The following is a 115343-nucleotide window of genomic DNA, read 5'->3' as shown; positions in this document are numbered from 1 at the left end:
CAGTTTTCCCTGATCTATATGAAAGCGGTTACAATGGATTGGAAAATTGGCAATCCGTTAATGCGATGGAGCCGTAATATTTTTTCTTCCTCTCCACTGCTTTATACAGGGATGAGGGAACTTTGTTCATCTTATTTAAGTGGTATCCTGTTATTTTGGAAATATGACATCCCAGTTACACATAAGGCAAGGCTAGATTGATTACCATAAGATCTTACAATAATAAAAGATCGCAAGGACTAAGTAAAGCCGACTATAGGGGAGGAAACCATGAAATATCGTTGGATAATAATAAGTTTTATTACGGTTGTTTTTTTTATACAGTTTGTCGACAGGGTTATCATTTCGCTTGCCACGGAAGCGATTATGAATGAATTTGGTTTCAGTCCAGGTCAATTTGGTATTATACTGAGTGCGTTCTTTTGGGGGCTAGTCCCTGCGGGTGTTTTTGCCGGTCTTGCTGCCGACCGTTGGGGATCTAAGAAAGTATTTACTTGGGGAGCAACCTGGTGGTCCCTTTTTACTGTAGGAACAGCCGGGGCATTTAGCTTTGGATCATTTGTCATTGCAAGGGTGCTTTTCGGGGTTGGTGAAGGTCCGGCATTATCAAATGCCATTCGTATAGTAACAAACTGGTTTAGTCCCAAAGAATATTCTACTGCATTGGGTCTGGCCAATTCGGGTGTCTATATTGCACCTGCTCTTGCAACGCCGATTATTGTTTGGATGATTGGAACTTACGGTTGGAGATCCCCTTTTTATGTCATGGGGGTGCTTGGATTAATCTGGGTCCTATGCTGGCTTAAGTGGTTTACGGACAAGCCGGAAGCAAATAAGTATATGAAAGAAAAAGAGAAAAAATGGTTGAAGTTAGAACAAGCACATTTGACTGAAAATTCTGGAACACCGGAGAGAAAGAGCTTTAAGGAAATGCTAACTGTTCCTAAAGAATTCAGACGTACGATTTATGCAAATCTTTATGTTCTATTCTGCTTTGGCTTTGTATTTTACTTCTTGCTTACTTGGCTCCCAGGCTATCTCATGTTGGAGAGAGGTCTGGATTTGAAATCGATGGGCGTTGTTGCATCCATTCCATGGATAGGTGCTGCTGTGGGATCTCTTGTTGGAGGAAGAGTAAGTGATCTCCTTTATCGTAAGACGAATAGTAGGCGAATTGCCAGATCGTTTTTAGCTTCAGGGTGGTTTGTCATTCTTGCGATATGCCTCATTTTGGTTAATCAGATGACTTCCATTGTAGGGGTGGCTTCCATTCTTACGCTTGCATGTTTTGTGCTTTCATGTGCACATGCACCGATTACCACAGTGATAGTTGAGACTGTACCTGAAAGAGCGGGATCAATAGGTGGCTTGACTCAATTGGCTCAAACCCTTCCAGGGGTATTTGCACCAATTATTACTGGGTTCTTGGTGGAAATAACCGGAAGCTTTGATTCCACATTTGCCTTTGCGGCTGGCATGATACTCTCAGGTATTGTGGTTATCGTGTTATTTCTGCATCCGCCGGAAATTAACCAAAGTGTCAAGCAGTCTATCACGGCACCGGAAGTTTCAGAAGTTTGAACATCAAGCTGTAAGGAACATAAAGCAATTTATGTTCCTTACAATTATTATATTTCACCAAAGGAGTGGATTACATGATAGAAAAAGGAAGTGCTTCATGCTGTGTACTAAAAAGATCAAAAAGCCATGGCTCAATTAGCGTATTAGAAAACGCCACTCCAACAGGTTTGCCTTCTGGAAAAAAGCAGAATCAAGAAGGGATGATACGTATTCCGGGAGGCGAATTCTTAATGGGAACGGAGGATAATGAGGGGTTTCCTCAAGATGGAGAAGGACCGGTACGAATCGTTAAGGTCAAATCATTTTACATAGATCCTTGTACTGTGACCAACGCAGAATTCACAGAATTTGTATATGATACCAATTACATTACTGATGCTGAGCGTTATGGATGGTCTTATGTCTTTCATTCACATGTGACTAAGGAAGTTGCAAGTTATGTCAGTCAAGTCCCTAAGCAGGCCCCATGGTGGTTTGTAGTACAAGGTGCTTCATGGAAACAGCCGGAAGGGCCGGGTTCTATAATTGAAGACCGAATGGATCATCCTGTTGTACATGTTTCATGGAATGATGCTATCAACTATTGCAATTGGGCGGGAAAGCGTCTTCCGACCGAAGCGGAATGGGAGTATGCCGCACGCGGTGGACTCGTGCAAAAAAAATATCCCTGGGGAAACAAATTAAAGCATAAAGGAAAATACCAGTGCAATATTTGGCAAGGGAAATTTCCTTTGGAGAATACCGCGAAGGATGGCTATATAGGCACAGCCCCTGTGAAGTCCTATCAGCCCAACGGTTATGGGTTGTATAATGTCGTAGGAAATGTTTGGGAGTGGTGTTCAGACTTTTTCGGTGCGGATCATGCTAGTAGCTTACTTGAAAACCCGACCGGTCCATCTACAGGTGCAGGTAAGGTCATAAAAGGTGGATCCTATCTTTGTCATAAGTCTTATTGCAACCGCTACCGGGTGGCTGCCAGAAGTTCCAGCACACCCGACAGCTCAAGTGGACATTTAGGCTTCAGATGTGTTTCAGACGAATGGTCATAATAATTTCAATGGAAAAAATGTTAATTGGTTAACCGTACGGATTGCACTTAGATTGTATCTTTATAGTAAGCACTCCAAGGGAAGGGGGACCAGTGGTACTCCTAGCTTCTTTTGTAGAACGTTGTAATAAAAACAATTTACATGAAGAGGTGAAGTTAATGACATTTGATGAAAGTAAACCAATTATAAACCTTCCTGATTTATTATTTGTCAAGTATTGTACCGAGACATTTGGTTTAAACAGAGGTGTATACAATACCATTGATGAATGGTTCTATTTGGAGAATGTTCAGGATATCAAAGTACGGCGGGAAAATATCTTAGATTTCCTTTTGTACACAAGCGAGTCTATGGATAAAGGTGACAAAAAAGGAAAATTGAAATTTGGTAAAGGGAACCTTGTCAATCAGCTTGAAGAGTATTCCGAGCATCAAGTAATGCTAGTGTGATGCTTAGTCTACAACGAAAACTATCTAACACATAATAAAAATATGTACTTGAGTAGTCGTGCTTGTCTGAGCCGACGATTGAGGAAGGGGGTAGCTTTGTGAAACGTTCTGATGTAGTGATTGTAGGTAGCGGTATCAATTCATTGACTGCAGCAGCGGTTTTATCAAAAAGAGGGCATAAGGTTACAGTATTGGAGAAAAATGACTGGATTGGTGGCTGTATTAAGACAGAAGAACTTTTGGCGCCGGGCTTTAAGACTGATGTTTTCTCTGGATGGCATCCTTTATTTGTTACAAGTCCTGCGTATGCGGAGCTGAAAGACGACCTTGAGAAATTCGGACTTACCTATTTGAACACGGATATACCGACGGGTGTCATCTTGCCAAACAATGAAAGTGCAGTTCTCTATTCAGATCGAAAGAAGAATGTAGAGAACTTTAACCGAATCGCAATCGGGGAAGGTGATCGTTATGATGAATTGATGAGGAACTTTGAGGGTAACTCTGAATTCGTCTTTCATATGTTATCAAACGAGCCTGTATCCTGGAACTCAATGCGTACACTTTCCAAATTTGTGAGAAAAAAAGGGTTAAAAGAATTTAAGTCCGAAGTTGGAAGCATGATGAAGTCTGCGGATTCACTGCTTGATCAATATTTTGAAAGTGACTTGGTTAAGGCTCTGTTTGCTCCGTGGATTCTCCATACAGGCCTTGGACCAAATGACGCAGCCGGCAATATTATGATGCAAGTATTAGTGTTTTCTCTTGAAGCTGCCGGAATGCCGATTCCAAAAGGTGGTGGAGGAGAACTTGTTAAGGCACTCATGAAAATAGTCGAGGCTAATGGTGGGGAATTTTTTACAAATGAACAAGTCGACCAGATTTTAGTGGAGAAAGATAAAGTGGTGGGGGTTCGAACCCGAAACGGAGAGTATCTTGCCAATTATGTTCTTGCTAATGTAACGCCGCATCAATTGTATGAGAATTTACTGACGGAAGTTACCATTCCTGAATCTTTACAAAGAGATGTTAGAAATTATAAATATGGCAATGCAGCCATGCAAATTCATTATGCTTTGGATGGACCATTAGAGTGGGAAAATCCAGAACTAAACCGAGCAGCTATGATCAATATTACCTCTGGAGTTGAGGGCGTAAGTCAATCGGTTAATGAGGTGTATAACGGATTACTGCCAAAAGAAGGTACGATAGCGGTGGGGCAACATACGGCATTCGATCCAAGTCGTGCTCCCGAAGGAAAGCATACATTGTGGATTCAATTATTGGAAATGCCTAGAAAATTGAAAGGCGATGCGTTAGGACAGATTGATACATCGAACGGTTATACGAAAGAAGTCATTGAGGCTTACGTTGAACGAATTGAAGAACGTATCAGTAAACATGCCCCCAATTTCAAAAAGATGATTATCAAACGTGAAATCATATCACCAGTTGCATTGGAAGCAAATAATATGAACTTGGTAGGTGGAGATCCATATTCGGGTGTAGCTTCTATTGATCAACTATTGTTATGGAGGCCTACCTCTAAATATAAAAGACACGAGACCCCTGTTAAAAATTTGTTCCATATTGGGGCTTCAACTCACCCAGGGCCTGGACTTTCGGGCACCTCAGGCTATCTGGCAGCTCAAGAAGTTAAATAAATTATACAATAAAAAGGAGAGATTGATTATGCAGAAACAAGAGAGCCAAAATCTTTTTAAAAAAATATTGGGGAACTATCCTACTGGTGTAACGATTGTCACTACCACTACTGAAAGTGGGAAGCCTGTTGGTTTAACAGTTAGTTCTTTTGCATCTGTATCGCTAGATCCTCTTAAGGTGCTATGGTCAATAGATCACGGCGTGTCTACTCTTAAAGAGTTTACGGAAGGCGGGAAATTTGCTATTCATGTATTAGCTGAGGATCAAGCAGAGCTGTGTAGAACCTTTGCTAGTAAAAACGTTGATCGCTTTAGTTCTTGTGATTGGAAAATGTCTAGTAATGGTTTGCCTATCATTGATGGTGCATTTGGTGTGTTGGAGTGCACAACATTTAAAGCTATCGAAGCGGGTGACCATACAGTTCTAATAGGGGATGTCAAAAACCTGACCGTCAATGAAGAGAAGGATCCAATGCTTTATCATCGCCGTGTGTTCGGTCCAATCCCTGAGGAATTTTATAATCAAAAGCAACCTGTATCTTAAATATAGACTTTCGTACAATGCAAAAGTAATTATGAATTAAGTGACAAGTACATGGACTTGCTAAGTGCAAGTCCATGTACTTGTGGCTAAGCTTCTACTGCAGTTTTATAAAAACCTTAGCAGTTTGAGTTACCCAGAATAGGCAGCTGTATAAAGTGGTATAGTTATTTTATTAATTTTTCGTTTAGATCGTTTGGATTCAGAATGAATATTTTTCTGTTTTTAATGGAAATAATACCTTCTGATACCCACTCTTTTAAAATTTTATAGACCGTTATACGTGTTAAACCTACATAGTGAGATAACTCCTGCTGCGTTAAGTTGATTTCCGTGTTTTGATAAGATTCCATTAAGTATATTAATGAACGGGCAATTTGATATTCCGCACTGGCACTGCGATCATTTATGATATTTAAAAGGATCTTCTTTTTGTTAATAAGTGATTTGGCAAATAAAAGGGTAATTTCAGGGTAGTGTTGGGATAAGTTCTCATAATCTTCTTTGGTAAAGTAATATAAGACACTGTCTTCATGAGAAATTGCTGTTGAATAATAGGGGAGTTGATCAATTGTATGTTCGCCAATTAAAATACCAGGCCCGGTGATATCTAATATTCTTTCATTAGTATCTGTATTTAAAGAACATACTTTAATAATTCCTTTTTCGATATAGTAAAAACCTTGTCCCATTTCTCCTTGACGAAAGATGATTGTCTTTGCTTTAATGAATATTCTTTTTCCGTATGGCAGAATATCTTCCCATGAATCTAATGTATTCTTTGTCAATGTGAACAAAGTCAACCCTCCAGTGTTTAAAATCAGTTTATTTTAATTACCCAAAAAACGAAAGACAAAAATGTTGACGGTAAGGAAATAGTTTAAGTTTGTTCATAAAGCGCTTTCATTCCAAGAGGATCAGTTACCACAATCTTTCTGTTTTTCTGAAGTACTAAATTTCTCTCCGTCCACTTCTGTATTATTTTATAAACCGTTGTACGAGATGTTCCAATATATTGAGCAAGGTCGATTTGGGTAATTGGAACCGTTTGACTGTCATGCTTTTTACATAGTAGCATTATGAAGTGGGCCATCTGCTGTTCATAAGGTTTGTTTAAAATAGCATAAGTTTCCTTGAGCAATCTCATCTTACTAATAATTGAGCTTATAAAAATTTCTTTTGCATTCGCATGGTCTCTTAAAATTGTTATAAAGGATTCATTGGAGAAATAATAAACTGACACATCAGTATCGGCCATCGCAGTAATATAATAATTGTCACTGGAGACTCCTTGTTCCCCAAATAAAAAGCCTTCTAACATGTAATCTATAATCCTTTCCTTGCCATCTTCGGAAAGTAGCCGAAAACTGATTTTTCCCTCTGTCAAATAATAAAATCCTTTACCTTTCTCTCCCTGTGAATATAAGATTTCTCCTTTATTTCTTCTCCTTTTTTGCCCGTATTGAACAAATGGTTCCCACATATATCTCATACATCTCCACATCCCCTTCAAGGTGGTAATTTCTGATCAGGTCTAAGCTCTTTATATTTTAATGATTCGCTCTTATCTGAAAATTATTGATGGAATTTTACTTTTACAAACAATCAAAACATATTGTAGAACAAGAAAGATAGAATATCAAACTAGTTTTACAAAAAAAAATAAAAAATTGAAAAGTATTGTTAAGTTAAAGGGGTTAACGTAAAAACAGATAGTATCCCTTACTAGATTGAGCTTTGTATAATAGCCCTTGTCCATATTATTCGATAAAAAAGCTCATAAAAGTGTAAATAATTTAACATATATTTTAAATATTCATATAGTTTAACGATATTAAATATCAAGATTGTTTTAATTCTTAAAATCAAACATTATATGGTTATAAAGTAATTGGAAATGGAGGGAAAGCTAAATTAGTATAAGAATATGTTAACGAGTTAACATACTTTGTTACGAATATTCTGATATGATATAGTTAATTTAGGAGGTTTAATTACCAGATTTATGTGATAATTGGACGAGCAATTCATAACATGATCGTTGTGAACAACCTCATTTTTTCGCAAAGGGAACTCGTTATGGGTCTGCAATCCTATAAGAATTTATTATGATGATGGAGGGGAAATGGGAATGGAAACTTTAACTCAAATCAGTCCAAACGAAGTGAAACTCAATGAAAAGTATGGTCCATTTATTAATGGGGAATCAGTTGAAGCAGCTAACGGATACATCGATGCGGTAAATGCTGCTACAGGAGAAGTTCTTGCACAAATCGGCCGTGGGGGAAAAGAAGATGTTGACAAAGCAGTAAAAGCAGCAAGAGCAGCTTTCCCAGGCTGGGCAAACACAACGATTGAGGAACGTTCAGCACTGATCAATAAAATTGCCGATGTACTAGAAGAAAATCAGGAACGCTTAAAGTTGATCGAGTGCATGGATACAGGTAGAGCTCTCCATGAATTCGATCTGGATTATAAACTTGCTATCTATCAGTTCCGTTATTTTGCATCGGCAATTCTGACTCATTATGAAGGCGCTTCCAGACCCGTGGAAAATGGCTATTTAATAACTAAGAAGGAGCCGCTTGGCGTCTGCGCTCAAATCATTCCTTGGAATGTGCCAATGATAATGGCTTCTTTCAAGTTGGCGCCGGCTTTGGCGGCAGGAAACACTGTTGTCCTGAAGCCTGCAGAAGACGCTTGCCTTTCTGTCATGGAACTTGCCAAGCTTATAGGAGACATTCTTCCTAAAGGTGTAGTCAATGTGGTTCCAGGATACGGTACTGAGGCTGGTCAGGCTTTGATTGATCATCCTGATATAGATAAGTTGGCATTTACAGGGAGTGTAGGGGTCGGTAAACTTGTCGGTAAAACAGCAGGTGAAAGAATTCTTCCTGTCACTCTTGAGCTCGGGGGCAAAGCGCCTCATATTGTATTCCCTGATGTGGACATCGATCGGGCGGTTGAGAATGCGACGCTGGGCTATACATTCTTTAATGGCGAAAGCTGTATTCTAGGAACGCGACTTTTAGTTCATGATGACATCTACGATGAGTTCGTAGAAAAATTGATTGAAAGAGCTAAAAAGGTGAAAATCGGTCCACCAACCGATCGTTCTACACGATTGGCATCTATTATTAATAAAAAACAAGGCGAACGTGTACTGAATTATTTTGAGATTGCCAAACAAGAAGGTGCAAAGATTCTCTATGGTGGTAATCGTGTGACTGTTCCAGGTCATGAACATGGTTATTTCATTGAGCCGACAATTATTGAGGCTGAGCCAAATATGAGAATTGCTCAGGAAGAGATTTTTGGCCCTGCTGCAACCATCAGTCGATGGAAGGATATCGAAGAAGTCATTGAAATCGCCAACAACGTTGAATACGGACTAGCCGCCGGAATTATGACGACAGACTTGGAAAAAGCTTTGGAAACAGCTAATAAAATAGAGGCTGGAAGTGTCTGGATCAACTCTTATTTCAACTTCCAATCCGGAGCACCATTTGGCGGTTACAAAAACAGTGGTGTCGGCAGAGAATATAGCAAAGAAGCTTTGGATGCGTACAGCCAGTCCAAGACGATTGTCGCAGCATACCAGCTTCCGCCGGCAGGGCTATTTATATAAAACAAGCTAGTTGATAAAAGTGCAGAGTTATGAATATCCACATGACTCTGCATCTTTATTTAAGGTGTTTTCTGTTAATTCTAAAAATATGATTAAGATGTTAATTAATTAACATCTTAATCATAAAAGCTATTTTATTATGAATTTACATCTAGATGACAAGAACATTTGATTAGGAGGAGTTACATTGTATACAACAGGTACAGCCTTTTTGGAGGCCTTACAAGAAGCGGGTGTTTCCTATATTTTTGCCAACTTAGGAAGTGATCATCCTTCGATCATTGAGAGCTTGGCCATTGCCAAGCAAGAGAACCGGGAATTGCCTACAGTAATTACATGTCCACACGAATTTGTTGCGCTCAGTGCGGCCCACGGATATGCGCAGGCAACAGGTAAGCCACAAGCGGTCATTGTTCATGTGGAATGTGGTACGCAGAATATGGGTGGAGCCATTCATAATGCCTTTAAGAGCCGTGTTCCCGTATTGGTTTTTGCAGGTTCATCTCCTTACACACAGGAGGGCGAGTTGACTGGGAGTCGGAATGAGTTTATTCACTGGATTCAGGATGTTTTTGATCAGCGCGGCATTATGCGCGGCTATTCAAAATATGATAATGAAATCCGAACAGGCGCCAATGTAAAACAGTTGGTCCATCGCGCTTTGCAAGTGGCTAAGAGTGATCCACCGGGACCTGTTTATCTAATGGGTGCACGAGAAGCAATGGAACAAGAAACTAAACCTGTTACGATTCAAAAAGAGTTGTGGGAGCCAATAGCTCCGGCGGCAGTTCCTCCAAATTTAATTGAAGAATTGGCCAAAGACTTGCTGGCCGCTAAAAAGCCTTTAATCGTTACATCTTATCTGGGTAGAAAGAAAGAAGCAGTCAATGAGCTTGTCCGTTTGAGCGACAACTTGGCGATTCCTGTTATTGAGTCTGTTCCGCATCATATGAATTTTCCAGCTGACCACCCAATGCACTGCGGTTCATATTGGAATGATGCAAAACAAAATGAGCTACTTGCTGAAGCTGATTTGGTACTGGTTTTGGATAGTGACGTACCTTGGATTCCGACGAAAAATAAACCGTCCGAAAATGCAACCGTTTACTATATTGATATAGATCCGTTGAAAGAGGAAATGCCGCTATGGTACATACCTTCCAAACGTTTCTTTAAAGCCGATGCACATACGGCTCTTCAACAAATCAACGTATTGCTTGAAGAGACCAAGGAAATCGACCAAAAGGCGGTTGCTGTGCGACGGGCAGAATATACTGCGCTTCATGGGCATTTAAAAGAAGAAAGACGCCAAGCTGAGCAAGCTGGTGAGGATGTCATCACTCCTGAGTACCTGACCGGTTGCGTAAGAGAATTGATGGATGAAAATACGATTATTTTAAATGAGGGAATCACCAACTATGGAGTCATCTCCAACCATATCGAAGCAAGTGTTCCAGGGTCTTACTATGGAAGCGGAGCAGGATCATTGGGATGGAACGGCGGCGCGGCCATCGGTATGAAACTCTCTCAGCCCGACAAAACGATCATCAGCTTAACAGGAGACGGCTCGTATTTATTCAGTGTCCCTTCGACTGTTCATTGGATGACGAAGAGATACAATACGCCATTTTTAACGGTGATTTACAATAATCGAGGATGGCGTGCACCTAAACATTCGACCTTGGGCGTACACCCAGACGGTGTAGCAAACGCCCATCAAGATTTTTATGTACACTTCGATCCGCCGGCAGATTTAGCAGGGGTGGCTGCAGCTGCAGGAGATGCTCATGCCATTACGGTGAAAGAGCGCTCGAAATTGAAAGAGGCCTTAGCAGAAGGCTTGAAACAAGTAAAGGAAGGTCGTTCAGCTGTAATTGATGTTTATATTCCACACGTATATTCGGATGAAGTAGTGACTATTGAACCAGTAAAAGAGACTGTACGATAATTGTAAAAACATACGGGGGGGAATTGGGATGAATGTTCAATCGCAAGTACTAAGTAAAAAACCGGGAAATCAAGCTTTAAATCAAGTGCTCGAAGGTCTAGCCAACGATTCAATTGAAGTCGTGGATCTTACACAAGTATTAAATGAGGATACACCGGTGATTCAATTGCCAGAACCTTTTGTCAATACAAGTTCATTTAAATCCACGCAGATTTCAAAATACGATGCAACCGGCCCTGTCTGTTACTGGAATGACCTCACGTTAGGTGAACATTGCGGTACACATTTCGATGCACCGAATCATTGGATTTCCGGTAAGGAAAACGATAGCGTCGATAAAATCCCTGCAAAAAGACTAATCGGTGAAGTGCGTGTCATTAATATAAAAGCAAAAAGTGAAGAAAATCCCGACTACTGTTTGACTGTCGAAGATATAAGAGAATACGAGGCAGAGTACGGAGAAATCCCTAAAGATTCTTGGGTACTCCTCTATACTGGTTGGTCCGAATATGTAAATGGCGACAAATTTTTTAATATTGATGAAAATGGTTTGTCACATACACCGGGGTTTACACCGGAAGCCTCGAAACTCCTTGTAGAACGGGATATTTTAGGTGTAGGTGTTGAAACGGTCGGAACGGATGCAGGGATAGCACATACATTCAATCCTCCATTTCCAAGCCATCATTTTATGCATGAGGCAAATAAATATGGATTGGCACAGTTGACCAATCTTGATAAGCTACCACCAAAAGGGGCAATCCTGATTGCTGCTCCATTAAAAATCGAGCATGGCAGTGGAAGCCCGATGAGAGCAATCGCTTTAGTGTAATTGAATAGATTATCTTTATAAAACCAACGGAAGATGCAAGCCTTTCTATATTGGGATTTATAGAAAAAGAATAGGTCAATCATTAAGTGCAGGAGGTGCATTATATGCAAAGCAAGCATAGAGAAATTATTAATCCTAGTACGATTCATGATCCCATTGGTTTTACTCATGTGGTGATTCCTAAAGGGAAAAAGCTTGCTTTTCTTTCTGGTCAACTAGCCTGGGATAAGGAATTCCAAGTGGTTGGTGAGAACGACCTCGCAAAGCAAACCAACATGTGTTATCAGAATATCCAACATGCTCTAAATGAGATCGGCGCTACTTGGGACCATGTGGTGAAAACTACAATATTTACTACAAGGCCGCATGATTATGAAATTTTTGGAGCTGCTACAAAAGAGTTTTTTGGCGAAGTACCTCCGCCCGCACAAACGCTCATCGGTGTCACAGGATTAGCTTTACCTGAATTCTTAATTGAGATTGAAGCGACTGTTGTCATGGATGAATAATATCTTCCTCTTTACGGGACCCAATTGATCGCTCGTAGATAATTGGGTTTCGTATTTTTTATAAAAAAGCATGGAAAACGGATAAAGTTTAACCATTTTAAACTATGTTCTTGTGAAGAACTTATTTGGCAACTATATTAATACATATTATTCTATCTTTTTTGACAACTGGGTGGTGTTACAGCAATGTCTATCGGCGGGGGAAAAGGGGGAGAAGAGAGACTATTAACTATTTCATGATGATGTAATCATTTTCAAAAGTGAGCTGTAAATATGATGCTATGTTAATTGCAGATTGGAGTATAAAAAGCCTTGGATGAATTTTTGTACCTACAAATAACGAAACAAAAGGAGCTGTTCATGTGAAACAACAATTACAAAAGTCCTCATCTTATTCGAATACCGCAACAAGTCCTCCGCTGGATGCGGTTGACTTTGAATCCAATTCTATTCCGAAGGTGACTTACCTCGTTGTGTTTATGTGTTTTTTTTGCATGTTTGCTGAAGGTTACGACTTAGCGATATACGGAGCCGTACTCCCAGCGTTACTGGAATATCCGGCATGGGCATTATCCCCGGCAATGGGAGGTTCCATAGGAAGCTATGCCCTGATCGGTATGCTTATAGGAGCCGTATGTGTTGGGACGGCTACGGATATTTTTGGGAGAAAAAAGATATTGGTATTTTGTATAACTTTATTTTCGATAATGATGGCTCTTTCGTCTATAGCCCCTTCTCCGGAAATGTTCGGTTTATTCCGTTTTATCGCTGGTCTTGGATGCGGCGGTATTATTCCTACAGCGTCTGCACTGACTATAGAATATTCACCAATTAAACGCAGATCACTCATGTATGCCATTATGTATACAGGATACGCCTTCGGAGGTGTATTTTCCGCTTTGATTTCCATGTTTTTTTTGGAGGAGCATGGCTGGCGTATCATGTTTATGATTGGAGCAGTGCCCATTCTAGCAGTTCCATTCATTCTCAAATTTATGCCTGAATCAATCGATTTTCTAATAGCCAAAGGCAGAAGAGCAGAGGCTGAGCGTATTGGTAATCGCTATAATATTTCTTTGGAATCGATTATTCAGAAACAGCCGGATAAAGAACAGGATGGGAAAAGTAAATCGAACAACATTACCACACTATTTTCTAAACAAAACATTCGGGCAACAATGTTTTTCTGGATTACCTTTTTCTTTGGGTTGTTTATGATCTATGGATTGACTACATGGTTGCCGAAACTGATGAGAGAAGCTGGATACCCACTGGGTTCGAGCTTAGGGCTTCTTTTGATGCTTAATCTTTCAGCGGTATTTGGGTCTCTTTTAGCAGGAATAGCTGCAGATCGATGGGGCTCAAAAAAGGTTATCTTCATTTCTTACTTACTGGCTGGAGTTTCCATTTCTTTATTAAGTATTAAAACATCGATGTTCATTCTTTATGGACTTGTAGGTGTTGCAGGCTTTGGAACTATTGGCACTACGCTGATATTAAACGCATATATCTCAAAGTATTTTGATGCCGAAAATCGCGCAACAGCTTTAGGATGGGCACTTGGCTTTGGTAGAATAGGGGCAATTTTGGCGCCTATACTCGTTGGCTTGTTCATGTCTTGGAAATTTGACCTTTCGATGAATTTCTATTTGTTCGCTATTGCAGGTGTCATAGCTGCGTTATCTATTTTATGCATACCAAAACATGAAAATGGGAACATTTAAAAGACTAAAGGAGGGAATTTCGCCTCTGTCTTTGTGGTATATGATAAGATGAACTGTTTACGCATAAAAAGTTGGAAAACTATCTTTCAAGTCGGAGATTATTCGATTTGGAAGATAGCTTTTTTTATATGAAAGAGAAAATAATGAAAATCGTTATTTACGTTGACTGAAAATGTGTAGTCCATAAGTGGAAAAAGAAAAGGCTCTCTCAGAATGAATCTAAGAAAGCTTCTAATCGCTCAACGTCCGTTACATAATAAAGCCCTTTGATTTTTAGGAGAATCCCTTCTTTATCCAAATGCCCCATCACCTTAGAGACAGTTACCCTCGATGCTCCAATTAAGTCAGCCATTTGTTGGTGGGTGAATTTAAGTGTGATTTTTTTCCCCATCGGTGTATCTTCTCCAAATATGTTCGCTAGTTTGAGGATGTAATTGATAATCTGTTCTTGTGCTGACATGAAGCTGGAATCATTAATGATATTTGCTAAAGTCTTGACGATGTTACTTAATGTATATGTCACTTGCATAGATAATATAGGGTCGTGGGTAACTTTATTTAAAAATTCATCGCGATGCATATACTTTAGCTCGCAATTTTCGTTGGCCCTGGCGTTCAGTAGGGAAGAGCCTCCTTCAATTGCTGTGCTTGTGCCAAAAATGCTTCCTTCAGTAAAAATCATACAAGTCCTCTCATTACCGTCATTGGCAATGAGCGAGACAGCAACTCGACCTTTCATTAATAGATAAATATATGGTTGTACTTGCCCCTGATAGTAAATGAAATCTCCTTTTTTCACAGTCTTTTCCTGACAAACTTTAAATAGAGAACTCCAATATTCCAATTTATTGGACTGCCATGGTGAACTATTAAGTTCTTCCCTAAATGTACTTTCAGATATATTCATCGTATTACCCCCTTCTTAGAAAATAACTAAATAGGTTGAAATGAAAAAAGTTTGACTGAATCCTTTTCTGCGTTACAGGATACCTTCCATCTCCTTATAAGGTACTTTCGCTATTTCTTATGTCAATTCGTTGTTTTCCTCTATATTTCAAATGTTTTTTAAAATCTAGTCAAATCATAACATAAATTAAGCTTATTTGTAGCTTAGTTTACAGAATATTTCGTTTTATAGAGGTACAATTTCATTAATCCATCGATATGGATTAGAAAGTAATTGGAGGTGGATTCGATGAAACAGTCATTATCAGATCGTGCTTGTTTAGTTGGAGTGGGGGAAACAGATTATGTCAGAGGAACTGATAAAACACTGGCGCAACTGATGATTGAAGCGGCAATCCACGCTTGCCGTAATGCGGGAATTGAACCTGCGGAAATTGATGGAGTAATCTCCCCTTGGTTAACGAATGTTCGCTGTGAAGACTTTGTCGCTCATCTAGGAATCAAGGAGTTGAAATTTAGCGGACGGCACGAAATGGGAGGAGCCAGTTCAATTGCAGCCATTCAGACGGCAGCTTTGGCAGTCGATCAGGGAATTGCAGAATACGTCTTGGTAGCTACCGGACAAAAGGGCTATTCAGGCGTACGACTAGGTGCAGGTGATCCTTCGTTTTTGGAACTGAATAACCAAATTATGCCTAACCCTGACTATCGGGATAATTTGGAATATCCTTATGGATTAATGGTACCGATGCAATATTATACCCTTCATGCAAATCGCTGGTTTTATGAATATAATCCGGATCCTAAAGGAATGCAAACGGTTGCATTAACTTGCCGTAAGCATGCTCAATTAAATAATAAAGCATATATGCAGGGCAGACCGATGACGGAAGAAGACTATCAGAACTCTCCAGTTTTAGTCGCTCCCTTCCGGTTACTTGATTGCTCTTTGGAAACAGATGGTGCGGGGGCGGTCATCGTGACCTCTGCAAGGAATGCACACCGGTTTAAAAAGCCGATTTATATCGGGGGGATTGCCGAAGGGCATCCACAAGGACCAGATGATCTGATTAGCCGACAAGATATCTTGAATATGGGAATTACACAGGCAGCTCCACATGCGTTTGATATGGCGGGTATCAAGCATGATGATATTGATTTTGCTGAAATCTATGATTGCTTCACTTTTATTGTTTTACGTCAATTAGAAGAAATAGGATTCTGCGAGCGAGGACAAGCTTCTGAATTTGTAAAAGATGGGCGGATCACGTATGGCGGAGCTTTGCCAATCAATACGCATGGCGGCCTATTATCACAAGCTCACATCGTAGGCATCAATCATGTGATTGAAGCAATTCACCAATTGCGGCATGAAGCGGGAGCAGCTCAAGTGCAAGGCGCACAAATCGGTTTAGTGACGGGCTATGGCGACCTTGGTGATGGATCACTAGCCATTCTGCATAACTGAACAATAGGAGAGGTGAAGAATATGAATGCAGTGAATGTAACCGAAGAAACATTGTTTAGACCATTACCAAAGCTGGACTCTGTCCTATTTAAACCCTTTTTGGAAGGAGCCGCCAGAGGGGAATTGCTTGTACAAGAATGTCAGCAGACAAGGAAGAAAATTTGGCCACCCCGCTTGATTTCTCCGTATGCCCCGGATGCGGAATTGAGATGGGTACCTATCGAAGGGAAAGGGAAGGTTTACACGTTTAATGTTGTTCACCGAGCTTTCTTTCCCTATTACAAAGAAAAAGTACCGTATGCCATTGTAATTGTGGAGTTGGAGGATGGCATTCGCATGTTGGGGAATACGATGGGCATCAATCCTAATTCTATTTCAATAGGCATGCCAATGGAGGTGGCCTTTGAAAAAGTAGACGAAGAGATTGTTTTGGTACACTGGCAACCGCAGAAAGATGATTAAGGAAGGGTGAAAGTAGATGAAAGTGCAAGATGAAGTTTTAAACGGGGTACGCGTGCTTGATTTTACTTGGAGTGTATCAGGAGCAACTACGGCCCGTACGTTGGCCGCTTTCGGTGCAGAAGTGATTAAAGTGGAATGGCCTAAAGCTCCAGACTATATGCGCTTTTCCATGTATGCCGAAGGAGATGAACCTGGTCTTGATAACGGAGCATTTTTCAATAACTTAAGTGCAGGAAAAAAAGGAATCAGCCTGAATTCGAAATCGGAGCGCGGCATGGAACTTGTGCACGAACTGCTAGCGAAGTCGGATATAGTCTTGGAGAATTTCAGTGCAGAGGTATTTGAAAAGTGGGGTCTCACTTATGAAGAACTGGAGAAGATTTCCCCAGGAATTATTTATATGAGTATTTCCGGTTTAGGTCATACAGGGCGCAATAAGATGTACGGCACTTGGGGGCCGACAGCACAAGCTTTGTCGGGGATGACCTTTACTTCTGGCTTACCGGAAACACATCCTGCAGGTTGGGGCTATTCTTATCTGGATAATATAGCTGGTTACACGGGTGCATTGACCGTCTTAGCGGCTCTCAGGCATAAGAGGAAAACAGGGAAAGGACAATATATTGATATCTCTCAAGTTGAATCAGGTATTCATTTAGCAGGCGCGAACTTACTTGACTTTACAGTGAATGGCCGCTCTTCACGCCGGCCCGGCTTTCCTCCGGGCAACCGCTCTATCAGTTCCACAAAGCATTCCGAAAATACTTATCGTGGTCGGGAGGCATGTCCGCATAACAGTTACCGTTGTAAAGGAGGAGGAGAAAACGACTGGTGTACAATCGCTATTTTTACGGATGAGGAGTGGGAATCCCTCGTACGAGTGATGGGATCACCCAACTGGGCAATTCAAGAAAAGTTCAAGACGAAAGAAGGGCGCATTGCTAATCAGGATGAAATAGATGCCCGACTTGAACGTTTTGCTCAAAAGTACAAGAAGTTTGAGCTGATGGAACTGTTACAAAGCAATGGGATTACGGCCGGAGCCGTACAGACAAATGAAGAAATCATGGATTATGACCCCCAAGTCAAAGAACGTGGATTAATCGAAACATTGGAGCACCCCTTACTGGGAGCAAGACGTTTCGAGGGTCTCCCTATCGACATGTCCAAAACCCCTCCTTACCTGCATAAAGCTGGTCCGTTAATGGGGGAAGACAACGACTATGTATTTGGAGAAATTTTAGGTTATAGTCCGGAAGAAATAGAGCAGCTAACTAACGATGGTGTTCTTTGGCCAGACGACATGCCAAAGGAATCGATTACAGGCATTCGCCCATTATGGTAGAAGGGAGCTAACGTTAATGATGAAACAAGGTGCATTAGAAGGAGTTACAATCGTAGAAATTGGTGATGAGTTAACGCAGTATGCCGGCAAGTTGCTAGTCGATATGGGAGCAGAAGTGATTAAGGTCGAACCGATCGAAGGCGTTCCCGCAAGACACGTCGGACCTTTTTATGAAGATAAGTTTGATCTGAATGGCAGTTTGTATTTTTGGCATTATAATACCTCTAAGAAATCGGTTACGGTCGATATGGAAACGGAAGAAGGACAACAATCTATCAGGGAGCTCCTTGGCCGCGCTGATGTTCTTCTGGAAGGCAATAAGCCTGGCGAAATGAAGGGATACGGCTTGGATTACGAAGTGTTAAGCAAAGAATATCCCGAGCTCATTTATTGTTCAATCACTCCATTTGGGCAGACGGGACCTTGGAGTCATTATCAGGCATCCGATCTGACTCAGCTTGCTTTAGGCGGCATTATGCAGGTGACAGGGTATGATGACGTACCAAATGCTCCGCCAATCGCTCCGACAGGTGGTCAACGGGCTCATATAGCAGGGTATTTCTCTGCTATCGCAATTATTGGAGCTTTATTGCATCGCGATGTCAAAGGAGAAGGGCAGTACATCGATATTTCAGCTCATGATTGTATTGTTGTTTGCACGGAGATGTCCATCCCTTATTGGGAATACCAACAGGCACATGTTTATCGTCAAACAGGGCGCCATGCACTTCCTCATGCGAGTAGTCAGTGGAATTTTAAATGTAAGGACGGGAAGCATATCATTTGCTTAATGACTTATTTAAATGGGACAAGGTGGGATAGTCTCGTTGCTTGGCTAGATTCTTACGGAATGGCAGAAGATTTAATGGATGAGCGGTATAAAAATGATAATTTCCGGGCAACACAAATGACCCATGTGAATGAGGTATTAGAAAAGTTCTGTGTCACCCATGATTCGGCGTATATCGCACATACTGCACAGAGTTTGAATTTACCATGGGCACCGATACGTGCACCTGAGGATATGTTGGAAGATTTACATTTAGTTGAAGATCGCAAAGCTTTTGTCCAAGTGGAGCATCCGGAATTGGGAAAAAGCTTCATCTATCCAGGCGCACCTTATCTTTCCAATGAAACTCCATGGCAATTGCTAAGTAGAGCACCACAATTAGGCGAGCATAATCAAGAACAGAAGCAGTTGAAGGAGCAAATATCTATGTTGTAAAGAATATTAAAAGATTGGGAAAAGAATCCATAGCAACTAGAAGCCGTTTCATCTATCAACTTATACAATTGATCTCGGGGGTGTTAATTTGAACCAGGAAAGCGAAGTTGTGGAGAATGACGTATCTACTAAAAAAATGGGAAGAAGAGCACTTGTAGGGTCTACCGTCGGAACAATCATCGAATGGTATGATTTCTTTCTCTATGCAACGGCTTCTGCATTAATTTTTCCCAAACTATTCTTTTCAGACTCGGATCCTTATGTGGCGACATTATTATCCTTCGCCACTTTTGCAGTCGGATTTCTTGCGCGTCCGGTTGGAGCGATAATTTTTGGTCATTTTGGGGATCGCGTAGGACGGAAAAATGCATTGGTCATTACACTTTGGATAATGGGATTAAGCAGTTTTCTTATGGGAGTATTGCCTACTTACGCAACAATTGGATTTTTGGCTCCACTAATGTTAGTTATTCTCCGATTATTACAAGGTATTGGAGTAGGCGGAGAATGGGCTGGCTCGGTTCTCTTAGCAATGGAATGGGGAAATAAAAAGAAACAAGGTTTTACGGCAAGCGTGCCAAATGCCGGGGTTGGTGCTGGAATGTTATTATCTTCCGCTGTAGTGGGGCTTTGTATTGCCTTTACAGGAGACAATTTCTATGTTTGGGGTTGGAGAATCCCGTTTATTGCTAGTTTACTTCTCCTGCTTGTTGGAATGGTCATTCGACTAAGAATTTTGGAAACGCCTTCATTCCGTAAGGTTGAGGAAGGAAATCAAGTATCTAAAATGCCGGTGTTGGAAGTGCTTCGTTTTTATCCAAAGCAAGTAATATACAGTGCGATGGCCAAAATGTCTGAGCACGCACCATTTGCCATATTTACAACATTCATGATCAACTATAGTATTAATAACTTTAAGGTAGAATCTGAGTATATGGTGAATGCCAATACGTTTGCAAGCATTTTAATGTGTATCAATATCCCCTTATTCGGTTATCTTTCTGATAAAATTGGAATTAAAAAAATGTATATGATCGGGGTAATTGTAACGATCCTTTGGGCATTCCCTTATATAGGATTGATGAGTACAGGTGTACCAGTTGTGATTTTACTGGCAACGATACTATCCATGTTTCCACATAATATACAAGCTGGAGCACAACCAGCTTTAATCTCGCAAGCGTTTCCAGCAAGACTCCGTTATAGCGGTGCCTCATTAGGAACACAAATACCCGCAGTGTTTGCTGGCGGTATTGCTCCGCTAGTCTGTACTTACCTCATCCAGACGACAGGTACCTTGTATTCTATCGGTTTTTATATCGTTTTTGTCGGTTTAATCAGTTTAATAGGAACCATTTTACTGAAAAATATCTCTCAGGTTAGTGAGGAAGTTTCCATAACTACAAATTACGATGGACATCTATCGTTAACGAATACGGAAGACGTAAAAGCGTAGTAATGTTCCTTTTGAAAGTGTCATTACTACAGTGAGGTAAAATCGGTACGATGATTGTTTATATAATGAATCGTATCCAGCAAGCTTTAAATGGACATTATAAAACATCTTCAATGTAGTACACTTGTAAAAGTTACTAACGTCGAAGGTGTTTTTACATGGGTAAAAACGTGAATTAAGGTTATCCTGCTATTTTTTATAGTTAAATCGAAAAAATTTCACATTATGAAAGATTAGATTTGTCATCAATAAACGCCTCAACTATACTAGAGTGAGTATTCAGTAATTTCAGGATGTTAAATTAAACGAAGGGGGAATGCACGAGTAGGGGTGATGGGAACGACAAAAAAACATTTAACTTGATTCAGCAGAAGTCCCCCACTTCCATAAGTGGCGGGATGTATGCCAGAAAGCACATCAATCAGAGGGAGTTCAAAGTCCCTGCTGATTAGAGGAACTCAGGCTAAGGTCGCCACGTCCTGCGGCAACGCCTGAGTGACCAACATCCTGTTGGCCCAAGCCTCCGGCGGATGTCACAGATTTTGAAAGGAGTTAATTGCGAATCGAACGGCGAAGAGTTCGATTTGCCTTAATTTCTGCGTTTTTTGCAGAAATTAAGGCACCAGCCATTAGAAAGCGCAATTCAAAATCTGGACGCAATCACGCCGAGGCGCGATTGATATTCTTTAAGTCTCATTTAATGAATGCGGTTACAAAAAAGGGGAAAAGGGGTGGATTTGTTGTGATTGCTTCTGTTCGAAAAGCATGTCAAATTATTAGTTGTTTTTCTAGTGATGATCCGGTGTTGGGGAATGTAGAAATTGCTGAAAGGCTAGAAATGAGTCCAAGTACAACACATCATTTACTAAATACGCTTTGCAAAGAAGGGGTTTTAATGAAAGATCCCAATAGAAAATATCGTCTTGGTTGGAAAGTGCTCGAATGGAATAACAATGTGATGTTTCAGCAAGATATATACGATAAGGCCATTCCGCTTGTTAGAGAATTGACGCAGCGCTTTGAAGGAACAGCACATATCGCCATGTTTGATAAAGGGGAAGTAGTCTTTGTACTCAAGATGTCTTCCCAAGCATCCTCGCCGGTTCATACGTATATTGGATCTAGGAAGCCTGCCTATGCAACGAGTGTAGGTAAAATATTACTTGCATATAACACTTCTTATCTAAAAGAAACGATTAGCAGGGGATTGGCAAAACAAGCACCTAATACGATTACTGATATTGCCAAATTGAAAGAGGAATTGGCACAGGTTCGAAAGATTGGTTACTCAATCAGCAATAATGAAAATTCAACGAGCACATACGCAATTGCGGCCCCCATTCTTTCTTATTCCGGGAAAACGATTGCTGCAGTCAATCTAGTTGGACCCATTTCATATATGCAGAGTTGCAACCGTACGACAATGATTCAAAGTGTTTTAAAAACCGCTCAGTCAATCTCTCAAGAATTAGGATACATTGAAGTTTAAGTCCTATTAGATTTCTACTTTGCAGTAAAAAGTATTGAAATTTGAAAATAATTGACTGAAATTTCACAGTGTTAAATTTTCGGAGTGTAAAATAAGTCATACTTCATTATGATGGTTGAAATTGGGAAAAAGGGGGTCTGAAGACACTTTAACTAAATGAGTAACTATACTCATTCGATTGGTTGGTAACGCTTACATCGCTTTTGAACGTCAAAAAAGCAAAGAAAAGAGAGAGTGGGGGATTGGATGATGAAACAGAAAAATATGTTCGTTGCGGTTATCTTGGTTCTGATGCTTATGTTGGCTGCTTGTAGTGGTGGGGAAGACCAAACTGCAGAAGGAAGTACGGGAGATGGAACGTATAATTTTAAACTTGCACATATTGCGCCGCCTGATCATATTTGGAACGAAACGGCAAAGAAATTTGCGGAAGAGTTGGACGAGCGATCCGAAGGCCGCATGAAAGTGGAGCTTTACCCTGGAGGACAATTAGGGGGTGAGCCGGATATGGTGCAACAGCTTGAAACAGGTTCCATCGACTTCGGCTTCATTACAACTGCTTATTTAACCTCAAGATCCGATGCATTTAGTGCTTGGTTTGCTCCATTTCTATTCGATTCCTATGAGGAGGCATTCGAAGCGAAAGATTCAGAAATTGCAAAAGAACTCTTAACTACATTGGATGACCAGGGGCTTCGCGCGATGGATTATTTCTTTTCCGGACATCGGACAATGATGTTCCGTGAGAAAATTAACACGCCTGAAGAAATTAAAGGATTAACGTTACGTGTAACACCAAGTCCGGCTTTACAAGATTGGTACCGTTCTTTAGGGGCAAACCCTGAATCGATTTCTTTACCGGACGTTTACCAAGCTGCTCAAACAGGGGTCATAGACGGGATGGAGATGGATTTAGATGCCGCAGTTACTTCAAACTTTAATGAAGTGACAGGTTACGGTGCGATGACGAACCATATGGTTTGGCCTTCTGTCATGATTGCGAGCGGTAAGAAATTCGACGCTATGCCTGAAGACGATCAAGCTATTATTCGAGAGGCGATGGCCGCGGCGTCCGAATACGGGACGATGAAACGTGCTGAACTAGAAGAGGAATATATCAAGACGTTAAGGGATCGAGGTATGGAGCTATATGATATGGATGAAGCATTATTCACATCGTATATGGAAGAGTTCGATGAAACTTACAAAGCAAAAGATCCATTAATCAAGGAGTTTATAGAAACATTCCGTAAGTAGGGGGAATCCAATTTATGTATATCTTGAGTATTTGGATTGAGAAATTCGAAAAAGTCATTGCAGCTATCTTAGTTGCTGCAATGACTATTATTATCGCTTTGGCAGTTGTGTTCAGATACTTTTTTAATGCCCCTATTTATTGGGCGAGCGAAGCAAGTATTTTCTTGATGGCCTGGTTGACGTTCATCGGAGGGAGCTTGGGACTCAAATATAAGTCGCAAGCTTCCGTTACTTTTTTAGTAGACCGATTTTCAGATCAGGGAAAGAGGATACTAGAGATTATTTCCTACACTGTTATTCTAGTATTCATGGCACTTTTAATAAGCTTAAGTTACCAATGGGTCTTTTCCGCTCAACATCAAATCTCCACGTCGATGCGAATTCCAATGTGGATCCCATACCTTTCCGTCCCGGTCGGTCTAACATTTGCTTTCATCCATCTCTTAAGTCACTTAATTGAGTTGTTTAAGAAACCGGCGCAAGGCGGTGAAAAATTATGATGTTACTTATCGTTATTGCATTGTTTATTGTATTTTTACTGCTAGGTATTCCTATTTCCCTAGTACTAGCTATGACATCACTTACCTATTTATTTCTTGGCGACTTAACGTCGTTAATGAGTTCAGCGCCGCAGAAAATGTTTTCCGGGTTAGATAACTTCGGATTATTGGCTGTTCCGTTGTTTATGCTAGCTGGGGAATTAATGAATGGTGGCGGGATCACAAAGCGGCTTGTCGCATTTGCAAAAGTGTTAATCGGACATTACCGCGGTGGATTGGCGTATGTTACAGTTATTGCGAATATGTTTCTAGCATCGATTTTAGGATCGGCTAACGCACAGGCAGCCATGATGAGTAAAGTAATGGTACCGGAAATGGAAAAGGAAGGATATCCACGTGATTTTTCAGCGGCCATTACGCTGGCATCCTCCATCGTTGCGCCTATTATTCCGCCAAGTATGTTGTTCATTATTTATGGAACTCTTACAGGCGCTTCCATTGCGGATCTGTTTATGGCGGGTATTATACCTGGGATTTTAATGGGTATCGGATTCGTCATTGTAATTGGGTATATGAATTATAAACACCAGTTTCCTAAAAGCGAAAGAGCAAGTCTGAGAGATGCCTTCAGAACGTTTCTGCAAGTGATTCCCGCAATGCTTATCCCATTTACAATTATTTACGGTATTTTAGGTGGTATTTTTACACCTACTGAATCTGCAGCTATTGCGTGTGTCATTGCCTTTATCATTGGCTTTGTTTACCGTGAGTTAAAGCTGTCCAGCATTCCGGAAATCCTTGTCAATACCGTCATCAACACAGCTATTATTTCCTATTTAATTGTCACGGCAAATCTTTTTGGATTTGTCATTGCATATGAACAAATTCCACAACTTGTCGCAGAATCCATGCTTAGTTTATCCGAAAATCCATTAGTCTTTTTGCTGCTGGTAAACTTGTTTCTATTATTAGTGGGAACAGTATTGGATGGAATTGCAGCGTTGATTATTTTAGTACCGGTCATGATGCCGCTACTCGCGACGTATCAGATTGATCCTGTCCATTTCGGTGTTATCATTTGCATTAACTTAACGATTGGATTATTGACACCACCAGTAGGAACCGGATTGTTTATTGTATCTTCAATAGCAAAAGTAAAATTTGAACGATTGGTGGTTGCAATTATGCCGTTTTTAGCGATGGCAATCGTCATTTTACTCATTCTCACTTATTGGGAAGACGCTGTGATGTGGATTCCAAATCTCATGAAAAATTAATGTGTAGGGCCCAGTTTCTATCAAAATGAAACTGGGTTTTTTATTTACGAAAATAGAATAGAAAATATTTAGAAAATTCGACATCGTGAAAGATACTCGTTGAGCGGTTTATGCAGATAATTTATATTTAGGTTACTTCAGAAGAAGTCCTTTATAGGAGATGGAGGTCACGCTGAAATAGTATTTCAAAAAGGAGGAAAGAGGAAAATGGATAGTAAAGAATTAAGGAATTGTTTTGGTCAATTCGCTACCGGTGTTACGGTAGTCACATGGAAAGATGACGAGGGAAAGAACTGTGGCGTAACGGTGAATTCGTTTACATCCGTGTCACTGGAGCCTGCGCTTGTCCTTGTATCCATTATTAAAAATACGAACTCTTGCAAAGCGTTACAAAATCGTTCATTTGTCATTAATATTTTATCCTCTGCGCAGGAAGCGGTTGCATGGCAGTTTGCAGGGCGTCCGAATCCAGATCTTGTCATTGAGTGGGATCAGGATTCGCCAAGTGGTCCAAGGTTGAAAAATGTACTCGCAACAATTGAATGTGCACCTTGGGCTGAATATGACGGTGGGGACCATTTGTTATTCGTTGGAGAGGTTAAAGACTTCGCTTACGATAGTGAAGCAGATAGTTTGATGTTCTTTAGAGGAAAGTTTTTGAAAAACGAAAAAAACAGCGTAGTAGCTAATTAATAATCATAAGGGGGATTTTTCAATGGGTATTCGTACAGGAGCAGATTATATTAACGCAGTTAAGTCACGGCAGCCAGATGTTTGGATCGGGGGAAGAAAGATTACGAATTTATACGAAGAGCCAATTTTTCGCCAACCGATTAATGAAATGGCAAGATTATTTGATTTACAACATGATCCGGAGTTTCAAGATCAAATTACGCATATTAGTGCAGAAACAGGGGAGCGTGTCAACAATGCGTATTTAAATCCTCAAAATGGAGAAGATTTGCAAGCGCGCAGACGTCTTTTTGAAGTATGGGCAGAAGCAACGTTCGGCTTAATGGGCAGAACGCCTGACTTCCTTGGAACAGTTGTGACGGCAATGGCTTCAAACGACTGGTTCTTCAGAGAATATGGCGAGGATCGCTTTGGAGATAACATCATTAATTACTATAAATATATACGCGACAACGATCTATTTTTGACACATGCGATCGTCAATCCGCAAAACGACCGAAGCAGATCATCTGCTCAGCAAGCGCATGAGGATATGCACTTAGGAGTTGTTAAGGAAACAGAAGAAGGATTGATCGTTCGCGGTTCTAAAATGCTTGCAACGCTTGCGCCGGTTACGGACGAAGTGCTTGTTTATTCTTATCCGGGCTTTAAGCCGGGCGATGAAAAGTATGCAATTTCATTTGCGCTTCCGATTGAAACGCCTGGCATCAAAATCCTATGTCGTGAAGAAACACAAAACGGAGAGCGTTCTACTTGGGATCACCCGCTTGCTTCGAGATTTGAAGAAATGGATGCTTTGCTTGTGTTTGAAGATGTATTGGTGCCTTGGGATCGTGTCTTTATCAATCAAAACGTAGAGGCAGGAAATTTACTATATCCGAAAACAGGCATCAACTTGCAGCCGTCTCATCAATCTGCCGTACGCGGTCTGACAAAGATTGGTTTTGTTACGGAAGTGACGTGCGCAGTTGCAGATGCAATTGGTGTGGACGGGTTCTTAAATGTTCAAACTCAACTATCAGAACTCATTCAAGGTGTTGAAACGATCCGTGCGCTCGTTCGTACGGCAGAAGCTGAATTTGAACTTACGCCGCTAGGGGAAGCGCGGCCAAATATTGTACCATTAGAGGTTGTTCGAGGTATTCTGCCAACGCTCTATCCGAAGGCAGTAGAGATTCTTCAAACAATCGGGGCTGGAGGACTGCTCATGATGCCAACAGGGGCAGACTTCGAGCATCCTGAACTTAAGGATATCATGGATAGGCATTACGGCGGTCGGGAAGGCATCACTTCTGAATACCGTGTACGTCTTTTCAAACTTGCATGGGATCTTTGCGGTGAGGCATTCGGACAACGTCTTGTTCAGTACGAACGATACTACTCAGGAGACCCAGTACGTAAACTTGGTATGTTCTACAATGTTCATAAACGGAATAACCCAGTTTACCCACTGGTAGAAAAAGCATTAAAAGATTCACTTGAGCTGTCGAAAGACAAAGTTTTAAACTAATATATTTCTTAAACCAAACGCATGTGAAGAACTCTCACTTGCGTTTGGTTTTTGTGCAACCTCTTTTATAGAGGGTTTTTCACATTATGAAATTTTCATATTGTGAAAATTCATTTTTTGTTTTATGGTGAATGAATAAGAAAGCAGAAGTTGTTAAGGAGGGACTGTGATGATTGCTTCTATAAAGAAAGCTTGCCAAATTATTAGTTGTTTTTCAAGTGATGATCCGGCCCTCGGTGTAGGAGAAATTGCCGACCGCCTCGATATGCATGTCAGCACAACCCATCATATCGTCAGTACGCTTTGCAATGAAGGCGTATTGATGAAAGATAGTCGGAAAAAATACCGTCTAGGTTGGAGACTATTGGAGTGGAATAATCATGTCATGTTCCAGCAAGACGTTTACGACAAAGCAATGCCATTTGTAAAGGATCTGATCTCTCGATTTAATGGAACAGCCCATATTGCCATGTTTGATAAAGGGACGGTTGTTTTTGTGTTGCGGGTATCTTCACGCGATGCAACCCCTATCCAAACATATTTAGGGTCTAGAAAGCCTGCCTATGCAACAAGCTCTGGAAAAGTTTTATTGGCGAATAACACCATTTATTTAAAAGAAACAATTAACAGAGGACTATCGAATGATGGCCCCAATACAATTACCAATATTGAACGTTTGAAAAAAGAATTGGCTGAGATTCGCAAAAAAGGCTATTCGATTAGCGATAGTGAAAACTCAGACGGAATGTACGGGATTGCAGCACCAATCCTTTCGTACTCAGGAGAAATTATCGCTGCCGTCAATTTGGTAGGACCGTCATCTTATATGCAAGGAAATCATCGTGATACGATGATTCAAAGCGTTATGAATACAGCACAGTCGATTTCTAAAGAGCTAGGGTATATAGAAGTCTAATAAAATTTTTTATCACAGCGGGGGAATGAAACGTGACTGAAAAAATAAAGGACATTGAGAAATTCGAGTTAGAACTTTTAAACTTGATTAACAGTTTCTTGAAAAGTGTTGGCGGAAAAGGTCCGAAGCAAACAGAAGTACGGATGATGGGAGATACGATTGTTTATATTCTTAGAGGCATTTTAACAAAGCGTGAAAAAACATTAATGTTGAATGCAGAGGGAAGGAAATTAGTCTTAGATTCCAGAAGATCATTTATGGAAATGGTGAAAGATCGTCGCGATCGGGAATTTGAACAATTTCTTGGTTGTAAAATTGTTGAGAGTTATGAATCATGGAGTTTGGAAGACAATACCGCTATTGCTGTCTTATTATTGGACAGGGCTATTTTTAAAAAATTATAAAAAAGCGTTTACAATATATTGATGATTCCGTATAATTAGTTTACTAGCACGCAGTTCCCCTGTGTGTTTCATAACATTCATAGCAATGGGTGGTCTTAAAAGAAGGCAAACCATAGCTGTTATCGACGGCTCCTTATGAGCGGTCTATACGGCTATGGTTTTTTGTTTTCAATTTTTTGAAGTGGAAAGGATGAAGTGAATTGTTTACGGTCGAAAAAAATGTCGTCTATGGTGAAACGGAAAAGGAATACTTAACAGCAGATTTGTACATGCCATCACAGGCCAAAGAATCTTTGCCAATATTGGTCCTGATACATGGTGGTGCGTTCCAGGCAGGTTCAAAAGAGATGTATGAAGATTGGGGTGAAAAATTTGCGCAAGAAGGTTATTTTGTAATGGCTGTCAACTATCGACTTGCCAAGCCTGATTATGCATCTTTTCCAGGCGTAATTGAAGATCTAAAGCAAGCGATGAATTGGCTTGTTTTCAATGCCAATACAAGAGATTTGGATATCAATAAAATCGGCTTGATCGGTGATTCGGCTGGCGCTTATTTATCGTCATTATTTGCCTTAAGCAATCATTCGTTTAGTTATCGGATTTGTTCAGTTATTGGCGTCTATGGACTTTATGATTTAGCTTATGAATGTAAAAATCCAATTATTATTCGGGATGTGAATATGAACGAACGCCTTTTAGGACTTCCTTTCTATGGCAATGAAAGAGCTTTTTACGAAGCTTCTCCGATTGCTTATGTTCAAGATGCGATGGGGGTGGCAACTTTTGATACAAGCTTTTATTTAATTTGGGGTGAAAAAGATACGATTGTCAATCCAGCCCAATCCGAATTATTTTATGAAGCTTTGAAAAAGGCGAACATTGAAGTTGAAGTGACGAAGATAGAAGACAAAGGTCATTTTTGGTTTAATCAGTTACCAGAAATTGCGGGAGGGAAGGTAAGCGATTACCCGAATAATGTGCTGACGCCTAAAATTATGGATTTTTTGCACAGAACTGTAAGACAAGCTTTAAATGGTCATTATTCAAAAAGGCAAATTCAAATACTAAGTAAAATTGGAGGCGATGTATAAGATGACGGCGAATGTAGATAAGACTTTTGAAATACTTGAAAAGAAAAATTCTGAAGCAAATACAGTTGGGATTAAATCGATCAGTAAAGTAACGCTTTTAGTAATGATTATTTGCTGGTTTACGATTTTTGTTGAAGGTTATGACTTAGTTGTATACGGCGTTGTTTTACCAGTTTTGATGGATCCAAGTGGCTGGGGGCTAACGGCAACTCAAGCTGGTGCAATGGGAAGTTATGCACTGCTTGGCATGTTTTTAGGTTCTTCGATTGGTGGAATTTTATGCGATAAAATAGGGAGAAAAGTGATTGTCATCGCTTCGATAGCACTCATGTCCATCATGATGGTATTGACTGCATTAGCTCCTACGCCTGAATTGTTCGGGATGTATCGTTTCTTGGCGGGATTAGGCATCGGCGGTATTGTTCCATCTGCTTCTGCTTTAACGACAGAATACTCTCCGGCAAAATATCGCTCGTTTTTCTTTGTCATTATGTATTCTGGTTTTGCGGTCGGTGGAGTGGCTGCTGCCCTTTCTGGTGTATTTTTTATTGAGAGTTTTAGTTGGAGATCGCTCTTTTGGTTAGGGGCAACGCCAATTTTATTCATCCCTCTTTTTATCAAGTATTTGCCAGAATCCATTAAATTTTTGCAAGCGACCAATCAGCAAGAGAAAGCCAAACGCCTGATTGAAAAATATCAGTTACCGGACGAGTTTGTAAAGGAAGAACAATCCGAAGGAACAGCCGGCGGGTCAACGTCTATTTTTTCAAAAAAATATTTAGTTTCTACGATTTTGTTTAGCATCATCTATATTGGAGCATTTTTGCTCATTTACGGTATGAATACATGGCTGCCACAAATTCTGAAAGAAGCCGGTTATCCAATGAATTCAAGTTTACTATTTTTACTGGTTTTTAACTTGTCTGCGGTTGTGGGCGGAATTATCGCCGGGGGAGTAGCGGATCGACTTCAACCGAAAAAAGTCATTAGCTTCACTTATTTCTTGGCTGCTATCAGCATTCTTCTACTTAGTATCAAATTCAATATGGTAGTTCTGTATATACTAATCGCAATTGCCGGATTCGGGACGACTGGAACGACGTTTGTGCTCGCAAGTTATGTGATGAGACAATATAATGACCAAAATAGAGCTAGCGCTTTAGGCATCGCCACGGCAATTGGTCGATTCGGTGCAATTGCTGGTCCGTTATTAGTTGGGATTCTTATGGGGATGAACGCAGGATATGCAATTAATTTCTACTTGTTTGGAATCATTGCAATCATCGCATCGATAGTAATTTTGTTCATGCCGTCATTTAATAAAGTTAATGCTGCTAAATAATTCACTTCATAAAACCTATGTTGAAAGGGGCAGTTTTTAATGAAAGAAAAATATAACTTAATTCCTAACGAAACAGCTCTTCTGGTCATTGATATGCAAAACAGCTGGTGCCATCCACAAGGAAGTATTGGGCGAAACGGCTATGATGCTTCAATGATGAGGGGCATCATTCCCGAAGTAAAAGAACTTGTAAATGCCTGTAGAGAGTCAGGGATACTGGATATATGGACGATTCAAAACCATTATCCAGATGATATCACTCGACAAACACATCGGATTCGCCCACATACTCACCGCTGGAAAGCTGGTCCTCCGGGTCTTAAAGACACTTGGGAAGCCGAGGTTGTAGATGAGCTTAAGGAATTGGCACAGAAACCGGCGGAGATTATCGTTAAACATCGCTTTAGCGCCTTCTTTGATACGAGATTAGATACACTTTTAAGAATGAAAGGGATCAACACGCTCCTCATATGTGGAGTAGCAACAACACATTGTGTGGAAACATCGGTTAGGGATGCTTATCAGAGGGATTACGACGTGCTTATCGCAGAAGAGGCTGTTGCCGCATTAACAAAAGAGGATCACGATGCCAGTCTTAGGTTAATGAATAAAGTGTTCGGGGTAGTATTGAAAAATGAGCAGTTACTTAGTCTTATTCAAGGTGAATCAATTCCTTTAGGTTTTGAAACTGAAAAAATAAACAATTAGGAGGCCCCACACTAAAGTCTGGAGTATATTAGTCAAATTGGACAGCGTAAATTCATAAAAAAGTTTGGATTAAATTCACACAACAGTGTAGGCATTGGTAATAGTGATAGCATCAATGGTGATTTTACTGATGCCGTCGATAGAATTGATAAACGCTGGGAAATAGGCTTGGTAAGAAGTGACTGTCTTCGGTTCATTTAGAAGGCAGTTATTTTTTGTTCAAAATGACAAAATGTTATTGACATGACGTCATGTAGTTGTTATAGTTCTAATATACTGAAAATTCTATGTTGACAGGATGAAAGAGGTGAAAGCTAGAAATAGAGTAGACGGAGGTCTTGATTTTGAAATCAAATGAAAGCGTTTTCAATTCCTGTGGAAAGGACGAAAGATGTCCAGAAGAAATAATTTGACAGTGGGGAGGAAAAGGGAATGACAACAGATCGACAGCTTCAAGAAATCATTGATCGTGAAAAGGGCCTAAGGCGTGGTTTGACGACACGACAGTTAACAATGATTGCGATTGGCGGCGCAATTGGAACCGGTTTATTTTTAGGAAGCGGTTTTGCTATTAGTACGGCTGGTCCAAGTGTGATTATAAGCTATGCAATTGGGGCGCTTATCGCGTTATTACTTATGGGGTGTCTTGCTGAAATGACAGTTGCACATCCGACTTCCGGATCGTTTGGCGCTTATGCGGAACGTTATGTGAGTCGATGGGCCGGTTTCTCTGTTCGATATTCTTATTGGTTTTGTTTAGTTTGTGCGGTTGGAACAGAAGTGACAGCGATCGCTATTTATATGAAATATTGGTTTCCAACAGTACCGGCTTTTGTTTGGGTGCTATTGTTCTCTGGTCTCTTAATATTTGTCAACGCAACGAGTGTTAATTTATTTGGCGCAGTAGAATATTGGCTTTCGTTTATCAAAATCGCTGCAATTACTGGTTTTATTTTATTGGCAGTCTTCGTAATTGTCGGTGCAGATCCAGCGGCAAATATCGGTCTACAAAACTATACAAATGACGGTGGTTTCTTCCCGAATGGGCTTACAGGCATGTGGTTTGCAATTTTTATATCGTTGTTCAGTTACTTAAGTATTGAAATGATTGCCGTAAGTGCCGGAGAAGCCGAAAACCCTGAAAAAGCAGTGCCGATTGCACTTAAATCCGCTGTTCTTCGACTCGTTATTTTTTATTTGTTAACGCTGTCGTTAATGTTGATGATTGTTCCTTGGGGTGGGGCAGGGATTGAAAAAAGCCCATTTGTAAAGGTTATGGAGATTGTCGGTATACCAGGTGCGGCGGGCGTGATGAACTTTGTCGTTCTTGTAGCGGCACTTTCCGCTATGAATAGCATGCTCTATGTATCTACAAGAATGATGTTTTCATTATCGCGTGCAGGATTTGCACCAAAAGCATTTGGCAAGCTAAATAAGCGATCTGTTCCTGCGGTTGCATTAGCGACATCTGCGATTGGAATTGCCATCGCAACACTTTATACAATTATTTCACCAGCAACAGCTTTTGCTACCATGATTTCGATTTCTAGCTTTGGCGCGATGTTTACTTGGTTTATGATCTTTATCACACATTTGAAGTTCCGGAAAACATGGGATGCGATAGGGGGACGAAAATTGCCAGTCCGCATGATTGGTTACCCTTATTTAACAATGGCAGGCGCGGCTTTACTATTATTAGTCGTTTTATCCACTTGGTATTCACCTGATTTTCACGAAACATTGAAGTATGGAATTCCTTGGCTTATCATTCTGACAATCTCTTATTTTATCTGGAAGAAAGTGAACGTTAAACAGCCTTTGAAAGAATTAAAAGCTGAAGAAAGCACAAATCTTATGAAATAATTGGAAAACTGAAAGGTGCTAGCACATCACTTATGACTGTTTAGAAAGTCTGTTGAAAGGGACTTTCTAAACAGTCTTTTTGCATTATTTAGAGAGACATAGATTTATTATTCTAACTTTTTCAGGTCGTGAAAAAATAGGAGAGTTTAGCATAATCGTTTTTGATAAATTAAGATAACAAATACTAATCAAGGAGCGATTGACGATGAGCAAACCAACTGATCTGGAACGTCTGGCTGTAATGGAATATCCGAATGAAGAACTCTTGAAAGACACGCAAGATGATTCAAAAGGTTGCGGGAATGAATGCAAAAATTGTAAAGTTTGTTTTTACCGCGAGGAACAATGGGAAGAAGCAGACCTTGTATAAAAATTGTCATAAGAAGTGCGGGATTAAAAGTTTAAAAAACTTTTAATTCCGCACTTCTTTATTTTGTTTTCTAATCAAAAAAAAGATATTGACGTTATGTCATAAACATTATACAATTGCTATATATTCAGAATAAAAACAAAATTAAATGAGGTGGGAAGTTTGAAAAGAACAATTGAATTAAGTAGAGAACATGCACAACAGGAAGATAGAAAGGATAAATTAAATAAGTATCGAGATGAATTTTATCTGCAACCAGGAATCACTTATCTTGATGGGAACTCTCTTGGACTAATGTCAAAACGCGCAGAAAAAAACGTCGAAGAATTAATGGATTCGTGGAAGCAGTATGGAATCAGAGGGTGGACACAAGGTAAATACCCTTGGTTTTTCTTACCCGAAAAATTAGGGGAAATGTGTGCACCACTTGTCGGTGCGTCAAAAGAAGAGGTTATTGTAAGCGGTTCCACAACGTCGAATATTCATCAAGTCGTATCCACTTTTTATAAACCGGTGGGGAAGCGTACGAAGATTTTAGCTGATGAACTGACATTTCCGTCAGATATTTACGCATTGCAAAGTCAAATTCTATTGCAAGGCCTTGATCCGGCGGAACATCTGATCCGCGTAAAAAGCCAAGATGGTAGAGTTATTGAAGAGGATGACATTATTGCAGCGATGACTGACGAAGTCGCCTTGATTTTTTTACCGACAGTTTTGTATCGAAGTGGTCAATTATTAGACATACAGCGTTTAACTGCAGAAGCGCATGCGAGAGGGATTTTGATTGGATTCGATGCATGCCATTCAATCGGAGCGGTCCCTCATTCTTTTAGTGAGTGGGATGTGGACTTTGCCGTATGGTGCAATTATAAGTATTTGAACGGTGGACCAGGATCGGTGGCGGGTCTATATGTTCATAAAAAACATTTTGGTACACGTCCAGGTTTGGCTGGGTGGTACAGCTCGAAAAAAGACAAGCAATTCGATATGTCTCACACATTGGATGTCGAATGTTCCGCAGGCGCATTACAAATAGGGACGTCACATGTACTTAGCTTAGCGCCGATCATCGGTTCCTTAGAAATGTTTGCCGAAGCTGGTATTGAAAATATCCGTGAAAAGTCATTGCATATTACACGATATATGATGGATTTGATCAACCAGGAATTAGCTGGCTTAGGATTTACGATTGGGAATCCGAAAGAGGATGAACGTCGCAGTGGTCATATTTGTTTGGAACATAAAGAAGCGATTAGAATTTGTAAAGCACTCATTGATAATGGGATCATACCGGATAACCGTCCGCCGAATATTATTCGCTTGGCACCGGTCGCATTTTACACGTCCTATGTTGAGGTTTGGGATACTATTCAAACACTAAAGAAGATTATTGAAGAGAAGCAATATGAGCAATATAGCAAAGAACGGAATGTTGTGTCTTAAAGGGAGGATTTTGTGAGTGTCCTGATAGATTGATCCAGCGAATGTAAAGGACAGTCTAGTAGTCGATTTATAGCTAGATTGTCCTTATTAATTAAGATTTAGTAGTTGATCCCAAATATAGTCCATCAATATACATGGTAGTAATCGTTTCAGCAATTTCTTCAAGCGGAGCGATATTTTCATTTCGTACGATTTCCCATTGATAGTTTTCATTGGCAAAGAACCATGAACGAGCAACAAGCGCGGCTTTTACATCGGTTCGAGCTAGTCCCTCATTTTGCACATACGTTATATCTTTTGTGATGTAGTGAATAAATGCATGCCGAATTTCATTCCATTTTGCATTCACAGAGGAAGAATGGCCATTTGCTTCTAAGAAGACTTTGAACATTTCCCGATTTGATTCTGCTAGTTTGAGAAAAGATGTCACTTGGGCTAGAACAAGCTCTTTTGCCTCTTTTTTTGATGTAGGTTTGAAGGGTGTTTTAGCCAACTCTAAAAACTCTTGCATGACGTTTTCCATTAGCATTATTAAAATATCATCTTTACTTTTAAAATGAACATAAGCAGTTCCATAACCGGTTTTCGCTTTTTTTATAATTTGGGAGATCGTCGTTTTTTCAAATCCACGCTCATAGAAGATTTCATAAGCCGCATCAAGTAACTTTTGTCGAGTTGCGATTGACCGTAATTTTCTGCCATCGATATTTTTATCACTAGTCTCCATATCTATCCCTCCATGCACAGGAAAAATTCCCTTAACTTAATTTTATCTCAATTTTAAGTATTCAACAATGGGGTACTAAAGCGACAAAAGTATAAGCAGGATAAAATCAATGTTCCGTTGAAAATCTTTTTTATGGAAAGAAAATAAATAATGTGAGGTGCCCTATGCCAATTATCCAAGTTCAAGTGATTAAAGGAAGAAGTGTAGAACAAATTAGAGATTTTATTGCCCATGTAACAGAAGTCGCAGCAAAAGATTTAGAGGTGAATCCTGAGCAAGTGCGAGTAATCGTAACCGAAATTGAAGATACCCATTGGGGAGCTGGAGGTCTTCCGATTAAGGAGTATAGGAGGCAAAAAGCGTTAGAGGAAAGCAACAAGATAAATTGAATCCCATAATATTTTCAACCTGGATAGATTTTGATGAAAAATGTATTAAAAAGATTCTAGAAATTTCACACTGTGAAAAAAGCGGATTTTATCCAATATTCAAATCCTTTATATTGTATATACACCAAAGGTCATCACATGGCGTAGGCATTCTAAAAGAAAGGCTTTTCGCTAGAGTTGCTTGACTGGGAAAATTAATTCTATAAAAAACAATTGGAGGTTGGAAAATTATGGCTGAATCTACAATGACGAAATTAAATGCTTTTAACTTAGTGAAATGGATCGAGGATAATAAGAACGAACTAAAGCCGCCGGTCAATAATAAAGTTCTATGGGAAGACTCAGAATTCATTTGTATGATTTTGGGAGGTCCAAACAAAAGACGTGACTTCCACGTTGACCCTTCTGATGAGTTTTTCTATCAAATCAAGGGAGATTGCTATGTTGAAGTGATTAACAATGGTAAACGTGAAGTGGTTACGGTAAAAGAAGGTGAAGTTTTCATGCTTCCGGCAAACGTACCTCACTCTCCGCACCGGGTCGCAGACACATATGGACTTGTCATCGAGCGGAAACGTGCGGAAGGTGAACTTGAAGATTTCGTTTGGTTCTGTGATGAATGTGACCAAGAAATGCACCGTAAAACAGTTCAATTGACGAATATCGAAACACAAGTAAAAGGCGCGATTGAAGAATTTAACGGGAGCGAGGAGCTTCGTACTTGTAAAAACTGCGGACATGTGATGTCTGAAGAAGTGGGGCTTTGGAAATGCGAGTAGATTTTCACACACATATTATTCCTGAAAACATTCCTGATTTTGTTGAAAAGTTCGGTGGTGAACGGTGGCCGACACTTGAGAAGACTTGTTCTTGCGGAGCAAACATTATGGTCGCTGGACAAGTGTTCCGTGAAGTGACGGATCAAGTATGGAGTCCAGAAAAACGAATCCAAGATATGGATGCTGAAGGCGTCGATATTCAAGTCCTATCACCGATTCCTGTCACTTTTTCTTATTGGGCAGAGCCGCATGCAGCGGAAGAGATGGCAAAAATTCAAAACGATTTTATTGCAGATACAGTCAAACAGTATCCGGACCGCTTCGTCGGTTTGGGCACTGTTCCCTTACAAGATGTCGAAGTTTCGATTCGAGAAATGGATCGCTGTATCCATGAACTAGGTCTCAAGGGCATCGAAATCGGGACAAATGTAAATGGGGAAAACTTGGATGATCCTGCTTTTACTAAGTTCTTTGAAATGGCGGAAAAATGGGAAGTTCCATTATTCATTCACCCATGGGAAACGTTAGGAAGAGAGCGGATGCCAAGACATAATTTTATGTATACAGTCGGCATGCCGAGTGAAACCGCACTTGCAGCAGCAAGTTTGATAAACGGTGGCGTAATGGAGAAATTTCCAAAATTGAAAGTTTGCTTCGCACATGGTGGAGGTTCTTTTCCATACATTTTACCGCGTCTAGATCAGGGCTGGAAAGTTTGGCCGCATTTGCGTCAAACGAGTCATCCACCTAGTCATTATGCGAAAAACTTTTATTTTGATTCCTTAAATTATGATCCTTTGAACTTAAAATATTTAATTGACCGTTTTGGCTATGAAAAAATTGTTATGGGTTCGGATTATCCATTCCTGCTCCGGGAGATTCCTCCAGGTAAAGTTATCGATGACACAGTTGAATTGACGGAAGAACAGAGACAGGCAATTTTGGGCAAGAACGCGCTTGAGTTTTTGAATATTAAGGTAAAGGAAGAGGTAAAACGATGAGTGAAGTAAAAGTGTTGACACCTGAAGAAAGGCTTAAAGAACTGGGACTTGAACTACCGCCTCTTCGCCCAGCCCATGGAGATTACGTCGGCTGTGTACGAACAGGTAATTTATTGTTCACAGCTGGCCAGGGCGTGGATCAGTATCACGGTAAACTAGGTAGAGAGTTAACGGTTGAAGAAGGGTATTTAGCTGCACAACAATCGATGTTGAACTTACTAAGCGTTGTTAAAAACGAAATTGGCGAATTAAGCAAAGTGAAACAATTCGTGAAAGTGCTCGGCATGGTGAACTGTACGGAGGAATTTACGGACACGCCTAAAGTGATGAATGGTGCATCCGATCTAATCGGCAAACTGTTTGGCGAAAAAGGGAAGCATGGACGTTCGGCGGTAGGTATGCAGCAATTGCCGAATAATACAGCGATTGAAATCGAGATGATTATTGAAATAGAGGAAGAGTAAGGAGGAGCGACAGTGACAAAAGCATTAGTAGCTGAACAAAAGAAGATTCAAGATGCAAAACTTTTTATAAACGGCGAATATGTAAATGCACTTTCAGGAGAAACGTTCGATTCCCTGAATCCAGCTACAAATAAAAAATTAGCGACTGTCGCAAATGGCGGACAAGCAGATACTAAGCTTGCCATTGACGTAGCGCAAAAAACATTTGTGAGCGGTGTCTGGAGCAATATGCCGGTAGAGGAAAGATCGAAAATTTTATGCAAGATGGCTGACTTGATTATGGAAAAAGTGGACCAACTCGCTTACGTTGAAACGTTAGACGTCGGAAAGCCGATTAAGGAAAGCCGCGATTTTGATATTCCACGCGCTGCCTCTAACTTCCGCTTTTTCGCAGAGATGGCAAAGTATATGGTTCATGAGCATTATGACATGAGTAAACATATGTCCTATGTCCAATACGCACCAGCGGGTGTAACGAGCCTGATCATTCCTTGGAATTTGCCTTTCATGCAATTGACATGGAAAGCATCTGCTGCATTAGCTGCTGGTAATACGGTTGTGGTGAAACCCGCTTCCTATACACCGTTAAGTGCTGTGATGTTAGGGGAAATCGCGAACGAAGCAGGATTGCCGCCGGGTGTGCTGAACATTATCACGGGCCCTGGAGGAACAGTAGGAACAGAAATGGCAACGCATCCATCTGTCCGCCGTATTTCTTTTGTAGGTGAATCGAATACAGGGAAAACAGTCATGCGTAATGCGGCTGAAAACTTAATTCCTGTTTCGCTTGAACTAGGCGGGAAATCTGCAAATATTGTATTTGAAGACGCAGATCTTGATGAAGCAGTTGCGGGTTCAATTGAGGCAATTTTCCGCAACCAAGGGGAAATTTGTTTAGCAGGTTCAAGAATTCTTGTTCAAGAAAGTATTTACGATCAATTCTTAGATAAATTTGTTGCAGCCGTTAAGAACATCAAAGTCGGCGATCCGCTTGATGAAACAACAGATATGGGAGCTCTTGTTTCAAGTGGTCACTTAAAATCGGTTGATGACTATGTACAAATTGGCCTTGCAGAAGGCGCGAAGCTGGCTTATGGCGGTAAAGTAGTTGCTGATCTGCCTGAAGGAAACTTCTACGAGCCGACGGTTTTATATGATGTGGACAATAGTATGCGCGTAGCACAGGAAGAAATTTTCGGACCTGTTCCTGTCGTCATTCCATTTAAAACGGAAGAAGACGCCATCCGTATTGCGAACGATTCCATTTACGGATTAGCGGGTGTTGTCTGGACAAATGATCTTCGCCGTGGTCAGCGAGTCACTTCACAAGTCCATTCAGGTCTCTTATGGGTCAACTGCTGGTACGTCCGCGATCTGCGTACTCCTTTCGGTGGGGCGAAAGCGAGCGGGATCGGGCGCGAAGGCGGTCGACATAGTTTCGATTTCTATACAGAAGCGAAAACAATAACGATTAAAAAGTAAGGAATATAAATGAAGACGAAAGATAGGAGCATGAACTGCCTACCTTTCGTTTTCCATTTGAAGGAGTGCTGTTCAGATGACTGTAAAAACGATTGATTTTGCGAATGAACTATTGGAAGCCGAAGAAACACGTAAACCAGTTGACCCTTTGACAAGTCGCGATCCGGGCTTGACAGTGGAGGATGCTTACGGCATTCAACTGGAAATCGCGAAAAGAAAAGTCGAACAAGGCAAAACAATAATCGGGAAAAAAGTAGGGTTAACCAGTGTAGCGATGCAAAAAATGCTGAATGTTGACGAGCCTGATTATGGTCACTTATTTGACGATATGCGTATTGAAAATAATGCATCTATTAACATCGACTCTTTGATATCTCCAAAGGTAGAGGCTGAAATCGGCTTTGTCTTATCAGAAGATCTCGTTGGACCAAACATTACGTATATAGATGTTCTGATGGCAACGAAGTATGTCGTCCCGACAATTGAAATTATTGATAGCCGGGTGGCAGATTGGAAGATTAAGCTGATCGATACAGTGGCAGATAACGGTTCTTCGGCAAAAGTTGTGGTCGGTGACAAACAGACAACAATTAACAATGTTGACTTACGCACAAACAGCATGGTGTTGTTTAGCAATGATGAGCTCATCGCAACGGGTGCTGGAGCTGCCGCCCTTGGTCATCCTGCTCATGCGATTGCATGGCTTGCGAATAAACTCCATGATTTTGGTATTACATTGAAAAAAGACGAACTTATTTTACCGGGTGCGTTATCTGGTGCTGTGGCTGTTTCTGCAGGGGATACCATTAAAGCGGATTTCGGTGCACTTGGTTCGGTTTCCGTCCATTTCGAATAAGAGGCTAGAAGATGGGGTATTGTTGATTGGCGAAAAAGAATGAAGTGAGGGTGGAATGAATGACTCAGGTGAAAAATAACCATAAAGAAATTATTGATTACTTATATTGTGCTGAACGTGATGTACGAGAAGTAACGAAAGTAACGGATGACTACCCTGCGTTAACTGTCCAGGAAGCTTATGAAATCCAGGACGGTTTGTTGGAGCGCAGGTTACAGGAAAAGGGTGCAAAAACGATCGGTGTGAAACTCGGTTTAACGAGTAAAGCAAAACAAAAAATGATGGGTGTGGATGAAGCCATTTACGGCTATTTACATAGCGATATGCTTGAGCTGGAGTGGGAGCCTGTTGATTCTTCAGAACTCATTCATCCGAAAGCGGAACCCGAAATCGCATTTATGTTAGGGGAAGATTTGCAAGGGGTCAATGTCACGGCTGAAGACGTATTGCGTGCGACCAAGTGTGTAGCACCTGCGCTAGAAGTGATTGACAGTCGTTATAAAGATTTTCGATTTACATTAGTAGATGTCATAGCGGATAACTGTTCTTCCATTAAATTTGTTGTTGGAAGTAAATGGGTTTCTCCTGAAACGATCGATGTCGGGAATATCGGGATGGTCATGTCTAAAAACGGAAAAGTTGAGCAGACGGGTTCAAGTGCTGCAGTATTAGGTCACCCGGCAACTGCCATCGCATGGGCAGTCAATGAACTAGGGGCGCGCGGGAAAGGTTTGAAAAAAGGAGATATTGTACTGAGTGGTGCGATGTCGGAAGCAATTGCTTTCGAAGCAGGCGACACGATTGTTGCTGATTTTGATGGTTTAGGCACGGTTTCAATGTCCATAAAATGAATGAACCAAAAGGAGAGTGCGACTAACTAAATAGCCACTCTCTTTTTTACATAATGGAAAAACGATAAAAAGAGAGGATGTTAAATGAATTCCATATCCTTACTGAGAAAATCCCCATTGGCAACCGCTTGACGAATGTTACTCTGTTTGTTAGCGGCTCAGTTGATCGTCTCATTTGTCGGTAGAAGTTTAGCGCCATTAACTGTCCTGATCAGTAAAGATCTTTCATTAACCCATGCTCAAATCGGTATGCTACCTGCTGCATTGTTTTTCGGTCAATCGCTTGCCGCAATCCCGTCGGGTATCTTGGTAGATCGAATCGGCTCCAAAAAGCAATTATTAATCGTCACCATTATTTTAGCATTGGGTTTTGTAATGATAGCCAAGTCAAATGCATTTCTACTATTATTAGTCTTTGTTGTAATTGCTGGTGGTGCTTACGGTGCGATGCATCCAACGACGAATCGGGGAATCCTTTATTGGTTTCCACAGCAGAAACGTGGAATCGCCATGGGTATTAAGCAAATGGGGATTACGGGAGGTTCTGCATTAGCGGCAATTGTATTATTACCATTAGCTAATTCGATCGGTTGGCGAATGGCACTGATTTTAAGTTGCGGATTATTACTACTGATTGGCATCATTTCATCGTTATATTACCAGGATCCTGATGGAAAGGAAGAGAAAACCGCTAGCCCAGAAAAAATCTCGCTCGCTAAGCAATTTCGCAAAATGTTAAAAAATAAACCGTTACTCCTCATTAGCATAAGTGCTATGGGTTTACAAGGTGCTCAGCTTTGCTTAACGACATATATCGTCCTGTTCGCCTTTGAACACTTATCCTTCTCACTCGTGATAGCTGGTGCTTTACTCGTCATTGCCGAAATTGGTGGATCTGTCGGAAGGGTCGGATGGGGAACGATTAGTGATCTCATAATGAAGGGGAAGCGCATGCCTATCATGTACTTGGTCACGTTAATCACAGCAGGCTGTGCATTATTATTAACACTTTTACAACCGGGAACTTCTCTATTGTATATTATGCCGATCATTTTCATTTTTGGTTTCTGCATATCCGGTTATAATGGCGTGTGGATGAATATTGTCACGGAGCTTGTTCCAAAGGAAGAATCGGGTCTTGCCACGGGTATTACTATTACAATTAGCTCTTTGGGCGTTATGTTTATACCGCCATTTTTTGGATTTTTAATTGATAAAAGTGGAGCTTTTTCGGCAGGGTGGGGATTTCTTGTCCTGTTGATGGGTGGAATCGTTCTTTTATTGCGAAGCACTAGCGTTGCATTGAAAAATAGCTAAAGTAGATCCAGTTCAGTTTTGCAAAATACAGGTGTCTATAAATTATTCAAAAACAGGTGGAGAAACATTTCCTTCACCTGTTTTTTAGATATAATGAATCCACTTAAGCGGACGCTTCGGAATGTGCTCCTTTTTTATTATCCCAATAATTCAATAGCCTAAAGAACGGGGGGAGTATGACACAGACGGAAATGACACGTAGCACTTGGACTGCGACGACAAATGTTGAGTCTGCATCGAGGACAATGGCAGTGGTGGTCATTTCGGCGATCCCGCCAGGTGCAAAAGCCAAAGCGGACGTTACGAATGATAAGTCGGTGATACGTGTTGTTAGATAAGCGCAAAAGAACATGGAAACAATGAGGAAAGTGGTACTTAAAAATGAAATGGCTAGCGTTTTCTTAAGTCCGATAAACATATCTTTATGAATTCGGGAGCCGATGCTAGCACCGATGATCACTTGTGAAAAAATGATAAGCACAGAAGGCCACCAAGAGACAAGTTGATAGCTGATGACGATTGAACTGAAAGACTTTACAATCGCAACCGCGACCATGCTACCAATTAGCCATGGAGCCGGAAATTTTAGAAATACACCTAGATAGTAGCCTAGACATGCAATCCCGACGAGTAAAGCGGTCGCCAGAAGATGCTCCATTTGAAAAGGAATGGAAGCTGCATCGATATGCACAGCTGTTTGCACGGGGGGGACGACCCAAAGCGATAAGACGAGGGGGACAGAAAGAACGACCAAAAAGATTCGCATCGTTTGAATGATACTGACAACCCCTGTATTGGCCCCAACTTCTTCTGCAATGCCTGGGATGGTAGACAATCCTCCGGGTGCAGTGGAGAAAAAGCTCGTCAACATATCCAGATTACTGAATTTCCATAAGACCAGTCCCGATAGCAAAGCAAAAATGATAGACAGTAACAGCATGGTCGTGATCGTCAACCAGTTTTCCAGAAAAATAAAGTACACAGCATCATTCATTTTTTGCCCTAGCTCAATACCTAAAATACATTGTCCGATGGCCATCCAATATTTTGGAATCCCTTTTTGATCAGCTGATATTTTTAAAAACTTTGGTTTAAAAATAAATAACAGTGTGGCGGTTAAAAGCGTCCCAATCATCCAACCGACAGGAATTCCTGTGAAAGATAGAAGAAAGCCTCCCATTCCACTAAAGAGCACAAATAGGGATGTTTTCAAAAGCTCCTTTTTCTTGGACAATCCAACCTCCCCCTTCATGATGAGTAATTAGATAGTATATTGATCTAAATAATTTGCTTGCTGTATTCAGTATAGTACACTAATAGAAATTGAAAAAATATCGTTTTTTTATGTTTGGGCATAAATAAAATTGATAGCTGAAAGTGGGGACCTATGATGGATGAACGTGATTGGCTTATGTTAACGACGCTTTATCATGAAAAGAATATTACAAAGGCTGCCCAGCAATTATTTATTTCACAACCAGCCTTGACCCATCGTCTTCAACAATTAGAAAAAAAGTTTAACGTGAAAATTGTAGTGAGGGGGAGGCGTGGTGTTCAATTTACACCGCAAGGGGAATACTTGGCAAAATGTGCAAAAGAAATGTTAGCAACCTTTCAACAAATAAAAGAAAATGTGTTAAATATGGATCATAAAGTGGAAGGCGTTTTGAAGTTGGGCGTTTCAAATTTTTTCACGGATTATAAGCTTCCGAATCTGTTAAAACGATTTAAAGAACAATACCCGTCTATTGAATTCAAGGTGACGACAGACTTTAGCAGTGAAATTGCTCATTTAATTTACAATCAGGATGTCCATGTGGCCTTTGTGAAGGGGGAGTACGGTTGGAAAGAACAAAAACGGTTGTTATTCGATGAAACATTATGTATTGCTTCGAAAGAGAAGATTACAATCGAAGATCTGCCTTCCTTGCCGAGGATCGATTACCGAACGGATCCTTTGCTGCAAACAGCCGTCGATCATTGGTGGTATGAAAATTTTAGCAAGCCATCGTTAGTAAGCATTGAAGTGGATAAAGCGGACACATGCAAAAAAATGGTCGTTAATGGATTGGGCTATGCCATCATGCCAACCATGATTTTGAGTGATGTGGAAGACGTGCATAAAATTATCATTAAGACAAAAGATGGTATGCCGATTATTCGAAAAACTTGGATGTTTTTTCATGAAGAATCATTGCAATTAAACATCGTCAAAGCATTTGTCGATTTTGTGGAAAAGTTGAGCTTGGAGGAGGGGATTTGAGTAGATCCAGCTAAAGCTTTTGTATAGAAAGCATGGCACAATGGATAGATAGATGTCGTTTGATGGTTTTGTTATACTATCTATGTCATAGTCGAAATGAAGTAAACCAAATCAGTACAGTGATTTAAGAAAATGTTAGATTAGAGGTGTCTGGATGAGTCGTATTATAAAACCTGAATCGCTTCATTTACAAGCGTACAATATAATAAAAAAGTCGATTATGGAAGGTGAGTACAAACCTTCTGAACGTGTGGTAGAAGCTCGAGTAGCTAGCAAACTTGGAATAAGTAGAGGGCCTGTTAGAGAGGCGATTCGTATGCTTATCCAAGACGGGTTGCTAATTTATAACGATGGTTTTGTTCGCGTCTATAAGCCGACAGTGCAAGACGTGATAGACATTTTTGAATGTCGGGAAAGCTTAGAAGTCTTAGCGATCCGGCTAGCGATCAAAAACATATCCAAAGAGGAAAAAGAACAACTAGCTACTAATATCAAAGAAACAAAAGAAGCAATGAACCGTGGCGTAGTCGTTGAATTGGGTCAGTTAGATCAACAGTTTCATGCAATGATCATTCAAGCATCGAAAAACAAGCAATTAATGGAATTATTGGAGGTCATTAAAACCAAAATTCATTATATGCGTAATAGCATGATTAAAGGCGAATTTTATCCGACATTTGTTGAAGAACATGAATGCATTGTGAAGATTTTACATGAAGGTAATGAAGAAGAAGCGGTAAAAGTAATGAGCTTACATATTAAAAAGGGGCTAGAAGGAGTTCTGTTGCATCTTGATAACAACTAGCTATTATTAATCCTAATCCATTTCGTCTGGTTAGGATTTTTTTATTTGCGGAATATTCGGTTGACAGTTAACAGTTAACCGAATATACTCGGATTATATTAAATTGTTCAATAATTCAAGAGGGGCTAGAAGTGAACATCGGCTCTCGTGTGCAACTGTATTCAGTTAATGTAAGCGGATACAAAAAACTGAGTTACATTTGCTATTTTTTGAAATTAAAGAGTCTAAGAGAGGAAGAGAATAATGGTAAAGCGGCTAAAGATAGGCGATTCACTTACAACATCGATAAAAGTGACGAAGGAAATGTTTGCTCAATTTGAAGGGGAAGTCGTTCATCCAACTTATTCTACCGTATCGATGGTTTACCACATGGAGTGGGTATCTAGAAATCTAATTTTACCCTATTTGGAAGATGGTGAAGAAGGGATGGGTGCTGCTGTAACGGTCAAACATATCGCGCCTTCAGGATTGGATTCTACAGTCGAAGTGATAGCTGTTGTTTGTGAAGTAAGTGAACGCGAGGTCGTTACGGAAGTAACTTTAAAAAATGAATACGGGGTAATTGGGGTTGGAGAAGTAAAGCAAGTGATTCTTCCGAAAGAAGTCATTCAGAAAAAATTAAAAAAGCAAGATGCGTCACACGCTTAATGAGTTGGGATATAACAAAAGATTAACATGGGGGAATGAACAATGAAACCAATAGAAAAATCAGGAATGCTAGCGCAGGACATGTTTTATAAAATGGCTGATCATGAGCAAGTCGTATTTTGTAATGACCCGACAACAGGTTTACAAGCAATTATTGCTATCCATGACACGACGCTTGGTCCTGCTCTTGGTGGAACTCGGATGTATCCTTACAAAAGCGTGGATGAAGCATTGGAAGATGTCCTTCGTTTATCGGAAGGGATGACTTATAAATGCGCTGCTGCCGATCTCGACTTTGGTGGTGGGAAAGCAGTAATCATTGGCGATCCGGAAAAAGATAAATCTCCTGCTCTGTTCCGGGCATTTGGTCAATATGTAGATTCATTGAATGGTCGTTTCTATACCGGTACTGATATGGGAACGACTATGGAAGACTTTGTCCACGCGTTAAAAGAAACCAATTTTATTAATGGAATCCCTGAAGCTTATGGGGGTAGTGGAGATTCGTCCGTCCCGACCGCACAAGGTGTCGTTTATGCATTACAAGCGACAAATCAGTATCTCTCAGGAACGGATTGTTTGGAAGGCAAAACGTATGCAATTCAAGGATTAGGCAAAGTAGGCTATAAAGTTGCGGAGTACTTATTACAAGCTGGTGCTGATCTATATGTGACGGATATTCATAAAGAGGTTCTTGCCTCCATTCAAAACAAAGCCGAAGAATTAGGTGGAACTGTAAAGGTAGTCGATAGCGATGAGATATATGGCGTGAATGCAGATATTTTTGTGCCATGCGCAATGGGTTCTATTCTTAATGATCAGACAATCTCTCAATTAAAAGTCAAAGCGATTGTAGGATCAGCGAATAACCAGCTGCATAAAGAGGAGCATGCAAAAGTACTTGATGAAAAAGGTATTCTTTATGCGCCGGATTATATCGTCAATGCGGGTGGTCTAATCCAGGTAGCTGATGAATTATATGAACCGAATCACGAGCGTGTTTTATTGAAAACAAAGGCTATTTATACGTCTTTGCTTGATATTTATCGCCAGGCAAACCTAGATAGTATTACAACGGTAGAGGCAGCAAATCGAAAATGTCAAAAAACAGTAGAGGATCATCGAAATCGAAATAATTTCTTTTCTCGTACGCGTAGGCCAAAGTGGAATATTCGTGAATAATAGGCCACAAAAAATATAAAGTTGGAGGTAAGATGATGAAAGAAAAATATCCACTTCTAGAAATTATAGATAAAACAGGGAAGTTGGTTCCGAATGCGTATGAAATAGAAATAACGGAAGAAGAAGTGAAGCGATTTTATTATCATATGATTCGTCTTCGGATCTACGATAGAAAAGGAAGAGCTTTACAACGTCAAGGAAGAATTGGGACGTATGTGCCATTTGAGGGCCAGGAAGCCTCCCAAGTCGGAAGTGCGTTGGCTCTTCAGTCGGATGATTGGATGTTTCCGACTTACAGGGACCATGGTGCAACGCTAACATTCGGTGCTGATTTGGATCGGCTGTTGCTACACTGGAATGGGCGAGTTGAGGGATGCGTGCCGTCAAAAGAGAAAAATATATTTCCAGCGGCCATTCCGATTGCGACACAGTTACCTCATGCAACGGGTGCTGCAATGGCGGAAACGTATAAGGGAACGAAAAATGTGTCCATCGCTTATTTTGGCGATGGGGCAACATCAGAAGGCGATTTTCACGAGGGACTCAATATTGCGAGTGTCTTTAAAGCACCAGTTGTGTTTTTTAATCAAAACAATGGATTTGCGATTTCAGTTCCGATTGAAAAACAAATGAATTCAGAAACGATCGCCCAAAAGGCTGAAGCTTATGGCATACCCGGTGTCCGTGTGGATGGGCAAGATGTGTTCGCTGTGCATTTTGCTGTAACCGAAGCGTTTGAAAGAGCACGCCGCGGCGAAGGACCGACATTGATTGAGGCGGTTACATGGCGATTTGGTGCACATACAACTGCCGACGATCCATCCAAATATCGTGACCAAGAAAAAAGTGAGCAAATGCGTGATGATCTAGATCCGCTTTTACGGCTTGAACGTTTCATGAAAAATAATGAAATGTGGGAAGAAGAGTGGATTACACGAATAAAACAAGAGATTGAACATGAACTTGATGAGGCTATTGCAAGGATGGAGGCTTATGAAAAACCAAACCCCGCTGATATGTTTGATTATGTTTTTGAAGAGCCAACTTGGACGATTGCAGAGCAGAAGGAAATGCTAAGGAGGTCAGTCAAATAATGGTCATAAATGTAAAGAAAATTGCAGCTGAGCAAGTGGGAAAAACAAAGTCACTTACTCTTATTCAAGCGATTAATGACGGTTTGAAAACGGCGCTAGCTGACGATGAAAATACGTTGTTGCTTGGCGAAGATATCGGCGTAAACGGCGGGGTTTTCCGAGCAACTGATGGACTGCAAGCACAGTTCGGGGAAAAACGAGTTGTCGATACACCACTAAGTGAGGCTGGGTTTGTAGGGGCGGCTGTAGGGATGGCACTCAATGGATTAAGACCTGTCGTGGAAATCCAGTTTCTCGGGTTTATTTATCCGGCTTATGAACAAATCGCCACGCATGTGACACGTACTCGCTCTCGAACGATGGGACATTATCATTTGCCGATGGTAATCCGTGCGCCTTATGGTGCGGGAGTAAGATCACCGGAAATTCACTCCGATAGTGTTGAAGCACTTTTTACGCATTTACCCGGCATCAAGGTTGTTTGCCCATCGAATGCTTATGATGCCAAAGGCTTGTTACTCGCGGCAATTGAAGATCCGGATCCGGTGTTATTTTTAGAGCCGATGCGTTTGTATCGCGGAGAACGCATGGATGTACCATTGGAAAAGTATACGGTAGAAATCGGAAAAGGTGAGCAGATTGGAACAGGTGAAGATGTCACCGTTCTTGCATGGGGTGCCATGATGCCGATTGTTCAAACGGCAGTGGAAGAAATGAAAGAACAAAGTATCACTTGCGATGTGATTGATCTTCGGACGTTGTATCCACTCGATAAGGAGATCATTGCCCGGTCTGTTCAAAAAACTGGCCGCGTTGTCATCGTTCACGAGGCGCATGCAACGGGTGGTGTAGGAAGTGAAATTACTTCGATTATCAATGATACATCTTTTCTCTATTTGAAAGCGCCAATTGAGCGTGTGACAGGGTTTGACGTTCCAGTTCCCTTGTTTTCATTGGAAAACGAGTATTTACCAACACCAAAACGAGTGAAAGATGCAATCCAAAAAGTAATCGATTTTTAGGAGGGAAAAGGCCTGATGGAGGTAAAATTTCATGATATCGGAGAAGGTTTGAATGAAGGGGAAATTGTACATTTTTTTGTTCAAGTAGGAGAGAAAGTAACGGTTGATCAACCATTAGTTGAATTGCAAACGGATAAAATGGTAGCGGAAATCCCTTCGCCAATAGCAGGTACAGTTAAGGCAATTCACTTCGAAACAGGGGAATCGATATCCGTAGGGGACATTATTTTGGAAATTGATGATGGACGAGAAAAGACGGTGCCTAAAGAAGCGAAGTACGAAGATAAACAAGTAGTTCCGCTACAGACTGAAAAAAAAGTTCCACCTGAAAATAACTATAAACGTATACTAGCGGCACCTTATACGAGAAAGATTGCCCGCGATCAAGGGGTCGATATCGAGAAAATCCAAGGCACGGGACCTGGGGGACGTATCACAGAAGACGATGTCTATCAAAGCATCGTTGTAGATAGACCACTTTCTACAACGGAGGTAGTCGAAGAATCCGTGATGATGGACGTTCCGGCTGCTACTATACGAGAAGAACAGGCAGCAAGTACGATTCCTTTCAAAGGGATACGTAAACAAATCGCGAAAAATATGAGTCATTCTTTACAAACAATCCCGCACGTCACTCATTTTGAAGAGGTGGATTTAACGAATCTATCTAAATTACGAAGTGAACTGAAAGAAGCAGGGGATAATATCTCTGCGGTTGCTTTTTTCCTCAAAGCACTTGCCATCGCTTTGAAAGAGTATCCATTATTTAATGCGCAGCTCGATGAGGAAAATGATGTGATTCGACTTATTAAAAACTATCATATTGGTCTTGCAACGGATACGAAAAATGGCTTGATGGTCCCTGTTCTATCCAATGTGAATAAGAAGTCTTTACGTGAAATTCATGAGGAAATGAAAGCGTTAACAAAAAAGGCGCAAGAAGGAACTTTAAGTATGGCTGAAATGCAAAATGGCACATTTACAATTAGTAATGTTGGACCCATTGGCGGTATTGGTGCAACACCAATTATTAATCATCCGCAAACAGGGATTATGGCTTTTCATAAAATGAAAAAAGTGCCTGTTGTAATGGAAAATGATGAAATTGCGATTCGTTCGATGATGAACCTATCCTTTTCTTTTGATCACCGTGTTGCTGACGGTGCGACGGCTGTTGCATTTACAAATCGATTTGTAGAGTTAATAGAAGAACCTAAAAAGCTATTACTGGAGCTGGTGTAAATGGTTGTAGGGGAATTTGTAGAAACTCGTGACTTGATCATTATCGGTGGAGGGCCTGGTGGGTATACTGCGGCCATTCGTGCAGCGCAATTAGGGCTTCAAGTAACCATAATTGAAAAAGAGAGGCTAGGCGGCGTTTGTTTAAATGAAGGGTGTATTCCATCAAAAGTTTTCACCCATGCAGCGAAAGAATACGCCTCGCTTTCAAATCTCTCGTCTTTAGGGATCTCTACGGGTGAAGCGACGTTCGATTATGGCGAGCTACTGAACTATAAAGATCGAACAATTGCTCACTTGCGACAAGGCGTTGAGAAATTATGCGCTGCAAATAAAATAGAAATCATTTATGGCGAAGCGAACTTTACTGCAAAAGATCGAATCGGCGTTGAAGTAGGTCACCAATTTGAAGTGTATGAATTCAAACATGCGATTATTGCTACAGGGAGTACGCCTGTTGCACCGGATTTTCTAGCTAAACAAAACGAGCGTGTTGTATTAGCAAATGCTATCTATAATCTACCGGAAATGCCAAAGGAATTAATTGTTTACGGTAGTGATTCTCTCGCATTGGAAGTGGCTTTTAGTTATCAAAGTCTTGGAGCCTCTATAACTCTTATTGTAGACGAAAAAGAAGACTTTTTATTTGATGAGTCGATTAATAGGGAATTAAAACGAGTATTGAAAAAGCAGAAAATAAAAGTATATAGCGGATTTCAAGTCGGTGACATACTCTCTTCTGCTGAAGATGTAACGGTTCACTTGACCAAAAAAGACAAAACAGAATCTGTAACAGGAACGCATATGTTTGTTGCGACGAAGCAAAGGCCAAATACGAAGTCATTGGGGATTGAACGGTTCGAGATTGAAATGACAGAAGACGGTTTCATTATAACAGATAAACAAATGAGAACGTCTCTAAACACGGTTTTCGCAATTGGGGATGTAACATCTGGGGGACCGTCCGCTGCGAAAGCAATTAAACAAGGAAAAGTGGCGGCAGAAACGATTGCTGGGCTGAATAGCGAAGTAGATTTAACATTTTTACCAACCGTTGTTCATACCATTCCACCGATTGCTGTAGTTGGGTTGACAGAGGAAGAGGCGAAAGCCGCGGGATACAAGGTGAAGGTCAGTCAATTTTCCTACAGCGGAAATGGTTATGCAATGATTACCAATGAAAAGAATGGACTCACAAAAGTGATTAAAGATGAAGAGACTGACTTGCTCTTAGGTTTCCATACAATGGGAGCAGGGGCTGTCGAGTTAATAAGCTTAGGGATTACCGCGCTTGAAATGGTTGGACGGGATGAGGACTTACATTTTCCATTATATCCACACCCAAGTTTCAACGAAACGATATTAGAAGCGATGGAAGGTTTAACTGGGAAAGCTATCCATATGCCGCCAGTGAAAAAAGAAATTGCAATCACTTAAAGAAAAGGGGATTTTGTATGTTTCGTATAAAAGCTCAACAAATGCCATCTTTAACTGAGACGCTACTCTTGGTATTCACTTTTTTAGTCATTATGAGTTCCAGTATTATTTTATTTGACGCGCCGCCGCATATACCAATAGTTATCACAATGTTACTGTTAATCATTTATGGGCTTTTTAAGAAAATCCCCTATAAACAATTAGAGTACGGAATGACAGAAGGTGCGAAAGCGGGCATGGGCGCAGTGATCCTCTTCTTCTTCATCGGGATCTTAATTGCGGCTTGGATGCTGGGTGGTACGATACCTACCCTCATTTACGCAGGATTTAACCTTGTTACACCAAGCTTCTACTTTGCGATTGTTTTTATTGTCTCGTCAATTGTTGGGATTTGTGTTGGAAGCTCACTGACAACAGTGGGGACGGTCGGTTTAGCTTTTATCGGCATTTCAGGCGCGATTGATGTTTCGCTTGCCATTACTGCAGGTGCGATTGTTTCAGGTGCGTTTTTTGGTGATAAAATGTCACCATTATCAGACACAACGAATATGGCGTCATCTATCTTAAATGTAGATCTGTTCGATCATATTAAGAATATGGGGTGGACAACGATACCTGCATTCGTCATTTCGTTTATCTTGTTTGGTATTCTCTCACCGAAGATTACCGTAACTGATTTTGGAAAAATGGAGGTATTTCAACAAGGTCTTTTGGAGACAGGGCTTGTCCAATGGTACAATGGCATCGTCCCAATCGTTGTATTGTTAATCTTTTCAATTATAAAAGCGCCTGCCCTATTAGCGCTTGCCGCTGGGTCAGTGAGTGCAATTGGGCTTTCATTTATAAATGAAGTAAGACCGCCTGGAGAACTGTTCGGTATTATATTTGGGGGATTTGTATCGAACACAGGCGTAGAAGAAATTGATAGTTTATTGACTCGTGGCGGTATGGACAGTATGTTTTTTACAATAGGACTTGTCTTATTAGCCTTAAGTATGGGTGGTTTGCTCTTTACGCTAGGGATCATTCCGAGATTACTTGCTTCTGTAGAAAAATTATTGAAAAAAGTGAGTTCGGTCATTGTAGCGTCTGCCTTATCAGCTATCGGGATTAACGTCTTGGTAGGGGAACAATATTTGTCAATTCTATTAACAACAGAGACTTTCCAATCCCAGTATAAAAAAGTAGGTTTAGGAAATTTGAATTTGTCCAGGGTGGCAGAAGACGCTGGAACTGTTGTAAACCCATTAGTGCCATGGAGTGTTTGCGGTGTATTTATCGCAGGTGTTCTAGGCGTTTCAGTTGTAGAGTATTTACCTTTCGCCTTCTTTTGCTTGTTATGTCCTTTATTGACGATGTTTTTTGGAATTACTGGTAAGACGTTAACTTATCTAGAAATAGATAATGAAGACTTAGTAAAATTGGGGAATGTTAAAAAAGTGGAAGAAAACAAAAGTGTGCGTAGTGTGAACATCTGATTTATCTCCATTTGGCAAATGTTTTTGTACTGAAAGCGAAGCGTCAGCTACAGAAGACGCCCACGCCTGAAAAGGCTTCCTGTATCACGAAGATTTTTACTCGTTCAATGCGTTTGGAATAGATGAAGTAAACATGTAATAGTGTTGAAAAAAGGCGGAGCCAAATTACAAGAGGTTCTGCCTTTTTGATTGTTTTAGATAACAATTCACCTAAATTAAAGAGGTAATACATCTGGCTGCTATTTGACATATACAATTTACAAATTTCTTAGTATAAAATCACTCCTATCACACCAGCACTCATAATAACGAAGGCGGGATGTACCCGAAATTTAACGAGTGCGAGGAGTGATAATGCGAATATGCATAATAAGCTGAATGTATGTGTGGAAATTGTTCCAATTAGTTGGTTAGAAAGCGCAAATTTTATGGCAGCATAGACAATCAAGCCAACGATTATAGGGCGGAGCCCGTAAAAAGCGGATTGTACAGTACGATGTTTATTGGCTTTGTTAAAGAACATGGAAATCAATAGAATGATGCATAACGATGGCAGTATCATTCCGAGCGCAGACACAACCGCACCAAGAAGCCCGGCAGTTTGATAACCGACGAAGATGGCACTGTTTGTAGCGATCGGTCCAGGGGACATGCCGGCAATTGCAATGATATCTGTAAACTCTTGTAACGTCATCCAATCGTGTTCAGTAACCTCCAGTTCGATGACAGGAATCATTGCATAGCCTCCACCAAAGGAGACAAGCCCGATGATGAAAAAAGTTTTAAATAGTTCCCAAAAAATCATGTAGCGATTCACCTACTTTCCATTTCGTATTCTATTGCAAGAACACCTCTCTACAGCCTGTGCTGATTTACATGTCAAACTATTGCGCCGATCTGTATTAAGATGTGCTTATTTTTATTCTCCTAGATGTACCTCGTGTCCAAGTTTCTTTTTTGTTAATACAAGGAGGATACCGGCTAAGGCTCCGCAAAGAATAATAACCGCTGGGTGGATTGGCAAAGTGAGCAGTAAAACAACGGTTATGAATGCCGTCACTAAAGTCGTTTTATCTGTAATTGCCATTTGTCCAATTTTGTAAGCTGCAAAGCTGATCAATGCGACAATCGCGGGACGTATTCCTTCGAACGCTGCTATCATTTTGGGATTATCACTAAAATAAAGATAAGAAATACTTAATGCGATAATAATAAAGAAAGTGGGAGTAAGTATACCGAACATTGCAACAATCGCCCCGAGAGGCCCCGCAATACGGTAACCGATAAATGTAGCAGAATTAATGGCGATTGCTCCGGGAACCGATTCTGCTACTGCAAAGACATCTGCCACATCTTCAGCTTTTATCCAGTTCCTTTTAGTAACGACCTCTCTCTCGATCAAAGGGATCATTGCATATCCACCACCAAAAGTTACAGGACCAATTTTGAAAAACGTAACGAAAATTGCCCAAAGTAGCTTCCATTTGATTTTCATAGAGTCTTCTCCTTTAGACTTCATTTCTTTCATTGTACCATACTTATATCCATTTCGGTTTAAAGTGAGGTTAAAAAGATTGAGTCAAGTAGTTTTGGGTGATTTGCTTGTACATGTGCGGCCATTGAAACGCTTAGACATCCTAATTCCATCTTGACTTAAAGGTAATTTCACAAAGAGAGCCTCTTTTTCACGCCTTGAAGCTTACCGCACTATCGCTATCCTTCCGCTCCCACTAAATTCGAACTAGGATTTCAATTTAGTGAGAGCTGTTCCTATTGAGTCACTCACAAACATTTTACTCAAACGCAAAAAAATGTCCGTTAATTTTTTAACGTTAACGGACATTTCTGTTCATTTATTCTAGAAAATAGCTTAATACCATTCCTCCGGCACCGATTGCGGTCGCATTTTCACCAAGATTCCCCTTGGAAAAGGTAATTGTATGGTCAGGATAGATCACTTTACTTCGCTTAGAGGCCAGTTCGGTGACTGTATCGTAAAATAAATCCATGTGAGTGTACGTTGGTCCACTTAAGATGACCAAGTCGGGTTGAAGCACGGTGATTAAATTAGATAGACCGACGCCAGCATAATAGCCCGCATCTTTTATAATTCGGCAACATAACGGATCGTTTTCATTTACAGCCTCACAGATATCTTCAAATTGAATCTCTTCAATATTATTGATCCAATCTTTAAGAATGGAGTCTTTACCTAATCTCAAACTATCAATGACATCTTTTTTTATCGCGCTCATGGAAGAATACGCATGCACACACCCATATCCTCCGCAAATACATTTACGTCCGTTTATATCGACAACCATATGTCCTTGGCCATACATTCCTAATTTATCTGATCCGCGTGCTAATCGTCCGTCCAAAATGATGCTTGAACGGTTCCCAACTCCTTTTATGACATAGACCACATTTTTATAGGATTTAAAAAGCTCATTTTTATATTCTGCTAGCAACGCCGTATTTACTCCGTAATCGATGACAACGTCAAACCCTAGTCGTTCACTTAAAATGTCGTTAATCGGTACATCCACCCATCCTGGGGAAGGGAAGTCGACGGGATTTAAAATCATTCCACGCTGACGGTCGAGCGGACCAATTGCCCCAATGCCCACACCTAGAATATCCCTCGTTTCAAGTCGGTGTTCACGTAGCATATCCTTAATTTTTTCCTCAATGAAATGGATGGTAACGTCGGGAGTACTTGTCTTATCCATCTTTAAGCGTGCCTCGGCCTTAATGTTAAAGCGAAGATCCATTAATAAAACTTTTGTATACGTACGAGAGATATCAATCCCAAATAGATGATATGCATCTGCCTTAATTTCATATAAATGCGGTTTACGACCGCCGCTTGATTCACCGAAGCCATTTTCAATAATTAAGTGAAGGTCTATTAGTTCCTCAATCAGCCGTGAACAAGTTGTTTGGGTAAGCCCGGTATGCACAATTAAGTCACTTTTAGAAATAGGCCCCAGTTCATTTATTAATACATATAATTGCTTTAAGCTTTTTTCTTTTTGAGATAGTGCTTGGTTGAATTGTCTTAGCATTTGAATCCCCATCCTTACGATTTTCTTCTTGTCATTATACAACTTAAAACCGAATTGGTCATATGGTTAGATGGGTATTCTAGTTCATTTTAAAGAAAATGAACAACATAATTGTCTTCTCTTACCAATTCTTATCTACAAAAAAACATTTGACTAAAATGGTTAAAAGTATTATGATTCTGACAAGTTAGAAAAAACTTTTTAAGTATATGAGGAGGAAAAAAAGTGAATAACTTAAAGGTCACTATGCTTGGAACAGGGAGTCCTAGACCCGACTTAGAACGCTCTGGCCCGTCACAACTTCTTTCAGTAGGAAATCAGCATATCCTTATTGATTGTGGAGAAGGGACGACCGCTCAGCTTATGAAAGCGAATGTTCCACCGGAGAGCATCCATTATTTGTTTATGACACATTTACATTCCGATCACATTTTTGGGTATGGGCAGTTTCTATTAGGTGGATGGGGGTTGGGAAGAAGAGAGTTAACCGTTGTCGGTCCTAAGGGGATGAAGCATTTTCACGAAACAATTCTTAACTTATTCCATGACGATATCGCTTACAGAACATCGTTAGGACGACCAGGAAACGGTGTGCTTGATGTGAATATAATTGAAGTCGAGGCACCGGGGGAAATTGTTACTAAGTTATCGATGAAAATTACAGCCGCCCAGATGGTTCATAATGTTTTAACATACGGATATCGCTTCGAAACAGACGAAGAAGTAGTCGTGATTTCTGGCGACACCGCCCCGACTCCAAATATAGTAGACTTAGCAGCCGGCGCTGATCTGTTAGTCATCGATGCGGCTTTGGCACCAACGGCTGTTTATCGTCATACAACTAATCCGGAACTTCAGAAAATCTGGGATAACTTACAGAAAGAGCATTGTACACCTGCTCAAGCAGGCCAGATCGCTCATAAGGCAGGTGTCAAAAAAGTTGTCCTGACACATTTCTTACCAAATATTGATGAGGAGGAAACATTGAAAGAAGCGGCAAGTACCTTTGACGGAGAAATTGTTATTGGTCAAGATTTACAAGTGATTGCTCTTCAAAAACAGGAGAAGGCTATCTCTGGAAATCTATAACCGCTAGCACGAGCAAAGAAGACAATGGGTATTGGAAGATAGAACAATGGGGGACTGGAAAGAATTCAGTTCCTTTTTTGTTTAATCCAGAATAAAGGAAAGTCTTTAAGTGATGAGTCTAATTAAAAGAAAAGCGTTTAAAAATATATTTTAAAAAATAATCAAAATACTTTTGACTAAAATGGTTAAAAGATATACAATGAATTCTACTGGAATTCCAAATATTCTATTATCTAGATCATATATTATTTTATATATTAATGGTCAGCGGAAGAAATAATTGAAAAAACATATATGGTCTTTAGGTGTTGAGATGGTTGGAATCTAGTGAGTATTCTTTATTCTTTTTTGAAAGGATCAGTGATACTGATGGTTAAGCTTGCTGTAAGAATGGTAGGAACAGGGAGCCCACGTCCGGATTTGGAAAGTTCAGGGACCGCACAAGTACTATGGCTCGACGATTTGCCAATTTTAATCGATTGTGGGGAAGGCACAACGACTCAGCTATTGAAAGCAGAGGTTCCTCCACATCCCATCAATCATCTTTGGTTAACACACTTACATTCAGATCACTTTTTGGATACGCGCAGTTTTTGATTGGTGGGCAAGGAGATGGACGGAGAGAGCCTACGGTTGTCGGTCCGGTTGGAACGAAGAAGTAAAGAAAGTTTATGCGGGTGAAATCGTTATTAGAGAAGATTTAAAGCTTATAGAAGTGGAGGATTGTTTTGTCGAAACTGTAGATTCACAAAAAGTAAAGAGTGAGTGTATTGAATAACAGTAGCCTGAATTTGTCACAGGCATCTAAGTGGGTTCTGGGAAGCATATGAATAACTCATTTTACAAGTTGTTCGGATTGAACAGGCAGTTTCTTAGATCTGATTTGTAAACGTTTACAAATATGAATCATTAGTGAATGGAGGAGATATTAATGATGAAGAAAAAACTATATTCACTCTGTATGTTTCTTTCTATCCTTGCATTGATCCTTGCGGGGTGTGGAAGTGGGAAGGCTGAAGAAGGTGCAGAGGGTACTGGTAGTAAAGTATCCGGAATTGTTCCGATGTATACGCCTGGAGCGGGAGGACCGAACTATATAATTTCAGCAGGGATTGGTCAAATTTTTAAAAACTCGAATGTGATGCCGGGAGTTGTTTTAACAACAGAGGCGATGAGTGGTGTTGTCGAAGGTACAAATCTATTGATAGATCGTTATAACCAAGGAAAGCCTGCATTTGCAGCTTTTACCGGAGAAGCACTAGCGCAAGCGGTACAGGGAGAACTTGAGCAAATTCCAGGCGAACACCCTGAATTGAAAGCGGTAGGCTGGATTAACTCAACTGTTAACCATGTCGTGGTGGCAAAAGACTCGCCAATTAAATCGATGGCAGATTTAAAAGGAAAACGGATCGGTGCCTTACCTCCGGGAGCGACAGCAACAAACCTTTTTAACGTAGTTCTCGAAGAAGGTTATGGCGTTAAGAGTAGTGATTACAAACATATCCCGATCGGCTATGCGGAAATTATTGAAGGCATTCAAAATGGGAGTATCGATGCAGGTGTATTACCAGGTAGCTTGCCAAATCCGAATGTAACTGAGCTTGCACAGTTGTACCCAATTCGAATTCTTGAAGTAGAAGAAGATATTTTGAAGAAAATGGTAGAAAAGCATCCGTATTTTTCATATGTCAATGTCGAAAGTGGAATGTATCCAGGTCAGGATGAAGATACATTAATGGCTGCATTTGAATCCGTCATTTATACACATGAAAAGACGGACGAAGAGCTTGTGTATAATGTTGTCAAAACAATTATGGAAAACGGAGAAGAGCTTCGGAAAGTACATCCATCCGCGAACATTAGTAAGGAAACGATCTTAAACGGAATAAAAACGCCTTTCCATTCAGGAGCTGAAAAATATTTTCAAGAAGTGGGAATCGAAGTAAATCAATGACGCAAAGAGCAGCCTGTGGTGAAGTAGTAATTTTACTGCAGGCTAATTTCTTACAGAAAGGACAAGAATAAATGAGAAAATGGCTAGCGGGAATAATAGCAGTACTTGCTTTAGTTATGGCTTTCTTTCACTTATATTCTGGCGGAATCCAACTACTCCCGGCTACTCAACAACGGGCGATTCATTTAGGATTGGCTTTTGCTTTAGTTTTTCTTATCTATCCAATCTTTCAAAAGAAAGATGAGGATAAGAAAGCGGAGCAAAAAGGGATTTCGCTTTTTATCAATATCACTCTTGCCATGCTTTCACTAGGTGTTGGATCGTATATGACGGTCCGATATTTAGAGCTACCGTTAGAGTTAAGCGCTCCATCAACGCTGACGTTAACAGTTGGAGTCTTGGTCATCCTACTAACGCTTGAAGTTGCAAGAAGGATGCTTGGTGTAGCACTTCCCATTATCGCAATTGTTTTTCTTGTATATGCCTTTATTGGCGATAAGCTACCTCTTATGATTCAACATTCGGGGTATTCATTCGAACGGATCATTACACAAATCGGTTTAACAAATCAAGGGATTTTTGGAATTCCATTGGGTGTTTCGGCGAGCTATATTGTTCTATTCGTTGTTTTTGGCGCAATGCTCGAACGCTCTGGTGCAGGTGCGATGTTTATGGACCTTGCACTCGCCTTGGTTGGACGATTCCGTGGTGGACCAGCAAAAGTATCGGTCGTTGCGAGTGCACTTTTTGGTTCGATTAGCGGAAGTCAGGTTGCAAACGTTGTCACAACAGGTGTTTTGACAATACCACTTATGAAACGCGGAGGTTATAAAAAAGACTTTGCCGGGGCAGTTGAAGCGGTTGCATCGACAGGCGGAATGATATTGCCGCCTGTGATGGGGGCTGTTGCTTTCTTAATGGCAGACTTTTTGCAAATTAGCTATGCGCAAGTGGCACTTGCCGCTGCAATTCCAGCCATTTTGTATTTTGTAGCTATTTTTATTATGGTGGACTTACGAGCTGCCAAAGATGGCTTAAAGGCAACAGAAGTTGAAAATAAAGTGGACTTGAAGCAATTATTGAAGACTAGGGGACATTTAATGTTGCCGCTTTTGTTGCTAGTTTACTTATTGATGGTTATGCAAATGCCTGCAACAAATGCTGCATTCTGGTCAATTGTTTCTGTACCTATTGTTTGTTTAATTCGAAAAGAAACGTGGATGTCTGTTCGTCAAATTTTGTTAGCGCTACAGGAAGGGATTAGATTGTCCTTAATGGTCGTCGCTGCATGTAGTTCGGCGGGGATTGTCATCGGTGTTATTGATATGACAGGAATGGGGCTGCGTTTTTCAAGTGTTCTTCTTGATCTAGCAGGTGGAAATTTACTTCTGCTTTGTATACTAACGATGGTTGCTTCAATCATCATGGGGATGGGATTACCACCGGTTGCTTCTTATTTAGTGCTTGCGATTTTAGCAGCACCTGCAATGGTTGATATGGGAGTTCCTGCACTAGCTGCACATCTATTCATCTTCTATTACGGTACATTGTCGGCGATTACGCCACCAGTCGCACTCGCTTCCTATGCTGCGGCAGGTATCGCACAGTCGAGTCCGATGAGAGTATCCCTTGTTTCTTGTCGATTGGCACTCGTTGCATTTATCGTGCCTTTTATGTTTGTCTACGGGCCTGCTTTAATATTAGTAGGATCAATAAGTACAATTATTTTCGCGGCTGTTACAGCATTGATCGGTGTCTATGCCATAGGCATTTCACTTGAGGGGTATTTCCTTTCACGAGTGAACATTGTCAATCGGATAATTCTTTTTGCGGGAGCTATTTTATTGATTAACACCGCATGGCTTTCGTCGTTAATCGGATTTGTTCTTGTAGCTGCAATCTTGCTTTACGAATGGAAATTGAAAGTGCCAGCGAAGCAATCAATTGCATTAGAATAAGAATGAGTCTGGAAATAAAAAAACTGATCGTAAATGCATTGTCATTTCGATCAGTTTTTTTCATTCTTCAATTTAAGTCCATAATGGTAAATTGTTTACAAGTAAGTCGATGCTAGATCTAAACTAGTTCTTTGCTGTAGATTTAATTCAAATTGAGAAAAGTTGAAAATATTAACTATCATTGTATAAGAACGAGAAAAATATTTATGAAATATCCAAAATACTTTTGACTAAAATGGTTAAAAGATATACAATGAATTCAATTGGAATTCCAAATATTCTATCACGTATATCATATATCATTTTATATATCATTGTCCGGAGTAAGAATTAATTGAAAAAACATATATGGTCTTTATGTGTTGAGTGGATTGGAATCTAGTGAGAATTTTTTATTCTATTTTGAAAGGATCAGTGATACTGATGGTTAAGCTTGCAGTAAGAATGCTAGGAACAGGGAGTCCGCGTCCGGATTTGGAAAGGTCTGGGCCCGCACAAGTATTATGGATCGATGATTTGCCAATTTTAATCGATTGTGGGGAAGGAACAACGACTCAGCTATTGAAAGCAGGGATTCCTCCACATACCATCAATCACCTTTGGTTAACGCACTTACATTCAGATCACCTTTTTGGATACGCACAGTTTTTGATTGGTGGGCAAGGAGATGGACGGAGAGAGTTGACGGTTGTCGGTCCGGTTGGAACAAAGAAGTATCATGAAAGAATTTTACAATTGTATGAAGAAGATATTAATTATCGATTATCGCTCGGCAGATCCCCTAAAGGATTACTGGATGTAAATATAATTGAAATCGAGGAACCAGGTGAAATTTCGACGGATATTCCCGCAAAGGTGACAGCCGCTCAGATGATTCATAATGTGACGACTTTTGGCTATCGTTTTGAAGTAGGTGGGAAAGTAGTCGTCATTTCTGGAGATACAGCACCTACTCCGGAAATCGTGAAATTAGCCGCTGGTGCGGACCTTCTAATACAAGACGCTGCCATAACGACTACGTCTGTTTACACAAAAGGTGAGAACAAAGAATTCAGTAAAGTATTTGAGAAACTGCAGAACGAACATTGTACGCCAACCCAATGTGGAGAAATTGCACAGGAAGCAGGTGTGAAAAAGCTTGTTCTTACGCATTTTTTACCTGGTGCGGATGGCGAAGAAGCGCATGAAGAAGTAAAGAGAGTATATGCGGGTGAGGTCGTCATTGGAGAAGATTTAAAGCTCATAGAAGTTATTGATGAGCTGGTAGGGAAGCCGAATTCAAAGATAAAGTGTGAGGTGCATTCATAATGAAGAAAACCGGATTTCTTTGTCACGAAAGCTATTTTTGGCATTATACAGGAAATGGTGCAATGATGGCACCCGTTGGAGGATGGATTGAGGCGGATGCACATTCAGAAAACCCAGCGACAAAGCGACGCGTTAAAAACTTGTTAGAAAGAAGCGGTTTTATCAACCGATTGGAAGCGCTTTCCCCTAGGGCTGCGACTAGAGAAGAAATTGGGTGGAATCATTCAGCTGAATATATAGACCGTGTAGAAGAGTTAAGCAATACAACTGGTGGAGATGCAGGTGACCTAGCGATTGTAGGACCAGATTCTTACGAGATTGCATTACTGTCTACGGGAGGTACGTTGACTGCGATTGACGCAGTAATGGAAGGGACCATTGAAAATGCTTACGCTCTTACAAGACCACCGGGTCATCACGCAGAAAAAGAAAAAGGAATGGGCTTCTGCTTATTCAATAATGCCGCAATCGCTGCCAAATATGCGCGCAAAAAGCATGGCGTGGAGCGTGTTTTAATCCTCGATTGGGATGTTCACCATGGAAATGGGACGGAAAGTTCGTTTTATGATGATCCGAATGTCCTTTTCATTTCCCTTCATCAGGAGTATACATTCCCTAAAGACAGAGGGCATGTAAGTGACGTGGGGGAAGGAGAAGGAAAAGGCTATAACATCAATATCCCATTACCTGCTGGCACAGGCAACACGGGTTACTTATATGCGTTTGAAGAACTCATCGTTCCTGTTGTGGAAGAATTTAAACCTGAGCTCATTCTGATTTCGGCGGGACAAGATGCAAGCAAATTCGATCCATTAGGTCGGATGTTAGTCGACGCAGAAGGCTATAAACAAATGGCAATCATTATGAAACAGCTAGCTGAAAAACATTGTCACGGCCGACTTGTTGCTTTGCATGAAGGCGGATACAGTGCGGCTTACGTTCCGTTCTGTACGTTGAAAATTATCGAGGGGCTAAGCGGACTTGATAGCGGGGTAGAAGATCCATTTCCAGACGTTCATGTAGCACCTTTTTATGCAAATCAAAAAGAGGCGATTGATAAAGCTATCGACATTCAATCTGCATTTTGGCCAGTGTTAAAAGATAAAAAAGTACCTTCAAATGTATAACCTAAAAAAATAACAGAAAGAAGGATGAAAAATGACAATTGTAAAAAGTGAAGTGACCACGTATCAATTATATATAAATGGCGACTGGGTAAATCCCATTTCAAATGACTATTTTGACGTTGTGAGCCCGGCCACTGGAGAGGTCATTGCAAAAGCGGCGCATGGTGACGAACAAGATACGAAGTTAGCGATTGATGCTGCAGCTACCGCGTTTCCCGAATGGTCCCGTAAAACAAGTAAAGAACGAGCGGACATTCTTACACGATTACATCAATTGATGATTGAAAACGCGGATGAATTGGCCAAGAAAATCTCCGAGGAAATGGGTAAGCCCATTATGCAAGCGCGTGGAGAAGTGATGAATGCAGCTGACTATGTCCTTTGGAACGCGGAAGAAGGAAAGCGCATTTATGGCGAAATTATTCCCGCAGCAACGCCTGATAAACGTCTTCAGGTCATACGACATGCTGTTGGACCCGTCGCGGCGATTACGCCATGGAATTTCCCATTAGGAATGGTTGCAAGAAAAGTAGCCCCAGCTTTAGCTGCCGGTTGTACAGTCGTACTGAAGCCAGCAGAACAGACACCTGGAAGTGCGATCTTATTTTTCCGATTAGCAGAAGAAGCAGGAATCCCCAAAGGCGTCATTAACTTAGTGACAGGTACCCCTGATAAGATCGGTGATGTGTTATTAACGGATAAACGAATTCGAAAAGTTACATTTACAGGCTCGACAAACGTCGGAAAAACTCTGTTGAAAAAAGCAGCAGAACAAGTGAAGAGAGTTTCGATGGAATTAGGCGGACATGCTCCCTTTATTGTATTTGAAGATGCTGACTTGGAGCATGCGACAGAACAACTTGCACGCAATAAGTTTTTAAACTGCGGTCAAACGTGCATTTCTGCTAACCGTATTTATGTGCAAGCATCGATTAAAGATCAATTCCTTTCAATGCTAAAAGAAAAAGTTGAAAAACTGCAAGTTGGTTACGGTTTGGATGTGACTACACAAGTTGGACCATTAGTGAGTGCAGCAGGATTAAAGAAAGTGGAGGATCAAGTGAAGGAAGCCGTTGCGAAAGGAGCACAAGTTGTAACGGGCGGAACAAAGCCTGACCTCAAAGGATATGAAGAAGGATTTTTCTACCAACCTACTATTTTAGCCGATGTCAATGAATCCATGCGCATTGCGAATGAAGAAACTTTTGGACCGATTGCACCTATCTATACGTTTGAAACGGAAGAAGAGGTGATTGCAAAAGCAAACGATACAGATTTCGGTTTGGCTGCTTATTGCTTTACAACAAACTTATCCCGATCTATCCGTGTATCGGAAAGCTTAGAATACGGCATGGTAGGTCTCAATGATATCGTACTTGCCCAAGTGGAAGGACCTTTTGGAGGCGTGAAGGAAAGTGGCATGGGACGTGAAGGCGGTCCAGATGGATTAGCTGATTTCTTGGAGAAGAAGTTTATTTCAACAGTCTATTAAACCTTAGATTATCCCATTACGCCCAGAATCGACTAAGAAGGCAGACTGGTGGTCAGCGAAAGAAGTAGTTTGTCAATAAAAACTAGAGCATAAGGAAACTATAGAAGGAGGGGAAAATATGTTCAAGAAAAATTTTCGGTGGGCGATGATGGTTTTCATTATGCTCATTTTCTTTATCCAATTCGTGGACCGAGTAATTATCTCAGTGGCGACAGGACCGATGATGGAAGAGTTTGGCTTATCGCCTTCACAATGGGGGATCGTTTTAAGTGCGTTTTTCTGGGGGCTTGTTCCATTTGGAGTAATTGCGGGGATTGCCGCTGATCGATTTGGCGCAAAAAAAGTATTTACAGTAGGAGCAATCTGGTGGTCGCTTTTTACGGCTGCTACAGCTGGTGCTTTTGGCTTTGTATCTTTAATTATTGCACGGATATTCTTTGGAGCAGGTGAAGGACCTTCTTTATCTAGCGGCGTCAGAATTGTGACGAACTGGTTTAGTCCAAAAGAATATTCCTCCGCTTTAGGACTCGCCTTTTCGGCTGTTTATCTTGGTCCGGCCCTAGCGACACCGATCTTGGCCTGGATGATTGTAGATTATGGATGGCGTTTTCCCTTCATTGTCATGGGAATTGTAGGACTGATTTGGACGTTTTTCTGGCACAAATTATTTACAGATCGTCCGGAAGCAAACAAACGTATGAGTAAGGAAGAGAAAGAATGGTTACTTCAAGAGCAAGGTGACCTCGCTAAGCTAGCAACTTCAGGTGAGAAAAAGTCGGTTAAAGATTTATTGACGATTCCAAAAGGAGTCCGCGGCACTATGTTAGCAAATATGTGGGCATTCTTCTGCGTTGGGTATGCGTTATTCTTTCTATTAACATGGCTGCCAGGTTATTTAAGTCTGGAAAGAGGACTGGATTTAAAATCAATGGGATTTGCCCTTTCCGTGCCGTGGATTGGCGCGGCACTCGGTCAGGCAATTGGTGGGAGATTAAGCGACACTATTTATAAACGTACAAATAGTAGGCGTATTGCAAGGGCATACTGGACGGTCTTTTGGTTTTGTATCTTAGCCGTTAGTCTTGTTCTTGTTGTCCAATCCCAGACAGTGATAGGAGCAGTAGTTTTTCTAACAATTGGAGCAATGAGCTTGGCTTCAGCAGCTGCTCCACTTGGTGCAGTAGTAGCTGAAACAGTTCCGGAGAAGGCCGGTTCCATGGGAGGACTAGCTCAAGTCGCGCAAACACTTCCTGGGATTTTGGCCCCAATTATCACTGGTTTTATCGTTGAAGCAACAAATAGTTTTAACAATGCATTTTACTTAGCGGCGATCATTATTGCTTCAGGTGTCGTAATTGTAGCTCTATTCTCCCGTCCACCTGAAAGACTAGCGGAAACGTCAGAAGAAGCACGCTCTGCTGTATCAATAAACATCCATTAACTATTTGTGAAAAAGAAAAAACAAATACCCATGAAAATGGAGAGTGAAAAATTTGACAGTCCAAACAAAAAATATGATAGCTACATTTAATTTTACCGTCCCAACTACAGTGAAATTCGGTTGCGATATTTCAAAGGAAATAGGTGAAATCACTAAAGGACTCGGGGTTGAAAAAGTTCTTTGTATTTATGATGAAGGCATAAAAAGTTCAGGGATTTCAAATCAAATTATTGAACATTTAATTCAAGAAGAACTAAAGGTAGTGACATTTGAAAAAGTCACTGCTAATCCGACTGATTCTATTGTAGCGGAAGCAGCTGGATTTGCCCGTGAAAATGAAATAGAAGCTATCATTGCGATTGGGGGTGGTAGTTCAATTGACTGTGCGAAAGCCGTAAATATCTTATTAACAAACCCTGGGTCTATTCATCAATATGAAGGCCGTGGCGTTGTAAAAAACCAAACGAAACCGTTGATTGCGGTGCCGACTACTGCGGGAACGGGTAGTGAAGTAACTTCTGTCACTGTTGTTACAGATTCAAAGAAACTAAGGAAAATGGTTATTGGTGGACAGCATTGCGGGGCAACGATTGCGTTAGTAGATCCACTCCTCACTGTAGGGCTTCCTCCTGCTGTAACAGCTGGGACTGGAATGGACGCTCTTACCCATGCAATTGAAGCCTATATTTCCAAAGGTGCATCTGTCATGACGGACATCAACGCATTAAAGGCTATTGAACTCATTTCTGGAAGCATTTATGAAAGTACTGTTAATGGTACAAATATTGACGCGAGGTCAAACATGTTACTCGGTAGTTTAATAGCCGGTGTTGCATTTGATTCTGCAGGTTTAGGTCTTGTTCACGCTATTTCTCATCCTATCAGTTCCCACTGTGGTGTTCCACATGGCACTGCAAATGCAATCTTACTTCCACACGTGTTGGCCTTTAATGGTGGAGATGAAAGAGTTCGGCAACGAATGAGAGACGTTGCATCGAGCATGGGATTACCTATTCATAGCATAGACGATCAAGAAATCGTAAAGAGCATTGTTGAGAAAGTAACTGATTTAAATCACAAAGTCAACATTCCACGATTACGGGAAGCGGGAGTTAAAAAAGAAAATTTCACCACAATCGCTGAAGATGCATTAAAAGAAAGAAGTATGAATTTTACTCCACGAAAAGCGACAAAGGAAGATATCATAGCAATTTTGGAAAATGCTTATTAATGTAAATGGGGGGAATTGAAATGAGTTTAGTGACAAATGCGGTAGATGTAGAGCAGCTAAGGGAGTTGGATAAAAAACATGTTTTTCATCCAGTAACAAGTTTGAAACAACATCAGGAAAACGGACCTACCCTTATTATAAAAGAAGGAAATGGAATTCATGTAACCGATGTAAACGGAAAGCAGTATATCGATGGTTTATCTTCCCTTTGGAACGTCAATATCGGGCATGGACGGGAAGAATTAGCGGAAGTGGCAAAGGAACAAATGACGCAGTTGGCTTATAGTTCGAGTTTCCAAGGGATGTCTCATGAACCGGCCATTCGCCTAGCTGAAAAGATTGCGTCATTAACGCCGGGAGATTTAAATGTCAGCTTTTTCACATCGGGCGGTTCAGAGTCGAATGACTCGGCATTTAAAATTGCCCGACATTATTGGAAGTTAAAGGGGCAGCCGGAACGGAACAAGATTGTTGCGTTAAAACGCGGATACCACGGCATTACAATTGGTGCGACAAGTGCGACGGGAATTGAACAATTTCAAAATATGGCTACCGCTCAGGCGCCTGGATTCGTCCATGCGACCACGCGTTTTAATACAAACTGTGAACTTGGAGATCGAACGGACCCTGATTTTGCTGGTAGTTTCCGGGGCGTCATTGAAAAAGAGGGGCCGGAAACAGTAGCAGCTATTATTTTAGAGCCGGTTCAAGGTGCAGGTGGGCTATTTATTCCACAAGACGGCTATCTACAAGCACTTCGTAAACTTTGCGATGAATATGGAATTCTGATGATAACGGATGAAGTTATCACCGGTTTTGGCCGGACAGGAAAGATGTTTGGAGTGGACAACTGGGACGTGGTGCCTGACCTAATGTCAGTGGCGAAAGGTATTACAAGTGGCTATAGTCAGCTAGGTGCAGTTATTATTCGTGAATCGCTGCGTGATGAGTTGGTGGAGCTATCCGGTGATGGAATGTTCTTCCACGGTTTTACGTATAGTGGGCATCCGGTGGCTTGTTCGGTTGCGTTAAAGAATTTAGAGATTATTGAACGAGAAGATCTAGTAGCAAATGCGAAAAAGATGGAAGCTGTTTTGAAGAAAGGCTTTTCCTATTTAGAAGAGAAGCATCCAATATTCACGAAGTCGAGAGCGCTCGGATTGATGGCGGCTTTTGAATTATATAAAGACCGTGAAAACGAAATTCCTTTCGATCCAACTCTCGCTGTGGCACCACGGTTTGTCCAAGAATGCACGAAAAGAGGTTTAATCATTCGCCCGGTTATTTTTGAAGGATCAAATACAATTGTCATGGCTCCGCCATTATCGATTACAGAAGAGCAAGTAGAGCAAATGATTGCTATTTTTGATGAATCCTTGACTGCGATTGCAACAAGCATTTCCTAAACTAACGAACAATGAACTATGGAGAGGAGGCATCCACCTCTCCATAGTTTTCAATGAAATGAACGCTAATTCATATTTTTGCATCGATAATTATCCCAATATACTCTCATAGGGGAGGCCGTCAAATGACTGGAAGCATTGTAGGTAATGAACAAGGTTTAAAAAGAGTGTTACGGACAAGGGATTTAGTTATTTTTGGGCTGATTTTTATCTCGCCTAACTCAGCGCAATCGTTATTTGGTGGATTGACCATTACTTCTAATGGGCATGGGGTATTATCTATTCTTTTTGGGCTTATTGCCATGATTTTTACTGCGTTTAGTTATGGAAAAATGGCAGGCATTGTACCGAAGGCTGGGTCGACGTATAGTTATGCTACACATAGTTTAAATCCGAGTCTTGGTTTTATTGCAGGATGGGCTATTTTGCTGGACTACTTAATATTTCCGATGTTGGTGTATAAATTAAGTTCAACATTCGCTATAGAACTATTTACGTTTATTCCGCTGTGGGCCATGTTATTACTTTTAATGATACCAATGACTTACTTCAATTTTCGAGGAACTAAATTATCAGCTCATTTAAACTTAATCATGTTGATTTTAAAACTTGGGAGCGTTTTCTTGTTTATAGGATTTGCTATTTATGCATTGACGAGCGCTGATGGGCTTGGAAGTATCTTGAGTTTGGATGGTGTTTACCAAAAGGAAACATTTTCGATAAACGCATTAGTAGCGGGCACTTCAATAGCAGTTCTTGCGTACCTTGGCTTTGATGCGATCACTGCGCTATCAGAAGATGCAATCGTATCGGGCAAGACAGTGGGGTTAGCCGTCATCATTACATGCGTAATTAGTGCATTTTTAATTGGCATCCAAGTGTATTTCATGACACTCGTTCAAGGCAAGTTGGGGACATTTGGCAATGAAGACACAGCATTTTATGAAATTGCGACGGCTGTGGGCGGCAGCGGTTTGGCAGCTATTACAACGGTTGCTCTTGTCATTACGGCAACAGCTACAGCGTTGGCAGGACAAGCTTCTGGATCACGCGTTTTATTTAGTATGGGGCGTGATAAAGCATTGCCGGGATTTCTCTCTTATTTGCATCCGAAACACCAAACTCCAATTTACAGTATTTATATTTTAGCTGTAGTTGGCTATATTGGAGCACTTTTGATCCCGATTAGTGTGTTTTTTTTAATTGTCGTTTTCGGAGCATTAGTAGGTTTCATTTTCGTCAATATCTCAGTAATTATAGAGTTTTATTTTAAAAGGAATGAAAGGAAAGGCAAGCAACTATTTGGTAGTCTTATTTCACCCATCTTAGGCATTGTAGTCTGCTTGTATATCTTGATTGGAATGGAGCCGATTGGCAGAGTTGTCGGTTTTAGTTGGTTAGTTTTGGGTGTTATCGTCCTGGCGATGAAAACAAAAGGATTCAGAAAGAGCTTGCCCAATACGGAGGCAGAACTTAGTGAGGAATTATGACGCTTAGGCGTTCGAACATGACCTTATGAAATTGGAGGGGATATCCAAATGGAGATTATATGTTACATTGCTGTTTTGCGTAACAATAACTTGAGTTATTAGGGGGATTGTAATGCGTTGGGTAATTGTACTATTCCTATTTTTGATGTACATCATCAATTATTCAGACAAAGCGATTTGTCTTGATTTTTACGAACCTTGATAAAGAAATTCATAAACGAGGCCAACTGATTAATACGCCTGTGTTTATAAAGTAAGTACAAATATACTCTTCTCTCATTAAATGTGCTAAATAAGGAAAGATAGGATTTACAACAAGGATGGGGATTTGTTCAAAAGGTGTTTGACTCAAGGATATTCTTTGGGTCAAACACCTTTTTGGATAGTAATAGATAATAACTTTTGTCAAATCAACAATGGATTGTGCAATGTCAAAAGAATTTAGCAGATGTTACACTTTGGGTATAATCATAATTTTCATATTAGTGAATCATTTGGCGATTTGTTACTGTAAAATGCCCAACTATAAGAGGAGGTTTTTTAAATTGATCATTAAAGAATTGGAGCAAATAAAAGAAAAGTTGGATGAGGGTTATTATCCGCAATGGGTAGTAACGGATCCGGAGATCTACAAGCTAGAACAAGAGAAGATCTTCGGCAAAACCTGGCTGTTTTTAGGTCATGAATCTGAGTTGAAAGAAAGTGGAAGCTATATTACAAGAATGATGGCAGATGATCCGATCTTACTCATGAAAAATAGAAAAGGGGAAATAAAGGCATTTCTAAACTCTTGTTCCCATCGAGGGACACGACTTTGTACAGAAGATTACGGAAATAAGAAAGCGCATACATGTCCTTATCATGGGTGGACATTCAATCTTGACGGGGAATTGATTGGAATTGTGGCAGGGAATAAAGTATATGGTGAAAAAATGGATAAAAGTGAGTGGGGACTGCGACCAGTGCCAAGAGTGGAAAGTTATCAAGGGATGATATTTGGCAATCTCGACCCTAACGCGATGTCATTAGAGGACTACCTAGGGGATATGAAATTTTATTTTGACATTATGCTGGGCAGAAGTGACGGAGGAATGGAAGTAAGAGGAGTGCCACAGCGGTGGATAGCGAAAGCAAACTGGAAAATGACAGCCGAAAACTTTGCAGCGGATCCGTATCACGTGCAGACAACACATCGATCCGCCACGGAAATGGAGTTAACACCGAAAGACCCGTTGTATGCGTCTTATGGTCACCAAGTTGTTTTACAACATGGACATGGCATTAATGTCATTACATCTGCCACTGGGGAATCGGCTAATAAGTACCAAGGAATGCCAGAAGACATGTGGCCCATGTTTGAGAGGAATTTAAATGAACAGCAAGTTGAAGTCTTCTCCAAAGTAACAAACTTTGTGGGCGGTGTCTTCCCGAATCTATCATTTTTAAGTTCAGGCAGCGGATCAGAAGGGGTTAAACATAATCATCTCAATTGGCGTGTGTGGCGACCGATAGCACCGGATAAAATCGAAATCTGGGTATGGTATATGATCGACAAAGCACTCCCAGAAGAGTATAAAGAAAAGTCTTACAAAGGGTTCCTCGCAACATTTGGAGCTGCAGGTACACTTGAGCAAGATGACACGGAGAATTGGGCACGCATTATCGAAGCAAGTTCAGGCAGTATGTCACGAGATCGGAAACTCAGTTATAACAATATGGCGAATTACTTAATGGGCTTCGATAATGTGGAAAGAGATGAAAACTTTCCAGGGCCTGGTGATGCGTATCCGACGTGCTACACAGATCATATCGCTAGAAGCATGCACAAATATTGGTTAGAACTGCTGACGAAGGAATCCGGAGGTGAGGACTAATGCAAGAACTCATGCAACTGTCATTACAGGAAGAGATCACGCAATTTTATTATCGGGAAGCTTATTTATTGGACCATCGCAAGTATCGGGAATGGCTTGATTTGCTTACCGAGGACATTCAATACGTAATGCCGGTACGGGTAACCTTAGAGAATAAAAGGGGATCTAATTTAAATCATGATATGACCTATTTTTCGGATACAAAAAAAGACATTACGATGAAAGTAGAGAGACTTTATATGAAATCTGCTTGGGTAGATGATCCAGCACCGAGACAGAGGCATTTTATTAGTAATGTGATGATTGAACAAACGGATAGTCCGAAAGAATATAAAGTAATCAGTTACTTTTTATTTAAGAGAAGCAGAAGTTCAGAGCCGCATACTGAAGAAATATTTGGAGAACGAGAAGATATTCTCCGAAAAGTAGATGGAGGATGGAAAATTGCTGCGCGGACAGTGAAGGCTGATCAATCTGTCTTGACGGTTATGAATTTAGCGATGTTTTTATAAGAAAAAAGGGAGACGATCCTCCCTTCTTCTTTTAGATAAAATCACCCTTTTGTCGGTATTCTGTGGGACTAACCCCAGTAGCACGACGGAAAGCTCTGCTCAACTGGCTTTGATCATCAAAGCCGATTTTCTCTGAAATTTCTTTTAAGGAAAGATTGGTTGTTAACAATAATTTACGTACCTTTTGCAATCTGCTTTTCCTGACATATTCCATAGGCGCCATTTTCACATTTTGACGAAAAAGGAGACTTAAGTGACTTTCGCTTAAGAAAACTTCTTCGGCGAGTCTTTTTAAACTTAGTTTTGTAGCCAAATTATTTTCAATAAAAGTAAAAAGATGCTGGAGACGCGAATCGAACGTTGGAAATAATTCAGCTGCACGAGGTCGCAACAATGTGAAGACTTCTACAAACCAGTCAATCGTTCGTGCATTAAATCGAAGAAGTTCAATCGTCTGGTCTAGTCCAAAGTTCAATTCTCCATTCGTAGGAGAAAAGGGGTTTCTTTTGTCAGGCGTCCATTCGTCTATAAGCCGTCTCCATAAATCGATTAATAATGTTTCTTTAGCCGCGTCAATGAGGTTGGTGACAATTGGAAAATCATATAAGGTCATTAAATTAAATGGCCCAAGTTTGTTTTCTACAGCTATTTCCAAATGATGCATGGCTATTGCACTTTCAGATTCCACAATTTTAAAAGACGTTTGGGAAGGAAATACTACGAAATCCCCTGTTTGGACATTATATTTTACATCGTTGATAAAAATGGTTTTCTTTCCGGAAACTACATACCAAAAGACGTCATAAGGACGGTCCACTTTATCGATGTGCCAATCGGCTGAACGCGTATTTTCGTCGATTCGATGTATGCGAAAGGAGACTTGATTCAATTCGCTTTGTGATTTGAAATCATTTTTTAGATCAGTAGTCAATTAAACCACATCTTTCATAAATGGTCATAGAAGATTGTGTCTACTTTCAAATGGATAATTAACTATATTTTCGAAATATATATTATCATATATGAATATATTACAACAAAAATAGTGAGTTAACAAAAGAAAATTCGGAATTGCAGTTACTGTAACGTGGAAAGGGGCTTGTAAGATGTCTCAAAGCGAAAATATTTCCGATCTTATTGTGATTGGCGGAGGACCGGCGGGTTTATTTACCGCGTTTTATGCAGGGATGAGACAAATGTCTGTGGAAATTATTGAAAGTCTGCCGCAGTTGGGAGGGCAGTTGGCCGCTTTATATCCCGAGAAATATATTTATGATATTGCCGGTTTTCCAAAAGTGCGAGCTCAAGAATTGGTTGATAATCTAAAAAGTCAAATGGAAGAATTTGAGCCGGTCATTTGTCTTGAGCAATTGGTAGAAAAAGTGGAAAAGCAAGCAGACGGGATATTTAAAGTGACAACAAACAATCAACAGATCCATCATGCCAAAACAGTTGTTATTACTGCCGGGAGCGGGGCTTTTCAGCCACGGAGGATCCAAATTGAGGATGCGGAAAAGTACGAAAAAGAAAATCTCCATTATTTTATCAACGACCTAAGTAAGTTCAAAGACAAAAGAGTAGTCCTATTTGGCGGGGGCGATTCAGCGGTTGATTGGGCTTTGATGTTGGAGCCTATCGCTAAAGAAGTGACGATTGTCCATAGGAGAGACAAATTTCGGGCCCATGAACATAGTGTTGAAAAACTGAAAAGCTCCACAGTTACAATTTTGACGCCGTTCGTCCCAATAGAGTTGGTTGGCAATGAAAGAATTGAGCAAGTCGTTCTGGAAAAAGTTAAAGGTTCGGAAATGAAAACGCTAGAAGTGGATGAGGTCGTTGTGAATTATGGTTTTATATCATCACTCGGACCGATTCAAGAATGGGACTTGGAAATTGAAAAGAATTCGATCGTTGTGAATCATAAAATGGAAACGAATATCAAGGGCGTGTATGCAGTAGGAGATATTTGCTCTTATGAGGGGAAAATTAAGTTAATCGCAACTGGATTTGGAGAAGCTCCCTTAGCGGTCAGTCATGCAAAAATCCATATTGATCCTACGTCACGACTACAACCGCTTCATAGCACTAGCATTATGGGGGAAAAAGAGCCTGTAGCAACAAGATAATTATTAATAGGAATGTAAAAAAATCTTTTGGAGGCGATGATAGTGTCAACATATACGATTGTGAATAAAGACACATGTATTGCTTGCGGGACATGTGAATCTATTGCGCCCGATATTTTCGCATATGATGAAGAAGGAATTTCTTATGTAATTTTAGATGATAATAAAGGGATTGCAGAAGTGCCTGAGGAATTCGTGGAGGATTTGGAAGATGCGGAGGAAGCATGCCCATCTGAGTCGATTAAAGTAGGCACGTGCCCATTTTCGGAACTGGCACTAGGATAGCTTGGATAGAAATAAAAGTTAGCATGACAACGTTTTTTCCCATTTCATTAATTATTTGTTTAGTGGAATTAGGCTTTTGGGGATCTATCAGTATTGGTACGTTGATAGGCCCTTATCGTTTTGGGAAGATAGCCGGGATTCTCATGATTTGATTACAGTTCCCTTTAAGAAACTGGATTTCTACATCGAACTAAGAAAATGACTTGAAAATTACATCAGTATTTAATTCTAGGGTTGGTAATTGACTGAAAGGACAGTAGAGTGACCTATACAAAAGATTGAACACCCCATTTGTCGCTAATTCCCTATATGAAAAAGTTAAACCTACGGAATATTCTCTAAAATCTGCTTGTTGACATATACAAAATAATATATGATTAGGTTTATAAAATTTTAGGGGGAGAAAATGTGAAAGTACAGTTTCGTGAAAAAAGGAAACCTATTTTCCTTTTACTTATCATTCTAGCAATGGGCATGGTATTGGCAGCATGTAGTAGCGATGATCCAAAACCTAAAGCGAGTTCAGGATCTGCAACTGATATTGCGTTAGACTTGTCCCATGTTTGGCCGCCAAGTCACGCTCAAGAAACGGTTACGGTAAAGGAGTTAATTGCAGATGTTGAAGAAGCAACGAATGGACAGGTGAAAATTACATCTTATCCTGGGGCATCATTAGCGGCTTCGGATGGGCAGTTTGATGCTGCAGCTACAGGAGCCGTTGATATTGGATTTAGTGTAAATAGTTATAACCCAAATCAATTTCCACTTACTTCAGTTATGGAGCTTCCATTTATGAGTGATGAAGGGGAACATGGAGCAAAAGTATTATGGCAGTTGTATGAAGAATTTCCAGAGTTTGAAGAGGAATATGCTGGAACCGTTCCTTTATGGCTATTCACTTCCGACCCTGGTCAAATATTTACAGTTGGAAAGCCAGTGAAAAGTCTTGAAGATCTAAAAGGAATGAGAATTCGATCCCCATCCGCGGAAACAAATGAATGGCTGACAGCGATTGGTGCTACACCAGTTTCTATGCCGATGAACGAAACCTATGAGGCGCTTGAGAGAGGGGTTGTCGATGGAACGATTGCTCCGTGGGAAGCATTGCTTGGTCATAGTTTAATAGACGTGATTGACTATGCAACGGTCGGTAATTTTTATTCGACGACTTTTTATGCAACGATGAATGAAAAAAGTTGGGCTTCGCTCGGTGAAGAAAACCAAGCCGCAATTCAAGAGTTAACGGGTGAAAAATTGTCGATGAAAGCAGCGGCACTTCACGATCAATCTGGAAGAGAGGCTGTAGAGCAAGCGAAAGAAAAAGGCGTTGAAATTTACGAGTTAAGTGAAGAAGAACTCGATGAATGGAAAGTCCTTATTAATCCAACGATAGAAAAATGGATTGAAAAAGTGGAAGGAAGGGGCTTGTCAGGACAAGCGATTTATGATCGTGCAGTAGAATTAAGTGCACAGTAAGTTGTCATATGAAAAGGTATTTTGCATAAACATAACGTTTTAACTGATATTCCCATGGCTAAAGCCGCGCTATGTCCATTTACAGAAACGGCTGTTGGTTAAGTCAAGCCATGATAGATATGATTAGTTAAAAAGTAAGCTCCTTTTGATCATGTAGGGAACGGATTGAGTTGCTGTTACCATCTCTACAAAAGGAGCTTTTATTTTCGATGAAACTCACTGATTATTTTGTAAGAAACCAGTAAGTTGATTAGGATAGTATTTTTCTTAAGTTGAATGCTCAAAACATCAGTCGATTGAAGTTTCCGGTAAATGGATCCGGTTCATACTGCCGATTCTACAAGGGATAATAAGACCCGGGTTATTCAATCAAACTGTTGTGGTTTGGACTGCTAACAACTAATAGCACAGACGGGGGAGATTACAATGGGAGCAAAAACAGGATTTATTTACGATGAAAGTTATTTTTGGCATGATACAGGAAATGGAGCATTGTTTCTTCCACCAGGCGGTTGGATTGAAGTGGATGAACATGGCGAAAGTCCAAAGAGTAAGAGACGCGTCAAGAACCTATTGGAAAGAACAGGATTTATCGATGAGTTAAAGGTGATAAAACCACGTACAGCTACGAAAGAGGAAATTGAATTAAATCACGACACTTCTTATATTGAAAGAGTTGAGCGATTGAGTAATACGACCGGAGGAGATGCGGGGGATTTGGCGCTAGTGGGGGCAGGTTCCTATGAAATCGCCTTATTATCTGCTGGTGGTGCACTAACAGGGATTGATGCAGTGATGGAAGGGAAGGTTGAGAATATCTATGCCCTTACAAGACCACCTGGACATCATGCTGAGAGAGAAAAAGGGATCGGATTTTGTTTATTTAATAACGTAGCAATTGCCGCGAGATATGCGCGTGAAAAGTATGGATTGAAGCGGATTATGATTTTAGATTGGGATGTCCATCACGGGAATGGGACGGAAAATTCATTTTATGATGATCCTGAAATCTTGTCCATTTCAATCCATCAAGAAGGGAATTTTCCGTCAAATACGGGATATTCCGAAAAGGTCGGGGAAGGCAAAGGCGCAGGATACAACGTAAATATTCCCTTACCAGCCGGAACTGGAAATGCTGGGTATCTTTACACTTTAGAAAATGTCGTCGTTCCTATCGCGGAACAATTTAAACCCGAAATTATTATTGTTGCGGCCGGTCAAGATGCGAACGTATTTGACCCCCTATCTCATATGTTGGTGACTGCAGATGGATATGGTGAAATGGCCAAGGTTGTAAAAAGTCTGGCTGAACGATTGTGTGAAGGACGCTTGGTGGTTTGTCACGAAGGTGGTTATAGTGCTGCATATGTACCGTTTTGTACGTTGAGAATTATTGAATCGTTAAGTGGATTGCAAAGCAAAGTGACAGAAGATCCATTCCGCGGATCTACACAAGGGCTTCCAACGAATATTTTTGCAGACCATCAAAAGGAAGCGGTGAATCGGGTAATCAAAGTGCAATCTCAATTTTGGAATTTTGATTTAGTGTATAAATAAAGAGTGGCGACTTACCATGTAAATTTAAATGGTAAGTCGCCATTTTTTTTATGTTCTTTTTAACTTTTTAATTCTTCATAAAGCTTCATTTTCCGGTAGATTGTATGTCTTGTTATCCCTAATTGATTGGCTGCTTGCGTCATGTTTCCGTTATTTCTTTCTAACGCCTGTTTGATCAGCATTTTCTCCACTTCTTCCAATGTTTGGATTGGATATTCCGGTTCAATATACTTGGAAGGAGTAGATGTTTTTTTCGTTTGATTTAATTGTAGGTGCCATGGCTCAATCACCTTGCCATCCGTCAGAAAACATGCCTGTGTAATGACATTTTTTAATTCCCGGATATTACCAGGCCAGGAATAGGTTTGAATCACCTCAACTGTTCTTTTGGAAAATTGCATCCCGGTAGTAGTTAGCTCCTTTAAAAATGCCTCAGCAAGTTCTAGTATATCTTTACGCATTCTTAAAGGAGGTAAAAGTAAATTTATTTCATTCAGTCGATAATATAAATCTTCCCTAAATCTGCCGTCCTCAATTTCCTTAAGCAAGTTTTTGTTTGTGGCGGAAATAACCCGAACATCAATTGGAATTGGAACATGATCTCCGATTGGGACAACTTCACGTTCTTGCAGTACGCGAAGCAAGGAGCTTTGCGCTTGTAAGGACATATCTCCAATCTCATCTAGAAATATTGTCCCTTTATTTGCCGCTCGAAACTTTCCAATGCTTCCAGAATGACTAGCGCCTGTAAACGCGCCTTTTTTATAGCCGAATAACTCACTTTCAATTAAGTTTTCAGGAATTGCACTACAATTTACAGCAACAAAAGGTCCGCCAGCGCGAGAACTTTCCGCATGAATGGATTGAGCGAATACTTCCTTACCTGTTCCACTTTCACCATTTACAAATATAGATAAATCCGTATGAGCTGCTTTCTTAGATAGTTGAATAGCACGATGGATAGCTGGACAAGTATCGCTGATTTGATCGAAGTTATATTTTACAGATGATGACTGAATAGGCGGATTTAGAAAATAGGATTTGTTATATTTTTGTACCTCATTTAACAAACTCTTATTTTCTATTTCTAGTTTTTTTGTAAAGACTGTATTTGTAATGGCTTTTGCAGCGAGAGTTGCTACTGTTAGAGGATAGTTATTCACCTCATTTTTTGTTGTGCTATAGTTTACAATCGCTACCATGTTACCGTTGTTATCGAATATTGGACTAGAAGAGCAGATGAGCATTTCTTTATCTAAAAAAAAGTGTTCCCTGCCTATGAGAGTGATAGGTTTTTGATGTTCAATACTAAAGCTAATGGCGCTCGTCCCCTGGTAAGTTTCTCCCCATTGCGATCCGATGACTAATTGGTTATTATGCTGGATCTCGGTCTGTTGGTGAGAGTACATTAGACATCCCTGTGCGTCAAAAAGATCTATATTATAGGGATATCCTTTTAGTGATTGACCGATATGTTGAAATACAAGTTTGGCAGACTCGATTAGTAGCTGATTTTTTTTTAATACTTCCTCTAATTGCTTTTTTGCAAGTAAATTTACAATTGAATTTCCACTTCGGTCCAAACCACGTGATTGACAGCGCTTCCAAGAAATTTCAAGCAATCTCCTTTTTTCACCATCAGCAATATGCATAATTTCCCATTCCTCCTCTAGCTAACAAATCTTATGTACTATTTTATCACGAGACGGAAAAGATACAAAGTGACTTTGCTGAATTTTGGATTTACTTCAGCAATAAAATGCAACACTTGTTATATTTCTCTCCAACAGATTGGAATAAATTAAACCACGAATCATTGAAACAGGAAAATTAGCATTGAAAATCAAGGTTTTTAATATTGGCACACTATTTGCAATAGAAAATACTAAATAAAAAGGAGGTTGTTAGAATGGAGAGTCTTGGTAGTCATTCCCGGTCTTATGAGTGGAAAATTGTGATGATTATCTTTTTGACATGGGGGTTTGTATTTTTAGATCGAACAGCGATTTCTTATATTCTCCCGGTACTCGTTGATGAAATGGATCTAACTGCAGGACAAGTCGGGAGAATTAATATGTGGCAAACTATTGGCTATGCACTTGCCGGACCAATCATTGGCATCATATCCGATCGAACGGGAAAAAGAAAATCGTTACTCATCGCGATGGTCATTGCAACGGCTATTTTTTCAGCGTTATCCGCATTTGCAAATTCGTATGGTGCCTTGCTGGTCATTCGATTTCTAGTAGGTGCAGCGGAAGGACCGATTTTACCATTGGCTGTCACATTAGTGGCTGCGGCTTCATCTACAGGTCGGTTTGGAAGAAATGTTGGAATTGTCAATGCGGGAGTGGCTGTCATTTCAGGAACGCTCGGTCCAACTTTAACCACACAATTGGTTGCCATTACAAATTGGCATTTGGCTTTCGTTATAGTGAGTCTTCCGAGTTTTATTCTAGCGCTAATCATTTGGAAAGTCGCTATTGAAGTACCTGCCCCAAACGTCCATGCATCAATGAAAAAAGAAAAGAAGAAGGTTAGTATACTTGAGTTGTTTAAGTATCGAAATGTTGTAGTCAGTATCTTCATTTCTATTAGTATGATGGCAGGTTTTTGGATTCTTATCGTATTTGCTCCACTTTATTTAACGACGGTTGGGAACCTCTCGATGAAAAATATGGGGCTCATCATGTCAACCATGGGAATCGTTACGATTTGTACGAGTATTCTTGTTCCGTTATTTTCGGATAAGTTTGGTAGAAAACCAGCATTGATTTTATTTGCTTCATTAGCTGGATTAGCTCCCTTAGGGTTGTTTTTATTCCCCGGCGGAATGTTCGGTAACATTGCATTGATTTTATGCGGCGGTCTATTTGGTGCTATAGCTCCTATCTATATGAATATTATTCCCGAAGAAACGATGCCGCCACATTTACGTGCGACAACTAGTGCTTTAATCATCGGAATCGGAGAAATTTTTGGCGCTGCATTTGTCGTGGGAGGAGCAGGTACAATTGCAGATTCCTACGGGTTGCCAATCGTTATGATTATCGCTGCTGCAGCTGGACTACTCATCGCATTACTAGGGTTTGGCCTGATTGAGACCAATCCGCGTAAAAAACAGAAAGCTGCCACTACTGAAAGTGGAGCTGTTATTTCATGACAGATTACTAATTGTGTAGCAAAAAGTTACATTGTACCTTTTTGCTACACAAGAAATGGATAATTTAGTTACAACCCTGTTGGTGCATTATTTAGAAGGCTTGGAATATAGACTTTAAAATAGTGGCATGGTTCTTGCATTTTAAATGCTTGTGAGTAAAAAATTTAATTGTGGGGGAATAGACATGACAAAAATTAGTGGAGAAACTGCAGTTAGAAATCAGGGGTCGCCAATCAACAAAACGTACCAACTGTTTATTGATGGGCAATGGGTAGATGCTGTGAGTGGAAAAACTTTCAAATCCTATAATCCCGCGACTGGTAAATTGAATGCTGTCGTTGCGGAGGCAGGCACAGAAGATGTAGATCTCGCGGTGAAAGCGGCTAGAAAAGCGTTCGAATCGGGTCCATGGGCAACAATGTCACCAAGTGATCGAGGGCGCTTATTAAATAAGGTAGTGCAAGCGCTATGGAGTAAAGTCGATTTTCTCGCTGAAGTAGAAACGAGAGATAACGGATTACCCATCAATGAGACGAAACATATCGCCATTCCCGGAACAATAGATGTACTTGAATTTTACGCCGGCTTAGCCAATAAAGTACAAGGGGAGACATTATCTTCTCCGCCAGACCGTTTGAATTATACGTTAAAAGAACCGCTCGGTGTAATTGGAGCGATCATTCCATGGAATTTCCCATTGATGTTGACCATGTGGAAGCTAGCTCCTGCATTAGCGACAGGTAATACAATTGTTATTAAACCAGCAGAAGAAACGCCGATTAGTACATTAGAATTGGTTAAAATATTTCAGGAAGCGGGAATTCCGGACGGAGTCATTAACGTTGTGCCGGGATATGGAAAAGTGGCCGGAGATGCGCTTGCCAACCATCCCGATGTGGATAAAGTTGCGTTTACAGGGTCAACGGAAACGGGGCGCATCATCATGCAGGCAGCCGGTAAAAATTTGAAACCTGTCAGTTTGGAACTGGGCGGAAAATCACCGAATATCGTCTTCGATGATGCGAATGTTGAGAATGCTGTCAATGGTTCTTTATTCGGCATTTATTTTGGACAAGGCCAAGTTTGCGCATCAGGAACAAGGCTATTTGTTCAAGAAGGCATTTATGATGAATTTATGGAGAAATTCTTAGAAAAAGCGAAGAAAATTCGTGTCGGTAATCCAAGTGACGAATCCACGCAAATGGGGCCGCAAGTTTCACTTAAACAATTGGAACGAATTGAGAAATATGTGGAGATCGGGATAAAAGAAGGCGCGGAGCTTCTAACAGGCGGTACAAGAACGACAGACGTCGGAGAAGGACATTTCTTTACGCCGACAATATTTGGAAACGTTACAAACGATATGACGATTGCAAGGGAAGAAATTTTCGGACCTGTATTGTCTGTCATTAAGTTTAAAGATGAAGCGGATGTGCTAGAAAAAGCGAACGATACAATCTATGGATTAGCGGCGGGCGTTTGGACGGAGAATTTAAAACGTGGACATCGTATGGCAAAAAAGCTCCAAGCAGGTACAGTCTATATCAATACATTTAGTATGTTAGATAGCGTAGCACCGTTTGGTGGGACGAAACAAAGTGGCTTTGGACGGGAACTTGGCATGCAAGCATTGGATATGTTCACAGAAACAAAGCATGTTTGGGTTGATTTAAATGACGAACATTTTAATTGGTATGGCGTTTAATCAACACATTATCCAACTACATGTACGACAACAATAAAAACAGGGGGCTATACGATGCAATTTGAATTTGGAATTCCGAGTCAAGTAAGTTTTGGAGCTGGCAGTGCTAAAAACATTGGGGAAGTATTAAAAGGGATACAAGCAAAAAAAGTTTTATGTGTGTATGACCAAGGCGTTAAACAAGCGGGGATTGTTGATCAAGTTTTAGTTTATTTAAAAGAGAACAATATCGAAGCGGTAGAATTTTCTAAAGTAGTACCGAATCCTCCTGATACAATTTTGGAAGAAGGCGCGAATTTAGCCAAAAAAGAAGAAGTGGATGCAATTGTAGCTGTAGGGGGCGGAAGTCCGATTGACGCAGCGAAAGCGATTAATATCTTAGTGACCAATCCAGGTCCGATTCATCAATATGAAGGGGTCAATCTAGTGACTAACCCGACAAAACCGTTAATTGCCATTCCAACGACGGCTGGTACCGGGAGCGAGGTCACAGGAGTGACCGTCATTACTGATACGGTTGGTGACAAGAAAATGGTAATCGCTGGTCGCCACTGTGGTGCAGATGTTGCACTTTTGGATCCTGAATTGACGGTTGCCTTACCACCTGCAGTTACGGCAGCAACAGGAATGGATGCACTTACCCATGCGATTGAATCCTATGTGTCAAAATTTTCGTCTGTCCCTACTGAAGTAAACGCTTTAAAGGCGATTGAATTGATCACCAGCAATTTAGAAGAAGCTTATACTAATGGAAGCGATATCGAAGCGCGTACCAATATGCTATTGGGTAGTTTACTGGCGGGGTATGCTTTTAATTCTTCTTTCCTAGGACTTGTACATGGCATTGCTCACCCACTAAGTGTATTCTGTGGCCTTCCTCACGGTGTCGCAAATGCGGCTACGTTACCTTATGTAATGTCATTTAATGCGGAAGAACCATCTGTCCAAAAACGATTTAAGGACATTGCAATTGCAATGGGGATTAATGTTGCGGGGCTTTCTGATGGGGAAGCTTCGGATAAAACAATTGAAGCAGTCAAAGTGTTATCTGAAAAAGTTAACATTCCAACATTAAGTGAAGCTGGTGTTCAGCGCGAACAATTTGAAGTGCTTGCTGAGGCAACTTTGAAGGAAGAAATCAGTATAGTGGCAAATCCAAAAGCGGTGACGAAAGAAGATGTCCTTGCTATTCTCGACATTGCTTTTGTAGGTGAGGACATCAAGAAAGGTAATTTCGTTTAAATAAGAGGAAATTGGGTCTGAAATCATCCATTTCAGATCCAGTTTTCGTTGTGTGAATAGTTAATTAATATGATAGTAAATTAAAATATCACAATTTAGAAATAAAATTATAGGAATATTCAAGTTATGTCATTGACACTATATATTTAATCATATATGATATTCCACAAGTAAACCCTTACAATTCAGTAGACCTACATATCCAAGTTGTAAACGCTATCAAACTATTTTGTAGGACATAATCACTATGGTTACTGTGAATTGATGAGGTTTACAAAAATAAGGGGAGTGAGACATTTGAAGGAACGTTCATTTAAAAAGAGAAATCTTGCCTTACCGCTTTTGTTACTTCTTAGCATGATATTGGCAGCATGTGGGGGAACGGGAGAGGCTGAATCCACATCAGGAGGAGGCGAAATAGCGCTCGACTTTTCCCATTTCTTCCCGCCAAGCCATGAATCAGAAACCGTTATCGTACAAGATTTTATCGCTGATGTAGAGGAAGCGACGGATGGTCAAGTGAAAATCACTTCTTACCCGGGCTCATCATTAGCAGCGCCGGATGGACAATTTGATGCGGCGGCTACAGGTGCTGTCGATATCGGAATGAGTGTTAATAGTTATAACCCGAATCAGTTTCCCCTTACTTCAGTAATGGAGCTTCCATTCATGAGTGATAAAGGTGAAGAAGGTTCAAAAATATTGTGGAAATTATACGAAGAATTTCCAGAGTTTGAAGCCGAGTATGCCGGTACTGTTCCTTTATGGTTATTTACTTCGGATCCAGGACAACTCTTTACAGTCGGAAAACCGGTTAAAAGTGTTGAAGATCTAAAAGGAATGAGAATCCGATCCCCATCTGCGGAAACGAATGAGTGGTTGACAGCTCTCGGTGCAACGCCGGTTTCCATGTCGATGAATGAAACGTATGAAGCACTTGAGAAAGGTGTAGTTGATGGGACGATTGCTCCTATGGAAGCCATTGAAGGTTATAGTTTAGTGGATGTCGTCGACTACGCAACGATCGGAAACTTTTACATGACGACGTTTTACATTACGATGAACGAAAACAGTTGGGATTCTCTTGGGGAAGAAAATCAAGCTGCCATTCAAGAGCTCATCGGAGAAAAGATAGCGATGAAGTCGGGAGCCAATTTCGATGATCTCGGACAACGTGGGCTTGACAAGTTGAATGAAAAAGGTGTCGAAATCTACGAATTGAGCGATGCTGAATTAGCTGAATGGAATGTCTTTATTAATCCGACAGTAGATAAGTGGATTAAGAAAGTAGAGGACAGAGGATTGCCAGGACAAGCGATTTATGATCGTGCAGTAGAATTAGGTGCACAATAAGACAGGAGTGGGGGAACTTATGGTGCAATTATTAAAAAAGCTTGATAACTTATTAAATAAGTTATCAAGCTTGCAATTATTGATTTCAAACGCTCTGCTCATTTTTATGATGCTGATTATCAGTTTTGACGTAATTGGTCGGAACTTCTTCAATAAACCGTTAGCGGGGACTTTTGAAATGACGGAGTTAAGTTCCGCGTTACTCGTTTTCTTTGCTTTAGCCATGACGCATCGATATAAAGAACATATTAGTATCGACTTTGCCGTTGCAAAACTTCCTGCTAAAGCAAAACATCTATTGGATGGCATCATTGAACTTGTTATTTTTATAACAGTAGTTATCATGGCCAATCAAGTGTTGGCGAATGCGATTCGTATAATGGAAAGAAAAACAACGACAAGTGATTTAGGTTGGCCAATCTATCCGTTTTACTATGTCGCTACTTTTGGACTTGCTATTTTTGCACTCGTTGCTTTAGCTAGTGCAATTCAATATTTTGCATTGGCGGTGAAGAAATCATGAGTGCAGAAATGATTGGTTTATTAGGGATTATCGCTTTACTCGTCTTATTTGCGTTGAAAATTCCAGTGAGTGTTTCTTTGGTCATCGTTGGGACTGTTGGAATCGGAATGATACGAAACTGGGAAACAGCACTCGTTCAATTGGGAAGTACTCCGTTTAGCACGGCTAGTTCCTATTCGTTAAGTGTTATTCCGCTCTTTATTTTAATGGGAATGTTTTTATCGTATAGCGGATTTGGAAATGATTTATATACTGCAGTTGATTCTTGGATTGGTCATATAAGAGGCGGCTTGGGTATTACGACGATTGGGACAAGTGCGCTTTTTGCATCGATATCTGGATCGGTGAATGCGACGACTGCCACAATGGCGAGAATTGCGTTACCGGAAATGAAAAAGTATAAGTATGATGAGGGCTTATCGACTTCAGCTGTCGCTGCGGGTGGGACATTAGGTATTTTGATTCCACCAAGTGTTATATTGGTACTTTACGGCGTTCTGACGATGGAGCCGATCGGTAAATTATTGATTGCAGGAATTATTCCTGGGATACTTCAAATGGCACTCTTTATGGCGGTCATTTACTTTATCGTCTTGAGAAAACCTGAGCTTGCACCCGTTACGCCTAAAAAGCCGTTTATGGTAAAAGTGAAATCGTTGAATAGTGTATGGCCATTTGCTTTATTATTTTTACTGAGTATCGGTGGAATCTATTTAGGTTTCTTTACACCTACTGAAGCGGGTGGAATTGGTGCGTTCGGTGCGTTCTTATTGGCGATCGCTACAAGAAGACTAAGTTGGGCTGACTTTAAAACATCGCTTAATGAGACGACAAGATTAACTGCGATGATGTTTTTCATTTTAATTGGTGCAGATATTTTTAGTAAGTTTCTAGCGTTAAGTCGTATTCCAGTTGCCATTACACAATATGTGAGTGAACTGGATGTTTCTCCAATGTTGATTATGTTTTTTATCTTAGTCGTTTACTTTATTTTAGGGATGTTTCTAGAAGGACTTGCTATTTTCGTATTGACGTTACCCGTTGTTTATCCATTAATCATTGAATTAGGATTCAATGGCGTATGGTTCGGGATTGTGATGGTGTTAGTGATGAATATCGGCTTAGTGACACCGCCACTAGGACTGAGTGTCTACATAATTAGTGGAGTTGCAAAAGATATTCCGATTGAAAAAATCTTCCGTGGGATCATTCCGATGTTGCTAGCAATGATTCTATGTTTAGTACTGATTGTGCTATTCCCACAAATCGTAACGATTTTACCTGATTTTATGAAGGGGTAGCACCCGAATGAACAGCCTTCCATAGGCTGTTTATTTTTTTGAAGCAGTTCAACAAAGTTTGTCTGTTTATTAAAAAACATAGACATTTTTTGTTGTATACAGTCTCCGCCGAATTGATTATGATAGATTTAACAAATCGGAAAATAAAGAAAAAACAAAAAGGGGATGGTCAACAATGACAACACAAACAAGTATGACAAAGATTGGTAGAATGATGGATGGGAAAGATTATATCGAAAGTTTAAGAGATGGACGGACGGTCTTTTTAAACGGTGAAAAAATTGACGATGTGACGACGCATCCTGCCTATCAAAATTCGGTCCGTTCCATGGCGCGTCTTTACGATGCATTGCATGATCCAAAGTCGGCTCCAACGCTAACAACGAAAACGAAAGCAGGAATTACGACACAAAAGTTTTTTAAAGCATCGGAAAGTGCAAAGGAATTGCTGGAAGCACGGGATGCGATTGCAGAATGGTCAAAGTTAAGTTATGGATTCATGGGTAGAACGCCGGATTATAAAGCGGCATTCACTGCACACTTAGGTCCATACGCCGACTTTTACAAAGGATTCGAAGATAACGCGCGGAGATGGTATGAAAAAACAACGCGTGAAGTGCCATTTTGTAACCATACGATCATTAATCCGCAAATGGATCGATCCAAACCGCTTCATGAAAACAAAGATGTCTTTGTCCGCGTCGTCAAAGAGCGGGATGATGGAATCATTGTAAGCGGTGCCAAGATGGTTGGAACTTCCGCGGCGATTACAAACTATAACTTTGTTGCCAACTACTCGCCGGTTGATCTCGTAGAAGACGATCTGGATCATGCACTTATTTTCTTCGTGGAAATGAATGCGCCAGGATTGAAAATCATCAGTCGGCAGTCCTATGAGCTAACAGCTGCGACATCGGGTTCGCCATTTGACTATCCATTATCCAGCCGGTTCGACGAAAACGATGCAGTCATCGTTCTCGATAATGTATTTGTTCCATGGGAAAATGTATTTGCCTACCGAAATGTTGACATTGCCAATGGTTTCCGCGCTAAAACGGGCTGGATGAATCGCTATACGTTACACGGCTGTACCCGTTTTGCGGTGAAACTCGATTTTATGGCGGGCTTGTTGATGAAAGCGACAGAAATGTCAGGTACGAAAGGGTTCAGAGGGGTTCAAGCGAGTGTCGGACAAGTGATCGCTTGGAGAAATACATTTTGGGGACTCTCTACTGCGATGGCTGCTGAACCAATACAAGGTGAAAATGGTGTAGTTCTGCCGAATCTGCAATATGCCACTGCTTACAGAGTACTTGCGCCACAAGTTTGGCCACAAGTAAAAGAAATTTTTGAAACAGTTGTGGCAGGCGGTTTAATCCAACTTCCATCAAGTGCAAAAGATTTTGCGAATCCGGAACTTAGACCGTACTTGGACCAATATTACAAAGGTTCTGGTGCAAATGCAGTTGAGCGGGTAAAATTAATGAAAATGATTTGGGATGCAATCGGGACCGAGTTTGGCGGTAGAAATGAATTATATGAAATTAACTACGCGGGTAACCAAGATAATATCCGCCTTGAAACGCTTCGGATGGCTGATGTATCGGGACAATCGGCTAAATATAAATCGTTCGTAGACGAAGCAATGAGTGATTATGATCTGGATGGATGGACGAATGATACATGGATCAATGCCCATAAACAATAAGTGAGGGAGGCATCCGAAACGCGAATGAATGTAGGAGAGCTGTTAGGTAAAGAACAAGACGGAGTCATTACATTAGATGGTGAGCGCATTGTGCTCACCTCTTCTGCTATTTTCGGGACGCTACGCAAAGATTTGACGGAAAATCTAGGAAAGAAACGGATGAAAGGGTTTCTCATGAGATACGGTTGGAATTTAGGTGCGGCGGATGCCAAAAAAGCGCTTGAAAAACCGTATGCTTCCATCGAAGAAGCACTAAGACAGGGCGTTCAGTTCCATATGCTAAAGGGGTATACGAACGCCAAAACGACAAGCTTCGAAATGGGACAAACACCAGATGGAATCGTCGAATCAATCCACGTGACGGGGATGTGGCAAAATTCGTATGAAGCAGAAGAATATATCGGTATGTTCGGTGAAACGAGTGAACCGGTATGTCATACGCTTACGGGATATGCTAGCGGATTTTATTCGACTATTTGCGATAAGGAAATTATCTTTAAAGAAATCGCTTGCCGGGCAGCCGGGGATCCGGAATGCCGTTATATTGGAAAGTCGGTTGAGGAATGGCTTGACGAGGCGGAAGAAGAACGGCGACATTATGAAAATAATGCAATCATCCACGAACTTGAACAAACCTACGAGCAACTGCTGGAAGAAAGGAATAATCTGGCGAGAGCGGCGCTCATTCACAAAAGATTGTCCGAGGAAGTGATGAATGGAAACAATCTGACCTCAATTGCAAGCGTGATGTTTGAAATAACGGAAATACCCATTGTGATTGAAGATGTGAATTTTCAAACGATAGCATCTGCTGGTGTATCCTTCGATGAGTATGAACAGATGCAAATCGATTTCCAACAAACTATGAAAGGATATCAGCCTTTGCGCCTTGGACAAACGATTGAATTGCGTGTCGCGCAACATCGACGAGTTGTCACACCCATCGTTTTACAAAATAAATTATTCGGTTATTGTTCGTTTCTGTACGGCGCTGATGAAGTAAGCATAGGGGAAATCGATAAGATGATTTTGGAGAGAGCGGCAATGGTCTGCTCGATGTGTATATTGAATGAGAAAACGAGCTTCGAAACAGAAGAACGGATAAAAGGGAATTTTTTAGAGCAGATACTAAATGGACAACTCGGAGGAAAAGAGGAAATCTATAAACGGGGCGGTTATTTTCACCTCGATTTGCGTCTCTCCTTTTATATGCTCGTGTTGAAGCAGGCATATGCGGAAAATGATTACTATTTTAATGAGAAAATGATAGAAGAAATTGTTCATTATTTTAAAAATAGCAAGCCGGGCGTACTCATTGGACAGAAAGATGGCTCGACAGTCGTCTTTGTCCAAAAGTCGGTTCTACCGGAAACATGCAGCATTCAAGAATACTGCGGACAGTTAAGGGACCATTTGAAAAATGCTTATCCCAAGTTTCCGATCCGGATCGGGATCAGTACGGAAAGCGATTCGATTGATCAAGCTTCCCGATGCTTTGATGAAGCGTTGACAGCATTGAAAATCGGGAGACGTAGCGCGTCGATTGTGTCATTCGACGATTTCGGAATTACGAGTATTTTAGTCCATGAACAGAATAAGGAAGCAGTGGAACAAAAAGCCCGTCAATTGTTGCATCCACTTTTCGAAAACGATCAACGTAAAGAAACGGAACTATTGCAAACAATGTACAGTTTCTTATTGAATGGCGGCAACTTGGAAAAAACGATGCAAGATCTATCGATTTCCATGAGTGGACTTCGATACAGAATTGACAAGATCGAATCGCTTCTAGGGAAAAATTTACGCGATCCGGAAACGGGTTATGAGTTGATATTCATTTTAAAAGCATTGTTAGCTACCAAGAAATTGACGTTCTAAGCACGGATGGCACTTTGCAAATTTCTTCACAAGAGAAAAAGATCCTTCCATCAGACTAGAGTCATCGATGGAAGGATCTTTTTCTCTTGAGTACTTCGTGAAGATGAAAACTTAATGTTGGTTTTTAAACGCTTCGAGCGTATTCAACTTATGGGTCCGTGCAATTTCTTCAATCTGTAAACTGTCCGCTTTCTCCTCAAGTAGTTGGATGAGGTAATCATGTTCTGCAATGGATTTCGGTGTTCGTTTTGAAAAAAAGGTGAAATTTGTTCTGCGGACAATATCCAATCGTTCCCAAACTTGCTGAATGTTATCTACCAATAGTTTATTGGGACAGAAAGCGTAGATAGCGAAGTGGAACTTCCGATTGAGATCGCCCAGTTTCTCCAAATCATAGTTTTCTAGCATTTCTTTCATGTTGCGATTGATGATTTTCAATTCTTCGATTGCCGCAGGAGGGATATGCAAAGCGCTTAACGACGTTGCATAACCTTCCAATAAAGCTAGCAATTGAAGGGATTCCATATAAAGACTACGGTCTATTCCTCGAACGATGGCTCCAAAATTAGGTTTGTATTCGATGAATTGATCGGACTCCAATTGATGGATCGCTTCGCGGACAGGAATATGACTGGAGCCCACTTCTTTAGCAATTTGATCGATCACGATCCTTTGGCCAGGGACATAAGTTCCGTCCACAATTCGGGTACGGATGACTTCATAAGCATATTGACGTTTATTTATTTTTTTATCGTTTATCATACCATAATTATATATGATTTTATATATAATTACAATTTGAAAAGTGTGAAAAGTTATGCGAAATCAAAACTTGAATTACTACTAAACAAAAGTGATAAGAGCAAGTATTTCCCTATCGTTTCGACCTTCAATGAATGGCATTAATTCATCACGTTTATTTCGTCATCAATGGACGGAATAGACTGCCGTCCATCCGAATGGAAGGTTTCTAAAAGATGGCGTGCACTTTTTGACAGATAAGCATTTTTCAGCCAAATGATTGCAGAGTTTGATTCGATCGGATGATGTTCGATATCAATCGCTTTCACGCCCTCTATAGGGTAGGAAATCAAGGACGACTTTGGCAAAATGCCAGATGCCACTCCTGAACGGACAAGTGATAACAGCATGGTCGGATCTGGGCATTGAAAATTGATATTCGGTTCCAATCCCCTTAATTTAAATGCATTGACGACCATTTCGTATAAGCCTTCTCCACTCTCACGGTATAACACCATAAGCGGTCGTTTGGAAATTTCCTCAAGTGAAATGGACTCGCGCTCCATACCATCCTCTTGTGTAACAAAGACAAAGTGATCAGCCGGTAGGGGAATCGAGTGAAAATCATCAAGGTTCAAAGGGAGCTGAATGATTGCAAGTTCGATTTCCCGTTCTCTCAGCCTGTTTGCCAAACGATAGGAATCCCCAGAAAAAAGCCGAAACTGGACATTGGGGTATTGCTCATGAAACGGGCGGAGCCGCCTGGACAAATGGAAAAAATTCGTTTCGACAGCCCCGATCGATAAAGTTCCGCTAAGGCCCATGCCGATTTCCTGAATCTCCTTGCTCGTATCGTCTACATCTTGCAGCAGCTTTTGAGCGCGTTGATATAATACTTTCCCCGCTTCTGTCAATTCGATGTTTCGGCCCGTACGTTCAAAAAGGAAGGTTCCGAGTGATTCTTCCAGTAATTTCAGTTGCTGACTGAGCGGAGGTTGAGCCATATGTAGCCTTTTGGCTGCTCTTGTAATTTGTCCTTCTTCAGCGATTGCGATGAAATAACTTAGTTGTCTTAAGTTCAAATCAATCCCTCCTGGAATAATGCATATGATTTTCATATGGGACATCAACTTTTTAAGTATTTTTAATATTACAACCTCAATGATACTATAAAACTGTAAGCGATACCAATTCAGAAATATACTAATTTTCGGGAAGGGATGAGCGATAAGCATGTCTAAGCAATCTAAAATTCAAGAAGCAAGAGAAAAACTAAGAGGGTCAATCGCCCCTGTCATTACACCGTTTAAAGAAGATGAAAGTCTTGACTTAGAGACATTCAAAAGTTTAATAAATTGGCAAATCGAAAGTGGTAGCCATGGAATTTCAGTAACAGGTACTTCCGGGGAACCGAGCTCCTTAACAGTGGAAGAACGCGAGACAGTTATGGAAACTGCCATTAAAGCAATTGACGGTCGCGTACCATTTGCTCCGGGCACAGGTTCTGTAAATCATGCAGAAACGCTTCGCCTCACAAAAGCGGCACAAGAAATGGGCGCAGATGCGGCGATGGTCATTGTTCCTTACTACAACAGACCGAACCAAAGTGGTCTTTACAAGCACTTTAAAACCGTTGCAGACTCTGTAGATATTCCAATCATCATTTACAACATTCCGGGGCGCACTGGGGTCAATATGGAAGTTGGCACAATGAAACGCCTCGTGGAAGATTGCTCGAATATTATCGGGGTGAAAGAAGCGAACAAAGACTTTGAACATGTCAACCGCGTGATGTTGGAATGTGGAAGAGACTTCCAACTATACTCCGGAATCGAGCTTCTTTGCTACCCGATGCTGACAATCGGCGGCGCTGGATCCATTAGTGCTACATCCAACGTAGCACCAGCTGAAGTTGCTGAAATGCACACTGCATGGATGGAAGGCGATACGGAAAGAGCACTTGACCTTCACTATAAGTTGATGAATTTGAATGACATCCTCTTTAAGGATACAAACCCGGCTCCGGCCAAGGCTGCTCTAGGCATGATGGGCAAAATCGCTCCAGTATTGCGCAAGCCGATGGATCTGCCATCTCAAGCTTTACAAGATGAAATTCGCGAAGTACTCAAACAGTACAACATTCTACCTGAAGGTGTCGCGGTTAAGTAATTGTAGAAAATAAGTTCATGTATATTACTAGTTCCCTTTTAAATCAAAAGGGAACTAGCAAATCAAAAAAGGAGCGTGATAGTTATGCAAACGACAATTACACATGAAACGAAGCAAGTGAAAGTGGACGATGTCAAGCTTTACATAAATGGGGAATTCACGGGCGGTCAAGGGAAAACAAGTTATGCCAACCGCAGTCCTTTTACGAATGAAACAATCAATAACATCGCTGAAGGCCGAAAAGAAGACATCGAAGAAGCGGTGAAGGCGGCAAAAGAAGCTTTTGAGCAAGGGCCGTGGGGCAAGTTGAAAGTGAAAGAGCGCCTCGTTTATATCAATCGGATTGCTGATCTGATTGACGAAGAAGCTGAAGAAATTGCTTTGCTGGAGTCGATTGATACAGGACTTCCAATTAGTCAAACTAAAAATCAGGCAGCGCGTGCGGCTGAAAACTTCCGTTTTTACGCACGTATGGTGGAAACAAAACTACACGGTGAATCTTATCCGGTTGATGAAGATTTTATTAACTACACAGTGTATAAACCGCTTGGCGTAGTTGGTTTAATCACACCTTGGAATGCGCCGTTTATGCTTGAAACGTGGAAAGTGGCACCTGCGCTCGCAACAGGAAACACTGTTGTACTCAAACCGGCCGAGCTTTCTCCGCTAACAGCCAACAAGCTAGCAGAAATCATTCACAAAGCCGACCTTCCAGCAGGTGTCTTCAATGTCGTTCATGGATTTGGCGAAACGGCGGGAGATGCACTCGTTAAGCACCCCGACGTGAAAGCGATTTCGTTTACAGGCGAAACGACGACGGGTTCAACGATTATTAAAAACTCAGCGGATACATTGAAAAAGACATCGATGGAACTTGGTGGGAAATCACCACTCATTATTTTTGACGATGCAGATTTCGATCGTGCGCTCGATGCGGCGGTTTGGGGAATCTTCTCATTCAACGGTGAACGTTGCACAGCCAACTCACGCGTTTTCGTACACAAGAATATTAAAGATAAATTTGTTGAAAAGCTAAAAGAACGTGTACTGAACATTAAAATCGGTGACCCGTTGGATCCATCTACAGAGCTTGGTCCATTAATCGAAACAGAGCATTTCAATAAAGTGAAACACTACATTGAATTAGCTAAAGAAGAAGGGTGCGAAGTCTTCCAAGCGGTTGTACCTGAAGAATTGAAAGCGGGTAACTATGTACCACCTACACTATTGTTGAACGCTACAAATGATATGCGAGTGTGTCAGGAAGAAATTTTTGGACCTGTTATGGCCGTCATTGAGTTTGAAACGGAAGAAGAAGCGATTCAAGCGGCAAATGATGTCCGTTATGGGCTTGCTGGATATGTATGGACAAATGACATGAAAAAAGGGCATCGTGTAGCACATGCGGTAGAAGCCGGAATGCTCTGGATTAATTCGCAAAACGTTCGTGATCTTCGTATCCCATTCGGTGGGACGAAAGATAGTGGAATTGGAAGAGAAGGCGGTCACTACGCAATCTTTGAATTTTATACAGAACCGAAAGTCATTCATGTGGCCCTTGGAGATCACCATATTCCACAATTCGGGAAGAAGAAGTAATCCAAGAAGAAACTTGAAAGGGGAGAATGAAATGGGAGCAAAAACAGGTAAGCAGTATATTGAACGAGTAGATGCAGCACAAGCAAATGTGTGGATTAATGGGGAGCAGGTGAAAGGAAAAGTCTCCGAGCACCCAGCATTTAAAGGCGTTATGAAAACACAAGCCGAGCTTTATGATCTGCAGCATGACCCAGCGAAAAAGGATTATATGACCTATGTATCACCGACGACAGGGAATCGAGTAGGGACATCTTTCATGCAGCCTAAAACAAAAGAAGACTTGGAAATGCGTCGCAAAATGATGCAAGAATGGGCGAAACATAACAATGGGATGATGGGACGATCCCCTGACTATATTAACGTCGGCATGATGGCTTATGGAGCAGCCGCGGAAATGTTCGGCACGCAAGACTCCATCTATGAAAGAAACATGAAAGATTACTTAGAGTACTGCCGTGAAAACGACTTATCGCTCACACATACGTTAATCCAGCCACAAGTGAATCGCAGCGTCACACTCGACAAACTACCAGATCCATATATCGCAGCAAGAATTAAAGAAAAAACGTCTGAAGGTGTTGTCATTAAAGGCGCGCGTCTACTAGCAACGCAAGGCGGAATTACAGATGAAATCATGGTATTCCCATCTACGTTATTGAAACAGTCGGAAGAGGAAAATCCATATGCTTACGCGTTCTCCATTCCGAATAATACACCGGGCTTGAAATTCATTTGCCGAGAGTCATTTGACTATGGCAAATCCAATTTTGATCATCCGTTGGGATCACGTTTTGAAGAAATGGATACAATCGTTGTGTTCGATGATGTTGTAGTTCCTTGGGATCGCGTGTTCAACCTAGGTGACGTCAATGTTTGTAACCAAGCTTACAACGAAAGTAATGCTGTTGTTCATATGACACATCAAGTTGTCTCCAAAAACATCGTGAAAACAGAGTTTATTCTAGGGATTCTTCAATTGATGGCTGAGACGATCAATATTGGTCAGTACCAGCATATCCAAGAGAAAATTTCAGAAGTCATTATCGCACTCGAAACGATGAAAGCGTATGTCGTTGCAGCCGAAGCGAATGCCAAATTGGATAAATGGGGCACGATGACTCCGGACTTCGGACCATTAAACGTTGCGCGCCATTACTTCCCGAAAATCTACCCACGTTTCACTGAAATCATGCAACTTATGGGCGCAAGCGGTTTGATGGCGATTCCATCTGAAACCGACTTCAACTCTGAAATTAGACCAGATCTTGATAAATACTTGCAGTCCGCTACAGGTAATGCATATGACCGTGTGAAGTTGTACCGTTTGGCATGGGATGTTTGTATCAGCACATTCGGTTCCCGTCAAACACTTTACGAGCGTTTCTTCTTCGGCGATCCAATCAGAATGGCAAGCGCGCTTTATAATGGCTACGACAAACAGGAATACGTTGACCGCGTAAAAGAGTTTCTTGAGCGTTCAGAAGAACTAGCAAAAAACTAAAAAACAACTCACAAGGGGGAAACAATTATGAACTTCAATATTATCCGTATTGGAAGAACCATTCTTAATGTAAAAGATTTAGAAGTATCAAAAGCATTTTACTTAAATGCTCTTGGCTTCATCGAAACAGAAAGCAATGATGAGTATGTATATTTAAGAGGACTTGAGGAGCGTAAGCACCATAGCTTAGTACTCAAGAAATCCGACAAGCCAGGCGTTCATGCTCTAGGCTACAGAGTGGAAAAAGATGCAGATCTTGATGAGTTGGAAAAACTATTCAAATCAAAAGGTTTGAAAACAAAATGGCTTGAGAAAGGCACACAACACGCGCTTGGACGTGCACTACATGTACATGATATTTCCAACTTGCCACTTGAATTTTATGCGGAAATGGACGATGCTGAGCGCATGCTTCAACGTTACGAATTGTACAAAGGTGCCAAAGTTTTGCGCATTGACCATGTGAACTGTGCTGTTCCTGATGTTCAGAAAGCCTATGACTTCTTCAAAAATGAGCTTGGATTTGCTTGTTCAGAATACACGACGACAGAAGATGAGCGCGTTTGGGCTGCATGGCTTCACCGCAAACAGACAGTCCATGATCAGGCATTTATGAACGGTAATGGACCAAGTCTTCACCACGTTGCTTTTTCATTGCCAGATCCATTAGCTTTAATTCATTGCTGTGACGTGATGGCTTCTCTCGGTTACGCGAGTAATATTGAGCGTGGACCAGGACGACATGGTTTATCCAACGCATTCTTCCTTTATTTGAGAGATCCGGATGGTTATCGTATCGAACTATACAGTGGCGATTACTTAACAGCCGATCGGGATAACGAGCCAATCAAATGGGACTTGAATGATCCACGACGTCAAACGTTCTGGGGAGCAAAAGCGCCAGATAGCTGGTTCAATGAAACTTCTACGTTCCTAGATATTGAAACAGGTGAACCAGTAGCTCGCATCGATCCAAACCTTGAACAACGTAAGCCAGAATTTGCTCTATAAGTACTACATGAATGGAGGAATTTCAAATGGATGATCGTACATTTCGAAATGCCATGGGGAAATTCGCGACAGGCGTGACCGTCATTACGACGGATCACGGCGGCGAGCCGCATGGCATGACGGCTAACGCTTTTATGTCGGTATCGCTTAATCCGAGATTGATCGTTGTCTCGATTGGCGAGAAGGCACGTATGCTCGATAAAATTCGGGAATCTGGAAAGTTTGCCGTCAACATCTTGTCAGAACAACAGCAAGAAGTATCCATGCTCTTTGCAGGCCAGCTGAAAGAGAACCGGGAAGCGGATTTAGACACGATTCAAGGTGTTCCGGTCGTAAAAGACGCACTTGCAAATGTTGTTTGCAAAGTGTATGGCACGCAAATTGTAGGGGATCACACATTGTTTATCGGGGAAGTAGAAGACATTGTTCTACGCGATGGGAAGCCCCTTACATTCTATGAAGGAAAATATGGGAAGCTTGCCGAAACGCAATTGATCTAATCTCGGGAAGAGAGGTGCAGTAAATGGAAATCATTCACATTAAACAGGGAGTTTCATCAGAAGTGGTAGCCGAAATGAAATCATGTGTACTTGCATTGGGATTCTTTGATGGCGTACATCTTGGACACCAAGGAATTTTACAACAAGCAAAAGAGATAGCTGAAAAAGAGCAATGTACATTCGGAGTGATGACATTTTATCCTCATCCGAAAGACATTTTGTTTCCTGATCAAGGACCGATGACGTACTTGACACCGCTACCATTAAAGACGGAACGATTTGAAAGCCTAGGTGTTGAGAAACTGTTTATTGTCGAATTCACCCAAGATTTTGCTCGCCTCTCTCCAGAAGATTTTGTTGAAAGCTACATAAGTAAACTTAAATGTGTTCATGTTGTAGCTGGATTTGACTACCATTACGGCTCTAAAGGAGCAGGGTCTATGGAGACGTTGTACGAGCACGGTGGTGGGAGATTCGCAGTCACAAAAGTACAAAAAATAGATTTTGAATGTGAAAAAATCAGTTCAACCGCCATTCGACAGTTACTTGCAGAAGGTAGTGTAGATGAAGTGCCTGCCTATCTTGGCGATTTTTATAAAGTGAAGGGCGAAGTGAAGCAAAACGCCTTTTTCTATAACAACGATCAATTTGTAAAAGTAAATGTTGATCCATTATACCGATTGCCTAGGTTAGGCACATACCGGGTAGAAGTGGAAATTGACGGTCAAGTATATGCTGGAACATGTCACCAAATGACATGGAGTGATCAAGGTTCAACCTTGTTAATTAGGATACATCATTGCTCACCGAACACTTTACAAAAAAGTATAGAAATCCATTGGATTGACTTTTTGTACGGTAAGCAAAACGAAGCATATGGAATCTATGAATATGCCTATCCAGAAGAAAGAGCCATATAAACTTCAACATGATTCGGCTGCAAAATTCCCGCCACTTTTATGAGTGGCGGGATGAATGCTAGTATGCCCTATGATTTAACTTGATGCAGCGTCCAATTTTGGGGAATGGAAAGGGATGGACAAATGACTACACAAACTGAAGTGAAAAAACATTTATTTATTAATAATGAATGGAAGGAAGCTGCAGGTTACAAAGCTTTAACTTCCCCTTATTCAAACGACACAATTGCCCATGTTCCGGTTGCCAATGAAGCTGAAGTGGATGAAGCGATCGAAGCTGCTTATCGTGCTACTAAGATAATGGCTGCCATGCCAGCTCATGAGCGTGCAGCCATTCTTGAACGATTGGTCTCTTCGCTGGAAGAACGTTCAGAAGAGGCGGCGGAAATTATTGCTAAAGAAGCTGCTAAGCCGATTACAACGGCAAGAGATGAAGTGAAACGTACGATTCAAACATACAAATTTGCAGCTGAAGAAGCGAAACGTATTTACGGAGAAACATTGCCTCTGGACGCGGTGCCGAGCGGAGAAAATCGCATTGCCTATACCGTACATGAACCGATTGGCGTAATAGGTGCGATTACGCCTTTTAACTTTCCGATGAATTTGGTGGCACATAAAGTGGGGCCGGCAATCGCTACTGGAAACACAGTTGTGTTAAAACCCGCAAGTCAAACGCCGCTATCCTCCTATTTCTTAGCAGAGTTATTGAAAGAAGCCGGATTGCCTGCAGGAGCGCTTAATGTCGTATCGGGTAGTGGACAGCTAATCGGTGACAAACTTGTCACGGATGATCGAATTGCTGCGATTACATTTACAGGAAGCCCAGCTGTTGGAATTGGCATCCGCAACAAAGCCGGTTTGAAACGTGTCACGTTAGAGCTTGGATCGAATGCGGCCGTTATTATTGATGAAGACGTCGATCTGGATAAAGTCGTCGCCCGCTGTGTAGCAGGTGCTTATGCCAATCAAGGACAAGTCTGTATTTCATTGCAACGTGTCTATATTCATGAGCGTGTCTACGATGCGTTTGTTGAAAAATTTGTGGAAGCTACGCGCAAAGTTCAAATAGGTGACCCATTAGATCCTCAAACTGTCGTGTCCGCACTCATTTCCAAAGGGGATGTCGAACGTTCATTGAATTGGATTGATGAGGCGAAAAAGAGCGGGGCAGAAGTGGCAGTTGGAGGTACATCTACAGGGAATATTCTACATCCTACAGTCATTTTGAATGCCGATACGTCGATGAAAGTATCATGTCAGGAAGTATTTGCTCCGATCGTCATTTTAAACAAATGTCAATCGGTTAAAGAAGCGATTGAACAAGTGAATGATTCGAAGTTTGGCCTTCAAGCGGGCGTTTATACAAATAACGTGCATACAGCGCTGGATGCTGCTGAAAAGCTTCATGTCGGAGGCGTGATGATTAACGACATCCCTACCTTCCGTGTGGACCATATGCCATATGGTGGTGTAAAAGAAAGTGGTACAGGCAGGGAAGGAATCAAGTATGCCATGGAAGATATGATGGAATTGAAACTTGTTGTGTTTAATCGAAATTGAGTAATGGATAGTAGGATGTAATTCTGGGGAAATGATAACTTCATAAGATAAGGACGTGGAAGAACATGACAGAAGTACAAATTCGTAATGTGAATCTTCGGCGCGACATTAGAGGGAAAGCGGGAGAGACCGCTTCAATTTCGCGAAATTCAATTGAAATTGGAACTGTGTATGGGACGTTATTAAACTATCAAGGGACACTTGCGGCACTTGGGGATGCAGTAAACGAGGCCCCCTATAAAGCACCGCCGAAAGCGCCTGTGCTCTATATTAAACCGGTGAATACAGTGAGCGGACACCAGGCACCGATTCCAGTGCCGCATGGAACGGACCAATTGGAAGTGGGGGCGGCGCTTGGGCTTGTCATCGGTAAAGTCGCAACACGCGTCACGGAACAGGACGCTTTGGATTATGTTGCAGGTTTTACCATTGTTAATGATGTTAGCATTCCGCATACAAGTTTTTATCGCCCAGCGATCAGCCAAAAATCTCGAGATGGGTTTTGCCCGATCGGTCCTTATATTGTAGAAAGAGAAGCGATTGACAATGCAGATGCCTTGACAGTCAAAGTATCGATAAACGGTGAAATCCGCCAAGAAAACACGACGGCGAACTTGGTTCGTTCTGTTGCTCGTCTGCTAGAGGATGTCACGGATTTTATGACATTGCACCCTGGAGATATTTTACTTGTCGGTGTTCCGGAAAATCCGCCTTTAGCAAAAGTTGGCGACGTTGTCCGTATTGAAATTGACGGCATCGGTTATTTGGAAAATACACTTGTTAATGAAAGTGATATAGATGGAGGTGCTTCGCAATGAAAACAGCAAGAGTAGCCTATGGCGGTGCGATTCATCAAGCAGTCATCAAGGATGAGGAAATTCGTTTACAGGATGGTCGGGTTGTGGAAGAACAGGAAGTCGTATGGTTGCCGCCAGTTGAACCACGTACAGTTTTTGCCCTCGGGTTAAACTTTGCGGACCATGCAGCTGAACTCGCTTTTAAAGCACCCGAAGAGCCACTAGTCTTTTTAAAAGGACCCAATACATTTATCGGCCATAACGCGGAGACACGACGTCCAAGTGATGTCACGTTTATGCACTATGAATGTGAATTGGCAGTTGTCATCGGTCGTCCGGCACGCAATGTGAAAAAAGAAGATGCGTATGATTATGTTAAAGGGTATACGGTAGCGAATGATTATGCTTTGAGAGACTACTTGGAAAACTATTACCGTCCGAATTTACGAGTGAAAAATCGGGATACATGTACGGTGATCGGTCCTTGGCTCGTGGATGCTGCAGATGTGAAGGACCCGATGAATTTAACGATGCGTACGTATGTGAACGGGAAATTGACGCAAGAAGGTTCTACAAAGGATATGATATTTGATATCCCAGCTTTGATCGAGTATTTGAGCAGTTTTATGACGTTGAATGAAAATGACATCATTTTGACTGGTACGCCTCACGGAACGGTTGACACAGCTATTGGGGATGAGGTTGTTACAGAAATCGAATCGATTGGCAAACTTGTCAATACGATTGTGTCTGATGAAGTTTTTTCCATCGAGCAGCCGAAAGAGTTGACGGTCAGAAGGTGAAGGGAGTTGCAACATGCCACATATTATTGTAGAATACACGGATAATTTGAGGGATGAAGGGAATATTCCTGTGTTGCTGAAGAATGTCAACAAGGTCTTGATCGAACGTAGTCATATCTTCCCGATTGGAGGAATCCGTTCAAGAGCAATCGAATTACAACATTACTGCGTTGCCGATGGAAGTGAAGACGATGCTTTTGTTCATGTCACTTTAAAAATTGGCGCGGGCAGATCTCCAGAAGATAAAAAGGAGGCATGTGATGCACTTTTTCAAGAAATAACGGATCACTTCGCAGGGCTATTTGATAAACGCTACTTAGCGATCTCGATGGAACTGATTGAATTTAGTGAAGCGGGGACGTATAAAAAGAATAATATTCATAAACGTTATAAGAAGTAGCAGCCAATTGAGAAAATGAAGACGCCATGGAAATCTCTTTCTTTGGTGTTTTCATTTTTTGACTGGCGATATATATCCTTCATTTTAAAATTCGTCTGAAAGCGCTATCAACTAGATTGGGGGAAAATACATATGAAAACAGTTAATCCCATAGATGTGATTAATAAAAGTCGTGTTCATTCGTTTCACATTCTGTTAGTGGCTTGGCTCTTTTTCGTTTTGATGTTTGACGGTTACGATGTTGTGATTTACGGTGCGGTTGTGTCTACGCTAATGGAAGAATGGGGGATGTCCGATGTGATGGGCGGTGCAATCGGAAGTTATACGGTTGCAGGTACTGCGGTCGGGGCAGTCATCTTCGGATTGATGGCGGATAAAGTCGGACGAAAAAGAGTCATTATTTTATGTACGGCGGTATTTAGCCTGTTTACTTTTCTTGCAGGCTTTGCAACAAGTGCAGGGATATTCACTGTCCTTCGAGTAATAGCGGGTCTCGGTCTTGGTGGTGTCATGCCGAATATCATCGCACTTGTGACAGAGTTTGCACCCCAAAAAAGGCGAACAGCACTTGTCGCATTTGTCTTTGCGGGCTATTCAACGGGAGCGGTTGTTGCCGCGTTAACAAGTCGTGCATTACTTCCCACAGTAGGATGGAAACCTACTTTTTGGATTGCGATTATTCCCATCATTTTGCTGCCATTAATCATGAAGAGTGTACCAGAATCCGTCGCCTACCTCATTGAAAAGGGGAAGATGGATAAGGTGAAAGGGATTTTGACAAAGGTGGATCCAACCATTAGTCCGGCAGATCGGATCGAAATACCGAGACGTGCACAAAGCGTAGTTGGGTCAACCTTTAGCCAGTTATTCCAAGAAAAACGGACATTTAGCACGATGATGTTCTGGATTGCCTTTTTCTGCTCATTACTTCTCGTATTTGCAATGAATACCTGGTTACCGCGCCTCCTAATGGCAGCAGGTTTCGATTTGAGCTCCAGCTTACTCTTCACGGCAGTGATGCAACTAGGTGCCATTCTTGGAACAGTCGTTTTAGGGCCGGTGATGGATAGAATTGGATTTAAAAAAGTGCTTGTGCCACTTTTCTTTTCCGGTGCAATTGCTCTTGCTCTTATTGGGTATTCAAAGAATACCGCGATTGTGTTGGGGTTGATTACTATAATAGGTGCTGCAACAATTGGTGTTCAAAATTTGTCCAATACATTTGTTTCTCAATATTACCCTACCCATATGCGTGCTACAGCAATAGGTAGCACAATGGCATTTGGCCGGATTGGTGGCATTTTAGCGCCCCTCATTGTAGGTGTTCTCTTATCGATGAATCTGCAACCCCAATATAATTTTGGTGTGATTGGGATTGCTTCATTGATCGGTGGGTTAGCCTTGCTGTTTGTGCAGGAAAAGCATGCGGTGTACCGTGAGGAAAAGCAAGTGGACGAAAAGCCTGAAAAGGAACGTTCAGAAGCGATTCCCAAAATCGCCGAGGCAGATGTGAATTAGTCCTATGGCCCTTTCACAATTCAATGAATTGATGAAGGGGCTTTTTTAGTTAAGCAACAAATTGGAATAAAAAGAAGAGATACATAGGTCTATCTTTACAAAGTTGTCATCCCATTCGTATTGCTCTATCCACATTGTGGGTATACTTATGATAAAGCCGAATGGTAGCCTTACTCTCTAGACTATTGAAGAGTGATGACTAACTAAGTGAAGGAGGCATAAGATGACAGCTTTAATCGGAAAAACGTTTGATACCGGAATCTTGCTTGTAGCGGATACGAGAATAACAAATAGAGGTTTAGCCACATTCAAGGATGATGAGAAAAAGATCATTGTTTTGAACAAAAGGCTTGTATTTGCTTATGCGGGAGTGAAAAATATTATAGATAGAGGTTTGGAAGAATTGAGAAAAAGTGCAACAACTGGCTCAACAGAGGAGATCATGGGAGAGGCCAAAAGATTATTTAGTGCTGCCTTAGCATCCTTCAAGAAATCGTATCCCGGGCAAAGTTATGCAACTGTTATTGTTTTTGCAGGCTTTAAAGAGAATGATCAGACATTTGCCTGTTACTTTTCTTCGGATGACAATTTTACAAAGCATTCCCCTCTACAAGTATTCTTCAAGACCTTTCCAAATAAAGAAATGCCGTTATTGCGTGATTTTTTAACCTATCAAATTGATTATTCAAAACAAGATATAGACTATTTCGTACAAAAATTCTCTCTTGCCATTAGGAGGATCAAGAATCGATATGTCAGTAAAAATGCCTATGCCGTTTATTTATCACAAGCAGAAATATTGGAGATAAAGATTAGTGGACAGGGAAAATATATTATTCATCGTCTGGCAATAAACGATTAAATAGGAAAAAATGATTTAATAATCTTATAATTAAAATTAATTTGAAATATATACTTGTTAAGTGCCTAAATAGACTGTATAATACTATTCAATGCTTCTTGAATTAACAGAAAAAATTTTATGGCTTCTTGTATACATTGTCAGATAATTGAGATAAATGTGATGGGGGTAGTTGACATGTTTATAGAAATTGATTCTTCCCAAACGCTTCAAAATCAAGTTTATGGATATTTACATGGGAAAATTATGAATGGAGAACTGGCACCTGGTGAACGTATCGTTGAACAACGAATTTCACAAGAAACCGGAATTAGCCGGAGCCCAATACGGGAAGCGATTCGAAGATTGGGAAGCGAAGGGCTCGTGGCGGTGAGCCCTAGGGGAGGAGTCCGTGTCTATCGTGCAACTAGTTCAGACTACAAGCATCTTTATGAATGCCGATTGAGCTTGGAGCCGACAGCTGCCCACTTAGCCGCTTTACGAATCAATAACACTCAACAGGTTCAGTTAGCAGATTTAATAGAGGCCATGAATTTAGCGGCAGAAAAACGGGAAATTGAGCAGCTCAAACGCTTGAGCAGTAGCTTTCACCGTATGATTTTGGATCTAAGTGGGAACCCCTATTTAGCAAAAATGATGCATCAATTAAATTCTTTAATCACCTTGTATCGAAACGCCGTCTTAAACATACCTAACCGTCTTGAAGATGGCGCTCGTGAACATAATTCCATAGGACTGGCAATATGTAACAAGGAAGCAGAACGAGCAGAGGAGTTGATGAGAGAGCATATAAACAAAGATTATCAGTTCTTTTTATCCAAACATACTGACTAAAAAAAATGAGCATAAACTGAGTGAAATGTGGGGAGCGTGAAGAGAATGAAGTTTCCTGAATCTATCGAAGTTCGGGATGTGACGTTACGAGATGGTTTGCAAAATGAATCGATTTTTTTCGAAACAGATGAAAAGCTCAAAGGGCTTGATCAACTGATTGCCGCGGGGTATAAAAGGATTGAAGTGACATCATTTGTTCATCCAAAATGGGTTCCGGCTCTACGCGATGCGGATGAGCTGGCAGAACATTTGCCCCTACATCCTGATGTCGAATACGATGCCTTAGTTCCGAATCGTCGAGGACTGGATCGTTTTTTAAATACTTCTATTCATAATGCGGTATTTTTTCTTTCAGCGAGTACGCTTCATAATCAGGCGAATCTAAATAAGAGTACGGATGATTCATTAGACGACATCAGAGCATTGATTATCGAAGCGAAAAACAAAGGTAGAAAGACGATTGGCGGTATCGCGACAGCATTTGTTTGTCCGTATGCTGGCGTTGTTCCATATACGGAGGTTGAAAAAGTCGCAGAAAGATTAGTCACAAGTGGAATTGATGAACTTGGGTTAGGTGATACAATCGGAAAAGCCACTCCTCGAGTCGTCTATGAGTATTGTAGTCGATTACGAGAGAAATACCCGAATTTGGCGTTAAGTCTGCATCTCCATGACACATATGGATATGGGCTAGCCAATATTTTAGCCGGATTACAGGCTGGTATTCAATCTATCGATGTAGCCCAAGCAGGACTTGGAGGCTGTCCTTATGCGCCTGGATCCCCAGGGAATATCAAAGCAAGCAGTGTCGCATCGTTTTTAGAACAACAAAATATCCAAACGGGTTTAGATTTAGCGAGGGTAATTGAATTAGATAAGGCGTTTTATGAATTAACGAATCGATCATCTGCGGTGGCAAAATAAGTTCGGGCAATTGAATGATAAGTTAATCATTTTCATCGCTATTTATTGTATACAATATCTGAATAATCAATCTACTAAAAAGAGAAGGTGGGAATTAGATGAGAAAGCCACTAGAAGGTATTAAAGTACTGGAATTAGGGAATTTTGTAGCTGCTCCGTTTGCGGGCAAGATTTTTGGAGAATTTGGTGCAGAAGTGATTAAGGTGGAAGATCCAAAGAATGGGGATTCCCTGCGAAATTGGCGTGTTATGCATAAAGGAACATCGCTTTGGTGGTATGTGCATGCACGAAATAAAAAATCCATTACACTGAACCTACGCGAGATGGAAGGGCAGGAAACGGTCCGGGAGTTAGCGAAGGAGGCCGATGTCATTATTGAGAATTTCCGTCCTGGAACATTGGAAAAATGGGGGATCGGTTACGAGGATTTGAAAAAAGTGAATCCTAGTATTATATTGACACGAATTTCCGGTTACGGACAAACGGGTCCTTACAAAGATAAGGTCGGCTTTGGAAGTGTTGCGGAGTCCATGGGAGGGCTTCGGTATTTAACCGGTTTTCCTGATAGACCGCCAGTACGTGTAGGGTTGGCAATTGGCGATTCGATTTCAGGTCTCTATGCAGTCATTGGCACATTGCTGGCGCTTAGAGCAAGGGACTCAGATACATTGAAAAGAGGTCAGGTTGTAGATGTCGCATTGACCGAATCCGTTTTCTCTTTATTGGAAGGGGTGTTACCGGAATATGATTTGAAGGGAATTGTCAGAGAAAGAACCGGAGCTACATTGGAAGGGATCGCACCTTCGAATACGTATCTCTGTGCAGATGGAAAATATATCGTTATCGCAGCAAATAGCGATAGTATATTCAAACGCTTTATGGTTGCGATAGGACGAACAGACTTAGCTGATAACCCTGCATATGCGGATAATCAAGGAAGGGCGAGGCATGCTGAGTTTCTCGACGAATTAATTGAAGAGTGGACAAAAAAATATCCACAAAAGATCGTTCAGAAATTGCTAGATGATGCTGGAGTGCCGGTTGGTCCGATTTATAGTATTGAAGATATCGTACATGATGACCAATTTCAGGCGCGTGAGATGTTACAAACAGTGGTACTTCCAGATGGTGAAGCAGTATTGGTGCCAGGAGTTGTTCCAAAACTTTCTGAAACTCCGGGTAGTTTGAAATGGATTGGGCCTGAATTAGGACAACATAATGAAGAGATTCTGCATCAGAAATTGAACCTACAAAAATAGCAATGGCAAGGATTTACGAATAAGTTAAGAGCAATTTCTTATTACAAGGATTGACCGTATTCTTCATTAGTGCAACTTAGAGGAAACTTACTAAAAAGAGAATGTAAGCGGTGCCAACTAAGCCACTTGAGGAGGAAAAAATCGATGTTGTCTATTTTAGGGTTTCTGATGGTCGTCACTTTTTTGTCTCTGATCATGTCCAAACGGATATCACCATTTGTTGGGTTAACAGTTATTCCGATACTTTTTGGACTAGCTGGTGGATTTGGATCGGAACTGGGGACATTTATGATGGAAGGGATTCAAAAGGTAGCACCGACGGCTATCTTACTATTGTTCGCCATATTATATTTTGGGATCATGTTGGATACCGGACTATTTGATCCAATGACAACAAAAATTATACAGTTAGCGAAAGGAGATCCTCTAAAAGTAATTGTAGGATCAGCCATATTGGCGGGAATCATCGGCTTTGATGGTGATGGTTCAACGACAATGATGATTTGTGTAACCGCTTTCCTTCCCTTGTATAAAAAACTGGGCATTAATCCTGTCATACTGGCTTCAATCGTTATCATGCAAATTGGCATTACAACACTCGTTCCTTGGGGGGGACCGGCTGGCCGAATTGCAAGTGTGTTGAATCTTGATCCGACCGCATTATATTTGAAAATGCTTCCGGGGATGCTGGTTAGTTTACTTTATGTAGTCGGCGTTGCTTATATCATCGGTTTAAAAGAGCGAGCTAGGTGTAAGGAAGCGGGGCTATACCCGGTTCAATCTGACTCCTTTTCGAGCCAATCTGCCATTATAGAAGATGCTGCGATCGAACAAGCTTCTATTGAAAATATAGAGAACCCCAACCAAGGAAGTAAGAAATCGAAAATCATTTGGGTGAATTTCTTTTTGACAGCCATAATTATGGTAGCCATTGTAGCGGAATGGTTGCCAGCTGCAATTTTGTTTATCGTTGGCACGGCGATCGCGTTATTTATCAATTATCCAATGTTAGCGGATCAGCGAGAGCGAATTGCTGCCCATTCACCAAATGCATTGGCCGTTGTCAGTATGGTATTGGCAGCTGGTATTTTTTCAGGGATTTTTAAAGGCACCTTAATGTCTGAAGCGATGGCACAAACAGTCGTCAATGTCATTCCGTCAGAATTAGGACCTATTATGGCATTAATCACAGCAATTATCAGTGTTCCGGGACTCTTTTTAATTGGACCTGACGGATTTTACTTTGGCATCTTGCCAGTTTTAGCGGAAACGGCCGCAGCTTACGGCATCGATCCGTTAGTCATCGGGACGGCATCGTTATATGGAACTCCATTTGGCATTATGGGTCCCCTTGTGGCCTCCATTTATTTGCTCATTCAATTGACAGGCATCAGTTTAGGAGATCTCCATAAATATACCGCAAAATGGGCGATAGGTATTGTGGCTATTTTTATTATTGTCGGAGTTTTGGTTGGAACGATTACTTTTTAAAAATATTTTTCTTGTCCTAGATTTTATTGTATACATTATCTTTCTATTTAGATAATTGAATGATGTAATTTTAGTGTTTGAAACAGCTGAAAGAGGTGGATGAAATGATTACAAAAGTTCAAACGGAAAATTCGCGGCAATTCCAATTGGTTCAAGTGATAGATAAGGATGGGAAGTTTGTTGATGAATCATATAAAAGTAAAATAACGAAGGAGCTCGTTCAACTTTTTTATCGTCAGCTTGTCTGCATGAGGACATTTGATCGGAGAGCGGTAAACTTACAACGTCAGGGACGCCTTGGTACGTATCCGCCGTTTGAAGGGCAAGAAGCGGCGCAAGTTGGCAGTGCACTCGCTTTGGATAAAGATGATTGGATGTTTCCGACCTATCGGGATCATGCAGCAAGTATTACATTTGGAAAGTCCTATGGGATTTTATCATCTTGGAATGGAAGGGTGGAAGGGAATCTGCCGCCTGAAGGACGCAATATTTTACCACCATCTGTTCCGATAGCTACCCAACTGCCACTTGCTGCCGGTGCGGCAATGGCAGCCAAATTTAAAGGATCATCACAAGTGGCGATTGCTTATTTTGGAGATGGGGCGACATCTGAAGGCGATTTCCATGAAGGTTTGAATTTTGCGAGCGTTTTCAAAGCACCTGTTGTATTTTTCAATCAGAATAATAATTATGCGATTTCCGTACCGATTTGGAAACAAATGAACTCTAAGACGATTGCACAAAAGTCAGTTGCGTATGATATTCCAGGTGTTCGGTTGGACGGAAACGACATATTCGCTGTCTATTTTGAAACCCAAAAAGCAATCGAAAGAGCCCGGGCAGGAGAAGGTCCTACACTTATAGAGGCTGTTACGTGGAGATATGGTGCACATACCACTGCAGATGATCCAACAAAATATCGCGATCAGGAAGAAAGCAAAAAACGTCGTGAAAATGATCCGATTATTCGTCTGGAGCGATTTATGAAAAATTATAGTTTTTGGGACGATGAATGGAGTCGACAAATTCAGGAGGAGGCAGCCGCAGAAATTGAGGCTGCGGTGAAAGAACTGGAAACCATGCCACCGCCAAATGTGAACGATATCTATGATTATATATTTGAAAACCCGACATGGACAATTCAACAGCAAAAAGAACGCTATCTAAAACATTTGCGAGGTGAAGCATAATATGTCTACAGCCATAAAGATAAAAGAGCTTACATTGCTTCAAGCTGTCAATGACGGCTTGCAAACGATGCTGAGGGAGCGGAATGAAGTTGTTATTTTAGGAGAAGACGTAGGGGAAAATGGAGGCGTATTTCGCGCAACGGATGGATTGCAGAAGGAATTTGGAGAACATCGGGTTTTCGATACACCTTTAAGTGAGGCTGGGATTATCGGTTCATCCGTTGGCATGGCAATGAATGGGATGCTGCCGATTGCAGAGATCCAATTTTTCGGTTTCATCTATCCGGCATATGAGCAAATTATGAGCCAAGCCACACGTATGCGCTATCGTACGAAGGGGATATTTACGGTCCCTTTGGTAATTCGTGCGCCGTATGGGGCGGGTGTGCATGCTCCAGAAATCCACTCAGATAGTGTCGAGTCTTTGTTTACTCATATGCCTGGTATTAAAGTGATTTGTCCTTCAACACCTTACGATGCAAAAGGTTTATTGATTTCTGCGATTGAAGATCCCGATCCCGTCCTGTTTTTGGAACCGCTTCGGCTGTATCGCTCTGTACGAGGGGAAGTGCCTGAAGGAAAATATACGATTGAAATTGGCGAAGGAAAGAAATTGAAGGAAGGCGATGATGTCACGGTTATTGCGTGGGGCGCGATGATGCCGGTAGCGATGAAGGCGGCTGAAGAAGCTGAAAGACAGGGAATCACTTGTGATGTGATCGATTTACGCACATTATACCCAATCGACAAAGACATCATTGCGGAATCCGTTCAAAAAACAGGACGCTGTGTCATTGTGCATGAAGCACATGCGACAGGTGGGTTAGGTAATGATATTGTTTCAATCATTAATGATACATCGTTCTTATATATGAAATCGCCGATAGAACGTGTTACGGGAGCCGATGTGCATGTGCCGTTTTGGGCCTTGGAACAACACTATTTACCGACTTCGGCACGTGTATTGGAATCCATTCAAAACGTTATTAATTTCTAGGGGGAATCGAAATGGTCGAAGTAAAACTACATGATATTGGGGAAGGGATGACAGAAGGGGATGTCCTTACCTATTTTGTTAAGGTAGGTGACCATGTCGACGTCGACCAACCATTAGTGGAAGTGCAAACCGATAAAATGGTTGCAGAATTGACTTCACCTACTGCAGGCGTTGTGAAAGAAATTCTTGTTGCAACACAGGAAACGATTCCGGTTGGTACGACCATATTGACAGTGGAAACAATCGGTGGATCCCCCAAAACAGAAAAGAAAGTAGAAGAACAGCTAGCAACCGTTGAAAAGCAATCCGTTGCGACTGTATTGACAACAATAGAATCACCTAAAGAAGCGGGATCTATAGAACGGATCATTGCTGCGCCCTTTACGCGAAAAGTGGCAAGGGAACATGATGTTGATCTTACATTCATAAAAGGGACAGGGAGAAGGGGCCGAATTACAGTAGAAGACATTCATCGTTTTGTTGCCGATCGAGAACAACAACCGACTAAGCATGCACCTAGTATAGCCGATTCCTTGCCTACTCCGAAATCACAGAAAGTATCAGGTGAGGATGAGCAAGTGGAGACGATTCCGTTTAAAGGTCGACGCAAACAAATTGCCATGAAGATGAGTATGTCTCTTTATACCATTCCGCATGTTGCTCATTTAGAGGAAATTGACATGACCAATTTACTTCTCTATCGACAAGAATTAAAAAAAGTAGATATGAATTTATCTGTCGTTTCTTTTTTTATAAAGGCACTCGCAATCGCCTTAAAAGAGTACCCTGTCTTTAATGCAACGTTAGATGAAGAGAATGAAGTAATACAACTTAAGAAAATGGTTCATATGGGAATTGCAACCGACTCCGAGCTAGGATTGATTGTCCCGGTATTGCGGCATGTTGAAAAGAAATCATTGCTTCAAATCCAAGCGGAAATGAAAAGTTTAACAAAAAAAGCACAAGACAATACACTAACGGTAGAGGAAATGACCGGTAGTACGTTCACCATTAGCAATGTCGGGCCAATGGGTGGAATCGGAGCAACACCGATCATCAATTATCCAGAAACAGGATTGATGGCGTTCCATAAAACGAGGAAAATGCCTGTCGTGACGGAAGATGATGAAATTGTCATTCGTTCGATCATGAATGTCACTATGACCTTTGATCATCGCGTGACAGATGGAGCAACCGTTGCTGCATTTACCAATCGCTTTAAAGCAATGATTGAAAACCCCCAACTGCTTATGTTGGAACTGATTTGATTGAAGAAAGAGAGGGAAAATCTTGACGGAAAAATATACGAT

103 protein-coding genes (1 of these 103 only partly in view) are annotated in these 115343 nt (G+C 41.0%); 91 read left to right on the top strand and 12 right to left on the bottom strand.

Annotated elements, in window-relative coordinates; all coding sequences use genetic code 11:
• The first annotated feature begins 270 nt into the window (after positions 1-270).
• The 5 genes from MHZ95_RS11280 to MHZ95_RS11260 all read left to right on the top strand — a co-directional run bounded on the left by MHZ95_RS11280 (position 271) and on the right by MHZ95_RS11260 (position 5287).
• The gene (locus tag MHZ95_RS11280; protein WP_239390730.1) at positions 271-1581 is read left to right on the top strand and encodes an MFS transporter; all 1311 of its coding nucleotides are present in this window, start codon (positions 271-273) and stop codon (positions 1579-1581) included.
• 74 nt (positions 1582-1655) lie between these two features.
• Entirely contained in the window at positions 1656-2630 is a 975-nt protein-coding gene (locus tag MHZ95_RS11275; protein WP_239390729.1) for a formylglycine-generating enzyme family protein, read from the top strand.
• Between the two features lie 158 nt (positions 2631-2788).
• Entirely contained in the window at positions 2789-3079 is a 291-nt protein-coding gene (locus MHZ95_RS20940; protein WP_304649174.1) for a hypothetical protein, read from the top strand.
• Between the two features lie 98 nt (positions 3080-3177).
• Positions 3178-4743, top strand: a complete 1566-nt coding sequence (locus tag MHZ95_RS11265; RefSeq protein WP_239390728.1) for a phytoene desaturase family protein — start codon at positions 3178-3180, stop codon at positions 4741-4743.
• Positions 4744-4771: 28 nt separating this feature from the next.
• A complete protein-coding gene (locus tag MHZ95_RS11260) occupies positions 4772-5287 on the top strand; it encodes a flavin reductase family protein (protein WP_239390727.1) in 516 nt (171 codons plus the stop codon).
• Between the two features lie 164 nt (positions 5288-5451).
• Here the strand turns inward: MHZ95_RS11260 and MHZ95_RS11255 are convergent, their stop codons facing one another.
• Entirely contained in the window at positions 5452-6081 is a 630-nt protein-coding gene (locus MHZ95_RS11255; RefSeq protein WP_239390726.1) for a Crp/Fnr family transcriptional regulator, read from the bottom strand.
• A gap of 83 nt (positions 6082-6164) precedes the next feature.
• Positions 6165-6776, bottom strand: coding sequence for a Crp/Fnr family transcriptional regulator (locus MHZ95_RS11250; protein WP_239390725.1), 612 nt, complete (start codon positions 6774-6776; stop codon positions 6165-6167).
• A gap of 639 nt (positions 6777-7415) precedes the next feature.
• Between MHZ95_RS11250 and MHZ95_RS11245 the strand changes: the two genes are divergently transcribed.
• The 5 genes from MHZ95_RS11245 (at position 7416) to MHZ95_RS11225 (ending at position 13925) form a co-directional block, all read left to right on the top strand.
• A complete protein-coding gene (locus tag MHZ95_RS11245) occupies positions 7416-8912 on the top strand; it encodes an aldehyde dehydrogenase family protein (protein ID WP_239390724.1) in 1497 nt (498 codons plus the stop codon).
• Between the two features lie 187 nt (positions 8913-9099).
• Entirely contained in the window at positions 9100-10860 is a 1761-nt protein-coding gene (locus tag MHZ95_RS11240; protein ID WP_239390723.1) for a thiamine pyrophosphate-requiring protein, read from the top strand.
• A 28-nt stretch (positions 10861-10888) separates the two neighbouring features.
• Positions 10889-11692, top strand: a complete 804-nt coding sequence (locus MHZ95_RS11235) for a cyclase family protein (protein ID WP_239390722.1) — start codon at positions 10889-10891, stop codon at positions 11690-11692.
• Between the two features lie 104 nt (positions 11693-11796).
• Complete coding sequence (locus tag MHZ95_RS11230) at positions 11797-12201, top strand: RidA family protein (RefSeq protein WP_239390721.1); 405 nt, start codon at positions 11797-11799, stop codon at positions 12199-12201.
• A gap of 419 nt (positions 12202-12620) precedes the next feature.
• Positions 12621-13925 (top strand): MFS transporter, encoded by a 1305-nt coding sequence (locus MHZ95_RS11225; RefSeq protein WP_239390859.1) that lies wholly within the window; start codon positions 12621-12623, stop codon positions 13923-13925.
• A 208-nt stretch (positions 13926-14133) separates the two neighbouring features.
• On the opposite strand, the gene MHZ95_RS11220 is transcribed toward MHZ95_RS11225, so the two are convergent.
• Positions 14134-14832, bottom strand: coding sequence for a Crp/Fnr family transcriptional regulator (locus MHZ95_RS11220; RefSeq protein WP_239390720.1), 699 nt, complete (start codon positions 14830-14832; stop codon positions 14134-14136).
• Between the two features lie 288 nt (positions 14833-15120).
• On the opposite strand from MHZ95_RS11220, the gene MHZ95_RS11215 reads away from it, so the two are divergent.
• The 19 genes from MHZ95_RS11215 (at position 15121) to kynU (ending at position 35653) form a co-directional block, all read left to right on the top strand.
• A complete protein-coding gene (locus MHZ95_RS11215) occupies positions 15121-16299 on the top strand; it encodes a thiolase family protein (RefSeq protein ID WP_239390719.1) in 1179 nt (392 codons plus the stop codon).
• A gap of 21 nt (positions 16300-16320) precedes the next feature.
• Positions 16321-16761, top strand: a complete 441-nt coding sequence (locus tag MHZ95_RS11210) for a Zn-ribbon domain-containing OB-fold protein (RefSeq protein WP_239390718.1) — start codon at positions 16321-16323, stop codon at positions 16759-16761.
• A 16-nt stretch (positions 16762-16777) separates the two neighbouring features.
• On the top strand, positions 16778-18106 hold the full coding sequence (locus MHZ95_RS11205) for a CaiB/BaiF CoA transferase family protein (RefSeq protein WP_239390717.1): 1329 nt from the start codon (positions 16778-16780) through the stop codon (positions 18104-18106).
• Between the two features lie 16 nt (positions 18107-18122).
• Entirely contained in the window at positions 18123-19331 is a 1209-nt protein-coding gene (locus MHZ95_RS11200) for a CaiB/BaiF CoA transferase family protein (RefSeq protein ID WP_239390716.1), read from the top strand.
• Positions 19332-19419: 88 nt separating this feature from the next.
• The gene (locus MHZ95_RS11195) at positions 19420-20787 is read left to right on the top strand and encodes an MFS transporter (RefSeq protein WP_239390715.1); all 1368 of its coding nucleotides are present in this window, start codon (positions 19420-19422) and stop codon (positions 20785-20787) included.
• A 742-nt stretch (positions 20788-21529) separates the two neighbouring features.
• Positions 21530-22276, top strand: a complete 747-nt coding sequence (locus tag MHZ95_RS11190) for an IclR family transcriptional regulator (protein ID WP_239390858.1) — start codon at positions 21530-21532, stop codon at positions 22274-22276.
• A gap of 249 nt (positions 22277-22525) precedes the next feature.
• On the top strand, positions 22526-23533 hold the full coding sequence (locus MHZ95_RS11185) for a TRAP transporter substrate-binding protein (protein WP_239390714.1): 1008 nt from the start codon (positions 22526-22528) through the stop codon (positions 23531-23533).
• 14 nt (positions 23534-23547) lie between these two features.
• Positions 23548-24033 (top strand): TRAP transporter small permease, encoded by a 486-nt coding sequence (locus tag MHZ95_RS11180; RefSeq protein ID WP_239390713.1) that lies wholly within the window; start codon positions 23548-23550, stop codon positions 24031-24033.
• On the top strand, positions 24033-25310 hold the full coding sequence (locus tag MHZ95_RS11175) for a TRAP transporter large permease (protein ID WP_239390857.1): 1278 nt from the start codon (positions 24033-24035) through the stop codon (positions 25308-25310). Before MHZ95_RS11180 ends, MHZ95_RS11175 begins: the two co-directional genes overlap by 1 nt.
• Positions 25311-25517: 207 nt before the next feature.
• Positions 25518-26003 (top strand): flavin reductase family protein, encoded by a 486-nt coding sequence (locus MHZ95_RS11170; protein WP_239390712.1) that lies wholly within the window; start codon positions 25518-25520, stop codon positions 26001-26003.
• A gap of 22 nt (positions 26004-26025) precedes the next feature.
• Entirely contained in the window at positions 26026-27513 is a 1488-nt protein-coding gene (locus tag MHZ95_RS11165; RefSeq protein ID WP_239390711.1) for a 4-hydroxyphenylacetate 3-hydroxylase family protein, read from the top strand.
• Between the two features lie 169 nt (positions 27514-27682).
• Entirely contained in the window at positions 27683-28429 is a 747-nt protein-coding gene (locus tag MHZ95_RS11160) for an IclR family transcriptional regulator (protein ID WP_239390710.1), read from the top strand.
• A gap of 32 nt (positions 28430-28461) precedes the next feature.
• Positions 28462-28833 (top strand): Na-translocating system protein MpsC family protein, encoded by a 372-nt coding sequence (locus MHZ95_RS11155; RefSeq protein WP_239390709.1) that lies wholly within the window; start codon positions 28462-28464, stop codon positions 28831-28833.
• A 200-nt stretch (positions 28834-29033) separates the two neighbouring features.
• Entirely contained in the window at positions 29034-29924 is an 891-nt protein-coding gene (locus MHZ95_RS11150; protein ID WP_239390708.1) for an alpha/beta hydrolase, read from the top strand.
• A 1-nt stretch (position 29925) separates the two neighbouring features.
• Positions 29926-31266, top strand: a complete 1341-nt coding sequence (locus tag MHZ95_RS11145) for an MFS transporter (RefSeq protein WP_239390707.1) — start codon at positions 29926-29928, stop codon at positions 31264-31266.
• Between the two features lie 39 nt (positions 31267-31305).
• Complete coding sequence (locus MHZ95_RS11140) at positions 31306-31974, top strand: cysteine hydrolase family protein (RefSeq protein ID WP_239390706.1); 669 nt, start codon at positions 31306-31308, stop codon at positions 31972-31974.
• Positions 31975-32406: 432 nt separating this feature from the next.
• On the top strand, positions 32407-33837 hold the full coding sequence (locus MHZ95_RS11135) for an amino acid permease (RefSeq protein WP_239390705.1): 1431 nt from the start codon (positions 32407-32409) through the stop codon (positions 33835-33837).
• A 205-nt stretch (positions 33838-34042) separates the two neighbouring features.
• On the top strand, positions 34043-34207 hold the full coding sequence (locus MHZ95_RS11130) for a hypothetical protein (RefSeq protein ID WP_239390704.1): 165 nt from the start codon (positions 34043-34045) through the stop codon (positions 34205-34207).
• Between the two features lie 162 nt (positions 34208-34369).
• Positions 34370-35653 (top strand): kynureninase, encoded by a 1284-nt coding sequence (gene kynU / locus MHZ95_RS11125; RefSeq protein ID WP_239390703.1) that lies wholly within the window; start codon positions 34370-34372, stop codon positions 35651-35653.
• Between the two features lie 91 nt (positions 35654-35744).
• On the opposite strand, the gene MHZ95_RS11120 is transcribed toward kynU, so the two are convergent.
• The gene (locus tag MHZ95_RS11120; RefSeq protein WP_239390702.1) at positions 35745-36380 is read right to left on the bottom strand and encodes a TetR/AcrR family transcriptional regulator; all 636 of its coding nucleotides are present in this window, start codon (positions 36378-36380) and stop codon (positions 35745-35747) included.
• 164 nt (positions 36381-36544) lie between these two features.
• On the opposite strand from MHZ95_RS11120, the gene MHZ95_RS11115 reads away from it, so the two are divergent.
• The 8 genes from MHZ95_RS11115 (at position 36545) to MHZ95_RS11080 (ending at position 43519) form a co-directional block, all read left to right on the top strand.
• Complete coding sequence (locus MHZ95_RS11115; protein ID WP_239390701.1) at positions 36545-36769, top strand: 2-hydroxymuconate tautomerase family protein; 225 nt, start codon at positions 36545-36547, stop codon at positions 36767-36769.
• Between the two features lie 230 nt (positions 36770-36999).
• A complete protein-coding gene (locus tag MHZ95_RS11110) occupies positions 37000-37548 on the top strand; it encodes a 3-hydroxyanthranilate 3,4-dioxygenase (RefSeq protein ID WP_370643012.1) in 549 nt (182 codons plus the stop codon).
• A complete protein-coding gene (locus MHZ95_RS11105) occupies positions 37539-38549 on the top strand; it encodes an amidohydrolase family protein (protein WP_239390700.1) in 1011 nt (336 codons plus the stop codon). Before MHZ95_RS11110 ends, MHZ95_RS11105 begins: the two co-directional genes overlap by 10 nt.
• Positions 38546-39013: a RidA family protein gene (locus MHZ95_RS11100; RefSeq protein WP_239390699.1), complete on the top strand. Its 468-nt coding sequence runs from the start codon at positions 38546-38548 to the stop codon at positions 39011-39013. Before MHZ95_RS11105 ends, MHZ95_RS11100 begins: the two co-directional genes overlap by 4 nt.
• A gap of 12 nt (positions 39014-39025) precedes the next feature.
• The gene (locus MHZ95_RS11095) at positions 39026-40495 is read left to right on the top strand and encodes an aldehyde dehydrogenase (protein ID WP_239390698.1); all 1470 of its coding nucleotides are present in this window, start codon (positions 39026-39028) and stop codon (positions 40493-40495) included.
• A gap of 76 nt (positions 40496-40571) precedes the next feature.
• Positions 40572-41351: a 2-keto-4-pentenoate hydratase gene (locus MHZ95_RS11090; protein WP_239390697.1), complete on the top strand. Its 780-nt coding sequence runs from the start codon at positions 40572-40574 to the stop codon at positions 41349-41351.
• Between the two features lie 59 nt (positions 41352-41410).
• Positions 41411-42202: a 2-keto-4-pentenoate hydratase gene (locus MHZ95_RS11085; RefSeq protein WP_239390696.1), complete on the top strand. Its 792-nt coding sequence runs from the start codon at positions 41411-41413 to the stop codon at positions 42200-42202.
• 147 nt (positions 42203-42349) lie between these two features.
• On the top strand, positions 42350-43519 hold the full coding sequence (locus tag MHZ95_RS11080; RefSeq protein ID WP_239390695.1) for an MFS transporter: 1170 nt from the start codon (positions 42350-42352) through the stop codon (positions 43517-43519).
• A 103-nt stretch (positions 43520-43622) separates the two neighbouring features.
• On the opposite strand, the gene MHZ95_RS11075 is transcribed toward MHZ95_RS11080, so the two are convergent.
• Positions 43623-44753, bottom strand: coding sequence for an AbrB family transcriptional regulator (locus tag MHZ95_RS11075; protein ID WP_255726731.1), 1131 nt, complete (start codon positions 44751-44753; stop codon positions 43623-43625).
• A gap of 156 nt (positions 44754-44909) precedes the next feature.
• On the opposite strand from MHZ95_RS11075, the gene MHZ95_RS11070 reads away from it, so the two are divergent.
• From MHZ95_RS11070 to nhaC, 9 genes are all read left to right on the top strand, one after another.
• Positions 44910-45782: a LysR family transcriptional regulator gene (locus MHZ95_RS11070; protein WP_239390694.1), complete on the top strand. Its 873-nt coding sequence runs from the start codon at positions 44910-44912 to the stop codon at positions 45780-45782.
• A gap of 154 nt (positions 45783-45936) precedes the next feature.
• Positions 45937-46587 (top strand): GntR family transcriptional regulator, encoded by a 651-nt coding sequence (locus MHZ95_RS11065; protein ID WP_239390693.1) that lies wholly within the window; start codon positions 45937-45939, stop codon positions 46585-46587.
• A gap of 243 nt (positions 46588-46830) precedes the next feature.
• Positions 46831-47235, top strand: a complete 405-nt coding sequence (locus MHZ95_RS11060) for a thioesterase family protein (RefSeq protein WP_239390692.1) — start codon at positions 46831-46833, stop codon at positions 47233-47235.
• 42 nt (positions 47236-47277) lie between these two features.
• Complete coding sequence (locus MHZ95_RS11055; RefSeq protein WP_239390691.1) at positions 47278-48417, top strand: Leu/Phe/Val dehydrogenase; 1140 nt, start codon at positions 47278-47280, stop codon at positions 48415-48417.
• Between the two features lie 35 nt (positions 48418-48452).
• Entirely contained in the window at positions 48453-49511 is a 1059-nt protein-coding gene (gene pdhA, locus MHZ95_RS11050) for a pyruvate dehydrogenase (acetyl-transferring) E1 component subunit alpha (RefSeq protein WP_239390690.1), read from the top strand.
• Entirely contained in the window at positions 49511-50533 is a 1023-nt protein-coding gene (locus tag MHZ95_RS11045) for an alpha-ketoacid dehydrogenase subunit beta (RefSeq protein WP_239390689.1), read from the top strand. The genes pdhA (MHZ95_RS11050) and MHZ95_RS11045 overlap by 1 nt, the downstream gene beginning before the upstream one ends.
• Positions 50534-50548: 15 nt before the next feature.
• The gene (locus MHZ95_RS11040) at positions 50549-51775 is read left to right on the top strand and encodes a dihydrolipoamide acetyltransferase family protein (RefSeq protein ID WP_239390688.1); all 1227 of its coding nucleotides are present in this window, start codon (positions 50549-50551) and stop codon (positions 51773-51775) included.
• Positions 51776-53209: a dihydrolipoyl dehydrogenase gene (gene lpdA / locus MHZ95_RS11035; RefSeq protein ID WP_239390687.1), complete on the top strand. Its 1434-nt coding sequence runs from the start codon at positions 51776-51778 to the stop codon at positions 53207-53209. It begins immediately after the preceding gene.
• Between the two features lie 17 nt (positions 53210-53226).
• Positions 53227-54687: a Na+/H+ antiporter NhaC gene (gene nhaC / locus MHZ95_RS11030; protein ID WP_239390686.1), complete on the top strand. Its 1461-nt coding sequence runs from the start codon at positions 53227-53229 to the stop codon at positions 54685-54687.
• A gap of 268 nt (positions 54688-54955) precedes the next feature.
• Here the strand turns inward: nhaC and MHZ95_RS11025 are convergent, their stop codons facing one another.
• From MHZ95_RS11025 to MHZ95_RS11015, 3 genes are all read right to left on the bottom strand, one after another.
• Positions 54956-55492, bottom strand: coding sequence for a chromate transporter (locus MHZ95_RS11025; protein WP_239390685.1), 537 nt, complete (start codon positions 55490-55492; stop codon positions 54956-54958).
• Positions 55493-55606: 114 nt separating this feature from the next.
• A complete protein-coding gene (locus tag MHZ95_RS11020) occupies positions 55607-56182 on the bottom strand; it encodes a chromate transporter (RefSeq protein WP_239390684.1) in 576 nt (191 codons plus the stop codon).
• Between the two features lie 358 nt (positions 56183-56540).
• Entirely contained in the window at positions 56541-57755 is a 1215-nt protein-coding gene (locus MHZ95_RS11015; RefSeq protein WP_239390683.1) for an ROK family protein, read from the bottom strand.
• 225 nt (positions 57756-57980) lie between these two features.
• Between MHZ95_RS11015 and MHZ95_RS11010 the strand changes: the two genes are divergently transcribed.
• From MHZ95_RS11010 to MHZ95_RS10950, 13 genes are all read left to right on the top strand, one after another.
• Positions 57981-58844 carry an MBL fold metallo-hydrolase gene (locus tag MHZ95_RS11010; RefSeq protein ID WP_239390682.1) on the top strand — a complete coding sequence of 288 codons (864 nt, stop codon included), beginning with the start codon at positions 57981-57983 and terminating at the stop codon, positions 58842-58844.
• Between the two features lie 369 nt (positions 58845-59213).
• Positions 59214-59441 (top strand): MBL fold metallo-hydrolase, encoded by a 228-nt coding sequence (locus MHZ95_RS11005; protein ID WP_239390681.1) that lies wholly within the window; start codon positions 59214-59216, stop codon positions 59439-59441.
• Positions 59442-59778: 337 nt separating this feature from the next.
• Complete coding sequence (locus tag MHZ95_RS11000; RefSeq protein WP_239390680.1) at positions 59779-60798, top strand: TAXI family TRAP transporter solute-binding subunit; 1020 nt, start codon at positions 59779-59781, stop codon at positions 60796-60798.
• A gap of 71 nt (positions 60799-60869) precedes the next feature.
• A complete protein-coding gene (locus MHZ95_RS10995) occupies positions 60870-62756 on the top strand; it encodes a TRAP transporter permease (protein ID WP_239390679.1) in 1887 nt (628 codons plus the stop codon).
• 423 nt (positions 62757-63179) lie between these two features.
• Positions 63180-64064 (top strand): MBL fold metallo-hydrolase, encoded by an 885-nt coding sequence (locus MHZ95_RS10990; RefSeq protein ID WP_239390678.1) that lies wholly within the window; start codon positions 63180-63182, stop codon positions 64062-64064.
• Positions 64064-65191: a class II histone deacetylase gene (locus MHZ95_RS10985; RefSeq protein ID WP_239390677.1), complete on the top strand. Its 1128-nt coding sequence runs from the start codon at positions 64064-64066 to the stop codon at positions 65189-65191. Before MHZ95_RS10990 ends, MHZ95_RS10985 begins: the two co-directional genes overlap by 1 nt.
• Before the next feature lie 31 nt (positions 65192-65222).
• Complete coding sequence (locus MHZ95_RS10980) at positions 65223-66683, top strand: NAD-dependent succinate-semialdehyde dehydrogenase (protein ID WP_239390676.1); 1461 nt, start codon at positions 65223-65225, stop codon at positions 66681-66683.
• Positions 66684-66801: 118 nt separating this feature from the next.
• Positions 66802-68124, top strand: coding sequence for an MFS transporter (locus MHZ95_RS10975; RefSeq protein WP_239390675.1), 1323 nt, complete (start codon positions 66802-66804; stop codon positions 68122-68124).
• Positions 68125-68176: 52 nt separating this feature from the next.
• The gene (locus MHZ95_RS10970) at positions 68177-69355 is read left to right on the top strand and encodes an iron-containing alcohol dehydrogenase family protein (protein WP_239390674.1); all 1179 of its coding nucleotides are present in this window, start codon (positions 68177-68179) and stop codon (positions 69353-69355) included.
• Between the two features lie 20 nt (positions 69356-69375).
• On the top strand, positions 69376-70761 hold the full coding sequence (locus MHZ95_RS10965; RefSeq protein ID WP_239390673.1) for an aminotransferase family protein: 1386 nt from the start codon (positions 69376-69378) through the stop codon (positions 70759-70761).
• A 125-nt stretch (positions 70762-70886) separates the two neighbouring features.
• The gene (locus MHZ95_RS10960) at positions 70887-72251 is read left to right on the top strand and encodes an APC family permease (RefSeq protein WP_239390672.1); all 1365 of its coding nucleotides are present in this window, start codon (positions 70887-70889) and stop codon (positions 72249-72251) included.
• Between the two features lie 515 nt (positions 72252-72766).
• Entirely contained in the window at positions 72767-74125 is a 1359-nt protein-coding gene (locus tag MHZ95_RS10955; protein WP_239390854.1) for an aromatic ring-hydroxylating oxygenase subunit alpha, read from the top strand.
• Positions 74125-74637 (top strand): 3-phenylpropionate/cinnamic acid dioxygenase subunit beta, encoded by a 513-nt coding sequence (locus MHZ95_RS10950; protein WP_239390671.1) that lies wholly within the window; start codon positions 74125-74127, stop codon positions 74635-74637. The genes MHZ95_RS10955 and MHZ95_RS10950 overlap by 1 nt, the downstream gene beginning before the upstream one ends.
• Before the next feature lie 31 nt (positions 74638-74668).
• Here MHZ95_RS10950 and MHZ95_RS10945 read toward each other — a convergent pair whose 3' ends face one another.
• Entirely contained in the window at positions 74669-75454 is a 786-nt protein-coding gene (locus tag MHZ95_RS10945) for a helix-turn-helix domain-containing protein (RefSeq protein ID WP_239390670.1), read from the bottom strand.
• A 289-nt stretch (positions 75455-75743) separates the two neighbouring features.
• Between MHZ95_RS10945 and MHZ95_RS10940 the strand changes: the two genes are divergently transcribed.
• The 4 genes from MHZ95_RS10940 to MHZ95_RS10925 all read left to right on the top strand — a co-directional run bounded on the left by MHZ95_RS10940 (position 75744) and on the right by MHZ95_RS10925 (position 80081).
• A complete protein-coding gene (locus MHZ95_RS10940) occupies positions 75744-76763 on the top strand; it encodes an NAD(P)/FAD-dependent oxidoreductase (protein WP_239390669.1) in 1020 nt (339 codons plus the stop codon).
• 42 nt (positions 76764-76805) lie between these two features.
• A complete protein-coding gene (locus MHZ95_RS10935) occupies positions 76806-77048 on the top strand; it encodes a ferredoxin (RefSeq protein WP_239390668.1) in 243 nt (80 codons plus the stop codon).
• A gap of 408 nt (positions 77049-77456) precedes the next feature.
• Positions 77457-78524, top strand: coding sequence for a TRAP transporter substrate-binding protein (locus tag MHZ95_RS10930; RefSeq protein ID WP_239390667.1), 1068 nt, complete (start codon positions 77457-77459; stop codon positions 78522-78524).
• A 426-nt stretch (positions 78525-78950) separates the two neighbouring features.
• Complete coding sequence (locus MHZ95_RS10925; protein WP_239390666.1) at positions 78951-80081, top strand: class II histone deacetylase; 1131 nt, start codon at positions 78951-78953, stop codon at positions 80079-80081.
• 59 nt (positions 80082-80140) lie between these two features.
• Here the strand turns inward: MHZ95_RS10925 and MHZ95_RS10920 are convergent, their stop codons facing one another.
• Complete coding sequence (locus tag MHZ95_RS10920; protein ID WP_239390665.1) at positions 80141-81733, bottom strand: sigma-54-dependent Fis family transcriptional regulator; 1593 nt, start codon at positions 81731-81733, stop codon at positions 80141-80143.
• Between the two features lie 257 nt (positions 81734-81990).
• On the opposite strand from MHZ95_RS10920, the gene MHZ95_RS10915 reads away from it, so the two are divergent.
• The 8 genes from MHZ95_RS10915 to MHZ95_RS10880 all read left to right on the top strand — a co-directional run bounded on the left by MHZ95_RS10915 (position 81991) and on the right by MHZ95_RS10880 (position 92954).
• Positions 81991-83244: an MFS transporter gene (locus MHZ95_RS10915; RefSeq protein ID WP_239390664.1), complete on the top strand. Its 1254-nt coding sequence runs from the start codon at positions 81991-81993 to the stop codon at positions 83242-83244.
• Between the two features lie 184 nt (positions 83245-83428).
• Positions 83429-84949, top strand: coding sequence for an aldehyde dehydrogenase family protein (locus tag MHZ95_RS10910; protein WP_239390663.1), 1521 nt, complete (start codon positions 83429-83431; stop codon positions 84947-84949).
• 54 nt (positions 84950-85003) lie between these two features.
• Positions 85004-86191, top strand: a complete 1188-nt coding sequence (locus MHZ95_RS10905) for an iron-containing alcohol dehydrogenase (protein ID WP_239390662.1) — start codon at positions 85004-85006, stop codon at positions 86189-86191.
• A gap of 297 nt (positions 86192-86488) precedes the next feature.
• Positions 86489-87544 carry a TRAP transporter substrate-binding protein gene (locus MHZ95_RS10900; protein ID WP_239390661.1) on the top strand — a complete coding sequence of 352 codons (1056 nt, stop codon included), beginning with the start codon at positions 86489-86491 and terminating at the stop codon, positions 87542-87544.
• Between the two features lie 19 nt (positions 87545-87563).
• A complete protein-coding gene (locus MHZ95_RS10895; RefSeq protein WP_239390660.1) occupies positions 87564-88067 on the top strand; it encodes a TRAP transporter small permease in 504 nt (167 codons plus the stop codon).
• Positions 88064-89368 carry a TRAP transporter large permease gene (locus MHZ95_RS10890; RefSeq protein ID WP_239390659.1) on the top strand — a complete coding sequence of 435 codons (1305 nt, stop codon included), beginning with the start codon at positions 88064-88066 and terminating at the stop codon, positions 89366-89368. Before MHZ95_RS10895 ends, MHZ95_RS10890 begins: the two co-directional genes overlap by 4 nt.
• Positions 89369-89579: 211 nt before the next feature.
• Positions 89580-91076 carry a 4-hydroxyphenylacetate 3-hydroxylase family protein gene (locus tag MHZ95_RS10885; RefSeq protein WP_239390853.1) on the top strand — a complete coding sequence of 499 codons (1497 nt, stop codon included), beginning with the start codon at positions 89580-89582 and terminating at the stop codon, positions 91074-91076.
• 24 nt (positions 91077-91100) lie between these two features.
• The gene (locus MHZ95_RS10880) at positions 91101-92954 is read left to right on the top strand and encodes a XylR N-terminal domain-containing protein (RefSeq protein ID WP_239390658.1); all 1854 of its coding nucleotides are present in this window, start codon (positions 91101-91103) and stop codon (positions 92952-92954) included.
• A 111-nt stretch (positions 92955-93065) separates the two neighbouring features.
• On the opposite strand, the gene MHZ95_RS10875 is transcribed toward MHZ95_RS10880, so the two are convergent.
• A complete protein-coding gene (locus tag MHZ95_RS10875; RefSeq protein ID WP_239390657.1) occupies positions 93066-93716 on the bottom strand; it encodes a GntR family transcriptional regulator in 651 nt (216 codons plus the stop codon).
• A 140-nt stretch (positions 93717-93856) separates the two neighbouring features.
• Positions 93857-94777, bottom strand: a complete 921-nt coding sequence (locus MHZ95_RS10870; RefSeq protein WP_239390656.1) for a LysR family transcriptional regulator — start codon at positions 94775-94777, stop codon at positions 93857-93859.
• 151 nt (positions 94778-94928) lie between these two features.
• Between MHZ95_RS10870 and hpaI the strand changes: the two genes are divergently transcribed.
• The 20 genes from hpaI to MHZ95_RS10770 all read left to right on the top strand — a co-directional run.
• A complete protein-coding gene (gene hpaI / locus MHZ95_RS10865) occupies positions 94929-95864 on the top strand; it encodes a 2,4-dihydroxyhept-2-ene-1,7-dioic acid aldolase (protein WP_239390655.1) in 936 nt (311 codons plus the stop codon).
• Positions 95865-95948: 84 nt separating this feature from the next.
• Positions 95949-97463 (top strand): 5-carboxymethyl-2-hydroxymuconate semialdehyde dehydrogenase, encoded by a 1515-nt coding sequence (gene hpaE / locus MHZ95_RS10860; protein ID WP_239390654.1) that lies wholly within the window; start codon positions 95949-95951, stop codon positions 97461-97463.
• Between the two features lie 31 nt (positions 97464-97494).
• Entirely contained in the window at positions 97495-98964 is a 1470-nt protein-coding gene (gene hpaB, locus MHZ95_RS10855) for a 4-hydroxyphenylacetate 3-monooxygenase, oxygenase component (RefSeq protein ID WP_239390653.1), read from the top strand.
• 27 nt (positions 98965-98991) lie between these two features.
• On the top strand, positions 98992-99975 hold the full coding sequence (gene hpaD / locus MHZ95_RS10850) for a 3,4-dihydroxyphenylacetate 2,3-dioxygenase (RefSeq protein WP_239390652.1): 984 nt from the start codon (positions 98992-98994) through the stop codon (positions 99973-99975).
• Positions 99976-100001: 26 nt separating this feature from the next.
• Positions 100002-100475: a flavin reductase family protein gene (locus MHZ95_RS10845; RefSeq protein WP_239390651.1), complete on the top strand. Its 474-nt coding sequence runs from the start codon at positions 100002-100004 to the stop codon at positions 100473-100475.
• Positions 100476-100498: 23 nt separating this feature from the next.
• Positions 100499-101395, top strand: coding sequence for a cytidyltransferase (locus MHZ95_RS10840; protein ID WP_239390650.1), 897 nt, complete (start codon positions 100499-100501; stop codon positions 101393-101395).
• Between the two features lie 123 nt (positions 101396-101518).
• The gene (locus MHZ95_RS10835; protein ID WP_239390649.1) at positions 101519-102958 is read left to right on the top strand and encodes an aldehyde dehydrogenase family protein; all 1440 of its coding nucleotides are present in this window, start codon (positions 101519-101521) and stop codon (positions 102956-102958) included.
• A 65-nt stretch (positions 102959-103023) separates the two neighbouring features.
• On the top strand, positions 103024-103776 hold the full coding sequence (locus MHZ95_RS10830) for a fumarylacetoacetate hydrolase family protein (protein ID WP_239390648.1): 753 nt from the start codon (positions 103024-103026) through the stop codon (positions 103774-103776).
• Complete coding sequence (locus MHZ95_RS10825) at positions 103773-104558, top strand: fumarylacetoacetate hydrolase family protein (protein ID WP_239390647.1); 786 nt, start codon at positions 103773-103775, stop codon at positions 104556-104558. The genes MHZ95_RS10830 and MHZ95_RS10825 overlap by 4 nt, the downstream gene beginning before the upstream one ends.
• Before the next feature lie 13 nt (positions 104559-104571).
• Complete coding sequence (locus MHZ95_RS10820) at positions 104572-104958, top strand: 5-carboxymethyl-2-hydroxymuconate Delta-isomerase (RefSeq protein ID WP_239390646.1); 387 nt, start codon at positions 104572-104574, stop codon at positions 104956-104958.
• Positions 104959-105090: 132 nt separating this feature from the next.
• Complete coding sequence (locus MHZ95_RS10815) at positions 105091-106476, top strand: MFS transporter (protein ID WP_239390645.1); 1386 nt, start codon at positions 105091-105093, stop codon at positions 106474-106476.
• 223 nt (positions 106477-106699) lie between these two features.
• A complete protein-coding gene (locus MHZ95_RS10810) occupies positions 106700-107338 on the top strand; it encodes an Ntn hydrolase family protein (RefSeq protein ID WP_239390644.1) in 639 nt (212 codons plus the stop codon).
• A 177-nt stretch (positions 107339-107515) separates the two neighbouring features.
• Positions 107516-108172 (top strand): GntR family transcriptional regulator, encoded by a 657-nt coding sequence (locus MHZ95_RS10805; protein ID WP_239390643.1) that lies wholly within the window; start codon positions 107516-107518, stop codon positions 108170-108172.
• A gap of 45 nt (positions 108173-108217) precedes the next feature.
• Positions 108218-109096: a hydroxymethylglutaryl-CoA lyase gene (locus tag MHZ95_RS10800; RefSeq protein ID WP_239390642.1), complete on the top strand. Its 879-nt coding sequence runs from the start codon at positions 108218-108220 to the stop codon at positions 109094-109096.
• Positions 109097-109194: 98 nt separating this feature from the next.
• Positions 109195-110355, top strand: coding sequence for a CaiB/BaiF CoA transferase family protein (locus MHZ95_RS10795; protein WP_239390641.1), 1161 nt, complete (start codon positions 109195-109197; stop codon positions 110353-110355).
• A 144-nt stretch (positions 110356-110499) separates the two neighbouring features.
• Positions 110500-111846 (top strand): CitMHS family transporter, encoded by a 1347-nt coding sequence (locus tag MHZ95_RS10790; protein ID WP_239390640.1) that lies wholly within the window; start codon positions 110500-110502, stop codon positions 111844-111846.
• 104 nt (positions 111847-111950) lie between these two features.
• Positions 111951-113036: a pyruvate dehydrogenase (acetyl-transferring) E1 component subunit alpha gene (gene pdhA / locus MHZ95_RS10785; protein ID WP_239390639.1), complete on the top strand. Its 1086-nt coding sequence runs from the start codon at positions 111951-111953 to the stop codon at positions 113034-113036.
• A 1-nt stretch (position 113037) separates the two neighbouring features.
• The gene (locus MHZ95_RS10780) at positions 113038-114033 is read left to right on the top strand and encodes an alpha-ketoacid dehydrogenase subunit beta (RefSeq protein ID WP_239390638.1); all 996 of its coding nucleotides are present in this window, start codon (positions 113038-113040) and stop codon (positions 114031-114033) included.
• 11 nt (positions 114034-114044) lie between these two features.
• Positions 114045-115301 carry a dihydrolipoamide acetyltransferase family protein gene (locus tag MHZ95_RS10775; protein WP_239390637.1) on the top strand — a complete coding sequence of 419 codons (1257 nt, stop codon included), beginning with the start codon at positions 114045-114047 and terminating at the stop codon, positions 115299-115301.
• A 22-nt stretch (positions 115302-115323) separates the two neighbouring features.
• A protein-coding gene (locus tag MHZ95_RS10770) for a PaaI family thioesterase (RefSeq protein WP_370643005.1) crosses the window boundary here: on the top strand, positions 115324-115343 show its 5' end (the start). 406 nt of this gene lie beyond the right edge of the window; only the first 20 of its 426 coding nucleotides appear in the window; it begins with the start codon at positions 115324-115326; its stop codon lies off the right edge, out of view.

It is taken from the genome of Sporosarcina sp. ACRSM (assembly GCF_022346545.1).
Taxonomy (GTDB): Bacteria; Bacillota; Bacilli; order Bacillales_A; family Planococcaceae; genus Sporosarcina.
This window is presented reverse-complemented; position numbering and strand designations above follow the sequence as displayed.

What these genes read in the sequence shown, in the direction of transcription:
- MHZ95_RS10915 (WP_239390664.1), top strand. Translation starts at nt 81,991, where the DNA reads ATGGAGAGTCTTGGTAGTCATTCCCGGTCTTATGAGTGGAAAATTGTG.
- hpaE (WP_239390654.1), top strand. Translation starts at nt 95,949, where the DNA reads ATGCAAACGACAATTACACATGAAACGAAGCAAGTGAAAGTGGACGAT.
- MHZ95_RS11110 (WP_370643012.1), top strand. Translation starts at nt 37,000, where the DNA reads ATGGCTGAATCTACAATGACGAAATTAAATGCTTTTAACTTAGTGAAA.
- MHZ95_RS10920 (WP_239390665.1), bottom strand. Translation starts at nt 81,733, where the DNA reads ATGCATATTGCTGATGGTGAAAAAAGGAGATTGCTTGAAATTTCTTGG.
- MHZ95_RS10810 (WP_239390644.1), top strand. Translation starts at nt 106,700, where the DNA reads ATGACAGCTTTAATCGGAAAAACGTTTGATACCGGAATCTTGCTTGTA.
- MHZ95_RS10890 (WP_239390659.1), top strand. Translation starts at nt 88,064, where the DNA reads ATGAGTGCAGAAATGATTGGTTTATTAGGGATTATCGCTTTACTCGTC.
- MHZ95_RS10845 (WP_239390651.1), top strand. Translation starts at nt 100,002, where the DNA reads ATGGATGATCGTACATTTCGAAATGCCATGGGGAAATTCGCGACAGGC.
- MHZ95_RS10995 (WP_239390679.1), top strand. Translation starts at nt 60,870, where the DNA reads ATGAGAAAATGGCTAGCGGGAATAATAGCAGTACTTGCTTTAGTTATG.
- MHZ95_RS10985 (WP_239390677.1), top strand. Translation starts at nt 64,064, where the DNA reads ATGAAGAAAACCGGATTTCTTTGTCACGAAAGCTATTTTTGGCATTAT.
- MHZ95_RS11025 (WP_239390685.1), bottom strand. Translation starts at nt 55,492, where the DNA reads ATGATTTTTTGGGAACTATTTAAAACTTTTTTCATCATCGGGCTTGTC.
- MHZ95_RS10940 (WP_239390669.1), top strand. Translation starts at nt 75,744, where the DNA reads ATGTCTCAAAGCGAAAATATTTCCGATCTTATTGTGATTGGCGGAGGA.
- MHZ95_RS10955 (WP_239390854.1), top strand. Translation starts at nt 72,767, where the DNA reads ATGCCCAACTATAAGAGGAGGTTTTTTAAATTGATCATTAAAGAATTG.
- hpaD (WP_239390652.1), top strand. Translation starts at nt 98,992, where the DNA reads ATGAACTTCAATATTATCCGTATTGGAAGAACCATTCTTAATGTAAAA.
- nhaC (WP_239390686.1), top strand. Translation starts at nt 53,227, where the DNA reads ATGTTTCGTATAAAAGCTCAACAAATGCCATCTTTAACTGAGACGCTA.
- MHZ95_RS11040 (WP_239390688.1), top strand. Translation starts at nt 50,549, where the DNA reads ATGGAGGTAAAATTTCATGATATCGGAGAAGGTTTGAATGAAGGGGAA.
- MHZ95_RS11170 (WP_239390712.1), top strand. Translation starts at nt 25,518, where the DNA reads ATGGATAGTAAAGAATTAAGGAATTGTTTTGGTCAATTCGCTACCGGT.
- MHZ95_RS10990 (WP_239390678.1), top strand. Translation starts at nt 63,180, where the DNA reads ATGGTTAAGCTTGCAGTAAGAATGCTAGGAACAGGGAGTCCGCGTCCG.
- MHZ95_RS11215 (WP_239390719.1), top strand. Translation starts at nt 15,121, where the DNA reads ATGAAACAGTCATTATCAGATCGTGCTTGTTTAGTTGGAGTGGGGGAA.
- MHZ95_RS11065 (WP_239390693.1), top strand. Translation starts at nt 45,937, where the DNA reads ATGAGTCGTATTATAAAACCTGAATCGCTTCATTTACAAGCGTACAAT.
- MHZ95_RS11020 (WP_239390684.1), bottom strand. Translation starts at nt 56,182, where the DNA reads ATGAAAATCAAATGGAAGCTACTTTGGGCAATTTTCGTTACGTTTTTC.
- hpaB (WP_239390653.1), top strand. Translation starts at nt 97,495, where the DNA reads ATGGGAGCAAAAACAGGTAAGCAGTATATTGAACGAGTAGATGCAGCA.
- MHZ95_RS10815 (WP_239390645.1), top strand. Translation starts at nt 105,091, where the DNA reads ATGAAAACAGTTAATCCCATAGATGTGATTAATAAAAGTCGTGTTCAT.
- MHZ95_RS11220 (WP_239390720.1), bottom strand. Translation starts at nt 14,832, where the DNA reads ATGAATATATCTGAAAGTACATTTAGGGAAGAACTTAATAGTTCACCA.
- MHZ95_RS11015 (WP_239390683.1), bottom strand. Translation starts at nt 57,755, where the DNA reads ATGCTAAGACAATTCAACCAAGCACTATCTCAAAAAGAAAAAAGCTTA.
- MHZ95_RS10910 (WP_239390663.1), top strand. Translation starts at nt 83,429, where the DNA reads ATGACAAAAATTAGTGGAGAAACTGCAGTTAGAAATCAGGGGTCGCCA.
- MHZ95_RS10795 (WP_239390641.1), top strand. Translation starts at nt 109,195, where the DNA reads ATGAGAAAGCCACTAGAAGGTATTAAAGTACTGGAATTAGGGAATTTT.
- MHZ95_RS10775 (WP_239390637.1), top strand. Translation starts at nt 114,045, where the DNA reads ATGGTCGAAGTAAAACTACATGATATTGGGGAAGGGATGACAGAAGGG.
- MHZ95_RS11250 (WP_239390725.1), bottom strand. Translation starts at nt 6,776, where the DNA reads ATGAGATATATGTGGGAACCATTTGTTCAATACGGGCAAAAAAGGAGA.
- MHZ95_RS11260 (WP_239390727.1), top strand. Translation starts at nt 4,772, where the DNA reads ATGCAGAAACAAGAGAGCCAAAATCTTTTTAAAAAAATATTGGGGAAC.
- MHZ95_RS11210 (WP_239390718.1), top strand. Translation starts at nt 16,321, where the DNA reads ATGAATGCAGTGAATGTAACCGAAGAAACATTGTTTAGACCATTACCA.
- MHZ95_RS11115 (WP_239390701.1), top strand. Translation starts at nt 36,545, where the DNA reads ATGCCAATTATCCAAGTTCAAGTGATTAAAGGAAGAAGTGTAGAACAA.
- MHZ95_RS11200 (WP_239390716.1), top strand. Translation starts at nt 18,123, where the DNA reads ATGATGAAACAAGGTGCATTAGAAGGAGTTACAATCGTAGAAATTGGT.
- pdhA (WP_239390639.1), top strand. Translation starts at nt 111,951, where the DNA reads ATGATTACAAAAGTTCAAACGGAAAATTCGCGGCAATTCCAATTGGTT.
- MHZ95_RS11165 (WP_239390711.1), top strand. Translation starts at nt 26,026, where the DNA reads ATGGGTATTCGTACAGGAGCAGATTATATTAACGCAGTTAAGTCACGG.
- hpaI (WP_239390655.1), top strand. Translation starts at nt 94,929, where the DNA reads ATGTCTAAGCAATCTAAAATTCAAGAAGCAAGAGAAAAACTAAGAGGG.
- MHZ95_RS11000 (WP_239390680.1), top strand. Translation starts at nt 59,779, where the DNA reads ATGAAGAAAAAACTATATTCACTCTGTATGTTTCTTTCTATCCTTGCA.
- lpdA (WP_239390687.1), top strand. Translation starts at nt 51,776, where the DNA reads ATGGTTGTAGGGGAATTTGTAGAAACTCGTGACTTGATCATTATCGGT.
- MHZ95_RS11045 (WP_239390689.1), top strand. Translation starts at nt 49,511, where the DNA reads ATGGTCATAAATGTAAAGAAAATTGCAGCTGAGCAAGTGGGAAAAACA.
- MHZ95_RS10880 (WP_239390658.1), top strand. Translation starts at nt 91,101, where the DNA reads ATGAATGTAGGAGAGCTGTTAGGTAAAGAACAAGACGGAGTCATTACA.
- MHZ95_RS11175 (WP_239390857.1), top strand. Translation starts at nt 24,033, where the DNA reads ATGTTACTTATCGTTATTGCATTGTTTATTGTATTTTTACTGCTAGGT.
- pdhA (WP_239390690.1), top strand. Translation starts at nt 48,453, where the DNA reads ATGAAAGAAAAATATCCACTTCTAGAAATTATAGATAAAACAGGGAAG.
- MHZ95_RS10800 (WP_239390642.1), top strand. Translation starts at nt 108,218, where the DNA reads ATGAAGTTTCCTGAATCTATCGAAGTTCGGGATGTGACGTTACGAGAT.
- MHZ95_RS11275 (WP_239390729.1), top strand. Translation starts at nt 1,656, where the DNA reads ATGATAGAAAAAGGAAGTGCTTCATGCTGTGTACTAAAAAGATCAAAA.
- MHZ95_RS11185 (WP_239390714.1), top strand. Translation starts at nt 22,526, where the DNA reads ATGAAACAGAAAAATATGTTCGTTGCGGTTATCTTGGTTCTGATGCTT.
- MHZ95_RS10925 (WP_239390666.1), top strand. Translation starts at nt 78,951, where the DNA reads ATGGGAGCAAAAACAGGATTTATTTACGATGAAAGTTATTTTTGGCAT.
- MHZ95_RS11245 (WP_239390724.1), top strand. Translation starts at nt 7,416, where the DNA reads ATGGAAACTTTAACTCAAATCAGTCCAAACGAAGTGAAACTCAATGAA.
- MHZ95_RS20940 (WP_304649174.1), top strand. Translation starts at nt 2,789, where the DNA reads ATGACATTTGATGAAAGTAAACCAATTATAAACCTTCCTGATTTATTA.
- MHZ95_RS10805 (WP_239390643.1), top strand. Translation starts at nt 107,516, where the DNA reads ATGTTTATAGAAATTGATTCTTCCCAAACGCTTCAAAATCAAGTTTAT.
- MHZ95_RS10875 (WP_239390657.1), bottom strand. Translation starts at nt 93,716, where the DNA reads ATGATAAACGATAAAAAAATAAATAAACGTCAATATGCTTATGAAGTC.
- MHZ95_RS10965 (WP_239390673.1), top strand. Translation starts at nt 69,376, where the DNA reads ATGAGTTTAGTGACAAATGCGGTAGATGTAGAGCAGCTAAGGGAGTTG.
- MHZ95_RS11060 (WP_239390692.1), top strand. Translation starts at nt 46,831, where the DNA reads ATGGTAAAGCGGCTAAAGATAGGCGATTCACTTACAACATCGATAAAA.
- MHZ95_RS10820 (WP_239390646.1), top strand. Translation starts at nt 104,572, where the DNA reads ATGCCACATATTATTGTAGAATACACGGATAATTTGAGGGATGAAGGG.
- MHZ95_RS11090 (WP_239390697.1), top strand. Translation starts at nt 40,572, where the DNA reads ATGACTGTAAAAACGATTGATTTTGCGAATGAACTATTGGAAGCCGAA.
- MHZ95_RS10830 (WP_239390648.1), top strand. Translation starts at nt 103,024, where the DNA reads ATGACAGAAGTACAAATTCGTAATGTGAATCTTCGGCGCGACATTAGA.
- MHZ95_RS10885 (WP_239390853.1), top strand. Translation starts at nt 89,580, where the DNA reads ATGATGGATGGGAAAGATTATATCGAAAGTTTAAGAGATGGACGGACG.
- MHZ95_RS11100 (WP_239390699.1), top strand. Translation starts at nt 38,546, where the DNA reads ATGAGTGAAGTAAAAGTGTTGACACCTGAAGAAAGGCTTAAAGAACTG.
- MHZ95_RS10825 (WP_239390647.1), top strand. Translation starts at nt 103,773, where the DNA reads ATGAAAACAGCAAGAGTAGCCTATGGCGGTGCGATTCATCAAGCAGTC.
- MHZ95_RS10980 (WP_239390676.1), top strand. Translation starts at nt 65,223, where the DNA reads ATGACAATTGTAAAAAGTGAAGTGACCACGTATCAATTATATATAAAT.
- MHZ95_RS10975 (WP_239390675.1), top strand. Translation starts at nt 66,802, where the DNA reads ATGTTCAAGAAAAATTTTCGGTGGGCGATGATGGTTTTCATTATGCTC.
- MHZ95_RS11120 (WP_239390702.1), bottom strand. Translation starts at nt 36,380, where the DNA reads ATGGAGACTAGTGATAAAAATATCGATGGCAGAAAATTACGGTCAATC.
- MHZ95_RS11205 (WP_239390717.1), top strand. Translation starts at nt 16,778, where the DNA reads ATGAAAGTGCAAGATGAAGTTTTAAACGGGGTACGCGTGCTTGATTTT.
- MHZ95_RS11160 (WP_239390710.1), top strand. Translation starts at nt 27,683, where the DNA reads ATGATTGCTTCTATAAAGAAAGCTTGCCAAATTATTAGTTGTTTTTCA.
- MHZ95_RS11280 (WP_239390730.1), top strand. Translation starts at nt 271, where the DNA reads ATGAAATATCGTTGGATAATAATAAGTTTTATTACGGTTGTTTTTTTT.
- MHZ95_RS11005 (WP_239390681.1), top strand. Translation starts at nt 59,214, where the DNA reads ATGGTTAAGCTTGCTGTAAGAATGGTAGGAACAGGGAGCCCACGTCCG.
- MHZ95_RS11180 (WP_239390713.1), top strand. Translation starts at nt 23,548, where the DNA reads ATGTATATCTTGAGTATTTGGATTGAGAAATTCGAAAAAGTCATTGCA.
- MHZ95_RS11085 (WP_239390696.1), top strand. Translation starts at nt 41,411, where the DNA reads ATGACTCAGGTGAAAAATAACCATAAAGAAATTATTGATTACTTATAT.
- MHZ95_RS11140 (WP_239390706.1), top strand. Translation starts at nt 31,306, where the DNA reads ATGAAAGAAAAATATAACTTAATTCCTAACGAAACAGCTCTTCTGGTC.
- MHZ95_RS11070 (WP_239390694.1), top strand. Translation starts at nt 44,910, where the DNA reads ATGGATGAACGTGATTGGCTTATGTTAACGACGCTTTATCATGAAAAG.
- MHZ95_RS10780 (WP_239390638.1), top strand. Translation starts at nt 113,038, where the DNA reads ATGTCTACAGCCATAAAGATAAAAGAGCTTACATTGCTTCAAGCTGTC.
- MHZ95_RS10835 (WP_239390649.1), top strand. Translation starts at nt 101,519, where the DNA reads ATGACTACACAAACTGAAGTGAAAAAACATTTATTTATTAATAATGAA.
- MHZ95_RS10950 (WP_239390671.1), top strand. Translation starts at nt 74,125, where the DNA reads ATGCAAGAACTCATGCAACTGTCATTACAGGAAGAGATCACGCAATTT.
- MHZ95_RS11145 (WP_239390707.1), top strand. Translation starts at nt 29,926, where the DNA reads ATGACGGCGAATGTAGATAAGACTTTTGAAATACTTGAAAAGAAAAAT.
- MHZ95_RS11230 (WP_239390721.1), top strand. Translation starts at nt 11,797, where the DNA reads ATGCAAAGCAAGCATAGAGAAATTATTAATCCTAGTACGATTCATGAT.
- MHZ95_RS11105 (WP_239390700.1), top strand. Translation starts at nt 37,539, where the DNA reads ATGCGAGTAGATTTTCACACACATATTATTCCTGAAAACATTCCTGAT.
- MHZ95_RS10840 (WP_239390650.1), top strand. Translation starts at nt 100,499, where the DNA reads ATGGAAATCATTCACATTAAACAGGGAGTTTCATCAGAAGTGGTAGCC.
- MHZ95_RS10960 (WP_239390672.1), top strand. Translation starts at nt 70,887, where the DNA reads ATGACTGGAAGCATTGTAGGTAATGAACAAGGTTTAAAAAGAGTGTTA.
- MHZ95_RS11055 (WP_239390691.1), top strand. Translation starts at nt 47,278, where the DNA reads ATGAAACCAATAGAAAAATCAGGAATGCTAGCGCAGGACATGTTTTAT.
- MHZ95_RS11130 (WP_239390704.1), top strand. Translation starts at nt 34,043, where the DNA reads ATGAGCAAACCAACTGATCTGGAACGTCTGGCTGTAATGGAATATCCG.
- MHZ95_RS10790 (WP_239390640.1), top strand. Translation starts at nt 110,500, where the DNA reads ATGTTGTCTATTTTAGGGTTTCTGATGGTCGTCACTTTTTTGTCTCTG.
- MHZ95_RS11135 (WP_239390705.1), top strand. Translation starts at nt 32,407, where the DNA reads ATGACAACAGATCGACAGCTTCAAGAAATCATTGATCGTGAAAAGGGC.
- MHZ95_RS10905 (WP_239390662.1), top strand. Translation starts at nt 85,004, where the DNA reads ATGCAATTTGAATTTGGAATTCCGAGTCAAGTAAGTTTTGGAGCTGGC.
- MHZ95_RS11235 (WP_239390722.1), top strand. Translation starts at nt 10,889, where the DNA reads ATGAATGTTCAATCGCAAGTACTAAGTAAAAAACCGGGAAATCAAGCT.
- MHZ95_RS10895 (WP_239390660.1), top strand. Translation starts at nt 87,564, where the DNA reads ATGGTGCAATTATTAAAAAAGCTTGATAACTTATTAAATAAGTTATCA.